Raw genomic sequence first — 91156 nt, 5'->3', positions numbered from 1 at the left:
ATATCTCCCTGAATAAAGCCGTCAGGGATATCATGTTCACATGGGTCAATTCTCAGTGAAAAATTTGCGGTCTACCGGGTCACGTCTCAGCGGAAATCAACAGGTAAAGCGGTTATAATTGCCTTCAACCCAGCGTATCAAACAATTCCAGATAACGTTGCGCCCCGGCCTTTAGAGAAAGGTTCTCGCATACATAGTCGCGCGGAGTGTAATGACTGTGAACCTCCCAAAACTGGTCAAATGCGGCGATCATGTCCCGTTTCTTGAACCGAACGCCACAACGATCATCGAAATAAGGTACTGAAGACACTTCAATACCCGCAGGGGCAATCTTTATCTCATGCGGACATACAAGCTGGCGCTCATCCCAAGCAAATATCGGCACACCGGAGCACATGGCTTCCTGATAGGCCAACCCTTGCGTTTCATGTTCACACAAGAAAGCCATGGAACGCGCACGTGCCAGTGCTGCGCGAAACTGGCGCAAATGATGGGACCCGTACCGTAGCACAAGGTAGCTCATCCCCCGGCTTTCAAGATGCGCCAATAGAGGATCAAGCAAATCCGCCTTGCGTTCATCATAATGCCATCGGATCTTGTCATAAATGAGCACATCAATATCTTTTGCTTGCCACGAAAGATCCGGCCACTTTTCGGTATCGATCCCCACGAACATCGGCTTAACCATATCCCCAAGAACTGGTCTCCATAATTTACAATACCACTCGGAAGGTTGCGTCACGATCTGTAGGTTGCAGTCGCGCACAACGCGTGGCGTATCACTTGGAACCGGCACTTCTCCTGGGCCAAACATAGCAGGATTGGGCAAGCGAACCTTGTCGTAAACAGATCGAAAACCCGTGATGCCTATCGGCATATTCGGGTTAGCCCGCGCGTATGAAAAGTCATTCACCCGGACCTTGATGCCGCTGCTCTCCAGACTACGTCTGAGATTTAGAAAAGCTGTGTAAAACCCCGTGTAGGGCTGCAGGTTTCGGGCCCGGCGATAAGTCTGGCGCATGGATTTTCGGAGAAAAGACTTTGTGCGTCCTAGTGGACCGTCGTTGGCTTGAGTTTCGTACCCGTCATAAAACAAAGCGATTGTGCGCTGCCGTGTCATGCCTCATCTCCACCGTAATAATACGTTTTCGGGCGGACCAAGGCACCGCTAGCCACTCCGGCATGAAAAATGCCGCGCATAATCCAAAACCGACATTTGCTTTTCTTGAATACCGACAGACCAGACCGCAGCCAGCAATAGAGAGATTTCAACACAGATTTCACTGCCAGTCTCACTCTATCTGCACTGGAGGAAACCCGTCCGGCAGAGGTCACACAATGGCCATAGCTCTGTCCTGTGCTGAAACGACGCCGCATTAACCATGATGTAGACATACGCTTTGCCGCAACGGGTTCGCGCACAATGGCTTCCATCGTAATTGCCATTTCAACACCATGTCGATGCAGGCGAAAAAAGAAATCCGTATCCTCGCCCCCTGTCCGTCCGAAAGCTTCTTCGAAACGGGTTTTCCGCACCTGAGGATTGCGTAAATCCAACAGAACATTGCAGCTATAGCCGGTCTCCACGACACCATTCCGGTCCTGAGGAATGTTGGAATGGACGTCGTTTTCAACCATCCAATCCGGTGCTTGTTCAGGGTAGATGGCATATGATGGGCCAAACACCACACTTGCACCAGAATGCCTCCAACTGCGGATCATATTTTCCAACCAATCCGGATCGGCGGTTTCATCATCATCTATAAAGATCAATGCCTCGCCGCGTGCAGCCTCAAGGCATGCGTTTCGGGCAATCGCGATATTCCGTGCAGGAGCGTGGCAATACCGAATATCGAGACCGGTCTCTGTCGCAGTCTCTTCGACCCTTGAGGTAAGATTGGGCACATCGTCATTGTCAGCAACAATCACTTCAATACGATAGCCATCCGGTAGAGTTTGCTTTCCGATCGAAGCCAGAGTTTCAAAGACCTCCAATCGCCGAAAAGTACAAATACCAATCGTAATGAGATGGCTGTCCAAGGTTGCATGTTCTTGCCCAGATGTCTTTTCAATCATTACCCACACCGTATTTAGAAAATTTATACAGCACCGTAGACCCCCTACCCTTTAACCATATAACCCGCACACAAAAGGCCAGCATCAGACATCAGAGGCACAATATCAGCCTCAAACTTACACCAAACATCTGACTGTTTTCGACGTCAAGGATACAACAGTTTGACATCACGCCCTAGCAGAGACCTGACAAGCTGGCGTCCCCCCTCACAAAAGCACAAAAAAAAAGCACTTACGGACAGCTGACGCTCTGGAACGCTCTCCTCCCACAAGATACTTTTTCAGGAAAAAGTTCGTTTCAGACCTTCCGTCCAAACAATCTAAGTGTACGCAACACAAACTGTTCAACCAAACAACGGATCAAATACACAAAAACACTTGTAGGGACTTTGAAACAAACTGCAATCTCCGACAGGTCATGCGCTTTAACTGCATCAATCAATCGCGCCCAACTGTATCGTTTCATGGTATCAATCCAAAGAGCCTGCAACGCGGTGCGAGCTGCCCCCTTTGTTCCATCACGCAGCTCTTTAATCCGATAGCTCAGCGCACGTAGATCAGCGACACTATGTGAACCACTCAAGGACTCCGGACGTACAACGGCAAAATACCCAGCTGGTCCGACAATACTAAACCGCGCTCCAGCTAACAGCGCCTCTGCATAAAGCGCAAAATCTTCGCCCAATCGCATATCTTCGTGATATCGCAGATTATGTTTTTCTAAAAAGTCACGTTCGATCAATGGCTTCAAAAAACCCATCTCTCCACGTGCACCGTTGTAAGTGGTCATGTTTCCACGGACAAATTCGGTCAAATCAACAGAAAAACTCTCCGTTCCCACTTCAGGAAGTTGAAGCAAGCGTACGGGAGGGCCGTTTTCATTCCCTTCTTCTACCTTGTAGAGATCATCGGCAAGAAAGGTTGCGTGTAAAGATCTGGCCTGCCTGAGCAGGCTCGCAAGGCGCCCTCGCGCCATAAAGTCATCGCTGTCCAGAATTGTGACATACTCTCCTTGCGCATGATAAAGCGCAAGATTTCGCGCCGCTGCCGGACCTCTATTCCTGCCCGTTGTCATCGCAATGACATTTTCGTGCCGTTTCTCCAGTTCCTTGGCCAAACGCAAGGTTCCATCAGGAGACGCATCATCCACGATGATTACCTCAACATTCACACCAGGCTGGTCAAGTGCAGAAGTAACAGCACGTTCAAGGGTATCGGTACACTTATAGGCAGCTATAATCACTGAAATGTCGAATGGTGGTACAGGCTTCGTACTTTCTTGTGAATCCAACAGCACAATCAGCCCTCCTCATTCACCACAGAGCCGTCCCCCCATGGACTATAATCGTGACATTCCTGACCGTTACTCCCCACTGGGACAAAAGACATACAAGCATAACGCGCCTTGACGTTTGTGGCGGGATCGACAGCTCCGGCCCAAGGTGCCTGTGGCTCGGTCACGGCCCATATGCTGGCAAAAAGCTTTCCCCTAAATGAAGGGATAGGTGTCTCACTTGCCGCAGCATAAAATATCTCGCTCCCGTCGGCGAACCAACGCACACCCTCGGGGCGCCACTCAAAGCGGTAAAGATGCAGCCCCTCTGCGGCATCAAAGCCAAGCGGAATATTTCGCCCCGGCATTTGCTCTCCTTCGTAAAAGAGATTTGCGTAGAGCTTGGTGGTATCCTTTCCAAGAAATTCTATGTCGATCTCATGATGGGGATCATCGAACTGCCCCCCCGTGTAAGTGAAGAAGGACGATACAACACCACTTGCTTTAGCAGGCTGCATAACCACCTCGTAGTCACCGTAGCCATGCCCTCCGTCGCGCTGCACTTCCGCGCCCCAGAAATCTTTTTCTTCACCATCTGGTGCCGGAGCAAGGCTCAGAACAAGCTCCTTTCTACCGGCGTCATACGTAATGCGGTCCCGACGATACCCTGTCACCATCCGTTCTCCGCCGAAATCGAAATGTGACTGATAAAAAGTATCTAATGCCTGCGCCGTTTCAAAAAGTTGAAAAAAACCACCGGTTGGAGGCAGGTTACCCTGTAATTCAGTGACATCTTGCGCTGCCGCGCTTTGTGCAATCGACGTTGCGCACCAAAAAAGTGGCGAAATCATGCCTGAATACGTGAATTTCCGGCCACATTGAAAGAACAGTTTGTCTGGCATACCCACACCCCCTAACAATTACATTACAAGTTTTAAAGGTAACACAGCTGTTCAAGCAGGGAAGCGTTCATGAGCCTGCATACCACGATTATGATTGCGGCATATAACGCCGAGCGTTTTTTGCCTAAGAGTATAGCATCTGCACGAGCCCAAAGAGGCATCACGCCGGATATAATTGTCGTCGATGACGCGTCACAGGATAATACCTGTCAAATCGTGCGAGAAATCCCGGATGTCCGCTATTTCAAAATGCCACAGAATGGCGGCCCCTCTGCGGCACGAAACATCGCAATCGAAGAAGCTCGCGGCAATTGGATCGCGGTTCTGGATGCCGATGACGAAATGCAGCCGGAACGACTAAGCAGGATGATTGCCTGCGGCAAGGCAGCACAGGCAGATATTGTGCTCGGGAATTTCATGCCGGTAGGTTCAGATGGCAGCCCGCTAAACGGCGAAGCTTTCCTCGATCCAGAAAGCATCGACCCGCAGAAAAGTCTTAGCCTTGAAGACTACATAGCTGGCAATCAAATGACGGCAGACGAGAAATCTCTCGGTTATCTCAAACCCTTGTTTCGGCGTAAATATCTCCTTGAAAATAACCTCCGATACGATCTGACACTGAGGAACAGTGAAGATTACCACATCATTGCTGCAGCTATAGCGGAAGGCGCAAAGGTCATTATTTCACCGGATCCCGATTACCTCTATCGACAGGTGGAAGGATCGCTGTCTGCAACTCTACCACCCGACTATATCAAAGCACTCCTCGCGGCTGATGCGGCGCTCGCTTCCAAGGTTCTACCTACAGCGTCAGAGGAACTCGCCCGACAGATCGAGAGCCGCCGCTATTATCTCGAAATGCTGTTAGCCGCGGAAACAACGATGTGTCATCTTAAAAAACGCCAGTTCCTCACTGCATTAAAAAATATGATCAAGACACCAAAAGCTTGCAGGCTGGTCGCGGAAAAGCTGGCGGAAGCCACCAGAAAACGCACCCTTAGCCGATAAGCCCCGTTATTCCGCCCATGTAGATTTATGCGCAACCGACAACTCGGGATTGGCGGCAACAGACCTCGACTACTTTAACGCATCGACACGAGACAAAGAGTCTGTTTGTTTCATTGGCTCCGGAAAAACGCGTTCTACACGCAACACATCTCCCCGACCGATCACGGTATCCGGCAGAACCTGAAGCTCTCTCGTCATATCTTCTTTTCGGGTCAAGAAATAATATGTCACGGCCTGATCCACCAATATCGAGGCCTCACCCCCGGAAGCCTCGACCAAAATCGCATAAGTGGCACGGCGCAGCCGTAGTTCTTCCATTTTGCCCTGAAGAACCTGAAGCTCACGCGCCGCCTCGACCTTGTCGTGCGACCGCAAGGCTAAAATATCCCGATCCGTTTCCTGTTTACGTTGGCGCGCCCTATAGATCCCGGTTTCAATGTCGATCTGTTGGCTTTTCACCTCAAACAAGGCCTCCTGTGCATCACGAATTTGCACCGAGCGCGCAAGACCGCTCTCTTTCAGGGCCAGCATGTTATCAAGGTTTTCCTGCGCCAAAGAAATCTGCACCGAAAGTCCGTCTAGCTTTTCTTCAAGGCTCGCGATTTCAGTGTCCAGAAGCGTTTTCAAACCTTCAAGGTTCTTCACCTCAAGCGCCATAGCATCACGGCGCGCGTTCAATTGCAGTTGCTCACCTTCGATCAGGCGATCCAATGCAGCCGCCCCATCAGGATGCTGCACAGGCTCAGGAAGATCGGTCACCTCCACCCCATTCAGCATAGCCAGATAACGTGCCTCAGAGGCCTGCGCACGTACGATTTCACGATGCAACTGCGCCAAGACCCCGCTATCGACCATCAGGCTCCGTACATTCACATCCAATCCTCCCGTGATACGAGGAGTGCCGCCAGCGAGAGCAAACGCTTGATAGACGGTTCGCTCCGGTCGGGCTTCAAAGGCACCAGGACGGGCGACATCACCCAAAACAAAAAAGGGAGCATAAGTCACAACATTCATAGTGACCACTGGCGGTTCAACCAATTGGGCACGAGTGTGGAGAATAGCCGCAATCTTGCGGCTCAGTTCCGCTCGAGAAAGTCGAATTGCAGGAATGGACCCGACCAACGGCAGGGTCAGACTTCCATTGGCCGAAACCGTATAGATGCCGGAAACAGGTTCCCAAATTCTGTATTCGAGTTCTGTATCACCCCAAATCACGACACTCAGTTCAACTTGATCCCCAGCGCCCAAAAAAGCTTGGCTTGAAAAATCTGATCCTTGAGAGAAATCTCCGAGGGAGTTTGGCTCCGGATCCGCTCCGTTTTTCGCTCTACCTCCCTCAGAGACGTTGGCCTGTGTCGCCGGCAACGGCGGGTCTATGGATTGAGCGGAAAGAGGTGCAAATGTGAGCAAACTAATAGAAAGAGCATAGAAAACGCGCAGTAGCACGATTGCTCCACGCCCCCCACGCCTCTGTTGGTCTGTCGTGAGAGCAAGGAGATGCATCTTTGTCACCTTTTAGGTATAATACAACAGGTCTGAGGTCATCTAGTTAACGAGTAAGGGAGACCGATTGTCATGGTTGCGCAAATTACGGCGCTTGTACCCACTTTTAACCGCGGGGAACTTCTCGCCGAAGCTCTAAACGGGATTTTGCAGCAAAAAAGGGCCGTCTCACAAATCATCGTATGGGATGATGGATCAACGGACAATACCTTGGACATCATGGCCCCTTTTCTAAAAAAAGAAGGGGCCAGAATCCAATACCGCCGTGCTGAAAACGCCGGAAAGTCCGCAGCATTAAATCAGGCCATGGAACTTGCCGAGGGTGATTACATCTGGATTTGTGACGATGATGATATAGCACTGCCTGATGCAACAAAAAAACTTGCCGATATTCTGGATAGGAAACCTAAAATCGGATTGGCGGCAGGAAGCCATAAACGGTTTTCAGTTTCTCCTGACAGTGGCCAGCTTGAAATGACTAATGCAGGCTATTGGCCCGACCTGAGCACGGGCAGCCCTCTACGGCATGTTCTGGAGGATATCTTCTTTTTCCAAAACGCAACACTGGTCCGCCGGGAATGTTATGACACTGTCGGCCCGTTCTCTGTCGATCTTGCACGCTCCATAGATTACGATATGACCGTCCGCCTCATGACGCGCTATCCGGCAGAAATCATACCGGACACTATATTTCTCCAACGCAAACATGACGGTGAGCGTGGCCCAGCATGGCAAAGACATGCCGCAAAGTCCTCCGAAGATGTCTGGCGCGATGCAGACAAACTCGTCTTTGAACGCCTCCGCACCGACATTCCGCTATCGCTCTACGAAGCAATGTATGAAGGCGCAAACCCTGAAATTTCAACGCGTGCGGCCCTTCTACAGCGCGGTGCAGTCTATGCCAGACGCCGGGATTGGGAAACCGCTTTAGAGGATTTCAATGAGGCCGCATCACTCCAGCCGGATCTCGCGCTGGGCCATGAAGAGTGTCAAATTGCCATTCGTGCAGTTGCCGGCAAACATGGTGCGCAGGAATTATTCAAAAAGGACATACGGCAAAGGCTACTGCACATCTCAAAACGCTCGGTCGCAGGGAAATCTCTGGCATGCGCCATCTCGCGCGGCGCGGTCTGGCGCCTACGAGAGGCAATTCTTAGTGGTCGGGTATCCGAAGCCCTCGCCATCACCTCCTTGCTCGCTACATTGCCCCCCCGGACCGCTTCCGCATCAAACGTATCCGTCACCGAACGCAGCACACTGCCACTGGAGGCCTACGCATGGTGAAAACACTTCCCAAAAGAGTAATCGTTCTCATTCCGACCCTGAATGAGGCCCGACATATCGACGCCGTGCTCACACAGTTGCTGTCGCAAGATACCTTCGGCCAACAAACCCGTGTGATCGTAGCCGATGGAGGTTCAGATGACGGGACGCAAACTATTGTGGAAAAAGCTTCAACACGGTTCCCGAATGTCGAGTTAAGGCACAATCCCGGACGCACACAGGCATGTGCTATGAACATGCTCCTTGCATCGGAATTCGCCTCATATGACATCGCTGTCCGCTGCGATGCACACGCCGCCTATCCGCCCGATTTCATATCCCGACTGATAACCGAACTGGATCGACAACCCGACGTTTCATCTATCGTGATTCCTATGGATGCCGTGCCTGACGGAAACTACTTCCGTCGCGGTCTGGCTCTTGTGGCCGACAGCAAGCTTGGCGCTGGTGGTTCTCCCCATCGCGGTGGTGTCAAATCAGGTTTTGTCGACCACGGCCACCACGCAGCCTTTCGTCTTGATGCTTTTCGCACATTGGGAGGCTATGACACGCGTTTCATCGCCAATGAAGATGCAGAGTTTGATCGCCGGTTAATCGGCTCACGGCACAAAATCTGGCTCGATGCAAACATCCGCATCGGGTATTTCCCACGCGACACTTTGGGAGGTCTTTGGCGGCAATACTATAGATACGGCATCGGACGGGCCCAGAACTGCCTGAAACACGGAGACATTCCCGCACTAAGGCAGATGATTCCCGTGGTGCATGTTTTGTTGCTTGTCTTTTCGATGCTCCTGCTGCCCTTCAGTATTGCAGGTCTGATCTGGCCCGTGTTCTATGTTCTACTTCTCGGCGTCGTCGCCATCCAAACCGCGGCAAAGCACAAGACCTTATGCGGCCTCATAGCCTTGCCCGCGCTTGCGGCAATGCACACGGCTTGGGGATCTGGTTTTTTGATCGGACTATTCCGTAACCTCACGCGCCGGGAAACACAGTCAGCATCCGCAATGAGCCATACGGAAAGCTGAGATGTCACATAACGTTCAACATATCGCCTTTTTCGGACATAACGCTAAAGATTCCGCCGTTCGAAGACGCGCTATAGCTATGCAGCGCGCGGGATTCAAAGTCACAGGCCTCATGCCCAGACGAGGGGCCGCGACCCCTGTGCCTTTCGATTGGGTCGATCTTGGCGAAACCCGCGACAATGACTATATCCATCGAATAAAGTCGATCTTCACCGGAGCGAACACGGCTCTGGCGCAACGTGACATTCTCGAAGAAACCGATCTGTTTTATGCCCGCAATCTGGACATGCTGGCCTTGGCGCTGAAGGTGCGAAAACGGCTCGGAAAGACTGTCCCTGTAGTTTATGAATGTCTGGACATTCATCACAAGCTTGCTGGCACCTCCCTCTCAGCGCGCATGTTCCGACAGTTCGAAAAACGCCTCGTGGAAGAAAGCGACCTGATCGTGGTGTCCTCACCACGTTTCGAAGAGGAACATTTCCGACGGTATTACAAAGGTCAATACCGACATATGATAATCGAAAACCGTCTGATAGAGGGCGATGCCTTTGGGCCTCGCCCAGTTCATGAGTTACCTTTGTGCGCAGGGCGGCTCAGGATCGGCTGGTTCGGAAACTTGCGTTGTCGACGATCGATTGAATTGCTTAAGGATCTCGCCCGGCATTTCCCAACCGGGGTGGACATCGTGTTGCGAGGCTATCCAGCTCTCTCCGTATTTCCAAATTTGGAAGACGAAATATCCGACTACCCCAATATCGTCTATCATGGGCGCTACAGGGCTCCAGAGGATTTGAACCAGATATATAGCGATGTAGATCTGGTCTGGGCCGGCGATTGGTATGAAGCCGGTTTCAACTCACTGTGGCTCTTACCCAATCGCATCTACGAAGGGGGCTATTTCGGCGTTCCAGCCTTTGCCCCGGAGGGCACACAAACGGCCAAGTGGCTGCATGAAAACGGCATAGGTCTCATCGTATCAGAACCAATCGAAGCGAATTTTACGCCCTTGATCCAACGGCTTTTGAACGATCCATCTCCTTTGATCGAGTTGCGTCGATCCCTCGCCGCACTACCGCGTGACACCTTCGTCGAGCCACCAGAAGTCATGCGCGAAATGGTGGATCGCGCCACATCGTCCTATCACAACGCATCCAACACAAGTCCCACCAAACCCAGCACCTGAGTCCAAACACGTTTCAGGAGGTCCTCCCCATGGCCACAAATCGCTTACTCCCCCACGCCATCGTCTTCGGCACACCAAAATCTGGCACCACAACACTCTGTGGTGCTCTGATGCGCCACCCTGACATTTACATGTACCCCAAGAAAGAAACACATTTCTTCAACGACCTTTTCACCAAAAGGGATATGAGTTGGTACAAGGGGCTTTTTACCGATGCCCCCGACGGCGCGCTGCTAATGGAAGGCACCCCGGACTACAGCATGTCGCATTGTGTGGACCGCACGTTAGAACGGATTGCAACACATATACCTGACGTCAAACTCATCCTTATGGTGCGCAATCCGGTCGACCGGATTGAAAGTCACTATATCCAGATGCTTTCAAATACGCGTACCGAAATTTCCATCGACCAAGCGTTAGAAAAATGGCCGGAAATTGTCGAGACAAGCGATTACGGGGCCATCGTGGAAACCCTGCGTCAGTATTTTTCCGAAGATCAGCTGCTTGTGCTGTTTCTTGAAGATTATAAATCCGACAAAAGTACCGTTCACGCTCAGACACTTGAATTTCTAGAGGTTGATGCTTCCAGAATACCTTTGGAGACAGTCAACACACAAAAAGCATTGCACAAACGGGAAGACCAAGGCGTCGACTGCGCACTGCTCGCACGATTGCGGCGTTGGAAACACTACGACCGGATCAACATGCTCATGCCAAGCTGGATCATAGCACTCGGGAAGAGGACTTTGCGGAGCCCCCTCAAAGTACCCACAAAACTACCCCCGGCGACGCGAGCGCGGCTTGAAGCGGAATTCAATCCTAAATGGGCGCAATTTCAAGAAGAGTTTCGTTAACTTTCACTTTTCACAATCTGCAATCATTTCAAACGAGATCAATAGGCGATGGGCTACTCTGTGGCACATAAGGTGTACCATAGGTTTCAGGAAACTGAATAGCGAGCGTGACCTCTGTGATATGAAGTGAAAACTCACCACCAAGACGGGTAGAACGCGCGTCTCGCAGAGCAAGAGCCATATTATTGACGCCCCTCATGAAGTCCATCGGATGTCCACCGCTTGCAAATACGGTGGTCTTTTTCTTCGTCACGGACAGCCTGCGCTTCCAGCGCCTACCTAAATATTTTTCGACCCGTTTCTGAAATTTCCTCAGAGCCAGAGGATAGGCTTCCACAGCAGTATGAAAATCCCAAACCTCTTGAGCACACAGTTCTCCCTCATCGCAAAAAATCCGCAATCTATGATCATGCGGCGCAATAATGGAATTGGTTAACCGCGCAACAACACCCGCCTCGAAACGTAACAGGGCGCAAGAAAAATCTGCGGTTTTGTATGTTTCAGGCGTATCTTCCCCCTTATCCGGAAGACAGAGGTGCGACATGCTGACGACTTCCGTCACAGCACCGAACATCGCCACCAACCATGTTAACATATAGCCTGCATGTTCAACTGTGCATCCTGTAGAAAACTCGTCACGCGCCGGCCATAATGCTCCTGATTTACTTAGCCAGCTTTCATAGCCCAAACGGTGGATCATTCCCTCGTCTATTTCCGCATAAACCAAGCGCGGCGTGCCAAGCTCTTTATCTCGAACGGCTTGCCGCAACCTTAGGGCCGCAGGGCCTAACACCGAAGACGGCGCAGACACTATTTGAAGCCCTTGTTCATTGGCCAATCGGACAAGTTCTCGCGCCTGACCTATCTCCATCGCGAGCGGCTTCTCCGAATAGACGTGCTTTCCGGCGTGAAGTATACGCTTGCTCGTTTCAAAATGTGCATGTGGGTTGGTGAGATTGACAACAATTTCAACCTGCGGATCGTCTAGGATCTCCTCAAAACCATGGTATCGCTCGAGATTGTAAAATCCCGCAAACTTTTCAAGGCGCTCTGGATCTTGATCCCACACCCCACACAAGAAGAGAGTGTCGGCATGATTGTCAAATGTCTGTTGATATAAATCCGCAACATAGCCACACCCAAGAAACGCTATTCCGATCTTGGCCTGTGTCGATTTAGGATTGCACCGCTCGGAACCAGACATCAGCGCTTACATAGCGCATCCGTCATGTGCCGGTTAAATACACATAACTTCTCGCCCTCCATATCTTTCAGAATGGCAAGTGCTCGGTTCCCCCAAAAGAATTTGATGACCATAGCCCGATCCCCCTAAGTATCATCATGATCCTGCTCCGTTCGTCAAAATGATCGTAGTCACCTCCGTGGACCTCCGTCCAGTTCCCATAAGAGGCAAATGATCTACAGGCCCCAATAAAAGGTCTTAGTCCTTTATGGATCGGGTTCTTATTAATCACATATGTGCAGGACGCCTAAAAACATAACGGATCCGAGGCTCCCTAAGAGGGTAAATCAATTCAATCATCCATTGTGTTTTCGTGTGAGTTCACGACGCAACCAATTCATTGTATATTCGAGCTGGAGTGTGATCGAAGTAAATTTACAAGTTTTCTGGTGGGGGAAAATATGTCACGACTGCGTATGTTGACGCTGGCCATGGTGGGAACCACATGTTTGGCCGCATTGTTCGGTGGAGGAATCTGGGCAGGTTACGTCCTCAATACCGAAATGCAAAACCGGTTCAGCTTTCCGGCGCGTATGTTTTACAAGCTCAATGGCATGTACAACTCCTATTTCAACTCGGGAGCCGCACCGAAACCGGAACGTCTAGTGACCAACCGGGTCATTCTTGAACAGGAAACAATTTTTCTGCCCGCCGCCGCAAAAGATTTTGCTGGAGGTATCAGCACATTTGGTGAGAACACAGTGCTGGTCACCGATCGCGTCGGAAAAATGTTCTCCGTCACAGATCATGTTGTACACGAACTGAATATCGCCCCCCCACATGACAACAGAGAGATACTTCAGGCCCAGCTCGAAGCGGGAGATCTGGGGAATATCGAGATCAGCTTCAACTGGATGCGCTTCAACGACATATTTTATTACGATAAAGGATCAACAGGATATCTCTTGCTGTCCTACACGGAATGGCTACCCGAACAGTCCTGTTTCGGCAACGCTCTTGCGCGCTTGCCTGTTGAGGGGGATGATCCGACCAAATGGACTGCGGATGCGGATGACTGGACCATTATTGCGCGAACAGAACCTTGCCTTGAACTATTCACGTCAGGCAAAGGCATGTACGGGCTTGAAGCCGGCGGACGAATTGACCGTATGCCCGACGGACGCTTAGTCTGGTCCTCTGGTGCATATGAACGGGCCGATAGGTTTGAAGGGCTCGACTTCCAAAACGCCCTTGGCCAGTCGGATGACGCGGAATACGGCAAGATGATCTTGGTGAATGTCGAAAACGGTGAAAAAACAATACTGGCCAAAGGTCTGCGCAATCCTCAAGGGGTCAGTGTAGATGCTTCCGGGCGGATCTGGGTCTCCGATCACGGGATGCGCGGCGGGGATGAACTTAATCTGGTATTCGAGGGCGCAAATTTCGGTTTTCCCGCGGTCAGCTACGGCACAAAGTATAACCGGCAACCCGCTGGCAACCGGGACCGTCATGCCAACCACGATGGATATGACAAACCCGTTATCGCCTTTGTACCTTCTATCGCCCCGTCTTCCGCGCTTGCTGTCGATAATTTCCATTACGCTTGGGACGGAGATATTTTGGTCGGCGCGCTCAGCGGCGCAATTCACCGTGTGCATGTCGAAGATGGACGTGGAGTTTATGTCGAACCCATTGAGGTCGACATGCGTATTCGCGACATGGCCGCACTCCATGGGGGGAGAACCATTGTGCTCTACACCGACGACCGCCGATTGTCTTTCCTGACACCGGACACAGGACCTGACCCTATGGCCCGTTTTGACGAATTGTTAAGTGCCTATGCCACAGATACAAACACGCTAGCCGCAGCAAGCAGCACAATGACAGCCTGTTTGCAGTGCCACAGCCTGCTTGAGGGAGTGGACAACGGTGCGGGGCCTTCTCTGCATAATATTTGCAACCGCGAACCGGGCAGCAGCGACTTTCAGGGGTATTCCGGCGCATTGGACAAACTTGGCGGCACTTGGACCAAGCAAACTCTCAGCGCCTATATCGCAGACCCATTCGCCACAGTGCCGGACACCAACATGGGTTGGGGCGGCATCGAAGACGCAAATGTCTCACAGGCAATCGCGAATTCATTATGCGAAATGTGAATTAGTTTGGCCCGCAGCCAGCCAATACCATTAAGCCAAACACTCTTTCCCGATCATGAGGACATCAAAATGAACCCGAAATTACGCGCATTCGCAGATTGCGCGATGGAGAGAGGATGCTCCAGTTCGGCAGCGATTGATGTCCCTGCCCGAACAACGAAAAGATTTGAATCAATTTCGCCGGTCGCAGTATAGGCTTCGGTAAAGCTACTTGCGGGCGGAGGCATAATGATGACTGTATCTACCGCGCCCAGTAAAGCCTCCACCACATTCTGGTATCTTGCTGTATCAAACACGACGGAAGGGTTAATCCCAGCCATGGTCTCGGTTGGCATGAAAATCGCTCCGACATCGGGCACACGAGTCAAAGCATCCTCAACATCCCCGTTGTTATAGATCACATCTACCAGATTGGACTTCGGCTTGAGATACTCCAATTTTGACGACATCTGTGCGCCCCGGATATCTGCATCAATGAACACGCAATTCCGGCCCATGCGCCCATATGCCCATGCCAGCATAATAACGACATTCAGACGATCTGTACGATCTGCATCCGAGTTCACAAGGATTGTTCTGGCGAAACCTCCGGATCGCATATCAACATTGTTGGCCAATAGCATGGCCTGTTTCGCAAGGTCACTTTGCGGCTCACGGTTCAAATCCGTGCAGAGATCAGTTATGCGGAAATTATCACTGATAGCTCTTACTGAACCATACACACTGACACCGGTTTCCTGCGCCAATTGCTGCTCAGTTGCCAGTTTCTTCGGCAACATGTTTCTAAAAAGAAGATAGGCAACACCGAGGAACACGCCCCCAAAAGTAGCAAGCAACAAGGAGAGCTTGCGGCGCGGATAAACCGGAGCGCTCGGCGGGTTGGCATAGGAGATAATCTCCGCATCAGGGTTCTGCAGGCTTTGCAATTCGCTCAACTCTTTAAATCGCCCCAAAAACTGTTGGTATACTTGGCGATTGGCGTCTGCGACACGTCGCAATTGGCTAAGCTGGATTTCCTCACCAGACTGATTGAGCATCAACCGAGACAATTCGGCCAGAGAATTGTCCATCGAGCCCACCACAACGGTCAGTACTTCGCGCTGGTTTTCCAACCGATCCAGTTCGCGCCGAACCTCGGTCTCCATCGCGTCTTCAAGTTGCCCGATAGTGCGTCGAATAGAAATCACTTGGGCAGAATCTTCACCAAAGCGTCCGACTGCATTGGCTTCGCGCTGCTTGAGGCTCGACATCTGGCTCCGGTATTCAACCATTTCCTCGGAGGATGAGAAAAGTTGGGCAGCCAAAGGCCCCTGCTCTTCAAGCGTCGATTCCATCTTGTCTCTCAGAGCCGTGATTTGGGCAAGTTCGGATCGCTGTTGCACCAAACGAGACGTCAATTCCGTCATCTGTTGATCCAAACGGGACCGGTTGTCCGCATCGGCTTCCATTCTTGCCCGATAGTCCACAACCGCTCGTTCTGACTCTTCAAGTGTCACCGCTAGATCCGTCACCCGCGTCTCCAACCAGTGCGTGAATTCACGCGCAGAGTCGAACCGCTTGTCTGTCAGGAATTTCACATATTCGTCCATGAGGGTATTGGAGAGCGCAGCTGCCAGTTCCGGATCTTCTGATTCTGCCGTCACCTGAACCACATAGGACGTGCCTTGCTGGCGCACTGAAAAAGAACGCCGCAATTTGCTGACAATGTCCTTATATTCTCCTAACTGCGATTCACTTGCCGAAGCGGCCACAGATATCTGGCTCGGCAAGTCTTCAACCTCAGCATCAATATCCAAATCGGAATCTGTTAGAAGCGACTTCACCCAGACTTTAACGCCGTCAACAAATGAAGGTGATTTCTCTTGATCCAGAATATCCGGATTGAATTCCGGAATATTTTCCAACTCAAGCCGTTCAGCAACCCGATGCAAAAGCACATTGGAGCGTAAAACTGCAAGCTCCCCTTCGATTACAGAATTTGTTAAATTCTGTTGCTCCTCCACCAGATCAAAACTGTTGCGCGCAATCAAGCCCTGCTCCCCGAGAAGCATCTGAGAGATCGCCACATAGCGCGGCGTCGCATTCAACAACAACAGCCCTGTGAGGAAGATAGCCGTCGCCGTAAAACCCAAAACAGTTCTGCGCCCGTTTTTCAGCAGCAAGATCAAATCTTGCAAGCGCATCTTGGCTGGAACGTTGTCCCGGAACGGTACATGTTCGTTCGCTGGGACCGTCCGGACACTACTTTGCTGATTCATACTCAAAACCCCCAAGCCCAAAACCAAGTTCGGGCACAACTATAAAAAACACAGTGCACTCTCTATCACGAAGTCTGCAGTGAGCGTTGCCAACAATGTTCTCATTCATGTGCGCCCGATCAAGAGATTTCCCCTTTCTTTCCCACCAATCCCTGCTCAGATTATTTTTTAAGCACGAAACCTTTGGAAACAGACTGCAAACCGGATGAAACGTTAATTATGCCGCCAAACCAAAACAGCATTACGAGATGCCAAACACCCGCTCTCGAACACTAATGAGGGCTCCCATATAGAGGACCATCGTCATAAGCGAGAAAGGTGTCATCAGACCGGGCTCTGTCATATTGCGTGCGAGGATCATGGCTGCGATTGAGACGAAAAACGCTTGAGGCATCTCGCACCTACGAACCATAGCGGCAAAGACCTGCCAGATGGCGTAAAAGAAGGCCAACAGCGCAATTCCCAAACCAATCAGGCCTTGATGCACAGCGGTCTGTAGATAAGCGTTATGAAAAGTGAATGTCGCGTTGAAATCCTTATGAAAATCTACAAAAATTCTTCGCGACACATGTGTCCAGTCCTTTGGGTTCCAAAAACCGCCATGGCCAACCCCCAATAGCGGATTTTCTTTTATCTGCTCCAAGGCATATCCCCAGAGCACAGTTCGCCCAGTCAGGGTCGCGTCTTTTCCAAACTTATCAAGAACCAGGCCGATCACATCTATATTCGCCGCTGAAAACAAAAGAGACGACCCTATCAGCAGAAGACTCAAGCCAAGTGTTAGCCAGAACAGGATCACTGGATGAAACAGCCCCCGACCATCCAGCATCTTTGACAACAGAATTAGGATCAAAAGAGCAAAGGCCAAAAGGACAGCCGTGGCAGAATTGGAAATAAATACCAGCGCAAGTGCACAGGCCGCCAACACACCGGCAACAAGTCGAAAGAAACGGCGTTGCCCGTAATCCAGCGCGACACAAAGCGCAGCGGACCACAGGATAACCATATTCAAGCCCATAGAGTTTTTCGAAGCGAAAACCCCACGAGAAGCTTTCCCCCCCGTTGCGGGCAATACCAGAGAGGCAATAGCAAAAATTCCGGCGGCGATCACAAGTGAAACAAGGACATCCCTGCGGTCCAACCTGAGCGCGACGCAATAACAGATCATAACCGTGAGGAAACCTTGCGCAGCCGATTTCAAAATAGCTCCTGAATTCACCCCCCAAAGCGCTGACATGACGCACCATGTTGGAAACAGAAAAAGAACCCATGATTTCGCTACAATCGGAAAAAGATCATCGATGTCTCGAACAAAGGCATAACCGAAATAAAGAGAAAGAGGATAAAGGATCAGCTCATCCATAGGGAATTGCTTGAACGTCACAATCAGCCAAAGTGTCAGCAACAGGTGATCACGCATTTTGGCATCCAGCCTATACCACGCCTTTCGCGGCACTTCAGAGCGGGTGCAATGTCCGGGATAGGTTATGCCGGAATAAACCGTATCTCCTGACGCAACCATTTCATCAACACTCATTTGCTTCGTAAACGTTCACACTATGACCACAGCAATGTCCGTAGACACTATTTCAAATAGATTACATGTCAGTTTGTCACATGACTCAATACATTCTTTAAAATCCCGTGATGAAATCCACATCCCCCCTCTTTCACGAGCATTCAGCCCGATTTTTTAGCCAAAATATAGTGGAAACTTCTCACACCGAGGTCCACGGACCTCCCGATAGCTCCCCCACAAGGAAATATACCAACATCCCCGGAACTTTATCCGTGGCGACAAGACATGACAGAAAGAAAACATAACACGCCCCATCCAAAACGTTCCTACTCAAGAATCTGATAGACAACTCATCATTGTGAAATTTAAGGGTGAAGCCTACATGCTTTGATTTCAACCTCGGGCGCTGGAGCCACCACAGGCACGGCAGGGCCTTCATCACTTGTCAGAGGAGACAGCGGGAGAAACATCGTGCTGTCGGAACCTGCCTCAAATCCCTGCGTCGCGAGGCCCGCCGCCACTGCTAGATGTGCTGGCGTGTGATGTCGTGACGACGTGCAACATCAGTGACGGTTACTCCGTTCACGCCAACCTCTTCAAGGATTGCCTGCTTCTGATCATTCCGCCAGAGCTTAAGATCTTATCTAATCACCAAGAAGGCGGTACCAATGAGGCGGTTACGAATGACTGCCTGATGGGCGTGTTTTCCGACAAGGCCAGGAAGATGCTACATGACATTTGGCAGGCGGAAACCCGTGTGGATGCGCATGCATCATTAGACTTGTTCATTGAAACCTTCGACATGAAATACCCAAAGGCCACCGAATGCCTGATGAAAGACCGTGATGAGTTGTTGAGCTTCTATGACTTCCCCGCCCAACACTGGCAGAGAATCCGCACATCGAACTCGATCAAAAGCGCCTTCGCCACAATCCGGCACCGAACCAAACGGACCAAAGGCTGCCTCAATAGATATGATGTTCAAGCTCGGCCCAAGTGCAAAGAAAAGCTGATTCAAGCTGCACGGCTTTGCCCATCTCGACGATGTCATACAAGGCGTCGATTTCGTAAACGGCATCAAGTCATCAAACCATGATCAGGTCGCCGCATGTCCGTCGTCATATAAAGTTGGACTTCAGAGGGGGTTGAGCATTGGAGGCTCTGGTTCGTTTGTGTGATAGATCATGCGGCCTGTTTTTGATAGTGCAAGTGGCGTTGACGGATTGTCTGCTTTTTGTTCTTCTCCCTTTCTCTCAAAATGGCTTTGTCGCGCCTAAGGTCCTTGGCTACGGCATTGCGGTCCTTCCACCCACAAAAGTTCAGGGAATGGAGCGCACGATGCAGATTTGCACGGTCGTGTTGGGAACGGTCGCATTGATGTCGTCGGGGAAGCCCGTGAGGCCGTCTACGTCCGCGGTCAGGATGTCTTCCACGCCGCGGTTGCGTAGGTTGTTCATAATCGAAAGCCAGAACTCGGCCCCTTCTTTGTTCACGAACCAAAGACCCAGAACTTCGCGTCGACCTTCAGGGGAACGCCCAGGGTCACGTAAGCTGCCTTGTTCTTGAACTGACGGCTATCCATTGCCCGGCAGTGTATCACGCAGAGATGTCATGAGAGGGAGCGTCGCGCATTTTTGCGGGTAAGGGCATCGAGGAAAACAATCGGATAAATCGGTTCCAGAGCGCGGTTCTGCCAATTCGATACCTCCTCCAGAAAGGTATCGTTGACGCGGTTGACAAAATCGGCTGATACCTTCAGGTCGAAAACCTCTTCAAGGTGGTCCCGGATCCCCTACAATCTCGGCGTTCAGTTCCTTTAACTGCTCCTCGTCAAGCTCAGGTTTCTTGCGACCGCCCCGTTCGAACACACTAGGCGCGCCCTCCAACAGGACACGCTTTCATTGGTAGATCATCGTCGCCTCTCGGTGTTTGCATGCAATCACCTGCCGGTATGAGATGAACCCCGAAATGGTTCGCTAGCTTGGCGGAAGTCTCCTCGCCCTTCAGTGCCTCCACGCGACCTTCGCCTCAAACTCAGGCGCATGTTGTTTGCGTGTCGACATCTCTGATCTCCTTCTCGTCGAAGTTCTGCAGACTGCAAATCGCAGCCAATGTCAGTGTCCGAATTCCGGGATGGGAGATCAGTGTTTAACGGTTTTTGCATGCAATATTTCGAGATTGGCTGTCGTGATTTTGCTATACATTTTGCTACACAATTTATGCGGTGACAATGTGTTATTATTTTGTTTTTATTTAATAATAACTCATCTCTTGCGTTGATTTGGCTGACTTCGTCTCCGCCATCACCCTTTGATTTCAACTTGAAAAAAGGGTTTTGGCCTAACGCCTTACCCACGACCAGCATATCATTTGCGGTTCCGGAGATACTTGGCGTCCGACGCATCTTCCGGCGACTGGAGCCATTTCAGGCCCCCTCGGTTAAAAGCCCTTCACGCCCCTAAACCTCAAAAACCAAGAACCCACAGCATCAGCGGAATTGTGGCGATGGCAGCGACGGTTTGGGAGGTGACGATCCCTGCCATCAAGGTGCCATCTCCGTTCATTTGTCTGGTCAACACATAGGACGTGGGGGCCGTGGGGATGGCCGAGAAAACGACCAGCACCAGCGCCTCAACCCCGTTCAGCCCGACAAGGCGTGCGATGAGCGCTGCGAGCAAGGGCATGAGAAGCAGGCGCAAAGCGCCGGTTGCCGCCAAACTCACCCCGTCGCGACGCAGCGTGGCAGGTTGCAAGGCGGCCCCCACACAGAGCAGGCCAAGCGGCAGGCTGGCTTGGGCAAGAAGATCAAGAAAACGCCCCGTGCCAAACGGAAGCCCCCATCCGGTCAGTGCCAGCGCGATGCCCCCAAGACAGGCCAAAATAAGCGGATTGAGCGCCATAGTGCGCAGCATCGAAAGCGGTGTGCGCCCCTGCCCCGCCTCGGTCAGAGCCATGATCGACAAGACGTTGACCAAAGGCACGGCAATCGCAAGGTAAATCGCCGCACGCTTGATCCCCGCGGGGCCGGTCAGGGTAGAGAGGATGGCCAGCCCGAGATAGGTGTTGAACCGCACCGCGCCTTGTAGCACCGCACCGAAACGTGCCGCGGGGATGGGGTGAGCGCGCCGGAACAGGCCTAGGGCGCATGCCGCGATCAGAATGACGACCACCGTCGCACCGCCCAGACGCAACACCTGCGGATCGCGGACAGGGGCATCGGCCAGACTGCTGACCAGAAGGGCCGGAAAAAACAGGAAATAGTTGATCCGTTCGGCGGCGGGCCAGAAACCCGGATCAGGAAAACCGCGAAGGACAAGGACATAGCCAAGGCAGATCAGCGCGAAAAGCGGCCAGATGGTGAAGAAAAGCAATATGTTATCCCCTTGGCTCTGACCTACGCAGTCAGGGCGCCGCGCGGGTATCGTTGCACTCCCCGTTTAAGGCCGATGCACTGATCGGGCAAGCGGCTTGCCGCCGAATTTCTCAATAGAAGCCAAAGTTTCCCGTTCTGTCGCACATCCAGATGGCTTTACGCGCCCTCAGATTTCGATCGTCGCCATACCAAAACATCCGAACGCAGGACCAAAATTGCGGCTGAAATCGCATGTCTGCAAAGCGTCGGAAAAGTGTCGGACACTCGTCGGCCTCAGCCTGCCGTGCCAGAACAAAGTCTGTTTCTTAACGCGGTCAGGCTGATTTGCTCTGAGCAGCCGTAGTCGCGCGTGAAAATCCTTCGGGACGGAACCGCACCTTTGCATTGGCACCGCGTGGGTCCAAATCGTAAAGTTCAGGTCGTGCATTGAAATAGCTCCGCCAGTTTTTCTCAGGTAAGCTGCTGATCTTCACGCCATGTAGGGTTCTCATCTGCTGACCCACTTCGCAAATTCGTGCTCCCGTCTCGTCGTTACTGCAATCTACGATTATAGCACACACATTTAAATCAAACGCTCTTACAGGCAGTTTCTCTTTCGGCACAAGACGCGGCGGCGCAACTGGTTTCCGCGCCCCAAGCTCCACAAAACTACTACAACAGGCGCGAAACGCATCCGGAGCCTTTGCCTCACCAAGCCCGATCACTTTCGCGCCGTTCTCTCGCAGTCTGGTGGCAATATGGGTAAAATCACCATCCGAACTTGCGATCACAAAGCAACGCATCTCCCTGACCAGAAGCAACTCCATCGCATCCAGTGCAAGCAATATATCTGCTGCGTTTTTGCCGGTTCCGGCATGTATCATCCGGTATCCATAGGCGTTATGCCAATCCGAGAGAGGCTGCGCATCTCTATAAACACGAACCACGCTTGGCTCGCCATGTTTTCCCGCTGCGGTCAAAATATCTTTTGCATATTTTCCGCTAATATTATCACCATCAACAAGCACCGCGACAGATTGCGCCATCGTAAACCTCAAGTCTTAAAATACGACTTCGTTCTGTCGGAGAAATGTGCCGAAAACTTGACCCTGTCGAGGAAATCCGGTGGACCTAAGAGGCTGCATTCACTTCTTTGAAAAACGTCGACCTCATGCCTGCCGCGCCAGAACGATGTCGGCTTTCAACCCGCCAAGGTCTTCGCTCTCGCCCAGCCGCAACGTGCCGCCGTGTCGCCGTGCCACGTCATGGGCGATGGCCAGACCAAGCCCGACACCGGAGGAGCCGCGATTCTGGTTGCGGGCGGCGTCGAGACGGACGAAGGGCTGCAAGGCCCGCTCGCGCACATCAGGGGCAATGCCCGGACCATTGTCCTCGACCGAGATCACCACGGCACGGTCAAACTCGGTCAGGCTGAGTTGCGCAGTCGTGCCATAGCGGCGCGCATTGGACATGAGGTTGTCGAGCGCACGCGACAGCGCCGCAGGGCGCAGGTTGAGCATCACCGGCGCCTCGGGCATGGCTCCGAGTTTGACCTCGCCCCCTGCCCGTTCCGCACGTTCTTTGGCCGACAGCACCAGTTCCACCAGATCGACCTGCTCTGGCGTCTCCATCGCCTCGGATCGCGCGAAATCAAGAAAGGTGTTGATGAGTTGCTCCATCTCGTCGAGATCGGCCTGCATCGCGTCAATCTCCGCCGCGTCTTCCTCCGGCACATCGAGCATCGACAGGCCCAGCCGGATGCGCGTCAATGGCGTGCGCAGGTCATGGGAGACGCCGGAAAGCATCAAGGTGCGCTGTTCGATCTGGCGCTCGATGCGTGAGCGCATGTTGAGAAAGGCCGCCCCCGCCGCACGCACTTCCGCCGCACCGGCCGGACGGTAGGGCTTGCTCTCGCCGCGCCCGAAACTTTCGGCCACCCGCGCAAGCTGACGGATCGGGCGGAGTTGGTTGCGCAGAAAGATAAAGGCGATCAGCGTCATCACCAGACCTGTAAACGCCGTCCAGACCATGAGCTGATGCGGGTTGGAGGCCGAGGCACGACTGCGCGGCAACTCGATGGTCAGCCGCCCGCCATCGGTCAGGATCGAGGTGCGCACAAGACGCGGATCACTAGCCACATCGACGCCTTCGACCCCGTCGATCCGGCTACGCAATTCGGAGGCAATCACCCGCGAGGAAAAGTCATACCAGCGCCTGCGATCTTCCACGGCAGTATCACTGCCGACCGAAGTTTTGAAATCCAGCCGCGTGTCCAGATGTTGCAAGGCCACAGGCACCTGATCGGCGGGAATGCCTTCGACCGTTTCCACATAGAGCCCGATTTCCGCCACCACGCCGCGACTTAACTGGCGGGTGATGTCCTCGAAATAGCGCTGCGAAAAGGCCACGATCACCACAAGCTGGATCACCACCACGGGCACCAGAAGGATCAAGGCCCCCCGCGCGTAAATCCCGCGCGGCATATATTTTTTCAGCCAGTTGAACACCATGCCCCAGTCCCTTCGGATGATATGCGGGTCCGAAGCAGACAGACCCGAGGCGCAAGCGCGCCCGATCACGAGACCCGAAAATCCGTGATTCAGATTTTTCGCGAAACGCTGTATTGGTAGACTGTCAAAGAGCGCAAAGAAAAGGAAAATCGCGTGCAGAACCGACCCGAGAGCGTAAGCCGTCTGGCGCCGGACCTGATCCGTATCCTCGCGCCCAACCCTTCGCCCATGACCTATTGGGGCACCAACAGCTATCTTCTGGGCGATGGCGCTGCGCGTGTGGTGATTGATCCGGGACCGGATCTCGCGGCGCATCGCGAGGCCATTCTGGGCGCCCTGCCGCAAGGCGGCCGGATTTCCCATATTCTTGTGACACATGCCCATCGCGACCATTCCGAGGGGGCGCAGGCCCTGTCACAGGCCACGGGCGCACCCGTCCATGCCTTCGGAGATTTCCGCAGCGGTCGCAGCCCGATCATGGCCTCGCTCGCCGAGCAGATCGGCGGCGGCGAAGGGGTGGACGCGCGCTTTCGTCCTGATGTTGCCTTGGCTCATCAAGAGGTGCTTGCAACCCCCGCAGGGTCGCTCACCGCGCTGCACACCCCCGGCCATATGGGCAACCACCTATGTTTTCACTGGCAGGACATGGTCTTTTCCGGCGATCTGATCATGGGCTGGTCCTCCTCGCTGATCTCCCCGCCCGATGGCGATGCCGCCGCCTTCCGCAACAGCTGCACCCTGCTGCGCGATCTTGCCCCCGCGCGTCTCCACCCCGGACATGGCGCAGCGGTGGAGATGCCCGAGCAGAGAATCGACTTTCTCCTCACCCATCGCGCAAATCGGGAGGCGCAAATCCTCGAAGCCCTGTCGGTGCGGCCCCAATCGCTCATCGCGCTGATAAAAACGGTCTACACAGAGCTTCCAGCGACTCATATTCCGGCCGCCGCACGCAACACGCTGGCACATCTGATCGACCTCCACCAAAGAAACCGCATCCTCGCCACGCCGGAACTCTCTGAAAATGCAGTATTTTCCGCGCGGTGAGCAAAAAATTCGCAAAAAATATCTTTTTGTCACAAAACCCACTTGCACGGCCCAAATCACATAGCTATACACCGCCACATGTTCCGGCGTAGCTCAGCGGTAGAGCAGTTGACTGTTAATCAATTGGTCGTAGGTTCGATCCCTACCGCCGGAGCCAATCACACCCTAAGTGGTTGGAATTAAACGATAAATCGCTCCACTCGGGGCGCTTTTCGCGTTTTAGGCACATTCTCTGACACATCCGTCTCCGGGATGCCCTGAAACCCGTTTTCGGAGTGCATGTCATGGCTAGTGTCGCACACACCCCCTATCTCGAAAAACGCCCTTGCGGGTATTTCTTCCGACGGCGTCTGCCGACGGCCTGGGTCGAGATAATGAACCCTGATCAAGTTTCTGCCGTCTGTCTCTCCCTTCGAACCGATGTCCTCTCCGATGCGAAGATTCTCGTCGCGCGCCTGACAGCGATCACCGACGCAGCCTTCGCGCTGACGACGGAGAGACCTGTGAACCATCTGAAACCAGAACACGTTACACTGCTGACCGAGATGTCGCGTTTCCAGATCGCTGCCCGCGAAGCAATGCACGCCTGCGCGAAATCGCGCGTTGCATGGGTGTGACGCTTAACGAAAGCAGTGCCGACTGGCGCAAACTTGCCTTCGAGGCTCTGCGGGTCATGCTGGACGTGTCACGCGAACGCGAAAAGCGCGAGCTCGGAACCTACGAGGAGGCAATTCGATGCCAAAGGTCAGCCGGTCTTTGTAAATCAGATTCAGGGCAGACATGATACGAACCTCCGGTCAATTGGTTCGCCCCGCCGCGCCGATGCGCAGCGGGGCGATTTGTTATTCCGCTGCCACAGGGCGTGAAACGGTTGCGTTCAGGCGACCTGAAAGGCGCACGAGGACGATGCCGACAACCACAACTCCGGCAGCAATGTAGGGTGCTGCAGCGAGGCCAATGCCTTCGACCACCAGCCCACCGGCCCATGCACCGCCAGCAATGCCGAGATTGAATGCACCGATGTTCAGCCCCGAGGCCACATCGACTGCCCCGGGCGAGACTTCACGCGCGATTTGCACAACATAGGATTGGAGCGGCGGCACGTTGGCGAAGGCAAAGCCGCCCCAGAAGGCCGCAACCGCGATGGCCGCAATCGGGCTGGTGAGGAACGCGCCGAGTGCAACAAGCGATACAGCCAGACCTGCAAAGATGAAGGTTAGTGCGGGCACGGCACCGATACGATCGGAAAGTTTACCACCCGCAATGTTGCCCACGGCAACAGACGCCCCATAGAGCAGCATCACAAGGCTGATGGCACCTGCGGAAAGACCTGTAACCTCGTTCAGCATTGGCGCAAGGAAGGTGAAGGCGATAAAATTGCCGCCATATCCGATAGCCGTAATCATATAGACCAACATAAGGCGCGGCGATGTCAGCACCTGCAACTGCGCTTTGAGGCCTGCCGAGGTCGTCTTGGTCAGATTGGCCGGCACCAGCACAGCAGAGGCAATGAAACCGATCACGCCAAGCGCGACAACGCCAAGGAAAGTCGACTGCCAGCCGAAATTCTGGCCAATGAACGTCCCCAAAGGCACACCCGTCACCAGCGCGACAGTTAGGCCAAGGAACACCAGCGCAATGGCTGAGCTTTCTTTTTCTGGCTTCACAAGGTCTGTGGCAATGGTCGAGGCGATGGCAAAGAACACACCGTGAGCCAGACCGGTAATAAACCGCGCAACAACGAGGCTGTTGTAGTCCGGCGCAAAGGCGGCAAAAGCATTGCCGAGCGTGAACAACGCCAGCAAGAGCAGCAACAGTGTTTTGCGCGGCAGGCGGTCGACCAGTGCGGTCAGAACCGGCGCACCAATGGTTACGCCAAGCGCATAAAGGCTGACCAGCAGGCCTGCGGAGGGGGTTGAGACGCCGAGGTCGGCGACAATGGTAGGAAGCAATCCGACGATCACGAACTCGGTCGTTCCGACAGCGAAAGCGCTGATGGTCAGCGCCCAAAGGGCAAGTGGCATCGTTTCTCTCCAATAAATTTGATGTCGACGCCGTAGATGCCAGCCGCTATCTATTGCGAGAACAGACATGTTGGGAACGGATCATTGCAGAAACTGCACGAATTGTTGCGCATGGGGGATTTGGCTGCCTTTGTCGGGATCATCGATGATGGAGGCTTTGCTGAATCTGCGCGGCGCAGAGGGGTGTCAGCCTCGACGCTCAGCCGGTCAGTCACGCGGCTGGAGGAACAGTTGAAGGTTACGCTGCTGCGCCGCACCACGCGCTCTATCGAGATCACCCCTGAAGGGGTCGCGGTCCTTGCCGAGGCGCGTGAAATTCTGGATCGCAGCGAAGCCCTGCAGGAAATCGCGACCAGCGGGCAGGCCCCCGCAGGACCGCTTCGCGTAAACGCACCGGTGCCTTACGTTCTGCATGTTCTCGCGCCGCGTCTTGCCGAATTCCACGCGCAATATCCGGACATCCAACTCTCAATCGACATTACAGACACGCTGGTAGATTTAATCGGCAGTCACGCGGACGTTGCCATCAGGCTTGGAAAATTACCCGACAGCGACATGTTGCACCGGCCTTTGGGGCGCACGGATTGGAAATTGGTGGCTGCGCCGGACTATCTTGATCGCAACGGCTGGCCGGAAAGACCCGCCGACCTCGCGCAACTGGAACAGGTCCGCTTCTCCATGCCCGAGCACATTAACACCCTGCGTTTCACCACCCTACCCTCTCCCGTCCGCGTCCCGACATCCTTGACCGCAGGCAACGGTGAGGCCGTGCGCCAGTTGGTGTTGAACGGTTTGGGGATCGCGCGGTTTTCCGATTTCATGATCGCAGACGATATCCAAGCCGGGCGTTTGATTGAGCTGTTTCCCGGCCAACTCGATGCCGAGCCACTCGACATCACGGCGCTCTACCTCACCCGCGTATCGGGTCTGCGCCGGCTGGGTGTGTTTCTGGATTGGCTGGGTGACATTAGTGGAAGCTGATTTATGCGAGCTCTTTCAGCATGCGCAACAATCCCGAGCAAGCGTGGCCTCAAAAAAGTAGTCTCATATAGGCATAATTTTACCGATGTTCGTTTCACGGAAGTTGCACTGCCACGCCGAGAGCTTGCGTGAACGGCTGGGAAGAGCCGTTCACTTTATTCGACATATGTGGGCGGATTGCAGGTTTTCTCTGCGGACGGGTAGACATCTCTTGTCCATATCGACAGCGGATATTCTTCCGTGGAAATGCCCGTAAAAAGTCGCCGCAATAGCATTAGTGCGATGCCGCTCTATTCTCCGCGTTCGAGGTAGGCTCCATCGACCCAACCTGTCGCGCAAGGACCGTCATAGGGGGCGTAGAGTTGGTCGGCGCTGATCTCGCAGGTGTCGATGCCATTGGTCGGGATGGCGACGGCGAGGAAGTCCCCTTCAAACGCGATGACATCCACTCTCTCCCCCTCGAAAAGCTGCCACCACACCGGTGTCGCGGCGTTGGGAGTGGCGGAGGCGTAGACCGGTAGTCCTGCGGCGGAAGGCTGGGAAGTCACGCGGGCCACGTCGATAGCCCCCGGCTCCGGCACGATGACATCTTGGGAGAAGAACAGCCCGACAGGACCGCGCTCGTCAAGGGCCGACCAGAGCGCTTCTGTGTCGGCATAGACGGTTTTGGACAGGCAGAATGTCTGGTTCACCTCTTGTTGCCAATGCGGGGATTGCAGCCACATGTCCGCCTCCCCGTCCACAGCAACAGCCTCTTCCATATCGTCCCACGGGAGGCGGGCGTGGAGTGTCACTGGCTCGCCCAGATCAACGCTCCAGAACCCCAGCTCGATGCTCAGATCATCGCCCTCTTGCCAGTCGAACCAAGTGGTCGAGGCTTGCGCAACCAGCGGCGTGTCATAATAGAGTGTGCCGGTTTCGAGCGCGTGGCGGACCAGATGATAGCTTTCATCCTTTGCGCAAACCGTAATCTGCTCGCGGAAATCGGCATCATCGGTCGCGCATTGAAAGACCACCTCGCCCTCGCACACGGCTTGGGCAAGGGCACTCTGTGTCATGCCCGCCGCCGCACAGGTGAGGGCCAGTTTCAGGCAGAACTGCTGCATCCTTTGGCCCCTTTACGGAGAGACTTGGGCCAGATCGATCATATCGATCAGCGTGCCAAGATCGCTGGTGACAGAGCCGGTGTCGCAGGTCAGGGTCGCGATCACCTCATTGTTTTTGATGACATTGATGCCACCCTCAAGCACCGCGCCTTCCGCGCGCTCTCCGCCGGACCAGACCTCATAGGAATAGCTTTGATCCGCGTCGAATCTCACGGATTCGCTCACATAATTCCCCATGCCATTCCAAGGGGTTGCGAGCATCGTGACCTTTTCCTGCAGGATTTCCTTTTCAACCTCGCCATTGGATTTGAAAAACCCGTAGGAGGCCATGTCGCCATCTTCCCAGATCGCGTCGCACAGTTCGACCGCCTTCGCGCCACCGTTAAATGTGCAAGAGAACATCTCTGTCCCGTCGAGCAGGCAGTATTCGCCAGCTTGCGCCATGCCAGCGCCAAGGATCAGCGCGGCGGAAAGGTAAGTTTGCTTCATCATTTTTCCTTCTGAGTGATGGGGTGAAAGGAGACCGTCCAGCTTTGGAATGAGGGCATCGTGTTTCAGATGGTCAGGCTTTGCGTTTTTCGATCAAAATCATTTCAAACTTGTTAAGCACCAACCGAAAAAGTCCGCCCCGAGAACAAAAGCGACAAACGGTGCAATCCATCCTGTCGGATGTCCCGATATTCCAGAAAAGACATCTGTCACAGCGATTGCAGTGGCGATGAGGACAAGGATGCCCGATCGGAATGCAGATGCCCTCGTGAGGGACATAAGATCGGTTTGGTTCTGATCAATTTTCAAAAGACATGCCTGTTCTGAAGGTTGATAACTGAGAAATATCAGGTTTTCGGTCAATTTTTGACGGGGAAGATTCTTCGGGTATTCTCATTTACCAGAGAATTTAATGTCCACACTGCGGTGTTCAGCAACCGGAAGAGCGACTGAAAGGAGACCCCTATACCGGATGCTAAACCTTGCATGACGGTCTGCTCTATCAAGATCAGCGGCTTGCCATACCGGATATCATCGCACCCAATGCAACAATATGAACCAGCATTAAGGCTTTGTCGTTCCACATCGCACCGACTGCAAACCAACCCAACACGCCGACCAGGAACAGGTAGAGGTTCCAAGGTGTCCAGCTGAAACCCGTGGCGGTGTAGCCTAAGATCTGGATGATCGAAGCGCCCCATTTGACCGCAAAAACCATGCGGTCAAAACGTGGGCGCGCAATGCTCGTATCAGACGGCACGGGTCAACCCTCCGTCGATCCGCAGGTTTTGCCCTGTCATGTAGCCACCACCTTCGGATGCCAGAAGCGAAATTACGGCAGATACTTCTTGCACGCGCCCATAGCGCCCCATCGGAATACGGGCCTTACGATCTTCGGTTTCAGGAAGGCTGTCGATAAATCCCGGCAAAACATTGTTCATACGGATATTGTCGGCAGCATATTTATCGGCATAGAGCTTTGTGAACGCTGCAAGTCCGGCCCGAAACACACCCGAAGTGGGAAACAACGGATCGGATTCAAAGGCCGCAAATGTCGAAATATTGATGATCGCACCGCCGCCCTGTGCTTGCATAACGGGCGTCACCAAGCGCGTCGGGCGGATGACGTTCATCAGATACACCTCCATACCCATGTGCCAATCATCATCCGAAATGTCCAGCACCGGACCTTTGGGTCCGTGACCCGCGGAATTAACCAACACATCCACACGCCCCCAACGATCAATGGCCCCTTGAACCAAGGCAGACAGATCATCAGGATTGGTGTTGGAACCCGTGACGCCAAATCCGCCCAACTCGACCCCAAGCGCCTCGCCTTTCCCTGAGGACGACAGGATACCCAGCTTGAAGCCATCTGCAGCCAATCTACGGGCCGCCTCTGCGCCCATGCCGCTTCCTCCGGCGGTGACAAGTGCTACTTTTTCTACTGACATTATTCTCTCCATCACTATTCTGGCTTATCAATAGATCAATAAAATTGGCGTATCGCGCGAGAATTGATGTTTCATGACTGTAGGATTACTATTGCCAAATGCCGCAACTTCCTCCCCTCAACGGTCTACGTGCATTTGACGTGGCTGGCAGATGTCTGAATTTCCGTGCTGCTGCGGATGAACTTGGCGTCACCCAAGGGGCCGTCGCCCAACAGGTGCGTCAACTTGAGGCGCATTTAGGCGTGCCCTTGTTTGAACGGCTTCCAAAGGGCTTGGCCTTCACGCCAGCGGGACGGGGTTATCACGTCTTTGTCGCCGCCGCTTTCGAGGCGCTGCGCAATGCAACGGAGCAACTCAAGCCGGAGCCCGGCAAAGTTCTGGTCAGCGTCACACCGACATTCGCCGCAAAATGGCTGATCCCCAACCTACCGGACTTTTCGGCCAGGCATCCGGATATCGACCTGCGCATTCTGGCCACCGAAAAGGTTTCAAGCTTTCACAGCGACGGAATTGATCTTGCCGTGCGGCAGGGAAAACCACCTTTCGGAGCGTCCCTTGATGCGCGCCTCCTGTTTCGTCAGGAGATTATCGCCGTGGCCGCGCCAAGTCTGGTGGACGGGTATGACCTGCCTCTTGATGCCAAGGCGTTGTCCGCCATCCCCAAACTTCACGACAGTCACAATCTCTGGCCCGAGTTTCTCAAACTGCACAACATCGAAGATGAGGGCGGACATGGGCTACGCCTCAGCCAAACATCCCTGTCCGTGGATGCAGCCCTGTTTGGTCAGGGAGCGGCTCTGGCAAGCCGCTTTCTTGTGGAGGCCGACATTGCCGCCCAACGATTGATACAGATCACGCCCAAGGCGCTCTCAGGAAAGCAGGATTTCTACCTGCTTTCCACACGCAAGACCAAACAAAACCCGGCTATTGAGGTCGTTATCTCGTGGTTTCTGGAACGAGCAGCAACACCATCCTCGCCTGAATAAAGCACACCAAGGAGGTTCTGTCAGGCTCGCCACCCTGCCCTAAAAACCTATACTGAACTGTTGCCAGTTGAGTATAACGGCGAGAAAAATGAAAACTCCAATTCCCGCGAAAGCAATACCGGAATAGCAGTTTCGCATCGCCGTTAGTGTTGCGCCTGTCAGCATCTCCGCACTACTGCGATTTTCGCATCATTATTGCCTCACTGAGGGCTTTGGCCAATGCGCGGACGCGGCGGGGTTGCGCCCTGCCGGGCGGGAACATCATCTGCAGCGGGTTCGGCGGCGCAGCATAGTCCTCCAGCAACGCGACCAAGCGGCCCGCCGCAATATCGGGCGCGACATCCAGTTCGGATTTGAGGATGATCCCGTGCCCCTCAATCGCCCATTGCCGCACCAAGGCCCCATCGTTGACGGTCTTGTTCCCCCGCACCGTCACCGTTTGCGGTTTTGTGTCGGGGCCGAAGCGCCAGACATTATCTAAAGTCATCCCGAGCCGCATGATCAGGCAGTTGTGCTGGGTCAGGTCTTCGGGCGTTTGAGGTGCGCCGTGTTTCGCAAGATAAGCAGGTGCGGCACAGACGATGCGGCGGAAACGGCCAAGGCTGCGCGTGCGCAGGGTGCTATCCGTTATGACGCCATAACGTAGCGCCAGATCGACACCTTGCCCGACGATATCAACATAGCCATCGGAGAGGAGAAGCTCGACGGAGATTGCTGGATTTTCGGCGGTAAAATCCGCGACCACATCAGAAACAATCGAGCGACCAAGATCGATCGGCGCGCTGACGCGGATCGGGCCGGAGAGCGTTTCGGCCCCGTGCCGGATACGCGCTTCCAGTTCCTCGATCTCGCCCAGAACCACCTTTGCCCCGCTGAGCAGCGTGCGTCCCTCATCGGTCAGGCTAAGCGAACGCGTGGTGCGGTTGAACAACACAACACCGTAATGCGCTTCCAAGGCAGCCAGCCGCTCCGAGACCGTGGTGCGCGACAGGCCCGCCTCGCGCGCGGCCGCGACAAGCGACCCTTTCTCTGCAATGGTTAAGAACAAGCGGATATTGTCGATCAACATTATACGGTTTTTCCGAATTATTATTCCGATTGCGCCCTGTTTATTCGGTTTTAACGGCGACGTATATCCCCGTCATAACCGCAAACAAGGAACACCCCATGTCCACGCTCACAATCGTCGCCAACATTCACGCCAAAGCCGATAAAATCGATCTGGTCAAAGCCGAGCTGCTCAAACTGGTGCCGATCACCCGCGCCGAGGCGGGCTGCATCACCTATGACCTGCATCAGGACAACGAAGACCCTGCGCATTTCACTTTCTATGAAAACTGGGAAAGCCGCGAGATCTGGCAGGAGCACATGAACGCCCCCCACCTTGCCGCCTATTTGGCCGCAACCGAGGGTGCCGTTGACCAGTTCATTCTTGCCGAAATGACCAAAATCGACTGAGCCGCAGCGCTTGCCACCCCCTATTTACCACGGAGAACACAGATGAAAGCCATCGGATACACCACCAACGGCGCAATCGACCGCGCCGATGCCCTCATTGACCTCGAGATCGACAAGCCCTCCGCAACCGGTCATGACATTCTGGTCAAGGTTGCCGCTGTCTCGGTCAACCCCGTTGACGTTAAAGTCCGCCAGAGCCGCCCCGCCGAGGGGGATGCGCCTGTGATCCTTGGTTGGGACGCCGTTGGAGAGGTCGTGGAGACGGGCGAGAAGGTCACGCAATTCAAACCGGGTGACAAGGTCTGGTATGCGGGCGCGATCAACCGCTCCGGCACCAATGCCGAATATCACCTCGTGGATGCCCGCATTGTCGGACATGCGCCCAAATCTATTGAAACCTCTGCCGCAGCGGCACTACCGCTCACCACGCTAACAGCGCAAGAGATGATCTTTGACCGCCTGAAAGTCACTGATCCGGTTCCGGGTGCGGCCAAGGCCATCGTCATCATCGGCGGCGCGGGCGGGGTCGGCTCCATCGCAATCCAACTTCTGCGCGAACAGACCGACCTGACGATCATCGCCACAGCCTCACGTCCTGAAACCCAAGAGTGGGTCAAGGAGCTTGGTGCGCATCATGTGGTGGACCACTCCAAGCCACTGCCCGAACAAATCGCCGCTCTCGGCATTGGTGCCCCTGCCTTTGTCTTTTCGACCAACCACTCGGATAGCTACGTGACACAAATCGCGGAATTCATCGCACCTCAGGGCCGATTTGGCCTGATCGACGATCCGGAGAATTTTGACATCATGCCGTTCAAGGGCAAGGCTGTGTCGATCCACTGGGAGCTGATGTTCACCCGTTCCCTGTTCACCACCGAAGACATCGCGCGTCAGGGGGGCATCCTCGACACCGTGGCGGGTCTGATTGATGCAGGTAAAATCCGTTCAACCGCGACAGAGAGCTTCGGAACGATCAATGCCGAAAACCTCAAGCGCGCCCATGCGCTCATTGAGAGCGGTCGCGCCAAGGGTAAGATCGTTCTGGAAGGCTTCTGAAATGCAGCTGCGCAGGCTTGATCACGTCAATATCCAAACCGCCCAAGTCGAGGCGAAGGTGGCATGATATCGAGACCGTTCAAACCTGGCCCTGTCACGCTTTTCTTCTGCCACAAGTGGGGCTGCTCAAAATGACTTTTCGCATTTGCTTAAGTGTTTAGGCTTGGACAAATGCTCTGAAAAAATCTCAAGACGGGGAAGCAAGTGGCCGGACGCCCCAAAGGGCGTCCGGAACATCTTATTCAGCCGAGATGACATCAACCGCCACATCAGTTGTGGATTGGATGCCTGCTTTAGAGCGCTTCGTGTCGCTCCACGCCGCTTTTACAAGGGATACGCATTGTAGCACCATCACTATTGAGAACGGAAAGGCTCCGATAACCATCGCGGTCTGAATGGCTTTCAGGCCGCCACCCGGGCCACCTGCGATCAGCAAGGCTGCAACCACGGCCCCCAGAGCGATCCCCCAGAAATAGATATGTGGGCGGGCCTTTGGTCCTTCATCACCTGCCGCATTAATTGTGTTTACAATCAGCACGGCAGAGTCCGCTGTTGTCACCAGATAGGTCAGCAGAAGAACAACAACGAGCACGGACATAAACCATCCCCAATGATCTCCCAGCATATAAATGACCATGGCGAAAATCTTGTCACCGTCAGGCACCGAAAAGATCGCATCACCGGCATCCCCGTTCAAAGTCAGGTCAATCGCCGTGCCGCCTGCAAAACTGAACCAGATAAAGCACATAATCGACGGCATGATCATCGCACCAATCACGAATTCGCGGATCGAGCGGCCTTTGGAGATACGGGCCAGAAACAGCCCGACGAATGGCGCGAAGGCGACCCACCATGCCCAGTAGAATACAGACCATGCGCTCTGCCAATTCGCCAATTCGCTGGCAACCGAGCCCTCTACGCCGTCCGAACGGAACACTTGGAACAGCATTGTGGGCAAGTTGATAAGATATTCGAACGTTCCCATAAACAGCGCTTCGAGACCGAAAAACGTAGATCCGAAGAGCAGGAAGAAGCCCAAAAGAAAGAAGGACAGGATCAGGTTCAGATTGGACAAAAGTTTGATCCCTTTGCCAACTCCGGACAAAGCAGATGCGGTCGAGGCTGCCATAATAATGAAAATGGACACAAGAACACCGAACGTATTGGCCGCTCCGGTATCTGCATCTGTCAAACCACCGATGCCAATGCGAGTCATGCCCGCGACAAATTGTTCAACCCCGAACCCGAGAGCCTGAGCAACCCCGAGAATGGTCGCGACAACAGCAACAATATCAATCAGGTTGCCCAGCGTTCCGGAGAGCGCCTTGCCGAATATCGGAGTCAGTGAGCTACGAACGGTCAGCGGCAGTCCGCGGCGGTAACTGAAAAAGGCCATCGCCATACCGGTGAGGCAATAACACCCCCAAGCCTGAACGCCCCAGTGAAGATAGGACCACTTATACGCATTGATAACGTTGTCTTGCGTCGAGCCGGTGGCTGTTCCGGCGATGACATCAGGGTTGTTCTGAAAGTGATAGACCGGTTCCGCGACCGCCCAAGTCAACATGCCGACACCGATGGCAGCGCCGAACATCATGGCAAACCAAGAAAAGCGTGCAAATTCGGGTTCGTCGCCTTCCAAACCCAGCTTCAATTTTCCCGTTGCGGGGATGACCGCCAATATTGAGCAGGTCAAAACAAACAGAGCAACGATCCCGATATACCAATATGCCGTGTGGGACAGGATGAAGCTATTGATTGCATTCAGGATTCTGCCCGCTTGTTCCGGAAATACAATAGCCCAAATAACCAAGGCTGCGATGATAATCTTGGAAACGACTGCAACACTGATGCTGAATCCGGAATAAAAACCGTGGTCAGCCGTTGCGATAGGGAGTTCCATTAGGGGAGGTTTGGAAGACATATTTTCCTCGATGTTGGTTGTCAGTGTGCTTTTTATTTTTTGATAAACGGCAGGCATTCGCGTCATACGTGACACATTTGTGAGCCGTTTTTCGGAGCACTTCCTTTACGTTAACCGAATATTTTGGTTTGGTGGTTCACAACCTTTCGGCTCAAAGTTCCACAAAAAGGAAACCTCTTTTGGCAAAACAGGCGATCCTGAAATCCTTGGGAGACGTTGATATTCGGTTGCTGCGTGTATTTTCTGTCGTGGCTGCCTGCAACGGGATTGCGGCTTCCGAGATGGAACTGAACATCGGAAAGTCGACGATCTCGCGTCATATTTCGGATTTGGAAACTCGGCTGGGATTACGTTTATGCCTTCGGGGGCCATCCGGCTTTCAACTGACATCGGAAGGAGAACAGGTTCTCAAGCTGGCAACCCATTTGCTCACACAAATCGACGAGTTTCGCTCCGATGTCGACGCGATACAAAGCACTTTATCCGGCACGATCCGTTTTGGTGTCTACGATCAATCCTCAACAAATCCCCAAGCGCAAATCGATAAGGCAATAGAGAAATTCGATCAGATTGCACCGAATGTTTCGCTGGAAATTTCAATGGACACGCTGACTTCGCTTGAAGCCAATATCCTAAATGGCTCCATCGATCTGGCGATCATGCCGGCCTATCAAACATCACCAATGCTATCCTATACGGAATTGTATTGCGCAAATATGAATCTGTATTGCGGGAAAGGGCATCCGCTTTTCGGCCGTGACACCCACGGGCTTGACCCGAAAGCCACGCTGCCCGCATATAAATATGCAGGATATTCGTTTAACTCACCAAACATGCGCGTAAGCAACATGCTTGGGCTGGAACGTACGGCAAGCGTAAAGGACGAAGAATCTCTGGCGCTTCTGGTACAATCCGGACGGTATCTTGGTTTTTTGGGAGATCACCTGATTCCCTGTATCGGAGGCCACTCCCGATTCTGGCGCCTCTTTTCCAAAGAACTGTCCTACTCTGTGCAATTTGCTGCCGTGACACGAAGGAACCAGCGGCCAAATCGCAAAATCGAAGCATTCCTGAAGTGCCTCATTGAAACGCATCCTTCCCCTTCGACATTATTGACTTCGGCTTAAAGGATAGCAAAGCGCGACCAGAGACCCGCGCGGGTGTTCGCCAAGGCGGCTCATCAGGAGAGCATATTCGGGCCAATTCCCTTTTTCGCTGAAAAGTGCGATCGTTTTTCCGAGAAAACCATTGATGACCCTGATCGCAATCTGGGAACCGACATCATCCCGGAGGCAAGTGAGGCAAACGCGGAACTGACCACGAAGTAACCGTTGATCCCGCAAAAGATGGTCAATTCCTATCAACCTCATAACTTGAAAGAAAAAAGGGGAGCCAATATGGCCCCCCGAGGTTCGCTGATCAGGCTCACTATTTATACCGCCCGGTAGATTATTTGCCTGCGGCCCGATCCGCGTCGGGAGCGAACGCATCCGCTCCTGAAACTCTTTTCTGCACCTCTCTAGTGCAGCACACGACCCGCAGAACTGTTGACGGAGAACACCGCCTTACAGCCCGCCTCCCCTGCATCGCGGTAATCCTGAACCGAATAGGTCACCGAAAGCGACGGAACGCCGAGGACAGAGACCGCATGGGCGCGGTCATAGGCATCTGCCAACGCGCCCATCACATTGCGGTCGAATTCCGCCTCGAGCGTGTTGCCCTTCATGGTCACACGATCGGCGGCGCAAAGCTGGCCTGCGATGTCGAAAACAAGGTTCATGGTCGTGTCCTTCCCCTTACGAACAGCCCGAAGTGCTGCCGCAGGTGTTGCATTTCATACAGGTGCCGTTGCGCACCAGCGTGTAGTTGCCGCATTCGCCACAGGCCTCGCCCTCATAGCCCTGCATCTTGGCCTTATCGCGCGCGGTCATGGCGACAGTCCCTGAAGACAGCGCCGTTTGGTCCGACGACGCAGGCGCAGTCTTGGTTTCCGGCACCAAGGCATGCAGCGCCGCTTCCGGATCTACGGAGCCATTGAGCGCCACCCCGCCCGACTGCATCCCGCCTTGCAGCACCACAAGGTCTTGCGGCAGGCGTTTGCGCAGGTAGCCGGTCGAAGATATCTGCTTGAGCACTTCGATGGATTTGGCCGAGGCGCTTTCAGACGGGGCTTTGATGTTGGACACACCTTCGGCGGCCTCTTTGTCCAGATCGTCAAACGACGCGCCTTGCGGTTTGACATGGGCCAAGTCGGTGCGATCCAGATAGCTCACCGCCAACTCGCGGAAGATATAGTCGAGGATCGAGGTGGCGTTCTTGATCGAGTCATTGCCCTGCACCATGCCGGCCGGTTCGAACTTGGTGAAGGTGAAGGCATCGACAAATTCTTCGAGCGGCACACCGTATTGCAGCCCAACAGAGACGGCGATGGCGAAATTATTCATCATCGCGCGGAAACCGGCGCCCTCTTTGTGCATGTCGATGAAGATTTCACCGAGCTTGCCGTCCTCATATTCACCGGTGCGCAGATAGACCTTGTGCCCGCCGACGATGGATTTCTGGGTGTAGCCCTTCCGACGACTGGGCAGTTTTTCCCGCCCGCGCGCTACTTCCTTGATCACGACTTTCTCGACGATTTTCTCCGCCAGAACCTGTGCTTTTTCCTGCGCTGTGCCGGTGGCGAGAATTTCCTCGGCTTCGTCATCGTCTTCAATGAGCGCGGAGGCGAGCGGCTGGCTCAGTTTCGAGCCGTCGCGGTAGAGCGCATTGGCCTTGGTGCCCAGAGACCATGACAGCTCATAGGCTTTCAGACAGTCCTCGATGGTGGCGTCATTGGGCATGTTGATCGTCTTGGAGATCGCCCCCGAGATGAACGACTGTGCGGCGGCCATCATGGTGATATGGCTTTCAACCGACAGGTAACGCGTACCCTTGCGGCCACAGGCATTGGCGCAATCGAAGATGTGATAATGCTCTTCTTTCAGATGCGGCGCACCTTCCAGTGTCATGGTGCCACAGACATGGTCGTTGGCCGCTTCGATGTCCTGTTTCGTGAAACCGAGGCTGCGCAGCAGATCGAAAGTCGGATCGTTGAGCTTCTCCGTCGGAATCCCCAGCGTTCCGGTGCAGAATTCCTCGCCCAGCGTCCACTGGTTGAAGACAAAGCGGATGTCAAAGGCCGAGGGCAGCGCCGCTTCGATCTTTTCGATCTGCGCAGGGCCGAAACCGTGACCGATCAGTGCCGTGTGGTTGATCCCCGGCGCATTGCCAAGCGTGCCATGCCCCACGGCATAGGACACGATCTCTTCGATCTCTGCCGAGCCGTAGCCGAGTTTTTCGAGGGCGGCGGGCACGGACTGGTTGATGATTTTGAAATAGCCGCCACCGGCGAGCTTCTTGAATTTCACCAGAGCGAAATCCGGTTCGATCCCTGTGGTGTCGCAATCCATCACCAGACCGATGGTCCCCGTCGGCGCGATCACAGAGACCTGCGCATTGCGGTAGCCGTGTTTCTCACCCAGCGCCAGCGCTTCGTCCCATGCGGATTTGGCGAGTTCAACCAGATGCGCGTCGGGGCAGTTTTCGTGATCCAGAGCGACCGGCTTGACCTCAAGCCCCTCGTAACCTGTGGTCTTGCCATAGGCGGCGGTGCGGTGGTTGCGAATGACGCGCAACATGTGCTCGCGGTTCGCCTCAAAGCGTGAAAACGCCCCGAGCTCACCGGCAATCTCCGCCGAGGTCGTATAGGACACACCGGTCATGATCGCGGTCAAAGCGCCGGTCATCGCGCGGCCTTCGTCGCTGTCGTAACCCAGCCCCATGTTCATCAACAGCCCGCCGATATTGGCATAGCCAAGCCCCAGCGTGCGGAAGTCATAGCTGCGATGTGCGATCTCTTTCGACGGAAACTGCGCCATCATCACGGAAATTTCCAGCGTCAGCGTCCAGATGCGGGTCGCATGCATGTAGCTTTCCGCATCGAACACACCGTCATGCAGGAAGGTCAGCAGGTTCATCGAGGCAAGGTTACAAGCCGTGTCATCAAGGAACATATATTCCGAGCACGGGTTCGATCCACGGATCGCGCCATCTTCGGGACAGGTGTGCCATGCGTTGATGGTGTCGTGGAACTGGATGCCCGGATCGGCACAGGCCCATGCGGCGTGCCCCACCTGCTCCCAGAGATCACGCGCCCGTACCGTCTTGGCCACGCCGCCATCCGTGCGGCGCAAAAGTTCCCACTCGGCATCGTCTTTCACGGCCTTGAAGAAGGCATCTGTGACGCGCACGGAATTGTTGGAGTTCTGACCGGAGACCGAGGCATAGGCCTCAGAGTCCCAATCCGTGTCATAGGTCGGGAATTCGATGGAGGAATAGCCCTGCTTGGCGTAGTCCAGCACCCGTTTGACGTAGGTCTCGGGAATGGCGCAATGTTTCGCGCCCTTGATGGCCGCTTTCAGCGCAGGGTTTTTCTTCGGGTCAAAAGCATCGTCCTCGGCCCCGTCCCATGTGCCGATGGCGTCGAAAATCTCGTTCAACTGGCGTTCGTGCATCTTGGAGCCCGCGACGATGGAGGCCACCTTCTGCTCTTCGATCACCTTCCAGTTGATGAATTCTTCAATGTCGGGGTGATCCATATCGCAGATCACCATCTTTGCGGCGCGCCGCGTGGTGCCGCCGGATTTGATTGCTCCTGCCGCGCGGTCACCGATTTTCAGAAAGCCCATAAGGCCGGAAGATTTACCACCCCCGGAGAGGCTTTCATTGGCCGCCCGCAGGCTGGAGAAGTTGGTACCCGTGCCGGAGCCGTATTTGAACAGACGCGCTTCCCGCACCCAAAGATCCATGATCCCGCCATCGGAGACCAGATCATCGGCCACGGATTGGATGAAACAGGCGTGGGGCTGCGGGTGTTCATAGGCCGAGGACGACCGCGTCAACTCGCCGGTCTTGTAATCCACATAGTAATGCCCCTGCCCCGGTCCGTCGATGCCATAGGCCCAATGCAGGCCGGTGTTGAACCATTGCGGCGAGTTGGGCGCACCCATCTGCGCGGCAAGCATAAAACGCATTTCGTCGTAATAGGCTTTGGCATCCTCTTCAGAGGTAAAATAGCCACCTTTCCAGCCCCAATAGGTCCATGCACCGGCCAGACGGTCGAACACCTGTTTCGCGGAGATCTCGCCAACAAACCGTTCGTTTTCAGGAAGTTGCGCCAGTTTTTCTTCGTCGGGAACAGAGCGCCAAAGGAAGGACGGGACACCTTTTTCGCGGACTTTTTTCAGGGCGGCGGGGATGCCGGCCTTGCGGAAATATTTCTGGGCGATCACATCGGAGGCGACCTGTGACCACTTTGCGGGGATTTCGCAATCATCGAGCTTGAAAACCACCGTTCCGTCCGGATTTCGAATTTCCGAGGAGGTTCTGGTGAACTCCAGATCCGCATAAGCGTCCTGATCTGCTGCCGTGAATTTCCGCTCGATCTTCATTTTGCCCCAACCATCTCACTATCGCGCTTTTGACGCTCATTTATACCCGAGCCGGCCATCTACATCTTGTATGGCAGCAGCGAGGAAGGTCCCAGATTCCCACGGACAAAACCTTCCCGCTCCGAAGAACCAATGGCCTTCGGTCGCGTAACAGATTCGTCTGTGATCATCGGTAGATCTGCGGTGGCAAAACCCTGTTTTTATACGCTGCTTCCGGTGTTTTCCCGCTATTTCTGCGAAAACCGGAGCGAGCCCTGCGCGGTTAAGTCCCCCGAGACCCTTGTCCCTCGCCGCTCAAGAACCACTAAATGTAGTGTGCAACCCAACCGGCTCCCACAATGTGCAGCGGTCCTGCCTGTCGGTCAACGCAAAATTTACCCTTTTGTTTTGCAAAAATCATTTGACGAAAATTACCCACAGGCCACCCCGATTCGTCCCCTATGGCATTAACTCTTTTTCTTTTGTTTTCCATAGGTTTCAGAACGTGCGTTAAGATTATGAACAAGCCCATGTGGATAAGTGGGAGATTGTCGCAATCTGCGATTTTCTGCTCACGGTGCTGTGATTGCCCGGAAGATAAGCACACAACATATAGTGGCTCAACCCAGAGTGGACAAAGGCGGAAAATCCCGTATTACTGCGTAAAAACACCGCTACAAGGCTGTTTTTACGCAGCAAACCGCCCGGAAGAGCCACAAGAAGATGTGCTTCCCTGCCCGTGCAGAAAAGCGAATCATTTTTATGACACAGAGACCTAAAGCGGCGTGAACCCTCGTTGAGATTCGGAGAATCTCTGCCCCTCGCCCCTTCGCAACATGCGAGAGATCTCCCCATGTGAGCACTGTCGGATTGCTGTCGGATAAGCGTCGGACATCTGTCGGGCACACAGAGCACATCACAGACACCACAAACGCACCGCAACAATCACGCATGACATGACACGGTGACGATCTTGGCCGCGATCATTTGCACAGAGATGTGAGGAAAGTGGTCGGGGCGGCGAGATTCGAACTCACGACCCCCTGTACCCAAAACAGGTGCGCTACCAGACTGCGCCACGCCCCGACCGTGCGCCTCTCCTAACCTGAGAAAACGCGTTTGAAAAGAGCTTATTCACTTAAAACAGGGATCAGCCGCATCATTCCCGAACGCAGGATGGCGCAGCACATCGCCCGGACGGATATCGAGCGCCTCGGCCAGACCGCCGTTGATCTCCAAAACGGCGAAAACCGCATCCCCGCCGGGAATCGCAGTGCGATCCAGAGGCACGGCCTCTTCATGGACACGGGTTACAACCCCGCGCTGGTCCACGAAGATCATATCAAGCGGAATCAGCGTGTTCGCCATCCAGAAGGCCACCGGCTGCGGCTTTTCATAGACGAACAACATGCCATGCGAACGCGCCATCTCGGGGCGGTTCATCAGCCCCAAGGCGCGCTCCTCGGCATCATCGGCAATCTCGACAGAGAAGCGGACCACGTCTGCCTCTGCCGCATCCGGACTGGTCACAATGACCTCGTCGGCGCGGCAAAGGTTTTCGGCCAGAAGCGGTGCTGGCGAGAGGGCGATCCCTCCGGCAATCAGGCCCGCGCAGGCCCACGACAGCAGGCCCCGCAGATTAGTCATCAAACGCCTCGTCCTGCTCCGCTTCACGCAGAGCCACGTCCCAAGCGGTGACATGTGCCGCCATACGACCGCGACGCCCCTCGATCACCCGCAGGCCAACGGCCTCACCGGGCATCAAATCGGCCAGACCGGAGCGGCGCAGCACTTCGATATGGACAAAAACATCCTCGGGACGCCCGAAAACATTGGCAAAACCGAAGCCCTTGCCCTTGTCGAACCATTTTACCCGCGCAGGCTCCAGCGGCAGGCTCAGACTCTCCTCGTCCACCTCTTCGAGGTCTTCAAGCACCGGACCTGTTCCGGCCGCAGGAGGTGCGACTTCCAGCACCTCGATCGCCTGCACGCCGCGATCCGTGCTTTGCACCACAAGACGCACCTCGGCGGCATCCGCCACAGAACTTTGTCCGAAGTTACGCAGCACATTCGCATGCAACAAAATGTCCGGACCACCATCATCGGCGACCACGAACCCAAAACCGCGTGTCGGATCGAACCATTTTACATGACCCGATACGATGTTCCCCAAATCTGTGTCGTTCATTGTCTCTTTTACTCAATAAGGGCCAATCAAAACGACCGGCCCATCACAGGGGGCACCTGCCCCTCATCCCAGCGCGACCCTGTGACAATACGCCCGAAGGTTCAACCCTCTTCACCCTGTCTTTTTGTGCAAGAGACAGGTTTACCCTACGTCAAGCAAAGCTCAGGGGTTCAACCGGACAATTTCCCACGCATCCTGCGGCGTGGCGCGACTCCAGCGGAAACGATCATGCAGGCGGAACTCGCCATCGGCCCAGAATTCGATCTCCAGCGGCGTGATCCGGTAGCCGCCCCAGAACGGCGGGCGCTTCGGATTGGGGCCGTGTTTCATGCCCTCTTTGGCCACCGCTTCCATCAGCGCGGCCTTGCTTTCGAGCGGGCGTGATTGCTTGCTGGCCCATGCGCCGATCCGCGATCCCAGCGCGCGCGATTTGTAATAAGCGTCCGATGCCTCCGCAGTTTCGCGTGTCACCAAGCCGCGCACACGCACCTGCCGACGCAGGCTTTTCCAGTGCATCACGAAGGCAGCTTTTCCTGATTTTTCAATCTCTTGCCCCTTGGCGCTCTCGTAATTTGTGAAAAAGACGAAGGCGTCATCGGCGATCTCCTTGAGCAGCACCATGCGCACATTGGGCAGCCCGTCGCCATCCACCGTCGCAATCGCAATGGCGTTGGGGTCGTTGATTTCCTTGGCTTCGGCTTCTTTCAACCAACGCCGCGAAATCTCGAACGGGTCGTCTCCTTTGAAAATACCTTTGCGTGGCACCATGGCGGCTCTCCTTTTGATCTCTCTCTCGATAATCCGAACCTTGCGGCCCGACAAGGGCGCAGCACGGTGCCTTGATGCCGCACAGGCGGTTTGCGCCCTTCCGAGTGACCCCACGTCACGAATTTACCGGAGCCACACTTGATCGCTTTGCGCAAAACCCCTAAAGCACGTTTCAACACCAATAATAAGCGGATAATAGGACGCCATGAGCAAACTGATGGAAGGAAAGCGCGGGCTGATTATGGGCCTCGCGAATGACAAATCAATCGCATGGGGCATCGCCAAGGCGCTTTCCGAACACGGGGCAGAGCTGTGCTTCTCTTACCAGGGCGAGCAACTGAAGAAACGCGTGATCCCTCTGGCCGAGCGGCTGGGCTCCGATTTCGTCGTGGAATGCGATGTGTCCGAAGAGGCCTCCATCGATGCGCTCTTTGATGCGATCAAGGAAAAATGGGGCAAGATCGACTTTATCGTTCACGCCATCGGCTTTTCCGACAAGAACGAATTGCGCGGCCGCTATGTCGACACGACGCGCGCCAATTTCAATCTGACCATGGATATCTCGGTCTACTCCTTTACCGCCGTTGCACAGCGCGCGGCGAAGCTGATGACCGAGGGTGGCTCCATGCTCACCATGACCTATTATGGCGCCGAACGTGTCATGCCGCATTACAACGTGATGGGCGTGGCCAAGGCGTCTCTGGAAGCCTCCGTGCGCTATCTGGCCGAGGATCTGGGCAAGGACGGCATTCGCGTGAACGCCATTTCCGCCGGCCCGATCAAGACGCTGGCCGCCTCCGGCATCGGGGATTTCCGCTACATCATGAAGTGGAACGAATACAACTCGCCGTTGCGCCGCAATGTGACCATCGACGATGTGGGCGGCTCCGCGCTCTATCTGCTGTCCGATCTGGGCTCTGGCGTGTCGGGCGAGACGCACCATGTGGATGCGGGCTATCATGTCGTGGGGATGAAAGCCGTGGATGCCCCCGATATGTCAAAGGGCTGATCCGCCACAGATATACTGTTTCAAACGGGGGCTTCGGCTCCCGTTTTTGTCTGCACCTTCTGGGAGGAAAGACCGCATGACACCGACCGTTTTCCTGTCGATCCTGAGCATCCACCTCATCGCAGCCATGAGCCCCGGCCCCTCTTTCGTGGTCAGCGTGCGCACCGCCGCTTCCGAAGGGTTCCGCCCCGCTTTCGGTCTTGCTGTTGCCTTTGGGGCCGGTGCGGTCATCTGGGCCATCGCTGCCATGTCCGGCCTGTCGGTCCTGTTTGAAATTTTCCCGCGCACCTACATGATCTTCAAAATCGCAGGCGGGCTGTTCCTGATCTGGATCGGCCTCAAAACCCTGCGCCACGCGCGTGACCCGCTGCCGGACGCCACAACGCTGGCCAGCCCGCGCTCTCTGGCCAATGCGGTGCGACTCGGTCTCATGACCCAGCTGTCGAATCCGAAACCCGCCATCTTCTTCGGAGCCGTTTTTGCAGGGCTGATCCCTCCCGAAACCTCCCTTGGCGTTAAGGCATTGTTATTGTTTTTCGTCTTTTTTGACGAAACCCTGTGGTATGTGATTGTCGCCCGCGTGTTTTCACGGCAAAAAGCACGACAAGCCTATGGCCGAGCCAAGCTCTGGACCGACCGTGCCCTCGGCGGGATGATCGCCATATTCGGGCTTCGGATCGCCAGCACCTGACCGGCCCCGCCATTTTGATGAAAGGATGAAAGAGATGTCCGAGCGCCTGCCCCACGAAAAAGGCTTTCACATCAGTTGGGACCAGATTCACCGTGACAGCCGCGCGCTGGCATGGCGTCTGGACGGCAAAGGTCCCGATGACGGCGCATGGCGTGCCATCGTGGCCATCACGCGCGGCGGCATGGCGCCTGCAATGATCATCGCACGCGAGCTGGACATCCGCACGGTCGATACGATCTCCGTGAAATCCTATGACCACCAAAGCCAGTCCGAGGCCGTGGTGCTCAATTCCCCGAATGAGGACATGATGGGTGATGGCACCGGCGTGCTGATCATCGACGATCTGGTGGATAGCGGCAAAACGCTGGAACTCGTGCGCTCGCTCTACCCGAACGCCCATTTCGCCACGGTTTACGCCAAGCCCAAGGGCCGCCCGCAAGTGGACAGCTACATCACGGAAGTGTCTCAGGACACATGGATTTTCTTCCCGTGGGACATGGCGATGCAATATGTCAAACCCTACCGCGGGCGCGACTGACCCAAAGGCAGGGCATGGGGGCGGCCTATGCCCTTGACCGTCTGGACAAAATCCGGCGACGCACATAGCGTCAGCGGATGATCTGGTTTTCCCGCCTGCCCGCGCAATCGCGCGGCATCCTCTACATGCTGATCTCCGTCATCGTGTTCTCGTCGATGGACATGACCGCCAAGCTTTTGGGGGAACGCGTTGACCTGTCCCAAGTGCTCTGGGCGCGCTATGGCGGCCAGCTTATGCTGCTGGTTCTGGTCTTTGCACCGCGCCTGAGACGCGCCCTTGTGACCCGACACCCGTGGCTGCAACTGGCCCGCGGCTTGATGCAGCTTGGCGCGGCGGCCTGTTTCTTTGGCGCATTGCGCACGCAAGGTCTGGCGGAGACCACAGCCGTGGCCGATCTCGCCCCCGTGCTGATCACCTTGGGGGCTGCTCTCTTTCTGGGCGAAAAGGTCGGTCCACGCCGCATGGCGGGAATCGGCGCGGCGCTGATCGGGGCTTTGATCATCATCCGTCCCGGTGCCGCCGTCTTTTCTCCCACCGCGCTCTGGCCACTGGGCACCGCCCTCTGTCTGGCAGGCTATGCGCTGGCCACGCGCTATATCGGGCTGAAGGAAAGCCCGCTGACCGGATTGCTTTATTCCGGCCTGATCTGCACCGCGATCCTGAGCCTGATTGTGCCCTTCCGCTGGGTCGCGCCTGACGGGCTGGCAATCGGGCTTATGGCGGTGATCGGCTGTATCGGTTCGCTCGGACAGTTGATGATGATCCGCGCCTATGCTGTCGCAGAAGCCTCCGTCATCGCGCCGTTTTCCTATGTCGGACTTCTCGCCGCCTCCGGTTGGGGGCTTGTGGTCTTTGGCACCCTGCCCGACCGCTGGACCGTCCTCGGTGCTCTTGTGATCGTCGCGGCCGGGCTCTATGTCTGGCAAAGGGAACGCAAGAGTGGCACGGCGCAGCCCGTGCCCGAAGAAATGGGTCAGCCATGAACATCAAACGCGGTGAGATCGAAGGCACGCTGGGGCAATATCTTGGCAATCTTGCAACCCGGGGGCTTTTGTCTCTGGCGCTCGCCCTGCCCTATAAAATCCGTGTGCGGTTCATGGGCTGGTTCATGTCGCGCGTTTTTGCGCCTTTGGCGGGATATAGCAAAAGGGTGCGCGAGAACCTCCACCATGTGATGCCGGAGCTTCCCGAGGCGGAGGTCAAACGGCTGATGCGCGATGTGCCGAACAATGCGGGGCGCACGCTGATCGAGATTTATTCCGGCCCCGAATTCATCGCCAAGATGAAAGACATCCGGCTGGAAGGCCCCGGTGCCGAGATTTTGCGCGAGGCGCGTGACAACCGGCGTCCCGTGATCCTGCACACAGGGCATTTCGGCAATTATGACGCGCCGCGTGCGGCGCTCATCGCCCATGGCTATGATGTTGGCTCGCTTTACAACCCGATGAAGAACAAGTTCTTCAACGCGCATTATGTCAAAGCCATCGGCACCATTGGGCAACCGCTCTTTCCACGCGGGCGCAGAGGTTATGCAAAGCTGCTGAAACATCTGAAATCCGGCGGCATGATCGGCTTTCTCTCCGATGTCTATGTGCGCCACGGTGCGATCCTGAGTTTCTTTGGCAAACCGGTGCGCACCGCGCTTTCCGCCGCCGAGCTTGCGCTCAAATACGATGCGCTCTTGGTGCCGATTTATGGCGTGCGTCTTGAAGACGGGTTGAATTTCCGCGTTCAGGTTGAATCTCCCATTCCCCACAGCACACCGGAAGAGATGGCGCAGGCGCTCAATGACAGTCTGGAGGCCATCACCCGTCAGCATATGGAACAATGGTTCTGGATCCATCGCCGCTGGAAACCGGAGCGGCTGCCGAAAGATGCGGAAGATGTTCTCAACAAGGCGATGAGTGAGGACGCGTCAGAGTAACAGGTCCACAACAAGCCCCACAGTCACCGCGCCAATCGGCTCGCCCGAAGTCGGGTCTGTGATCGTAGCGGAGACCTGAGCCTGTGACACGCCGGTGGAGGGATCAAATTCGATCTCGCCAATTTCTATCCCGTCAGGCCCCTGCCCGAAAGATTTCAGGAACTTCGCCTCGTCCCCCTGCCAGTAATCCGAGGTTGCGGTTGCAGAGGCCACATTCAACCCGCGTGCATCCATAAGAAACAGTTCCGAAATCTCACCGCCCGCCATGGCGACCTTGCCCAAAAGCAGTTCCGCAGGGCGTCCTTTGAGAACCGTATCGAGCAGCGGTTGCTCCTCCTGTTGCAACTGTTCGCGCCATTGTTGATCAAGCTCGAGAATCTCCGCTTCGCTCAACTCGGCGGTGCGGGCATTTTGCTCCCGCAGGGCAACAAGCAAGACCGGTTCCTTGATGAAATCCGCCATCTCCGTTTCAAAATAGCTGCGCAGAGCCTCTTCGACCCGCGCTTTATCACCGCTTTCGGCGGCCATTGCGGGCAAGAGGCCGCCAATCCACAGAAGCAGCGCGGCGCATAGGGTCAACAGGCCCTTGAAAGACAGGCGCATGAACGCATGGTGCGTGCGGGACATCAGAGGAAAACACAGGGAATCTGGGCGCATATCGGTCTCCGTCATGGTCGCTTTGTGCGAATGCGGGACCGTTCTAGCAGCCAACCCTTTACGCAGGATTAAGAGCCTTCGGGCTTATTGCAAAGGATTTTAGTGATCTGTTTCCGCGCGCACAGCGGCCAGAATGGGACCGGGGCCTTGCGGACCGGCGGCCTGTAGAATGACCGCCGCGCGATCCGGCCCCTCAAGGTCCAGCGAAACCGCCAAGGGCGCCGCGCCGTTCCAGTCCGCCAGAGGGCGCCATTCGGTCACAATATTGGAATATTCCACATCACGGCCCGCATTTTCGCCACGGGTGATGACGACGCGCTCATGCGGATCAAAGCGCACGACCTGCAATCGCATCAGCGGCGGCAGCGCGCCGGTGGGCGTGGCAACGATGTGAAGCTGGTCGTTTTTGACCGAGACCGACAAGGACACAGGCGCGGCCGGTTTGCTCCGGTGGCGCATGATGAGATCGACCAGACGCATGGGCTTGGCCCCCACGAGGTGATCCGCGCCCTGCACAATCAGTTGCGGCGTGTAGATGGTGCGTTTGCCGACGGCATGGGCGTAGGCCTTTTGGCGCAAGGTGAATTCCGGCTTGGCGAAATTGTCGCGCCAGCCGATGTAATCCCAGTAATCCACATGGAGCGAGAGCGGCAAAACATCGTCGCGACCGGCCAGTTCCGTCATCATCTCATCCGCCGGAGGACAGGAGGAACAACCTTGAGAGGTGAAAAGCTCCACCACCACAAGCGGCGGATGGGGGTTGGCCATGCTGTCCTGTGCGGCAAGGGGCGCGGCCACAGGCAGGGACAGAGACGCAGCCAGAATCCCGCCTCTCAAAAGATGAGAAGGGAGGATATGAGAAAAGGCTGCCAGAATCTGTCGCATGAAGGCTCCGTTGGTTGCGCAACAGGTTTAAGACGAATGCGCCCGTGAGGCCAATCAAGGAATTGCGATAAGTCGTTACAGAGCTATGAGCGTCGCAGCTTGGCCACGGTGCGCCTTTGCGAGGGGCGCAAAATGGAAAGGGCGACACTATGTGCCGCCCCTTCGGGATCTCAATGCGCCCTGCGTCTTAGAAATGCGCGGATTTCGTGGTGCTCGGCACTTCGACGGGCGGTGCGAATTTGGTCAGGTCGATGCCTTTGACCGCAGATTTATACTCGTCGAGCGTCGGCGTGCGGCCCAAAATGGCGGAGAGCACCACCACAGGGGTCGAGGCCAGAAGGCTTTCGCCTTTCTTCTCGTCGCTGTCTTCCACAACGCGGCCCTGGAACAGGCGGGTCGAGGTGGCCAGAACGGTGTCGCCCTTTTCGGCCTTCTCCTGGTTGCCCATGCAGAGGTTACAGCCCGGACGTTCGAGATAGAGCGTGTTCTCGTATTCGGTGCGCGCCTGTGCTTTCGGGAAGAGATCGTCGAATTCGAAACCGGAGTATTTCTGGAGCACTTCCCAGTCGCCCTCTTCCTTCAACTCGTCGATGATGTTGTAGGTCGGAGCGGCCACCACGAGCGGGGCTTTGAATTCGACCTTGCCGTTCTCTTCTTCGAGGTTTTTCAACATCTGCGCGACGATTTTCATGTCGCCCTTGTGCACCATGCAGGAGCCGACAAAGCCCAGATCGACCTTTTTCTCGGCACCATAGTAGGAGACCGGACGAATGGTGTCATGGGTGTAGCGCTTGGACACATCGGCGTTGTTCACGTCGGGGTCAGCGATCATCGGTTCGACAATCTGGTCGAGGTCCACGACGACTTCCGCGAAATATTTCGCATTGTCATCGGGTTTGAGCGCCGGTTTCTCGCCGGATTTGATCTCGGCGATCCGCTTGTCCGCCTTGTCGATCAGCCCCTGAAGCGTCTTCGCCTCATTGTCCATGCCCTTGTCGATCATCACCTGAATACGGGATTTCGCCAGTTCCAGCGAGCCGATCAGCGTGTCGTCATTGGAGATACAGATCGAGGCTTTCGCCTTCATCTCTGCGGTCCAGTCGGTGAAGGTAAAGGCCTGATCGGCAAGCAGTGTGCCGATATGCACTTCGATCACGCGGCCCTGAAAGACGTTGTCGCCGCATTGCTTGAGCATCTGCGCCTGTGTGGCGTGAACCACGTCGCGGAAGTCCATGTAATCCTTCATCTCGCCTTTGAAGGTCACTTTGACAGACTCGGGGATTGGCATGGTCGCCTCGCCCGTGGCCAGTGCCAGCGCCACAGTACCGGAGTCGGCCCCGAAGGCCACGCCTTTGGACATGCGCGTGTGGCTGTCGCCGCCCACGATGATGTCCCAGTCGCTCACGGTGATGTCGTTGAGCACCTTGTGGATCACGTCCGTCATGGCAGGATAGACGTCTTTCGGATCACGCGCGGTGATCAGGCCGAATTTGTTCATGAAGGCCATGAGTTTGGGGATATTGGCTTGCGCCTTTTTGTCCCAGACCGAAGCGGTGTGACAGCCGGACTGATAGGCCCCGTCAACGGAGGGCGAAATCACGGTTGCGGCCATGGCTTCGAGCTCTTGCGAGGTCATGAGGCCGGTGGTGTCCTGAGAGCCGACGATGTTCACCTTGACGCGGACATCGGAACCGGCGAGCAGCGGCTCTTTCGCTAGCACGCCCACGGCGTTCTTGTTGAAGATTTTCTCAACGGCGGTCAGGCCCTGACCGGGGTTGGTGATCTCTTTCGACGGGGCAAAGACCAGCGGAATTTCGACGCCAAGAATATCGGCGGCCAGAGTCTGGAGCTTTTTGCCGAAGACCACGGCGTAAGAGCCGCCCGCCTTCATGAATTCCATTTTCTGCGGGGTGAAGGCAGAGGAGACATCCACAAGCTCGGTGCCGTCGGCATCATAGAGCTTTTTCTCTTTGGTGTTGATGGTCAGAACCTTGCCGGTTTCCACCGAATATTTCTGCTCCAGCACCGGATCGCCGTTCTCGTCGAGAACAGGGTTGCCATCGGCGTCGAGTTTTTTGACCCAGTTCTTGAGGTCAAGCCCGATCCCGCCGGTCACGCCCACGGTGGTCAGGAAGATCGGCGAAATGCCGTTGGTGCCGGCGACAACCGGTGCGAAGTTCACGAAGGGCACATAGGGGCTGGCCTGTTTGCCGGTCCACAGCGCCACGTTGTTGACGCCGGACATCCGCGAGGAACCCACGCCCATCGTGCCTTTTTCCGCGATCAGCATGACGCGCGCATCGGGGTGCTGTTTTTGCAGCGCCTGAATTTCCGCCTGAGCTTCCGGCGAGATCATGCATTTGCCGTGCAACTCGCGGTCGGAGCGCGAGTGCGCCTGATTGCCCGGGCTGAGAAGGTCGGTGGAGATGTCACCTTCAGCGGCAATATAGGTGACGACCTTGATTTCTTCTTCCACCTCGGGGAGCTTGGTGAAGAATTCGGCCTTGGCGTAGCTTTCCAGAAGCTCTTTGGCCACCGCGTTGCCGGCTTTGTAGGCGGCTTCGAGGCGTTCCATGTCGGCCTCATAGAGGAAGACCTGCGTTTTCAGAACCTCGGCGGCCTGTTTCGCCTTGGCCGCATCCTCACCGAGTGCGACATCGAGAAGCACACCGATGGACGGGCCGCCCTTCATGTGGGACAGCAGTTCAAAGGCAAAATCCGGTGTGATTTCCGGCACATCGACTTCGCCAAGAATGATCTTCTTGAGGAAGGCTGCCTTGACACCTGCGGCCGATGTGGTGCCCGGCAGGGTGTTGTAGATGAAGAAATTGAGGCAGTCCTTGCGATAGGGGCTGGCGCTGTCGGTGATGTTTTCGATCAGCTCTGCGACCAGTGCGCCATCGTCGATGGGCTTGGGGTGCAACCCTTCGGACTTGCGGGTTTCAATCTCGGTTAGGTAGTCGGTGTACAAGCTCATGACGTTCCCTGACGGTTGGTGACAGAAAGAGCGGGAGCCGGAGTGCAACCTCTTGCCTTTTCCGACTCCCGAATTATTTGTATGCAAAAGTATACCATGCCTCATCCGGTTGCAAGCGGCTGTGAGGGGTACGGGTTAAAATCTGGTTTAAAACCTTTCGCCTGAAAGCTCCACGCCAGTTTTACACAAAGGGGATGGTCCCTACCCGCGCCCTGCACCACAGGCTGTCTTCACAGTCCGGATGACGCAGTAAAGAAAAGGAGAGCCACACAGACACGAAACAAGTAAACCGGACGGGCAAGCCGAAAGGATCGCCCGCAAACCCCGCCCTCAGGACAAGCCATTCATTTGCGCAAGACATGCGGTGCATTCCCGCTCAACATGATTGAAAAATCCCGCAAAACGGCTACACCTGAAAGAGCGCCACGTAAACGGACTCACTCGGTCCGCAACGAAGTTTCACAGACCCGGAGGTCACCCATGACTGTTGTTGTTGGTCAAGACACCGCCAAAACCCGCCGAAAACTCGACGTGAATGGCAAGACATTTGCTTATTATTCCATCCCCGCTGCCCAAGAGGCCGGGTTCGGAGATTTCACGAAACTCCCCGCCGCGCTCAAGGTAGTGCTGGAAAACATCCTGCGCTTTGAAGATGGCGGATTTTCCGTGTCCACCGATGACATCAAGGCCTTTGGCGAATGGGCAAAGAACGGCGGCAAGAACCCGCGCGAGATTGCCTACCGCCCTGCCCGCGTGCTCATGCAGGATTTCACCGGCGTGCCCGCCGTGGTTGATCTGGCCGCCATGCGTGACGGGATCAAGGCGCTCGGCGGGAATGCGGAAAAGATCAACCCCTTGGTGCCTGTCGATCTGGTGATCGACCACTCGGTGATGATCGACGAATTCGGCAACCCGCGTGCGTTCCAGATGAACGTGGACCGCGAATACGAACGCAATATGGAACGCTACCAGTTCCTCAAATGGGGCCAGACCGCCTTTGAAAACTTCCGCGTTGTGCCGCCGGGAACGGGGATCTGTCACCAGGTGAACCTCGAATACCTGTCCCAGACGGTCTGGACAGACAAAGACCCTGACGGGGTCGAAGTGGCCTATCCCGATACGCTCGTAGGCACCGACAGCCACACCACCATGGTGAACGGCGCGGCTGTGCTCGGATGGGGTGTTGGCGGGATCGAGGCCGAGGCCGCCATGCTCGGCCAGCCGATCTCCATGCTGATCCCCGAAGTGGTCGGTTTCAAACTCACCGGCGAAATGGTCGAAGGCACCACCGGCACCGATCTCGTGCTCAAAGTGGTGGAAATGCTGCGCGAACACGGGGTTGTCGGCAAATTCGTGGAATTCTACGGCGACGGTCTCGACAACCTGCCGCTCTCGCAACGGGCCACCATTGCCAACATGGCACCGGAATACGGCGCGACCTGTGGCTTCTTCCCGATTGATCAGGAAACCCTGCGCTATCTCGAACAGACCGGCCGCGAAAAGGACCGCATCGCTCTGGTCGAGGCTTACGCGAAAGAGAACGGGTTGTGGCGCGGGGCGGATTACGCACCGATCTACTCCTCGACCCTGCATCTCGACATGGGCTCCATCGTGCCGGCAATCTCCGGTCCGAAACGCCCGCAGGATTACGTGGCCCTGACACAAGCCTCCTCGGCTTTTGAAAAAGTCGTCGCCGAATACCGTGGCATCGACGTCTCCGCCGCCGCCAAAGACATGGTCGAAGAAGGCCCCGCCGCGACCAAATCCGTCGACATCAACAAATCCCAGCCGGTCAAAGGACAGGATTACGAGCTGCATGACGGCTCGGTCGTGATCGCCTCGATCACCTCGTGCACCAACACCTCGAACCCCTATGTGATGATCGGCGCAGGTCTCGTGGCCCGCAAGGCCCGCGCGCTTGGCCTGAACCGCAAGCCTTGGGTAAAAACCTCGCTGGCCCCCGGTTCGCAGGTGGTGACGGAATATCTGGAGGCCGCCGGTCTGCAAGAAGACCTCGACGCCATCGGCTTCAACCTCGTGGGCTATGGCTGCACCACCTGTATCGGCAACTCCGGCCCCATCGCGCCGGAACTGTCGGAGGCCATCGCAGAGGGCGACCTGATCGCCACCGCCGTGCTTTCGGGCAACCGCAACTTCGAGGGCCGGATTTCGCCGGATGTGCGCGCCAACTACCTCGCCTCCCCGCCGCTGGTGGTGGCCTATGCCATCGCGGGCGACATGAATATCGACCTCACCACCGAGCCTCTTGGTCAGGACAAAGACGGCAAGGATGTCTATCTGAAAGACATCTGGCCGACCAATGCGGAGATTGCGGAACTGGTCGAAAAGACTGTGACGCGCGAAGCCTTCCTGAAAAAATACGCCGATGTGTTCAAAGGCGACGAGAAATGGCAGGCGGTCGAAGTCTCCGACAGCGACACTTACGACTGGCCGCCGGAATCGACCTACATCCAGAACCCGCCCTATTTCCAAGGCATGGGGGCAGAGAAAGGCACAATCCAGAACGTCATCGACGCAAAGCCGTTGCTTATCCTCGGGGACATGGTCACCACCGACCACATCTCTCCGGCCGGTTCGTTCAAGGAATCGACCCCTGCGGGCAAATACCTCACCGAGCGCGGCGTGCCGGTGCGCGAGTTCAACTCCTACGGCTCGCGTCGCGGCAACCACGAGATCATGATGCGCGGCACGTTCGCCAATATCCGCATCAAGAACGAGATGCTCGACGGGGTTGAAGGCGGCTACACCAAAGGCCCCGACGGGGCGCAAACCTCGGTGTTTGATGCGTCAATGGCCTATCAGGAACAGGGCACACCGCTCGTCGTCTTTGGTGGCGAACAGTATGGCGCGGGCTCCTCGCGTGACTGGGCGGCCAAAGGCACGGCGCTTCTGGGCGTCAAGGCCGTGATTGCGGAGAGCTTCGAGCGGATCCACCGTTCGAACCTTGTCGGCATGGGCGTGGTCCCGTTCGAATTCACAGGCGGCGACACGCGCAAAACGCTCGGCCTGACCGGCGACGAAACCGTGACGATCAAAGGGCTGGACAGTGTGAAACCGCTGGAAACGCTCGATTGCGACATCACCTATGCCGATGGCATGACAAAGACCATCAAGGTGAAATGCCGGATCGATACCGCCCCCGAGATCGAATATGTCGAAAACGGCGGCGTGCTGCACTATGTGCTGCGCAATCTGGCCAAAGCGTAAACCCTACGCCTCAGTCTTTCGGAAAGCCCCGCTTATGCGGGGCTTTTTGAGTATTTGAACCATCAGAAAGACCGGTTGGGCGCGCGGGCAAAACCTCTCGGTCAGGAAGCGCGGCCCTTTATTCAGGCCGTTTGACGGCTATAGCGGGTGACGCTCACATAATCCTTGCGCGGCCCTGTCACGCGCCATGTCGCAGACCAGTCGGGCCAGTTTGAAAACGTGTAGCGCACGCTATAGGCATCCGGAGCGCAGGCGTGATCGGCATGCGGCGCGGGGGCGTTCGGATCGAAGGCATGAAAGAACCGCCCGTCCTCGAAGAACACCGCGATCCCTTCGGCATCGGCCCGCCAGAGATAGCGCCGCTCCGCCTCGAAACTTTGCGCCGCCTCCGGCATATGCAGCACCCCGCGCTCGTCCTGTCGCAGCGCACCGGTTTCGTCCATGATGAAACGGCAGGTTCCGGTCAGCGTGGCGCGCTGGCCCGTGCGCCGGTCGTCGATCTCGCGTGCCATCGACCACAGGCCGGTGAAATTCTCCAGTCGGATCATCATTGCCCTGCGTCCCATATGTGTCATGTCTCGCCGTTTCATATGCCGCGTCCCGCGTGGATAGCAATGCGCGAAGCCGCACATCCGCACTGTTTTTGGCCCGAATACGCCCGTAGACTTGCGCGTTCGGCCCCTTCCCCGTAAGACAGCCGCGACCTGTTAATCGAAAGGCCTGCCGATGATCCCCCGTTATGCCCGCAAAGAGATGACCGACATCTGGGAACCCGCCACGAAATTCAAAATCTGGTACGAGATCGAGGCTCATGCCTGCGACGCTCAAGCCAAACTCGGCGTGATCCCGCAGGAAAATGCCGATGCCGTGTGGAAAGCCAAGGATGTCGAATTCGACGTGGATCGCATCGACGAAATCGAAGCCGTGACCAAACATGACGTCATTGCCTTTCTCACGCATCTGGCGGAGCATGTCGGCTCAGAAGAAGCCCGTTTCGTGCATCAGGGCATGACCTCGTCGGATGTGCTCGACACCTGCCTCAATGTGCAGCTGGTTCGTGCCGCAGACATCCTTCTGGCCGATCTCGACAAGGTGCTCGCCGCGCTCAAGACTCGCGCGATGGAGCATAAAATGACCGTGCGCGTGGGCCGTTCCCACGGCATTCACGCCGAGCCCACCACTATGGGCCTTACCTTCGCGCGGTTCTACGCCGAGATGGACCGCAACAAGGCGCGCCTGAAAGCCGCCCGCGAAGAAGTTGCCACCGGCGCGATTTCCGGCGCGGTCGGGACCTTTGCCAATATCGATCCCGCGGTCGAGGAACATGTCTGCGCCCAGATGGGTCTCAAACCCGAACCGATTTCGACGCAGGTCATCCCGCGAGACCGTCATGCGATGTTCTTTGCGACGCTCGGTGTGATCGCCTCCTCGATCGAGAATGTCGCCATCGAGATCCGCCACATGCAGCGCACCGAAGTGCTTGAAGGCGCGGAGTTTTTCTCCATGGGTCAAAAAGGCTCCTCGGCCATGCCGCACAAGAAAAACCCTGTGCTGACCGAAAACCTGACCGGTCTGGCCCGCCTCGTGCGCATGACCGTGGTGCCCGCGATGGAAAACGTCGCACTTTGGCACGAGCGTGATATTTCGCACTCCTCCGTCGAACGCGGCATCGGGCCTGATGCCACGGTGACACTTGATTTCGCGCTCAACCGTCTGGCGGGCGTCGTCGAGAAAATGTTGATCTTCCCCGACAACATGCTCGACAATATGAACAAGTTCCCCGGCCTCGTCATGAGCCAGCGCGTGCTTCTGGCCCTGACCCAAGCCGGCGTGTCACGCGAAGACGCCTACGCCATGGTGCAGCGCAACGCCTTGAAAGTCTGGGAAGATCGCGTCGATTTCCGCGAACAGCTTCTCGCCGATGAGGACGTGGTCAAGGCCCTCGGCAAGGACGCGATCAACGAAAAATTCGACATGGAATACCACACGAAACATGTCGACACGATCTTCAAACGGGTCTTCGGCGAATAACAAAGCGCCAAAACCTTAAGAAATCATTAGGACCGAAACAGAATCTCCCGAAAGCGCGCGTCGTTTTCGGGAGATTTTTATATAAATGCGCAGAATTTTTTGCAAAATCTCCGCCGCTGGTCACCTTACGTTAAGGCTCCTGCGTCATGCTCCTCCCGAATAGAGTCACTCAAACGGTTAAGAGGCACGCGTGGACGGACTGCCGCAGATTTCGGATGACATGGGGGCGCTCCCCGACCTTGGACAAATGGGAACCGCCGGGGATATGGGGGGCTTTGACATGCCGCCCCCGGTCTCGCGTATGCCTGCGAAACTCCCGAAAAAGACCAAGGCCGCGATCATCGTGAAGCTCATGGCCGCGCAGGATGTGAAACTGCCGCTGGCCACATTTCCGGAGGAGATGCAGGTTGAACTGGCCCATCAGCTCACCGATCTGCGCTATATAGATAAGGACACGCTGACCGCCGTTGTCGAGGAGTTTCTCGAAGAACTGGACTCCATCGGCCTCAGTTTCCCCGGCGGGTTGGAGGGCGCGCTCAGTGTTCTGGAGGGCACGATTTCCGGCACAACGGCCTCCAAACTGCGCACAAATGCAGGGTTTTCCCTTCTGGGCGATCCGTGGCAGCGGATTGCGGAAGTCGATATTTCCCGTCTTTTGCCGGTTTTACAGGAAGAAAGCGTCGAAGTCGGCGCCATTATGCTCTCCAAACTCCAAGTGTCCAAAGCTGCACAACTCATGTCCATGCTGCCCGGCGAACGCGCCCGTCGCGTTGCCTATGCGGTGTCGCTCACCTCTTCGGTGACGCCCGAGGTGGTGCAGCGCATCGGGCTTTCTCTGGCCGCGCAGCTGGACGCGCAACCGAGTCAGGCTTTCTCTGACGAACCGCCGGAGCGCGTTGGTGCGATTCTCAATTTTTCCTCGTCGCGCACCCGCGAGGGCGTGCTCGAGGGGCTGGAAGAAACCGACAAGAGCTTTGCCGAAGAAGTGCGCCGAAATATCTTCACCTATGCCAATATCGCCAGCCGGATTGATCCGCGCGACGTGCCCAAACTGGTGCGCAGCATTCCGCAAGACCAATTGATCGCCGCATTGGCGGGGGCCAAGGGAGAGGCTGCTCAATCGACAGAGTTCATCCTCTCCAACATCTCCAAACGTATGGCCGAAGGATTGCGAGAAGAGATGGAGATGATCGGACAAGTCACGGACAGCGATGCCGAAGAGGCCATGAACGCCGTGGTCTCCACGATCCGCGACCTGGAAGCGACCGGCGAGATTTTTCTTGTCTCCGGTGATGGTTAGGAGATGGTTAAACGGTCCGCGTCCATACACAGTCGACGCGTGTCATGCGACGGAGGGCACGGATTGAGAACGCCACAAAATATCTTTCACATTCTCGATGGCCTGCTCGGCCAACGCCAAACCGCTTTCCCGATCAAAGGCCCGCATCGCCGCGTCAATCGCCCCGCAAGCCGATCGCACAAGATAGCCCGCCTGACGCGGCTCCATCTCATAAGAGGCGTCACGGATTTGTTCCGTCATCTCCTCTTCGCGCAGCATATCGCCCTCCCGCGCCGCGGTGAGTGCCGTTCGCAGCGCCTCGATCAGCGCGTCATATCCTGCTGGACCAGAAAACCCGTAAACCATAAGCCACCTCATAATATCCTGTTGATGCACCGAAGTGCAGATACTGCCGTTTTTCATTGTTTCACGCCCCGCGCCGGTGCGGCCCGAACCAAAGTCCGAAAGCCCCGAAACAGCGACGCCGTTCAAAGGCAAATGGGAGCGTTTCTTTCCAATGTCACCCAAGACTGCGCTTTAAGAGGTAAACAAAGCTTGAAGACCCTATGCAAAAATGCCCAACCCTTGCGAATGTCTTTTTTTTCAGCGCGTTGCATGAGAATTAATCTGAATATTAGCGACACCCCTGCCGAGCAATTCCGCCCCTTTCAGGCAATTGCATCTGCCGCGGCCACCCCCTACTCTCCTGACAAATCTGTTTGATCAAGGTGACTATATGCTGACTCCTCTTGCCCCCCCCATGAACCGCACCTTTGCTTCGCCCATCGTGGCGTCGCGAAAATGGCTTGAGGGCGTGACCTTTCCGCCGGACCGTCCGCTGATCAACGTCAGTCAGGCCGCACCGATGGAGGCTCCGCCTCTGGCGCTGCGCAAAGAAATCGCACGGATCGCACTGGAGGATCCGAGCGCGCATCTCTACGGGCCGGTGCTGGGCATGCCGGAACTGCGCGCACAACTCGCCAAGGATTGGTCCGCCGCCTATCACGCGGATATCTCACCGGAGCAGGTCGCCATCACCTCGGGCTGCAATCAGGCCTTCAGTTCGGTCATGAGCACCATTGCCGCAAGCGGCGACGAGGTCATCCTCGTCACGCCATGGTATTTCAACCATAAAATGTGGTGCGATATGAATGGCGTGCATGCCGTGCCTCTGAAGACGAAGGACGATCTTCTCCCCGATCTGGAAGAGGCCGCCCGCCTGATTTCGCCGCGCACCCGAGCCATCGTGCTGATTACGCCGAACAACCCCGGCGGCGTCGAATACCCGCCAGAGCTTTTGACGAAATTCTATGCGCTGGCGCGTGACCGCGGCCTCATGTTGGTGCTCGACGAAACCTATCGCGATTTTGACAGCCGAACGGAGGTGCCGCACTACCTGTTCCGCCAGCCGGACTGGCAGAACACGCTCATCCATCTCTATTCTTTCTCCAAGGCCTTCCGCCTCACCGGCCACCGCGTCGGCGCCATGATCGCCTCGCCCGAGCGGCTCGAACAGGTGGAGAAATATCTCGACACAGTCGCGATTTGCCCCAACCAGATCGGCCAGCGCGCCGCGCTTTGGGGGCTGCAAAACCTTGGCGAATGGGTCGCAGGAGAGCGCACCGAAATCCTCGCGCGGCGGCAAGCCATCATCGACGGCTTCCCTGTGCTCGCACAAAAGGGCTGGCGGCTCTTGGGCTGCGGTGCGTTTTTCGCCTATGTCAGCCATCCGTTCGACATGCCGTCCTCAGAACTGGCCCCGTGGCTCGTGCGCGAGGCGGGGGTGCTCCTATTGCCCGGCACGGATTTCATGCCCAAAGGTGACAAACGGGCCGAACAGCAACTTCGGATCGCTTTTGCCAATATCGATCAGGCCGGTATCACGGAGCTTTTCACAAGATTGGCCAAAATCGCCCCCTGATCCACCTTGCCCTCCGTTTCGCTTGCTTCTACACACTTTGCCAACCTTGAAGGGAGAACAAGAATATGGCGAGCGGCAAAGGCTCTGGCACAAAGATGGTGGTTTGGGGCATTTTGGGCCTCCTGATCCTCGGTCTTGGCGGGTTTGGCACAGCAAATTTCGGCGGCGGGGTCACCCGCGTCGCCGCAGTGGGCGACGAGGAAATCTCGGTCAACGATTATGCCAATGCGTTGCAAAGCCAGATCAGCGCAATCGAGGCCCAGACAGGTCAGGCCTTCTCCGTCGCACAGGCAGAGAATTTCGGCCTGTCGCAACAGGTTCTGGACCAGCTTCTGTCTCAGGCCGCCCTTGATGCGGAAACCGCCCGCGTTGGCCTGTCTGTCGGTGACGACGCTGTGCGCCGCGAGCTTCTGGCCATTGATGCGTTCAAAGGCGTGGACGGCAAATTCGACACGGCCGCCTATAAAGACCTGTTGGCGCGCAACAACATGACCGACAAGGGTTTCGAATCCGATCTGCGCAAAGATGCCGCGCGGGCGATCCTGACCGGCGCTCTGGCCACCGGAATCACCATGCCACCCTCCTACGGACAGGTGGTTGTGGACTGGCTGGGCGAGCGGCGCACGATCTCCGTTGCCACGCTGGATGCGGATGCGCTGGAAACCGGTGTGCCGATTGCGTCCGAAGCCGACATCCAAAGCTGGTATGACGCCCATCCGGAGGCTTACACCGCCCCCGAAGCCCGTCGGATCACCTATGCGTGGCTGACCCCTGCGATGATCATGGATCAGGTCGATATTGACGAGGAGACCCTGCGCAAACTCTATCAAGAGAATATCGACAGCTATGTGCAGCCCGAACGCCGTCTGGTGGAGCGTCTGGTCTTCAACAGCGAAGAAGAGGCCCAAGCCGCCGCAGATCGCATTGCCTCCGGCGAGACCACGTTTGACGAAGAGGTTGCCGCGCGCGGTCTCGACCTGATTGACGCCGATATGGGCGATGTCTCGCAAGACGACCTCTCGACAGAGGCCGGAGCTGCGGTCTTTGCGCTCAAAGGCACGGGCGAAGTCGGGCCGGTGATGTCCGATCTCGGCCCCGCGCTTTACCGCGTGAACGGCACTTTGGCTGGCTCCGAGGTCAGCTTTGAGGAGGCCCGCAACGAATTGGCCGCCGTCATGAGCACCGATGCCGCAGCCCGTCTGATTTCCGGTCTGCTCGAAGAATTCGACAACGATCTGGCGGAGGGCTACACGCTCGAAGAACTCGCAGACGAGACCGAGATGGAGCTTGGCACGCTGGACTGGACCACCGAGAGCGAAGGTGGGATTGCCGCCTACACCGCCTTCAAAGAGGCCGCGGCTCAGGTCACGCTCGACGACTATCCGGAGATCATTGAACTGTCGGATGGCGGCGTCTTCGCCCTGCGTCTCGACGCTATCGTGCCTACCACGGTCAAGCCGCTCGACGAGGTCCGCGAACAGGTCGCCGCCGATTGGGAGGCCGATGCGCTGCAACAACGTCTCACCGAACGCGCCGAGGCTTTGGAAACCGAAGTGGCATCAGGGGCCTCGATCACCGATCTGGGTCTGCCCTCCGAGACATTCGAGGCGATCACCCGTCAGGATTTCCTCTCCAACATGCCCGACGGCTTCATGGATGCGGTCTTTGCACCGGGTCTGACCGAAGGCGGCACCACATTGATCTCCGGCGAGGGCCGCGTTGTCATCGCCAAGATCGACAGTGTCGAAGATCCCGAGCCTTCGGACGAAAATGCCGCCATCGCCCAAAGCTACATCACCTCCGCCGCGCAAGGGGCGGCCACGGATGTGATCGACGCGTTCTCCGCCGCCTTGCGGGCCCGCGAAGGGGTGACAATCAACCAGACGGCCCTGACCGCTGTTCACAGCCAGATGCAATAAGAGTTCCCCATGGCCACGCTCATCCCCAGCTTTTCCGAGTTTGAAACAGGCTTTTCCGAAGGCAAGAACCAGTTGGTTTACGCCAAAGTGGCCGCCGATCTCGACACGCCCGTGTCGATCATGCTCAAACTCGCCGGCGCACGCACCGACAGTTTCATCCTTGAATCCGTCACCGGCGGCGAGGTGCGCGGGCGCTATTCGATCATCGGGATGAAACCCGACCTGATCTGGAAATGCGACGGGACAACAGCTTCGGTCAACCGCAACGCCCGCTTCGATGCGGACAGCTATGTGGTCGATGACAAGGATCCGCTCACCTCGATCCGTGCGCTGATCGCAGAGAGCCGCGTGGATATTCCCGACACATTGCCCGGCGCGGCTGCGGGACTGTTCGGCTATCTGGGCTATGACATGATCCGGCTGGTGGAGCATCTGCCCAATGTGAACCCCGACCCGATCGGCTTGCCTGATGCGGTGCTGATGCGCCCCTCCGTGATTGCGATCCTTGACGGCGTCAAAGGCGATGTGATCCTTGTGTCGCCCGCGTGGGTCGAAAGCGGCCTGTCGGCCAAAGCCGCCTATGCGCAGGCCGCAGAGCGCGTCATGGATGCCCTGCGCGATCTGGAACGCGCGCCATCCGAGGCCAGTCACGAGATGGGCGAGAGCTTCCAAGCTCCCGCGCCTGTGTCGAATTTCACCCATGAGGGCTACAAAGACGCCGTCATGAAGGCGAAGGAATATATCAAGGCAGGCGACATCTTTCAGGTTGTGCCCGCGCAGCGCTGGACGCAGGACTTCCCTCTGCCGCCCTTCTCCCTCTACCGCAGCCTGCGCCGCACGAACCCCTCGCCCTTCATGTTCTTCTTCAACTTCGGCGGCTTCCAGATCATTGGCGCCTCACCGGAAATCCTTGTGCGGGTCTTCGACAACGAGGTGACCATCCGCCCCATCGCAGGCACCCGCAAACGCGGCGCAACGCCCGCGGAGGACAAGGCGCTCGAAGAAGACCTGCTGTCCGATGAAAAGGAACTGGCCGAACATCTGATGCTGCTCGATCTGGGTCGCAACGACACGGGCAAGGTCTCGAAAATCGGCACGGTCCGCCCGACCGAAGAGTTTATCATCGAGCGCTATTCCCACGTCATGCACATTGTCTCCAACGTAGTGGGCGAATTGCGCGAGGATGAAGATGCGCTCTCCGCCCTGCTCGCCGGTCTGCCCGCTGGCACGGTCTCCGGCGCTCCGAAGGTGCGCGCGATGGAGATCATTGACGAGCTGGAGCCGGAAAAACGCGGCGTCTATGGCGGCGGGGTCGGCTATTTCTCCGCAGGCGGCGACATGGATATGTGCATCGCCCTGCGCACCGCCGTGCTGAAAAACGAGAAACTCTATATTCAGGCTGGCGGCGGCGTGGTCTATGACAGCGACCCCGAGGGCGAGTATCAGGAAACCGTCAACAAATCCAACGCGCTGCGCAAAGCCGCCGAGGATGCGGGCCTGTTCACCCGCTCAGGCAACCGCTAACCCTACTCCGTCTTTTCCGGAGGCACGGTCGGCCTTGGCCGCACAGGCTTTCCTTTGTGCCCCAAATACTCACAGGCGGCGCGCTCAACACCGCGCGCCACGGGGTCTCCGGCGCGCCTTCGCCGCCAACTGGTCAACCGGCCATGATCACAGCGGCAGCATCGTGGTCGATTTGATTTCTTCCATCGAGAGAAGTGCCGTGACGTTGTAGATCGCCACCTCTTTGATCAACGCCTGATAGAAGTCGTCATAGGCCTTCGCATTGCGCACGCGCACCTTGAGGATATAGTCGATCTCCCCCGCCAGACGATGCGCTTCCAGCACTTCGGGGCGACGTTTGAGCACTTGCAGGAACTTCTCCTGCCAGTTCGCCTCATGGGCATTGGTGCGCACCAGAACAAAGAAACAGGCCTCCAGCCCGAGGCTTTCCGGATCAAGAATGACCGTCTGCTGACCAATGACCCCCGCCTCGCGCATTTTGCGGATACGATTCCAGACGGGCGTCTTTGAAGAGCCGACTTTGCGGGCGATTTCGTCGAGAGACTGGCTCGCATCCTGTTGCAACTCGCCCAGAATTTTCCGGTCCATTGCGTCGATCTGGTCCGCCATTTCGCTTTTCCTCTCGTTCTTGGAATTCCAACCTAGCGGGGCTCTGAAACAGGAACAAACGTCCTTATTCGTGCGCAGCTATGGCTCTGACTTGGGATAATGTTCTAAATTAAGCACAGAAAATCGCAAGTCGAAAACCCGACCGAACACCGGAGAGCCCTATGCCGCGTCCGTTTACGCCCAAAGCCATCACCGCCAACGCCCTTCTCGAAGGCGATGTCATCTACATGTCTGCTGATGGCACATGGGTGCGCGATCTGTGTCTGGCGCAGGTTTACACCGACAAGGAAACCGCAGAGCGCGCACTGGCCGAGGCGGCCAAGGACGGCTCTGTCGTCGGGGCCTATCTGACGGATGTGAAGCCCACAGAAAACGGACCGGTTCCCACCCATTTCCGCGAAGAGTTCCGCCGCACAGGCCCCTCGAACTATTTCCACGGCAAACAGGAATCCCAGCAGGACGCGACCCATGTATAAATACAATGATTTCGACGAAGCCTTCGTGCGCAACCGTGTCGCACAATTCTCCGCTCAGGTGGCCCGTCGCATTGACGGCTCGCTCACCGAGGAAGAATTCCGCCCGCTGCGCCTGATGAACGGCCTGTATCTGCAATTGCACGCCTATATGCTGCGGGTGGCCATTCCCTATGGCACATTGGACAGTCGCAAAATGAACCAGCTGGCGATGATCGCGGAGAAATATGATCGCGGTTACGGCCATTTCACCACACGGCAGAACATCCAGTATAACTGGCCGAAGCTGCCCGATGTGCCCGCGATCCTTTCGGATCTGGCGGATGTGGAAATGCATGCGATCCAGACCTCCGGCAACACGATCCGCAATGTCACCGCCGATCATTTCGCGGGCGCAAGCGCCGATGAGACGGTCGATCCGCGCCCCGTGGCCGAGTTGATCCGCCAGTGGTCCACCGATCACCCCGAATTCCAGTTCCTGCCCCGCAAATTCAAGGTCGCCGTCTCGGGGGCCAAGGAAGACCGCGCCGTGATAAAAGCCCATGATGTCGGCCTCTATCTGCGCGAGCAAAATGGTATAATCGGGGCCCAGATTCTTGTGGGCGGCGGTCTGGGCCGCACGCCGATGGTGGGCAAGGTGCTCAAAGACTTCGTCGCGCTGGACGACCTTCTGCCCTATCTCGAAGCCACCGTGTCGGTCTGGAACCTCTTGGGGCGGCGCGACAACAAATTCAAAGCCCGGATCAAGATCACCGTGCATGAACACGGGATCGAGGAAATCCGCCGCCTCGTGGAAGAGCGTTTTGCGCAGGTCAAACCGGCCTTTGGCGGTATCGACATGGTGATGCTCGACGAAATCCGTGCCGCTTTTGCGCCGCCTGCGTTCCGCTCCGCCCCGACGGAGGCGTTCGATACGGCCTATGCCAATGATCCGTTGTTTCGCAGTTGGGCCAACACCAACCTCGCACCGCATAAGGCCGAGGGCTATGCCATCGTCACGGTCTCGCTCAAAACGCCCGGCCAGACGCCGGGAGACGCCAGTGCCGAACAGATGCGGGTGCTGGCGGGGTTGGCGCGCGACTATGGTCACGACGAGTTGCGCATTTCCCATGAGCAAAACGTCATCCTGCCGCATGTCCATAAATCCGACCTGCCGGAAATCCACACGGTCCTGAAGGCCGCAGGGCTTGCCACCGCCAATATCGGTCTGGTGAGCGACATCATCGCCTGCCCCGGTATGGATTACTGCACCTTGGCGACCGCGCGCTCGATCCCCGTGGCGCAAGGCATCGCCACACGGTTTGAAGAGCTGAAACTCGAACACGAGATCGGCCCGCTCAAGATCAAGATTTCCGGTTGCATCAATGCCTGCGGGCACCACCATGTCGGCCATATCGGCATTCTGGGCCTCGACCGCGCAGGTGTCGAGAATTACCAGATCACGCTGGGCGGCGACGGCACCGAAGATATGGTGCTGGGCGACCGCACGGGGCCGGGTTTCGCCTATGACGAGATTGTGCCCGCCATCGAGCGCATTCTGAAAACCTATCTGGAACTGCGCGACAGTCCCGAGGAGACCTTCCTCATGGCCTACCGCCGCCTCGGCATGGCCCCGTTCAAAGCGGCCCTCTATCCGGCGAAGGAAAGTGCACATGCGGCATGAGGCGTCTCTTTTGCAAGATGAATTCGGCACGGTGCAAGCCCGTGTCGACCGTCTGAACGCGCGTTACGTTAACCACTCCGCGACGTCCGTTCTGGAACTGGCGCTGCGGGACCGCGAACTGGGCCGGATTGCGCTCGTCTCCTCTTTCGGAGCCGAAAGCGTCGTACTGTTGCATATGATTTCCGTGATCGCGCCGAAAACACCGGTGATTTTCGTGGATACGGAAATGCTTTTCGAGGAAACGATCCAATACCAGCTTGAGGTGATCGACAGGCTCGACCTGCGCGATGTGCGCCGCATCCGGCCTGCGCCTGCGAAACTGGCGGCCAATGATCCCGACGGGCTTTTGCACCTGTCGGACAAGGATGCCTGCTGTGCCCTGCGCAAGACCGCACCGCTGCAAGCCGCGCTCGGCCATTTCGACGCGTGGATCACCGGACGCAAACGGTTTCAGGGGGCGACACGCGCCACGCTTGATTTCTTCGAGAACGAGGACGAGCAACGGATCAAGATCAACCCGCTGGCGCATTGGGCGCCGACGGATGTGCAGGACTACATCATCAACAACCGCCTGCCGCGGCACCCTCTCGTCGCAAAAGGCTACCCCTCGATTGGCTGCGCCCCCTGCACCAGCCCCGTCAAAGAGGGCGAAGACCCGCGCGCCGGACGGTGGCGTGGCGAAGAGAAAACCGAATGCGGGATTCACATTGTGAACGGCAAGATTGTCCGGGGGCCTGCCACAGACCCCCTCAAAGGAGACGCATCATGAGCGTGATTGTACGAGACAGCGGATTCATCTCCGAAGATTACAACGGCGACTGGATCGACCTGCCCTCCGACACCGCGCCCGAGACCTTGGCGCAATACGGCAATGCGGCGGCGATCCGGATTGATTTCCCGAGTTTTGCAGACGGGCGGGGCTTTACGCTGGCGCGACTTTTGCGGCAGGCGGGGTTTCAGGGCCGGCTGCGTGCCAAAGGCCATGTCATCGCCGATCAATACGCGATGGCGCGCCGTTCGGGGTTTGACGAGGTGGAAATCAGCGATGATCTGGCCACCCGTCAGCCGGAAGCTCAATGGCTGGCGCGGGCAGACTGGCGGGCGCATGACTATCAGTCGCGCTTGCGTGCCGGCGTGTAACAGGCCAAAAGGGGGCAAGATGCGCCCCTTTTCCGGCCTCCTTGATCTGATATGGATCAAGGCTTTGCCGGAAACATTCATTTAGACGACCCAAAAGGCGCGAGACAGCGAGATGACCGAGTTGACCCAAGTGACTGAACAAAAATCCAAACCCGTCCCCACACTGCCGGATGCCGCCAAGGTTCTGGAAGTCAAACACTGGAACGACCGGCTGTTCTCCTTCAAGGTCGAGCGCCCGCAAAGCCTGCGCTTCCGGTCCGGCGAATTCGTGATGATCGGGCTGATGGGGGATGTAAACCCGAAGACCGGCAAGGCCAAGCCGCTGCTGCGCGCCTATTCCATCGCCTCGCCGAACTGGGAAGAGCATCTGGAATTCTACTCGATCAAAGTGCCCGATGGCCCGCTCACCTCGCGTTTGCAACACATCCAGCCGGGCGACGAGATCATTCTGCGCCCGAAACCCGTGGGCACGCTGGTGGTGGATGCGCTCCTGCCGGGCAAGCGGCTCTGGTTCTTTGCCACGGGCACGGGGATTGCTCCCTTCGCCTCGCTGATGCGCGAGCCGGAAGTCTACGAAAAATACGAAGAAGTCATTCTCATGCACACCTGTCGGGAGGTCTCCGAACTGGAATATGGCCGCCAACTGGTCGAGCATATCAAGTCCGACGAAATCCTCTCCGAGATCGAACAGGGCAAGCTGCGCTATTACCCGACGACAACCCGTGAGGAATTCCACCACATGGGACGTGTCACGGACAACCTGTCCTCCGGCAAGGTGTTCGCAGACCTCGGCATTGATCCGATCACACCGGAGACGGATCGCGGCATGGTCTGCGGCAATCTAGCGTTCAACAAGGACATCATGGCCATTCTCGACGGGTTCGGCTTGCGCGAAGGGGCCAATTCGGAACCCAAGGAATATGTGGTCGAGAAGGCCTTTGTGGACTGATCCGGCGGGATTGGCCTGCGGACGCAGTCGACCCTTCTGACATAAGAGAGCCTATGCAAACCCCGCTTCGGCGGGGTTTTCTTTTGAGTATTTTCAGCACAAAGGAAACGCGCGATCCCGTCACCGCAAAGAAAAAAGCCGCGCGAGGTCTCCCCAGCGCGGCTTTCGTTTTTAATAGACCGGAGCCTTACATGCCGAGCAGCGTGCGGGCCTTTTCAAGGATCGCGCTGAGGATCTCGGGGTTGTCTTTGGCTTGGGTCATGCCGGTCACGATGGTGGTTTTCGCGGTCTCGGACAGCGGGGAAGCGTTCACCACTTCGGTCGCTTTGTCGAGATCGAACCCGTCAACGGTCAGCACTTCGGCTGCGGTGGAGAGATCGAAAGCCGGAGCGGCGTCCATTGCTTCTTCGGTCACAGCATCGACAGCCGTTTCAGCGGTGTCGGCAGCGGCTTCAACAGCGTCGCCTGCAGCATCGGCAGCCACATCAGCGGCAGCTTCGGCCGTGTCGGCAGCCGTTTCAGCGGCATCCGCAGCCATGTCGGCGGCAGCATCGGTCGCGTCACCAGCCATGTCGGTGGCGGCTTCGGCAGCTTCGCTTGCAGCGTCAGTCGCAGCCTCGGTTGCGTCAGCCGCAGCATCTGCCGCGTCGGTGGCGGCATCTACAGCCGCTTCGGCAGCATCAGAAGCCGCATCAACAGCGCCTTCACCGGCCGCTTCCACAGCGTCCGTGGCGGCCTCGACAGCGTCGGATGCCGCTTCAGTGGCCGCTTCAGCAGCATCGGACGCCATGTCGGCTGCGTCTTCGGCAGCTTCGGTCACGGTTTCGGTTACGGAGTCAGCGGCATCTGTTGCCGCTTCGGTGGCCTGCTCGATAATGGAGCCAGTGGTCGCTTCGCCTTCTGCAGCTTTGTCTTCTTCTTTACAGGCTGCCAGTGAAAGCGCGAGACTGGTCATCAGAGCGCCGGTCAAAATACGTTTGGTCATGTGTGTCTTCCTCACCAAATACTTGGGCCACAACATGCGGCCTTTGCAGGAGGTTCCCCCCTCTGCGAGCCCCGCATATGACATGCGTTCTACAGGAATGTAAGGGGCCGAGGCAGCGAAAATTTCCCCGTCAGTCGCCTTGTGCGGGATGTCGCCGAAACTGGGTTGAAACTGCGCGCAATTCACCCTATTTTCCGGCAACACAAATGCAACCACAGACAGGAGCTTCCCATAGCCCGCAGACCGCATAATGCCCCGCCGACCCGTGACACCGGACCTCGCGTCAATGAACGCATCCGTGCACCGGAAATTCGCCTGATCGGCGCAGAGGGTGAAAATGTCGGGGTCGTGACCCCCGCCAGAGCCATGGATATGGCCGCTGAAGCCGGACTTGATCTCGTCGAGATTTCGCCGAATGCCAATCCGCCCGTCTGTAAGATCATGGATTATGGCAAGTTCAAATACGAACAGCAGAAGCGGGAATCCGAAGCCCGCAAGAAGCAAAAAACCATTGAAATCAAGGAAGTAAAATTCCGTCCCGGCACCGATGTGCATGACTACGAAGTCAAGATGCGCAACGTGGTCAGGTTCCTTGAGAATGGTGACAAGGTGAAAGTGACCCTGCGGTTCCGCGGTCGCGAGATGGCGCACCAGGATTTGGGTCGTCAGCTTTTGGAACGTGTCGCCGAAGACACGAAAGAACTCGGCAAGATTGAAAACATGCCGAAAATGGAAGGCCGTCAGATGATTATGATGATCGGCCCGCTTCCTGCCAAAGGCTGATACGTCAGGCTGTTCAAGGATCAAACCCCGGCGCTTTGCCGGGGTTTTTCTTTGTCTGATGCGCGTTTTTTATCAAAAAGCCCCTGCTCCCATGCTCGCGAGCACCAGCACAAGCACCTGTGGCGCGAGGATACGCAGGAACATCACCAGCGGATAGACAGAGACATAGGCGACCGAGGCCGCGCCAGTCTTGCTCATCGCCACGGCGAAGGCCAGAGCCGGCGGATCGGTCATGGAACCGGCCAGAACGCCGCACAGGCTGAGGTAGTTGAACTTGCCAAAGACCCGCGCAATCGTCCCCACGACGAGAAGCGGGACCAGCGTGATCAGGATGCCATAGCCCATCCACGACAGCCCGTCCCCCTCGAACAATGTCTCGAAAAACCGGTCTCCTGCCACGATCCCGACCACGGCGAGGAACAGGACAATGCCGAATTCACGCAGCGCATGGTTCGCCGCAGGCGGCATATACCATGTGAACGGCCCCCAATGACCCAGCCGCCCCAACAGGATCGCGGCCATCAGCGGACCGCCTGCAAGCCCGAGCTTCAAGGGCGCGGGAAGGCCGGGCACAGCCAGCGGGATGGAGCCCAGCAGCACACCAAGCGCGATGCCGAAAAACAGGGCGGGGAATTGCACCTCTTGCAGCCGCGCATTCTCGTTGCCCAACTGGCCAGCCACCGCATCAATATCGGCCTTTGTCCCCACCACGGTGACGATATCGCCAAAGCCCAGAGTCGATCCCCCCTGTGCCGGAAGTTCGACGCCTGCCCGATTGATCCGCGACACGGTCACGCCGTGGCCTTCGAGAAAGGCAAGCTCCTTGAGCGTTTTGCCCAGCACACGCTCCTTGGTCACAACGAGGCGCGACCATGTGAGCTTCGTGCCCTTCGTGGTCAAAGGCGCGTCAATCTCGCGGCCCAAAATGAGCTTCATCGCCTGCAATTTCTCCGCCGGTCCCACGAGATGCAGGCAATCACCCAGATGCAGGGTCACATCGCGCGTGGGCACCACAAGGTCATCGCCTTTCTTCATACGCGAGGCCACCACCCCGTGATCGAACAGGTCGGGCACATCGCCAAGCCGTAGCCCGTCGAGATTGGCATTGGTCACGACCACATTCATCGCTGGCAGCGCATCTTCGCCGCTCTGGCTCTCGGCGCGATAGGCGGCCTCTTCACGCTCCAGAACAATGCCGAACAGAAAGCGGATCACAAACATGGAGGTGAGAATTCCGAGGATACCAAAGGGATAGGCCATCGCATAACCCATGCCGGATTCCGCGACTTCCGCGGACGGAAACCCCGCATCCCCCAACACCTGCTGCGCGGCACCGAGCCCCGGCGTGTTGGTCACAGCCCCCGACATGACCCCGACCAGAACAGGCAGGGGCAAATCGGCCAGCGCATAGACCAGCAGTGTCATCACAACACCACCCAAGACGATACCAATGGCGGCAAGGTTGAATTTCAGCCCCGACTTGGCGAAGGAGGAAAAGAAACTCGGTCCGACCTGAATCCCGATGGTGTAGACAAAGAGGATCAGCCCCAGTTCGCGCACGAAATGCATCACCTCACCGTCAAATTCGATCCCGGCACGGGAGGCGAAATGGCCGATGAGAATACCCGAAAACAGCACCCCGCCAATACCGAGGCCCACTTTCCGGATTTGCAGTTTTCCCAACAGCAGACCAAAGGCACCGGCAAGGCAGAGCGCCAGAGTTGTCAGGGCAATATCGGAGAGCGCAAAAGCATCTGTCATAGCACGCACTTTCTGAGCGGGGAGGCTCGCAGAGGAGGTGTCGTAGAATGTGGTTTCCGGTCCGGATCTGGCGCGACACTGCGTCCGATACAGCGATCTGTAAGTGATATGTGTCAATTTTCTGCAAATGCGGCGCCGGATTGCAAGAAAAAGCAGACATGCGACAGGCTTTGGCGCGACATGCAGAAAAAAATGGCGTCGTAGGAGAAACGCATAACCCTACGACGCCAGTATAGTATTCTGCCCACGCACAAAAGGCAGGATACAGCGCGGACGATCGGAAGGAGAGTCCGCGGGAGGAATGCAGGGCCCCAAGTCTGACTGCTGACGTCGGGCCCCTGCGCTCAAGAAAATGAATATGTCAGAGGCGTTGCGAAAACCTTGATCTCGATCAACCGCATATGGGCGTAGCATATTGACCGCGCCCCAATTCGGGGAAACGGGTGGATTTCATGGGAAAATCGCGCAAAAATGCCCCGAAATCGGCCTAACAACCCTCAGATAAGGTTCAATTTTTCGAAATTTTCGCCGTATTTGATCAATTCGCGCCAGATTGTCGCAGGCTCCCAAATATCCGGCGCTTGGTCCGAATAGGCGCGCAGGCGTTTCTCCGCCGCCAGAAGCCCCATCAACTCCGCCGATTTCATCGGCCCGCCGCGAAAACGCGGGTAGGCTTTGGCCAGCATCATCACCACATCAATGTCCAGCGGATGCTCCACCGTGCCGGATTGCAAAAGCCGCGCACCGGCGTTGGCTTCGGCCAGCACGATCCGCTCGAAAATATCGCTGTCTTCCAGCGCAATCTCCGGCACGCCGCCTTCGCGCCGCAGCTCGGTCAGGATCACTTCGGTTTCGCTGTCGTCGCGCTGCCCTTCAGCATCGTAATCATAGAACCCGTGCCCAGACGCTTTGCCTTTGCGTCCCGCGCTACTCAGGAACTGCGCCACCGCGCCGGACATATGCTCAAGCCCCAGCGCGTCCATCAATTCGCACGGCCCTGTAGGAAAGCCGTAATCGCGCATCACCGCATCTATCCGCGCCGGTCGCGCCCCCATAAGCAAGAGCACATCCACAGCGGCCCAGCCCGCCTCCTGCACCACATTGGCAATCAAACCGTCACGCGCCCGCACGCTCACCGGCAGTTTGCCAATCTGGCGCACAAAGCCGTGTGCGGTGGCCAGAGCATTGACATCAACCCCTTCTGGGCGCGCCAGTTCCACCACCCGCATCGCCTGAGAGGGAGCGAAGAAATGCAGGCCCAGAAACCGTTCCGGATGGGCCAGATCCTGTGCCAGACGCCCGAAAGCTCGGTCGGAAATCGTGGCCAGCACGGTCTCTTCGGGCAAGAATTCCTCGATCCGCGCCAAAAGCCGTGCCCGCGCCTCCACCGAACCACGGCTGGCATCAAGCACAAGCTCCGCCTTTGCGAGGCGATCAATCTGGGTACCCGCCTCCAGCGCGGCGATCCGTTCATCGCGCTGCTCTGCGGTCAACTGGCCCCTCTGGGCTGCGCGGGTGTAAACGGTGTTGATCCGCTGTTGGTCCAGCACCAGTTGATCGGCGGAATTGCCCAGAAGCTGCACCTTCACCCCGTGATCCAGCGCCGCAATCGCAATGCCCAGAGCATAATCGCCAGAACCGACGATCCCGACCGTCTCGACCTTGCGCGCCTTGGCGCCTTTTGCCCCGATCAGGCGGGCGGCGCGACGTTCGGCAAAAGCCGCGTGGCGCAGGGCTTTGGAGCCTTCGCTTTCAAAACAGTCCTCACGCGCCACGGTTTCACGGTTCACACCGGCCTCATAGGGCAGCATCAGCGCCGCTTCGACACAGTCGATGATCTGCGCGGGGGCGATGCTGCGCTTGGTGGTGGTTTTCTTGCGGTGATCGGCCACCTCTTTTAGATAGGCCACCCCGTCGCGCAACCCGTCCGAGCGGTCCTGCGCGGGGCGCGGGGCTTTGCCTTCGGCCAGAAGGGTTCGGGTAAATTCCAAGGCTTCCACGCCGATGCGTTTGCGGGCCAGTTCGTCAATCAGCCCCAAAGCTTGGGCCTTGGGGGCCGAAACGGGGTGACCGGAGAGCAAAATCTCCAAAGCGGCCCCTGCGCCGATCATGCGCGGCAAGACCTGTGTCACGCCGCCGGTGGGCACCAGCCCGACCGTGACATCCGGCGCGGCCAGACGCGCACCCTGCCCTACGATCCGGTAATGCGCCGCCAAAGCCAGCGCCAGTCCGGCCTCGAACACCGCGCCATGCAAACCCGCCACTACGGGTTTGGAGCAAGAGGAAATACGCGCGCACAGGGCGTTCAGGCCGGGTTCCGGCTCTTGCGCAACCAGATTGTCCGGTTCGAACCCCGACGAGAACCCCGCGCCAGAGCCGATCAGGACAATGGCTTCGATCTTCGGATCGGCCTCGGCCTCTCCTACAGCGTCAAAAAGCGTCTGTCGCATCTCTTGTGTGAGAAAATTCATTGGCGGGCGTGACAGGCGCAAAACGGCGATGTCCCCGTCATGTGTCACTGTCACAGCGGGCGCTGATGCACCCTCGTTCAAAACCTCGCCCGCATCTCGTGCCAACTCTTTCACGTCACTCATCATGCCCCCGCACCAATCAATGTGGGCGCGCGGTGTGTCGCGGCTGAGCAGCCACGACTTATCCACATACTGCCCACAGGTTTTTCCACATAATGGCGGAGAGTGTCCCTGTAAGGCAAGATGGCATTTTCTCGATCCGCAATCGCGATTACGGGCGTTTGGGGTAAATCCCGTCGGCGGCACCCTCTTCCAGTTCCGCCTCCAGCCGCACGAGGTCTTCGGGCAATGGCAGACCAAGGGCGCGAAGCTCCGAGAGTTTCTCCCGCAGGGTCTCTTGCAGGATGTGACGGTCTTCCGGTCGCGCCGCGATTTCATTCAGGGTCATATAGACCTGTGCTTTCAGAGCTTCAAAAGCCATAGCGCATCCTTTCCGGAAAACTCACATCCTGCCGAGCCCGTGCTCAGACCGGAATATTGTCCCATAGATCATCGTCATCGTCCTTGGACGCCTCGGGACGGATATAGATCGTTTCCGTCTCGACAAATGTCTGGCGCAGCTTGCCTTTGAGCGCCACGGCCGTTTCCTCATCCTTGACGAGATCATCGACAATCTTGTCGATTTCCACATCGGGTCTCTTTGTCTTGGTCATGTCAGTCCTCCCAGAAGTCAGTTTCTTGCAAGGTCTTCACAGCGCCTGCGCGGAGGGATTGTCCCCTATCCGCGTGCGGCGTTGCGGGCTGCACAATCCCGGCACACCGGAGTATAGGGTAGCACATCCAGCCGTTCTTTGCTGATTTCCTCGCCGCATTCGGCGCAGATTCCGTAGTCACCGGCGTCGATCCGCCCAAGTGCCGCATCAATCATCGCGATTTCCGCCTTGCCGGTATGGCCCATGTTTTCGAGCACCTCGTCGCTTTCGCGTTCGGTGGCCAGATCGTCCCAGTCCTTCGTCTGGTGCGCATCAAGTTCCGCGTCGATTTCTTGCAGGCGCGTGGCCAGTTCCGCCTTGCGGTCCAGCAATTGCGCGCGTCTCTTTTCAAAATCAATCATGGTGGTCCTCCTTGAAAGAGGATCACCTGAAACCGCAGACAGGGCCTTGATTCACATCAACAGGGATGCGGAAAAACCCTGTGCGCTCCGGTATCTGCCTCATTCGAGCGGAGGCAGGTCATCCGGCGTCGCAAAGCCCTCTCCCAGAGGGGGAATATCCCCAAGCGGCGGCAGATCACCAAGCGGAGGAAGATCGCCATTCCCCGCCGCATCGCCGGTCTGCCCGAGCGGCGGCAGGTCTCCCGTCGCAGGCAGGTCTCCGAGTGGCGGCAGATCCGTCTCCACTGATGCATCTCCACCTCCCGCAAGCGCCGGAAAACCGGAGGGATCGGGCAGGCCCGCATCGGCCTGCTGTGACAGGATTCCCGAAGCGTCAGAGCCAAACGCGCCGATCGCCCCCACTCCGGCCCCGCCGAACATAGCGCCGCCGGACTCGTCAAGGCCCTCGTCTTCCTCTCTACAAAGCACGAGGCGCAAGGCACGTTTGCCGTTGATCTGACCAAGGCGGGCGCGGCTCACCAGCCGGTCATCGGCGCGTAGCTCGACGCGAGAGATCGCCTCCCGCGGGATTGGCAGCATCATGCCCTCGCTCAATGCGGTCACATCGGCCAGCGGCATCCGCAGGCGATGCAGAACCGTATCGAGACAGGCCTCCGACTTCATGACGACATTCTGGAAACTGTCCCCGAATTCTGCCGTCTCCGTGGCGCTCGCTTTGGGCTTTGGCATGTCATAGGGGAACACCAGAAAAACCACGCCATCACGCGCCCCGCGCCCAAGCCTCACACGGATGCGGTAAAGCCGGTAGGGCACATCATCAAAGGCCATCACCAGAGACCGCGTCTCGCGCAGCTGTGCCGCCGCATGGAACCCCGCCACATCCGGCGGATCGGCCATTTCGGCCACAATGCTCTCGAACTGGCGCAACGCCTGATTGCACAGATCGCTACACATGACCGCATCTGTGGCGGTGGGCGCGCGATCCTCTGGCGGTAGGGTCAGCACCTTGCCCGTAGTCTGCTGTTCGACAATGGCGGACACCGTGTTCCTGTCCCAGACCGCCAGACCATAGATTGTCTCCGGCCCCTCCAGCAGTGTCAAAAGCGCGTTTTCCGGCACCTCTTCGGCAAGGCGGGACATGGCAATCCGCTCCTCACCGACCTCTGTGACCTGAAGCACCAGACCGATTGTCTCCTCCGCCGCTTTCGCCAGCGCAAGTGTCAGCGCCTTGGCCGGTGACATGGGCTGCACTTCAGGCGGGGGGCGGCCCACTCCGGCCTTTCGACGCATCGCAGAAATGATCTCGGCATCTGACATGAGGGTGACAGGACTCTCGCTCAACTGGACTTGCGAGAGTTATCGCCCGACAAAGTAAAGAAAGTATTGAAACACACAGAATTTTCCGAAGAAAAATCGTAGCCGTATCAGCACGGCTCAGTCCCGCGCCCGCACCCGTGGCAGATCAAGCCGGAAAGCCGCGCCGCCCTGCCCCGGCAGGTAGGAAATCGAGCCGCCCAGATTGACCATGATCTCGCGACAGATCGCCAGCCCGAGCCCCGCTCCGCCCGCCTTCGCGTGATCGGTCAGCCGCGAGAATTTCTCGAAAATCATCGCCTGTTTGTCCTTCGCAATCCCCGAGCCGTTGTCGATGAAATCGATCTGGAGCCGGTCGTCGGGCGTGCGCCGGACATGGATTTGCAACACCGGCGTCTCGGCGTCGCAATATTTGCGCACATTGGCGATGATGTTGATAAAGACCTGCGCCAGACGGTCGGGATCGGTCTCGATCGCGATATGTTCGGACAACTCGTTGCGACGCACCACAAGCCCGTTGCCACCGCCCGCCTCCGAGCTTGCATTGAGCGCGCGGTCGATCACGTCATGCAGGTTGGCCCGCGCCCAGTTGAGGCTCACCTGTCCGTTTTCCAGCACGGAAAGGTCGAGAAGGTCATCGAGCAGACGTGTCAGGCGCTGGGCCTCGTCATGGATGATGGAGGAGAACCGCTCCAGACTCTCCGCATCCATATCTCCGGTCTGTCCCGCCTCGCGCAAAATCTCCGAAAACGCGCGGATCGAGGTCATCGGCGTGCGCAATTCATGGGAGATTTGCGACAGGAAGGCGTCTTTCTGGATCGAGAGCGCGGTGAGTTTTTCGTTGGCTTCGCGCAACTGCCGCGCGGTGCGGGCCAGTTCGACAGATTTCTGCTCCAACTGGCTGGAATGTTCCATCATTTGCGCCGTCTCGTCGGCCACGGCCATCAGATCCTCGACAGAGACAAACACCCCGCCGGCAATCTGGCCCAGCATCGCATGTGCGGTCGCGGCGCCCACAGAGCCCGCCATCTCGCGCTCCAGCCGTTCGATAAAGGCGGGCGTGGTGTCCGGTAGATAGCCCTCCTTGCCTTGCCGTTCCGCTTCGGACTGGAACAGGTTCTGCGCCTCAACGGGCCCCAGAATACGCTGCGCCATGACCAACAGGTCTTCGGCCTCCGCAAAGCCGTGGGACCAGCTCCGCGCCGAGCCGGAATGTTCGAACACATTGACAAATTCCGCGCCTTGCAGCCGCTCCACCGGACGCGGGAAGGACAGAAGGGAGCCGACCAGAAAGACCACCGTATTGAGCGCCATGGACCAGCTGATCGCATGCACCACCGGATCGACGCCCTCGACGCCGAAAAGCGCCTGTGGCCGCAACAGCGTCAGACCGAACGGACCTTGGGCGAGAAACTCGGCGGTGTAGCCTGCGGCCGGACCGAAAGACGGCAGGAACATCGTATAGGCCCAGACGACAAATCCCGTGATCACCCCGCCGATAGCCCCCACCCGCGTCGCCCCGCGCCAGAAGATGCCACCCACCATCGCGGGCAGAACCTGCGCCACGCCGGTGAAGGAAATCATCCCGATGGAGGCCAGCGCTTCGGAGCCGCCGGAGAAATGGAAATAGAGATAACCGAGCGCCAGAACGCCAAAGATCGACAGGCGGCGCGCCGACAGAACAACGCCGCGCACATCGCCCGACACCATCGCGCCGCCCGAGCGCGACGAAAGCCAGATCGGCATGACGATATGGTTCGACACCATGGTCGAAAGCGCAATCGAGGCCACAATGACCATCGAGGTGGCCGAGGAAAACCCGCCGAGGAACGACAGGGTCGCCAGCACCCTCTGATCATAGTGCAGCGGCAGGGTGAGGACGAACATATCGGGATTGGAGCCTGCGGGCAGCACTTCAAGCCCCACAACCGCAATCGGGATCACAAAGAGCGACATGCCAAAGAGGTAGAGCGGAAAGGCCCAACCGGCTGTAAACAAATGACTTTCGTCGGAGTTCTCCACCACAAGCACCTGAAACATCCGCGGCAGGGTGATCAGCGCCACTGCGGAAAGCATGGTCAGTGCAATCCAGCGGGTGCCGTGAATGGGATGCTGCGCCACGGGGGAGGCATCAATCCGCATCATCAAATCCCCCAGACCGTCCGACAGGCCCCAGACCACAAACAATCCCACCGCGATCAGTGCGATGAATTTCACCACCGCCTCCAGAGCAATCGCGGTGACAACCCCGTGGTGGCGTTCGTTGGCATCAAGGTTGCGCGTGCCGAACAGGCTGGTGAACAGCGCAAGCCCCGCCGCCACCCAAAGTGCAGTCTTGTCCAGATCGGGCAGCACCACGCCCGACGGATCATTGACCCCGAACACGGCAAAAGACAGCGCCACGGATTGCAGTTGCAGCGCGATATAAGGCGTGGTGCCGATCACCGCCAGAAGCGTCACAAGCACCCCCAGCGTGGTCGACTTCCCGTAGCGCGACGAAATCAGATCGGCCACAGAGGTGATCCGGTGCGTCCGCCCGATCCGCACAAGTTTGCGCAAAATCCACCACCAGCCGATCATCATCAGCGAGGGGCCAAGATAGATCGTGACAAATTCCAGCCCCGAACGCACCGCATATCCCACCGCACCGTAAAAGGTCCACGCGGTGCAATAGATCGACAGCGACAGCGTGTAGATCAGCGGCGAACGCAGCCAGCCCAGCCGTCCCGCCTCGGCGCGTTTTTCGGCCCAGAAGGCCACGACGAACAAGAGCGTGGCGTAGGAGATGCAGACCAGAACGAGGATATTGAATCGCAGCATCACCCGGCCTCCCCGTCTGACGGGGCCCGCGCCTGATCCGCTTCACTGGCAGTTTCGCTGCCAGATTCGGTGTCTGTTGCACTGTCAATTTCGCTGTTAGATACACTGCCCTGCGAGGCGGCCTCCTGCACAGTTTCGTCCTGAACTATGGTCTCAGGTGGCACCGCTTCGCGCCGCAAGTAGCGCGCAAGCCATGCGCAGGCAATCAGCCCAAGCGCCCAGACCACAAAGACATGGACAAAGGCCCGCGACCCCGCCCCCAAAGGCCGGTTCGTGCCCTCGCCGCCCCAAAGCAGCGGCAAAAGCCAGAGGCCGAACATCAGAAAAGGCAAAAGCCGCAGCGCGTCAATCAACCGCCTGCGCCGGTAGGACGCGCGGGCAAGATAGAGCGGCATGCGCCTCTCAGCCATGGCCATCGTCCTGCCCCGACGCATCCGCCGCCAAACGGCGCACCACGTCGAGCATTTCGGTGTTGGAAAACGGTTTGGTCATGAAATGCGAGACGCCCACGGCTTCGGCCATGTCACGGTCCTTCTGCTGGCCGCGCGCAGTGAGCATCAAAACCGGACGGCTGGCATGATCGGGCATGGCGCGCAGCTCGCGCAGGATTTCAAAACCGGATTTATTTGGCAGCATCACATCAAGTATGATGACATCAGGGCACTTGCGATCCACCGCCGCAACCGCCGTCGCCCCATCGGCATGGGTTTCCACCGTCCAACCATCACGCGACAGGATAAACCGGATCGCCTCGATGATATTCGGCTCGTCCTCGATCAAGAGCACGCGCTTGCCCATAATGTCCTCTCTCCCCTCAGATACCGCAGTTTATGGCCTCTTGTCGCGTCCCTGTCAAAAAATTGTGTATGCGGCAGGGAATTGACAAGAGCCCCTTACCCCTCCTCCGCGATCTCCAGCACCATCGAAGGCTCGCGCCGTGCGGGGCATTCGATACGCGCGCAGACGCGGCAGGATGTGCCGATTCCCTGCACCTCCTCGTAGCGCACCTCCAGATCAAGCTGGTCCAGCGGCATGAAAAGCATCGTGGCCTCGACCACCTCCGGCGCATCGAACCGGTCCGGCCGCTGCGGCTGGGCGATGGCATAGGCCAGATAGCGCCGTGGCGGCTGGCTGTATTGTTCGACCACGCGACGCACCGGCACCAAGGGCCGCAACAGCGCCTGATAGAGCGGCCACAGCGGACAGGCCGCACCGAACCGTGGCGGGGCGAACCCGTCAAGCGGCTTGCGGTGGGTCAGAGCGCCGGAGCCGTCACAGATCGCAAGCCCCATCGGCGGGCGTGTTTCAGAGGCCGGAAGGCTCGCCAGACGCCGCATGGCCGCCGACAGGTCAACTCCCATCGCCTGCGCCAGAGCCGACGGATCAGGTCCGTGACGGGCGACAATCGCCTCCACCATCGCCTGCGGCATTTTCTCGGCCTCGGCGCGCGCCCGCAGCACCCATTTGCGGGCAAGGCTGCGTGCCGCAGCGGTGCGCAACCCGCCCTCGCCCGAAAGCTCCGGCATCTTGCCCTGTTCAAGTTCCGGCAATACGAAATCCCGCGAGGCCAGCCATGCTTCGACCTCTTCGAGCGGCGAGGCCAGCGTGTCTTCGGATTTGCCGACCGTGTCGAGATAGCTCACCAAGGCCTGCGATCCGTCCGCAAGGCGCTGGCTGTCCTCATAGAGGTTGCGGTGAAACCGTGCCTGCCAGTCGCGGTCGATCTCTCCGGCATTGTTCAAAATCCCCGCTGTGGAGCGGATGGCGGTCACAGTGGACAACACCTCATGCAGGCTGTCCGAGAGGAACGGGTCATGGGCCAGACGGTCGTTGAGCGCCTCCACACGCCTCTCCAGCGCGGTGATCCGTTCGCGCTGCGCCACGACCAGCGCCGCCCAGCCCGGAAACCGTCCGGCAAATTCCTCGGCCCGCTGCAATTCCGGCGGCTGGACCTGTTTGCCCTCGGACGGGCGCAAGGCCCCTGTGCTCGCGGCCTCCTGCAACCCCTCCATCAAAGGCAGTTCCGCCCCTTCCGTCAGCGCGGCGGGCTCCACCCCCAATTCCCGCGCCAGATCAATCAGCAGCTTGCCGCCGATTTTGCGCCGGTTGTGTTCGATGAGGTTGAGATAGGCCGGAGAAATTCCCACAGTGCGGGCAAGATCGGCCTGTTTCATCCCTTTCAGGAGCCGCCTTTCGCGAATGCGTGTGCCTGTCAGTGCCGAACGTGGCATGGTTTTGCTCCTCTCCCTCAAGCACAATCCCTGTGCTTGCCTGATGCTCCCCTGCGATCCGCGCCGCCTGCGTGTCGCCCGTGTGTCGCATGATGCCCCGCTCAGTGCGTGCCCTGTGCGAGTGACACCCGACCGGTTTTCATCTGCGGCACGAAAATCCGGCGCGTTCTCAAGGGTTTTCCGCAACTGCAAACAGGTGTATTGTGCAAGTGCGGGATAATGGATTTACAAATCCGAAATTTCATCTGTGTAATTCTTAACAAAAAAAGCGTTAAATTAAAAGCATTTGTTGCTGGATTTTACACTCCCGCCAATACTCTCCCTATCCGGTTTACAGGTGATCCACATTCAGGATCGCCAGAAACCGGATCTGTGCATCGCCCGAATTTCGGGGAGGAAGTTCGGGCGAGCCTTGCGCAGAAAACCCATAGGGAGGAATTTACATGTCCAAAACCGATCTGACACGCCGTGGCGTTCTCAGGACCGGAGCCGTCGCCGGTGCCGGTCTCGCATTGCCGACGATTTTCACTTCAGGCGCCCATGCCTTTACCAACGAACCGATGGGCGGCACCGTCACCTTGGGATTCAACGTGCCCCAGTCCGGCGCTTACGCAGATGAAGGCGCCGACGAGCTGCGCGCCTATCAACTGGCGGTCGAGCATCTCAACGGCGAAGGCGACGGCGGGATGCTGAACACCTTCAGTTCCAAAACCCTCGAAGGCAACGGCATCCTCGGCAAGAAGGTCGAATTTGTCACAGGTGACACCCAGACCAAATCCGATGCGGCGCGGGCCTCTGCCAAATCCATGATCGAAAAAGACGGCGCGGTGATGATCACCGGCGGCTCGTCCTCCGGCGTGGCCGTAGCGGTGCAAGGTCTGTGTCAGGAAGCTGGCGTGATCTTCATGTCGGGCCTGACCCACTCCAACGACACAACCGGAAAAGACAAGAAAGCCAACGGCTTCCGTCACTTCTTTAACGCATATATGTCCGGTGCTGCACTGGCACCCGTGCTGGCGGCCCGCTATGGCGCGGATCGCAAGGCCTATCACCTGACCGCCGATTACACATGGGGCTGGACGCAAGAGGAATCCATTGCCGCGGCCACCGAGGCGCTGGGTTGGGAAACCGTGAACAAGGTGCGCACACCGCTGGGCGCGGGGGATTTCTCCTCCTATATCACGCCGGTTCTGCAAACCGATGCAGATGTGCTGATCCTGAACCACTACGGCGGGGATATGGTCAACTCCCTGACCAATGCCGTGCAGTTCGGTCTGCGCGAAAAGATGGTGAACGGCAAACAGTTCGAGATCGTTGTCCCGCTCTTCTCGCGTCTGATGGCACGCGGTGCCGGCGAGAACATCAAGGGTATTCTCGGCTCCACCAACTGGCACTGGTCGCTGACCGATGAAGGCTCGAAAGCCTTTGTGAAGTCCTTCGGCACCAAATACGGCTTCCCGCCGTCGCAGGCCGCCCACACCTGCTATGTGCAGACGCTGCTCTATGCGGATGCTGTGGCACGGGCCGGATCGTTCAATCCATGTGCGGTTGTCGAAGCCCTCGAAGGCTTTGAGTTCGACGGGCTGGGCAATGGCAAGACGCTCTACCGCGCCGAAGATCACCAGTGCTTCAAAGACGTCTTGGTGGTGCGCGGGAAAGAGAACCCGACCTCCGAATTCGACCTTCTGGAGATCGTCGAAATCACCCCCGCCGCACAGGTCACCTATCCGGCAGACCACCCGATGTTCGCGGGTGGCGCGCTTGGCGACTGTAACGCAGGCTAACCGTCCCACGCACGGGCCCTGACCGGAGGCAAATGCGTCCGGACAGGCCCGAAAGGGCAAAGGGGCGGCCTGAACCACAAAGGTGGCAGGCCCCCCGATTTCTTCAAAACCGATGCAACCGGAGGCGTCACGGCGCGTCCGGTGTCCGCTCCCCCCGCGTCTGGCGGGCCGGAGACGCTCGGGCAAGCTCAACCTCAAACAGGTGGGGAATATGGAAACCATCCTTCTGCAATTGCTCAATGGGCTGGATAAGGGCTCGGCTTACGCGCTGATCGCGTTGGGCCTGACGCTCATTTTCGGCACTTTGGGCGTGGTCAATTTCGCCCATGGCGCGATTTTCATGATCGGGGCCTTTTGCGCCGTCACGCTCTCGCGTCTGTTGAACCTGTCTTTCGAAACCGTTGATCCGGAGAAACTCGACTTCCTCGGCAATCCGGCCAAGATCAAAACCCCCTATGTGGAGGCGTGGTTCGGCCATGATTTCGGCCATGCGCTGATCGACTGGGCGGTGCCTCTGGCGATCCTGTTTTCCATCCCGATCATGATTGCCGTGGGCTTCATCATGGAACGCGGGCTGATCAAGCATTTCTACAAACGCCCGCATGCGGACCAGATTCTCGTGACCTTCGGGCTGGCCATCGTGCTGCAAGAGGTCATCAAGTATTTCTACGGCGCCAACCCGATCTCCACCCCCGCGCCCGATGCGTTCAAAGGCTCTTTCGACTTTGGCGCGATGCTGGGCTTTGATCCCAATGTGATCATCTACCCCTACTGGCGGCTGGTCTATTTCCTCTTTGCCGCCGTGGTCATCGGCGCGGTCTTCAGCTTTCTGCGCTTCACCACCTTCGGTATGGTGGTGCGTGCAGGCATGGCGGATCGCGAAACCGTGGGCCTTCTGGGCATCAACATCGACCGGCGCTTCACCATCATGTTCGGACTGGCCGCAGCCGTCGCAGGCAGCGCAGGCGTGATGTATGCGCCGATCCTGTCGCCCAACTATCACATGGGCATGGATTTTCTGGTGCTCTGCTTCGTCGTCGTGGTGGTCGGCGGTATGGGATCGCTGCCCGGCGCCGTCGCCGCAGGCTTCCTTCTGGGCATTCTGGAGAGCTTCTCCTCGATGAATGCCGTTAAATCCATCCTTCCCGGTATCGACCAGATCATCATCTATGTCGTCGCCATCATCATCCTGTTGACCCGCCCACGCGGCTTGATGGGCAAAAAAGGCGTGATGGAGGACTAACCCATGCTTGGCAAAAAAATTCTCGGACTGAACAAAAAAGACACCCGCTTCCTGCTCATCGTGATCGCGCTGACGCTGCTGACCCCGATCCTGCTGCAACCCTTTGCAGAAGGCTCCGAACTTGCGCAGTTCAATGGCGGCTATCCCGACCTGATGCAAAAGATCGCCATTTTCGGCATCTTCGCGGTGGGGTTCAACATCCTCTTCGGCCTCACCGGCTACCTGTCCTTCGGCCATGCGGCCTTTCTGGGCGTGGGCTCCTATGCCGCCGTGTGGATGATGAAACTCCTGACCATGAACGTCATCCCCGCGATCCTGCTGGCGATGGTGGTCTCGGGCCTCTTTGCCGCCGCCATCGGCTTTGTCTCGCTGCGCCGCTCGGGGATCTACTTCTCCATCCTGACGCTGGCCTTTGCGCAGATGTCCTACAAGATGGCCTATTCTGTGCTGACCCCGCTGACCAATGGCGAAACAGGGTTGCAGCTTTCGCTGGATGATCCGCGCGTTCTTGACCGTGCCATCGAAGGCAGTTCCCTGCCCGTCACCAACATCTTCGGGCTGGCGATGAATGCCTCCCACAAGGTCGAAGTGCTGGGCCGCGTCTTTACCTTCAACGTGGGCTATTACTTTTGCGCCGTGATTGCGGTGATTGCCTTTTACGTTGCGATCCGCCTGTTCCGCTCGCCCTTCGGTATGATGCTTCGGGCGGTCAAATCGAACCAGCAGCGCATGACCTACACGGGGCTGGACCCGAAACCCTACACGCTGGCGGCCTTTGTGATCTCCGGCATGTATGCGGGGCTGGCCGGCGGGCTTCTGGCGGCGATGGATCCGCTGGCAGGTGCCGACCGGATGCTCTGGACCGCCTCAGGCGAGGTGGTGATCATGACCATCTTGGGCGGCGCAGGCACGCTCATGGGGCCGGTTCTCGGCGCAGGCGTCATCAAATATCTCGAAAACATCTTCTCCAAGATCAACGAAAGCGTCCTGCACAGCTGGTTCCACTGGCTGCCGGACGGGATCGAGGATGTGGTGATCTGGGTCTTTGCCCGTTTCACCGGCGAAGGCTGGCACCTGACCCTTGGCGTGACCTTCATGCTGGTCGTGACCTTCCTTCCGGGCGGTCTGGTCGAAGGGCTCAAGCGCCTGTCCAAACGGATCCGGCAGGGCAAGACCAAGCGGGACAAATATGACGGCTCCGATCCCGAACATCACCCCGCCCCCACCAAACGCGTCGCAGGAGAATGAACATGGGAATTCTTGAAGTCAAAGGCGTCGGTAAACGGTTCGGCGGGCTACAGGCGCTGGGGGATGTGAATCTCTCCATCGAGGAAAACACCGTCCACGCCATCATCGGGCCCAATGGTGCAGGCAAGTCGACGCTGCTCAACTGTCTCGTCGGCAAGCTCATCCCCGACGAAGGCTCCGTGACCTTTGCGGGCACTTCGGTTCTGGGGCGCAAACCCCACGAAATCAACCAGCTGGGCATTTCCCGCGTCTTCCAGACGCCGGAGATTTTCGGAGACCTCACCGTCATGGAAAACATGATGATCCCGTGTTTTGCCAAACGCGACGGGGCCTTCCGGATGCACGCAATCGAGAACATGGAGCAGGAAACCGGCCTGATCGAAAAGGCCAGCACCATGCTCAAGGACCTCGGCATGTATGAAAAGCGCGACATGATCGCGTCTTCGATGTCCCGCGGCGACAAACGACGCCTCGAGATCGCCATGTGTCTGGTGCAGGAGCCGAAGCTTTTGTTGCTCGACGAGCCGACCGCCGGCATGGCGCGCGCCGACACCAACAACACCATCGCCCTGCTCAAGCAGATCAAGGAGGAGCGCGACATCACCATCGCCATCATCGAACATGACATGCATGTGGTCTTCTCTCTGGCCGACCGCATCACGGTTCTGGCCCAAGGCACCCCCTTGGTCGAAGACACGCCCGACAACATCAAGGGCCATCCCAAAGTCAAAGAAGCCTATCTTGGCGAAACGCAACAGGTGTAAATCATGAGCCAAACCGCGACAAACCCCGCCTCCGCCGCTGACGGCTTCAACCCGAATGCCAATCACGCCGAAACCGCGCCCGCGTTTTTCTCGGCGTGGGACATCCATGCCTATTACGGCGAAAGCTATATTGTGCAGGGCGTCTCCTTCAACATCCACGAGGGCGAGATTCTCGCCCTTCTGGGCCGCAACGGCGCAGGCAAGACCTCGACCCTGCGTGCTCTGGCCCGTCTGGACAGCCCGTCCGTGACCCATGGTGAAATCTGGCTGGATCACAAACACCTGCACACGATGACCTCCTATGAGGCCGCCGTCGAAGGCATCGCACTGGTGCCCGAAGACCGCCGCATCATCCCCGGCCTGACGGTCGAGGAAAACCTGCAACTGGCGCAGATCGTCGAACCGGTCGGCTGGTCGCTGGATCGCCTCTATGATCTCTTCCCGCGCCTGCGCGAACGCCGCAAACAGGAGGGCATCACGCTTTCGGGTGGTGAACAGCAAATGCTGGCGATTGCCCGCGCGCTGGCCCGCGACATCAAGGTTCTGCTGCTCGACGAACCCTATGAGGGGCTTGCGCCGGTGATTGTGGACGAGATCGAGAAGACCCTGCGCATCATCAAGGAGCAAGGCATCACCACCGTTCTGGTCGAACAGAACGCCGTACGCGCCCTCAATCTGGCCGATCGCGCCGTGATCCTCGACACCGGACAGGTGGTTTACGATGGTAGCGCAAAAGAAGTGCTTGAGAATGACGCGCTAAGAGCCGAATATCTGGCCATCTGACGTAACGTCCCTCCCGAAGCACAGGGCGGGACTTCGCGCCCGCTTTACGGGCCAGCTTTGGGAGGAGCCAGCATGACCGACACAACGTATTCCCCATCCGAGGCCTTCGCGGCGAATGCTTTGATCTCTGCGGATAAATACGAAGAGCTTTACAAACAGTCCGTCGAAGACCCCGTGTCCTTCTGGGCGGAGCAGGGCAAGATTCTCGACTGGATCGAACCCTATACACAGGTCAAGAAGACCTGTTTCGATTTCGGCCGCGTGGATATCAAGTGGTATGAGGACGGCGTGTTGAACGTGTCCGCCAACTGTATCGACCGTCACCTCGCCAAGAGATCGCTGCAAACCGCGATCATTTTCGAGCTGGATGACCCCAACGAGCCCGCCCGCCACATCACCTACAAGGAGCTTTCCGACAAGGTGAACCGCATGGCCAATGTGCTCCTGAGCCAGGGCGTCATGCGCGGGGATCGTGTGGTCATCTACATGCCGATGATTCCCGAAGCCGCCTATGCCATGCTGGCCTGTGCGCGGATCGGTGCGATCCATTCCATTGTCTTTGCAGGGTTTTCCCCCGACGCGCTTGCCAACCGCATCAATGACTGCGGCGCGAAGCTTGTCATCACCGCCGACACCGCCCCGCGCGGTGGCCGCCGCACGCCGCTCAAGGCCAATACCGACGCGGCCCTGCTGCACTGTTCCGACAAGGTCCGCTGCCTCGTGGTCAAACACACGGGCGATCAGATCACATGGATCGACGGGCGCGATGTCGATGTCAAATACCTGATGGAACACGCCTCCCCCGACTGCCCGCCGCGGCCGATGAACGCCGAGGATCCGCTTTTCATCCTCTACACCTCCGGCTCGACGGGCAAACCCAAAGGCGTGGTGCACAGTTCCGGCGGCTATCTCGCCTATGCGGCGCTGACCCATAAATATGTCTTCGACTATCACGATGGCGATGTGTTCTGGTGCACCGCCGATGTCGGCTGGGTCACCGGTCACAGCTATATCGTCTACGGTCCGCTGGCCAATGGCGCCACCACGGTGATGTTCGAAGGCGTGCCCTCCTACCCCGACGCGGGCCGGTTCTGGGCCGTCTGCGAAAAGCACAAGGTCAACCAGTTCTACACCGCCCCCACGGCTCTCAGATCGCTCATGGGGCAAGGCAATGAATGGGTCGAGAAATACGACCTGTCCTCGCTCAAACTGCTGGGCACGGTCGGCGAGCCGATCAACCCCGAGGCCTGGAACTGGTACAACGAGGTCGTCGGCAAGGGCAAATGTCCCATCGTCGACACATGGTGGCAGACGGAAACCGGCGGTCACCTTCTGACCCCGCTGCCTGGCGCGATCCCGACCAAACCGGGATCTGCGACCAAACCCTTCTTCGGCGTGCAACC

Annotated in this window: 75 protein-coding genes, 2 tRNA genes and 3 pseudogenes; 38 read left to right on the top strand and 42 right to left on the bottom strand. The window is 57.2% G+C overall.

Features of this window, described 5'->3' with window-relative positions:
• Nucleotides 1–124 precede the first annotated feature (124 nt).
• The 4 genes from KO492_RS03600 to KO492_RS03585 form a co-directional block, all read right to left on the bottom strand.
• Nucleotides 125–1120: a glycosyltransferase gene (locus KO492_RS03600; RefSeq protein ID WP_216043698.1), complete on the bottom strand. Its 996-nt coding sequence runs from the start codon at nt 1118–1120 to the stop codon at nt 125–127.
• Nucleotides 1117–2076, bottom strand: a complete 960-nt coding sequence (locus KO492_RS03595) for a glycosyltransferase (protein WP_216043697.1) — start codon at nt 2074–2076, stop codon at nt 1117–1119. The genes KO492_RS03600 and KO492_RS03595 overlap by 4 nt, the downstream gene beginning before the upstream one ends.
• A gap of 298 nt (nt 2077–2374) precedes the next feature.
• Nucleotides 2375–3373, bottom strand: coding sequence for a glycosyltransferase family 2 protein (locus tag KO492_RS03590; protein WP_216043696.1), 999 nt, complete (start codon nt 3371–3373; stop codon nt 2375–2377).
• 2 nt (nt 3374–3375) lie between these two features.
• Nucleotides 3376–4251, bottom strand: coding sequence for a family 16 glycosylhydrolase (locus KO492_RS03585; protein WP_216043695.1), 876 nt, complete (start codon nt 4249–4251; stop codon nt 3376–3378).
• 69 nt (nt 4252–4320) lie between these two features.
• On the opposite strand from KO492_RS03585, the gene KO492_RS03580 reads away from it, so the two are divergent.
• Nucleotides 4321–5259, top strand: coding sequence for a glycosyltransferase family 2 protein (locus KO492_RS03580; RefSeq protein ID WP_216043694.1), 939 nt, complete (start codon nt 4321–4323; stop codon nt 5257–5259).
• A gap of 69 nt (nt 5260–5328) precedes the next feature.
• Here the strand turns inward: KO492_RS03580 and KO492_RS03575 are convergent, their stop codons facing one another.
• The gene (locus KO492_RS03575; protein ID WP_216043693.1) at nt 5329–6705 is read right to left on the bottom strand and encodes a polysaccharide biosynthesis/export family protein; all 1377 of its coding nucleotides are present in this window, start codon (nt 6703–6705) and stop codon (nt 5329–5331) included.
• A gap of 129 nt (nt 6706–6834) precedes the next feature.
• Between KO492_RS03575 and KO492_RS03570 the strand changes: the two genes are divergently transcribed.
• The 4 genes from KO492_RS03570 to KO492_RS03555 are packed head-to-tail and all read left to right on the top strand — an operon-like array spanning nt 6835 to nt 11111.
• On the top strand, nt 6835–8046 hold the full coding sequence (locus KO492_RS03570; RefSeq protein WP_216043692.1) for a glycosyltransferase: 1212 nt from the start codon (nt 6835–6837) through the stop codon (nt 8044–8046).
• Nucleotides 8040–9074 (top strand): glycosyltransferase family 2 protein, encoded by a 1035-nt coding sequence (locus KO492_RS03565; RefSeq protein WP_216043691.1) that lies wholly within the window; start codon nt 8040–8042, stop codon nt 9072–9074. Before KO492_RS03570 ends, KO492_RS03565 begins: the two co-directional genes overlap by 7 nt.
• A 1-nt stretch (nt 9075) precedes the next feature.
• A complete protein-coding gene (locus tag KO492_RS03560) occupies nt 9076–10257 on the top strand; it encodes a hypothetical protein (protein ID WP_216043690.1) in 1182 nt (393 codons plus the stop codon).
• Nucleotides 10258–10286: 29 nt separating this feature from the next.
• Nucleotides 10287–11111 carry a sulfotransferase family protein gene (locus tag KO492_RS03555; RefSeq protein WP_216043689.1) on the top strand — a complete coding sequence of 275 codons (825 nt, stop codon included), beginning with the start codon at nt 10287–10289 and terminating at the stop codon, nt 11109–11111.
• A 28-nt stretch (nt 11112–11139) separates the two neighbouring features.
• Here KO492_RS03555 and KO492_RS03550 read toward each other — a convergent pair whose 3' ends face one another.
• Entirely contained in the window at nt 11140–12315 is a 1176-nt protein-coding gene (locus KO492_RS03550) for a Gfo/Idh/MocA family protein (protein ID WP_216043688.1), read from the bottom strand.
• Nucleotides 12316–12755: 440 nt separating this feature from the next.
• On the opposite strand from KO492_RS03550, the gene KO492_RS03545 reads away from it, so the two are divergent.
• Complete coding sequence (locus tag KO492_RS03545) at nt 12756–14450, top strand: PQQ-dependent sugar dehydrogenase (protein WP_216043687.1); 1695 nt, start codon at nt 12756–12758, stop codon at nt 14448–14450.
• A gap of 53 nt (nt 14451–14503) precedes the next feature.
• Here KO492_RS03545 and KO492_RS03540 read toward each other — a convergent pair whose 3' ends face one another.
• Complete coding sequence (locus KO492_RS03540) at nt 14504–16708, bottom strand: GumC family protein (protein ID WP_216043686.1); 2205 nt, start codon at nt 16706–16708, stop codon at nt 14504–14506.
• Nucleotides 16709–16949: 241 nt separating this feature from the next.
• Complete coding sequence (locus KO492_RS03535; protein ID WP_216043685.1) at nt 16950–18245, bottom strand: O-antigen ligase family protein; 1296 nt, start codon at nt 18243–18245, stop codon at nt 16950–16952.
• 667 nt (nt 18246–18912) lie between these two features.
• Here KO492_RS03535 and KO492_RS03525 point away from each other — a divergent pair.
• A pseudogene (locus tag KO492_RS03525) lies at nt 18913–19336 on the top strand (transposase); the annotation flags it as partial.
• Between the two features lie 160 nt (nt 19337–19496).
• Here KO492_RS03525 and KO492_RS18915 read toward each other — a convergent pair.
• From KO492_RS18915 to KO492_RS03505, 4 genes and pseudogenes are all read right to left on the bottom strand, one after another.
• Nucleotides 19497–20016 (bottom strand): annotated as a pseudogene (locus KO492_RS18915) (transposase); the annotation flags it as partial.
• A 676-nt stretch (nt 20017–20692) separates the two neighbouring features.
• Nucleotides 20693–21598 (bottom strand): AEC family transporter, encoded by a 906-nt coding sequence (locus tag KO492_RS03515; RefSeq protein WP_216043684.1) that lies wholly within the window; start codon nt 21596–21598, stop codon nt 20693–20695.
• A gap of 316 nt (nt 21599–21914) precedes the next feature.
• Nucleotides 21915–22625, bottom strand: coding sequence for an NYN domain-containing protein (locus KO492_RS03510; RefSeq protein WP_216043683.1), 711 nt, complete (start codon nt 22623–22625; stop codon nt 21915–21917).
• Between the two features lie 123 nt (nt 22626–22748).
• Entirely contained in the window at nt 22749–24089 is a 1341-nt protein-coding gene (locus KO492_RS03505; RefSeq protein ID WP_216043682.1) for an ATP-binding protein, read from the bottom strand.
• Between the two features lie 153 nt (nt 24090–24242).
• Between KO492_RS03505 and KO492_RS03500 the strand changes: the two genes are divergently transcribed.
• The 3 genes from KO492_RS03500 (at nt 24243) to KO492_RS03490 (ending at nt 25750) form a co-directional block, all read left to right on the top strand.
• Nucleotides 24243–25133 (top strand): MBL fold metallo-hydrolase, encoded by an 891-nt coding sequence (locus KO492_RS03500; RefSeq protein ID WP_303578264.1) that lies wholly within the window; start codon nt 24243–24245, stop codon nt 25131–25133.
• 82 nt (nt 25134–25215) lie between these two features.
• A tRNA-Asn gene (locus KO492_RS03495) sits at nt 25216–25290 on the top strand.
• 127 nt (nt 25291–25417) lie between these two features.
• Nucleotides 25418–25750 carry a DUF6538 domain-containing protein gene (locus tag KO492_RS03490; RefSeq protein ID WP_216043681.1) on the top strand — a complete coding sequence of 111 codons (333 nt, stop codon included), beginning with the start codon at nt 25418–25420 and terminating at the stop codon, nt 25748–25750.
• A 225-nt stretch (nt 25751–25975) separates the two neighbouring features.
• On the opposite strand, the gene KO492_RS03485 is transcribed toward KO492_RS03490, so the two are convergent.
• Complete coding sequence (locus tag KO492_RS03485) at nt 25976–27157, bottom strand: MFS transporter (RefSeq protein ID WP_216043680.1); 1182 nt, start codon at nt 27155–27157, stop codon at nt 25976–25978.
• An 84-nt stretch (nt 27158–27241) separates the two neighbouring features.
• Here KO492_RS03485 and KO492_RS03480 point away from each other — a divergent pair, with 84 nt between their 5' ends.
• A complete protein-coding gene (locus KO492_RS03480; protein WP_216043679.1) occupies nt 27242–28138 on the top strand; it encodes a LysR family transcriptional regulator in 897 nt (298 codons plus the stop codon).
• A 290-nt stretch (nt 28139–28428) separates the two neighbouring features.
• On the opposite strand, the gene KO492_RS03475 is transcribed toward KO492_RS03480, so the two are convergent.
• From KO492_RS03475 to KO492_RS03460, 4 genes are all read right to left on the bottom strand, one after another.
• Nucleotides 28429–29244: a hypothetical protein gene (locus KO492_RS03475; RefSeq protein WP_216043678.1), complete on the bottom strand. Its 816-nt coding sequence runs from the start codon at nt 29242–29244 to the stop codon at nt 28429–28431.
• A 12-nt stretch (nt 29245–29256) separates the two neighbouring features.
• Nucleotides 29257–29733, bottom strand: a complete 477-nt coding sequence (locus KO492_RS03470; protein ID WP_216043677.1) for a hypothetical protein — start codon at nt 29731–29733, stop codon at nt 29257–29259.
• A gap of 508 nt (nt 29734–30241) precedes the next feature.
• Nucleotides 30242–30493 carry a DUF6552 family protein gene (locus tag KO492_RS03465; RefSeq protein ID WP_354668221.1) on the bottom strand — a complete coding sequence of 84 codons (252 nt, stop codon included), beginning with the start codon at nt 30491–30493 and terminating at the stop codon, nt 30242–30244.
• Nucleotides 30483–31187 carry an SDR family oxidoreductase gene (locus KO492_RS03460; protein ID WP_216043676.1) on the bottom strand — a complete coding sequence of 235 codons (705 nt, stop codon included), beginning with the start codon at nt 31185–31187 and terminating at the stop codon, nt 30483–30485. The genes KO492_RS03465 and KO492_RS03460 overlap by 11 nt, the downstream gene beginning before the upstream one ends.
• 98 nt (nt 31188–31285) lie before the next feature.
• Between KO492_RS03460 and KO492_RS03455 the strand changes: the two genes are divergently transcribed.
• Nucleotides 31286–32173, top strand: coding sequence for a LysR substrate-binding domain-containing protein (locus tag KO492_RS03455; protein WP_216043675.1), 888 nt, complete (start codon nt 31286–31288; stop codon nt 32171–32173).
• Between the two features lie 172 nt (nt 32174–32345).
• Here KO492_RS03455 and KO492_RS03450 read toward each other — a convergent pair whose 3' ends face one another.
• Nucleotides 32346–33242 carry a LysR family transcriptional regulator gene (locus tag KO492_RS03450; protein WP_216043674.1) on the bottom strand — a complete coding sequence of 299 codons (897 nt, stop codon included), beginning with the start codon at nt 33240–33242 and terminating at the stop codon, nt 32346–32348.
• Between the two features lie 98 nt (nt 33243–33340).
• On the opposite strand from KO492_RS03450, the gene KO492_RS03445 reads away from it, so the two are divergent.
• The gene (locus tag KO492_RS03445) at nt 33341–33631 is read left to right on the top strand and encodes a putative quinol monooxygenase (protein WP_216043673.1); all 291 of its coding nucleotides are present in this window, start codon (nt 33341–33343) and stop codon (nt 33629–33631) included.
• Nucleotides 33632–33673: 42 nt separating this feature from the next.
• Nucleotides 33674–34687: a zinc-binding alcohol dehydrogenase family protein gene (locus tag KO492_RS03440; protein ID WP_216043672.1), complete on the top strand. Its 1014-nt coding sequence runs from the start codon at nt 33674–33676 to the stop codon at nt 34685–34687.
• Nucleotides 34688–34925: 238 nt separating this feature from the next.
• Here the strand turns inward: KO492_RS03440 and KO492_RS03435 are convergent, their stop codons facing one another.
• A complete protein-coding gene (locus KO492_RS03435) occupies nt 34926–36611 on the bottom strand; it encodes a BCCT family transporter (protein ID WP_216043721.1) in 1686 nt (561 codons plus the stop codon).
• A gap of 179 nt (nt 36612–36790) precedes the next feature.
• Here KO492_RS03435 and KO492_RS03430 point away from each other — a divergent pair, with 179 nt between their 5' ends.
• The gene (locus KO492_RS03430; RefSeq protein ID WP_216043671.1) at nt 36791–37738 is read left to right on the top strand and encodes a LysR family transcriptional regulator; all 948 of its coding nucleotides are present in this window, start codon (nt 36791–36793) and stop codon (nt 37736–37738) included.
• Nucleotides 37739–38130: 392 nt separating this feature from the next.
• Here KO492_RS03430 and KO492_RS03425 read toward each other — a convergent pair whose 3' ends face one another.
• The 6 genes from KO492_RS03425 to pdxH all read right to left on the bottom strand — a co-directional run bounded on the left by KO492_RS03425 (nt 38131) and on the right by pdxH (nt 45035).
• Nucleotides 38131–38391: a hypothetical protein gene (locus tag KO492_RS03425; RefSeq protein WP_066601535.1), complete on the bottom strand. Its 261-nt coding sequence runs from the start codon at nt 38389–38391 to the stop codon at nt 38131–38133.
• A gap of 16 nt (nt 38392–38407) precedes the next feature.
• A complete protein-coding gene (locus tag KO492_RS03420) occupies nt 38408–42100 on the bottom strand; it encodes a vitamin B12-dependent ribonucleotide reductase (protein WP_216043670.1) in 3693 nt (1230 codons plus the stop codon).
• A 988-nt stretch (nt 42101–43088) separates the two neighbouring features.
• Nucleotides 43089–43165, bottom strand: a tRNA-Pro gene (locus tag KO492_RS03415).
• A 48-nt stretch (nt 43166–43213) separates the two neighbouring features.
• Complete coding sequence (locus KO492_RS03410) at nt 43214–43726, bottom strand: DUF192 domain-containing protein (protein ID WP_216043669.1); 513 nt, start codon at nt 43724–43726, stop codon at nt 43214–43216.
• Nucleotides 43719–44267 (bottom strand): cold-shock protein, encoded by a 549-nt coding sequence (locus tag KO492_RS03405; RefSeq protein ID WP_216043668.1) that lies wholly within the window; start codon nt 44265–44267, stop codon nt 43719–43721. Before KO492_RS03405 ends, KO492_RS03410 begins: the two co-directional genes overlap by 8 nt.
• Before the next feature lie 162 nt (nt 44268–44429).
• Nucleotides 44430–45035, bottom strand: coding sequence for a pyridoxamine 5'-phosphate oxidase (pdxH, locus tag KO492_RS03400; protein ID WP_216043667.1), 606 nt, complete (start codon nt 45033–45035; stop codon nt 44430–44432).
• Nucleotides 45036–45240: 205 nt separating this feature from the next.
• On the opposite strand from pdxH, the gene fabI reads away from it, so the two are divergent.
• The 5 genes from fabI to KO492_RS03375 all read left to right on the top strand — a co-directional run bounded on the left by fabI (nt 45241) and on the right by KO492_RS03375 (nt 49197).
• Nucleotides 45241–46044, top strand: coding sequence for an enoyl-ACP reductase FabI (fabI, locus tag KO492_RS03395; RefSeq protein WP_216043666.1), 804 nt, complete (start codon nt 45241–45243; stop codon nt 46042–46044).
• A gap of 76 nt (nt 46045–46120) precedes the next feature.
• Nucleotides 46121–46735 carry a LysE family translocator gene (locus KO492_RS03390; protein WP_216043665.1) on the top strand — a complete coding sequence of 205 codons (615 nt, stop codon included), beginning with the start codon at nt 46121–46123 and terminating at the stop codon, nt 46733–46735.
• Nucleotides 46736–46769: 34 nt separating this feature from the next.
• Nucleotides 46770–47273 (top strand): xanthine phosphoribosyltransferase, encoded by a 504-nt coding sequence (gene gpt, locus KO492_RS03385; RefSeq protein ID WP_216043664.1) that lies wholly within the window; start codon nt 46770–46772, stop codon nt 47271–47273.
• 77 nt (nt 47274–47350) lie between these two features.
• Nucleotides 47351–48256, top strand: coding sequence for a DMT family transporter (locus KO492_RS03380; RefSeq protein ID WP_216043663.1), 906 nt, complete (start codon nt 47351–47353; stop codon nt 48254–48256).
• Nucleotides 48253–49197, top strand: a complete 945-nt coding sequence (locus tag KO492_RS03375) for a lysophospholipid acyltransferase family protein (RefSeq protein WP_216043662.1) — start codon at nt 48253–48255, stop codon at nt 49195–49197. The genes KO492_RS03380 and KO492_RS03375 overlap by 4 nt, the downstream gene beginning before the upstream one ends.
• Here the strand turns inward: KO492_RS03375 and KO492_RS03370 are convergent.
• The 3 genes from KO492_RS03370 to KO492_RS03360 all read right to left on the bottom strand — a co-directional run bounded on the left by KO492_RS03370 (nt 49189) and on the right by KO492_RS03360 (nt 53716).
• A complete protein-coding gene (locus KO492_RS03370; RefSeq protein WP_216043661.1) occupies nt 49189–49854 on the bottom strand; it encodes a hypothetical protein in 666 nt (221 codons plus the stop codon). The two genes, KO492_RS03375 and KO492_RS03370, sit on opposite strands and share 9 nt — an antisense overlap.
• A 99-nt stretch (nt 49855–49953) precedes the next feature.
• Nucleotides 49954–50739: a DUF1223 domain-containing protein gene (locus KO492_RS03365; RefSeq protein ID WP_216043660.1), complete on the bottom strand. Its 786-nt coding sequence runs from the start codon at nt 50737–50739 to the stop codon at nt 49954–49956.
• Nucleotides 50740–50926: 187 nt separating this feature from the next.
• Nucleotides 50927–53716 (bottom strand): bifunctional aconitate hydratase 2/2-methylisocitrate dehydratase, encoded by a 2790-nt coding sequence (locus KO492_RS03360; protein WP_216043659.1) that lies wholly within the window; start codon nt 53714–53716, stop codon nt 50927–50929.
• Between the two features lie 480 nt (nt 53717–54196).
• On the opposite strand from KO492_RS03360, the gene acnA reads away from it, so the two are divergent.
• Nucleotides 54197–56944, top strand: coding sequence for an aconitate hydratase AcnA (acnA, locus tag KO492_RS03355; RefSeq protein WP_216043658.1), 2748 nt, complete (start codon nt 54197–54199; stop codon nt 56942–56944).
• Nucleotides 56945–57066: 122 nt separating this feature from the next.
• On the opposite strand, the gene KO492_RS03350 is transcribed toward acnA, so the two are convergent.
• Nucleotides 57067–57534, bottom strand: coding sequence for a DUF6314 family protein (locus KO492_RS03350; RefSeq protein ID WP_216043657.1), 468 nt, complete (start codon nt 57532–57534; stop codon nt 57067–57069).
• 136 nt (nt 57535–57670) lie between these two features.
• On the opposite strand from KO492_RS03350, the gene purB reads away from it, so the two are divergent.
• Nucleotides 57671–58975: an adenylosuccinate lyase gene (gene purB / locus KO492_RS03345; RefSeq protein WP_066601584.1), complete on the top strand. Its 1305-nt coding sequence runs from the start codon at nt 57671–57673 to the stop codon at nt 58973–58975.
• A gap of 190 nt (nt 58976–59165) precedes the next feature.
• Nucleotides 59166–60275 carry a flagellar motor switch protein FliG gene (locus tag KO492_RS03340; RefSeq protein ID WP_303578265.1) on the top strand — a complete coding sequence of 370 codons (1110 nt, stop codon included), beginning with the start codon at nt 59166–59168 and terminating at the stop codon, nt 60273–60275.
• A gap of 42 nt (nt 60276–60317) precedes the next feature.
• Here the strand turns inward: KO492_RS03340 and KO492_RS03335 are convergent, their stop codons facing one another.
• Nucleotides 60318–60782 carry a hypothetical protein gene (locus KO492_RS03335; RefSeq protein WP_216043656.1) on the bottom strand — a complete coding sequence of 155 codons (465 nt, stop codon included), beginning with the start codon at nt 60780–60782 and terminating at the stop codon, nt 60318–60320.
• Between the two features lie 208 nt (nt 60783–60990).
• Between KO492_RS03335 and KO492_RS03330 the strand changes: the two genes are divergently transcribed.
• The 3 genes from KO492_RS03330 to trpE all read left to right on the top strand — a co-directional run bounded on the left by KO492_RS03330 (nt 60991) and on the right by trpE (nt 65618).
• Nucleotides 60991–62175 (top strand): aminotransferase, encoded by a 1185-nt coding sequence (locus KO492_RS03330; protein ID WP_216043655.1) that lies wholly within the window; start codon nt 60991–60993, stop codon nt 62173–62175.
• Between the two features lie 65 nt (nt 62176–62240).
• Nucleotides 62241–64094: a SurA N-terminal domain-containing protein gene (locus tag KO492_RS03325; protein ID WP_216043654.1), complete on the top strand. Its 1854-nt coding sequence runs from the start codon at nt 62241–62243 to the stop codon at nt 64092–64094.
• A gap of 9 nt (nt 64095–64103) precedes the next feature.
• Nucleotides 64104–65618, top strand: coding sequence for an anthranilate synthase component I (gene trpE, locus KO492_RS03320; RefSeq protein ID WP_216043653.1), 1515 nt, complete (start codon nt 64104–64106; stop codon nt 65616–65618).
• 147 nt (nt 65619–65765) lie between these two features.
• On the opposite strand, the gene KO492_RS03315 is transcribed toward trpE, so the two are convergent.
• Nucleotides 65766–66227 (bottom strand): Lrp/AsnC family transcriptional regulator, encoded by a 462-nt coding sequence (locus tag KO492_RS03315; RefSeq protein WP_066601601.1) that lies wholly within the window; start codon nt 66225–66227, stop codon nt 65766–65768.
• 161 nt (nt 66228–66388) lie between these two features.
• Between KO492_RS03315 and KO492_RS03310 the strand changes: the two genes are divergently transcribed.
• From KO492_RS03310 to KO492_RS03290, 5 genes are all read left to right on the top strand, one after another.
• A complete protein-coding gene (locus KO492_RS03310) occupies nt 66389–66703 on the top strand; it encodes a DUF2849 domain-containing protein (RefSeq protein WP_216043652.1) in 315 nt (104 codons plus the stop codon).
• A complete protein-coding gene (locus tag KO492_RS03305) occupies nt 66696–68363 on the top strand; it encodes a nitrite/sulfite reductase (RefSeq protein WP_216043651.1) in 1668 nt (555 codons plus the stop codon). Before KO492_RS03310 ends, KO492_RS03305 begins: the two co-directional genes overlap by 8 nt.
• Nucleotides 68353–69132: a phosphoadenylyl-sulfate reductase gene (locus tag KO492_RS03300; RefSeq protein ID WP_216043650.1), complete on the top strand. Its 780-nt coding sequence runs from the start codon at nt 68353–68355 to the stop codon at nt 69130–69132. Before KO492_RS03305 ends, KO492_RS03300 begins: the two co-directional genes overlap by 11 nt.
• Nucleotides 69129–69503, top strand: a complete 375-nt coding sequence (locus KO492_RS03295) for a DUF934 domain-containing protein (protein WP_216043649.1) — start codon at nt 69129–69131, stop codon at nt 69501–69503. The genes KO492_RS03300 and KO492_RS03295 overlap by 4 nt, the downstream gene beginning before the upstream one ends.
• 112 nt (nt 69504–69615) lie before the next feature.
• Nucleotides 69616–70452 carry a ferredoxin--NADP reductase gene (locus tag KO492_RS03290; protein ID WP_252735191.1) on the top strand — a complete coding sequence of 279 codons (837 nt, stop codon included), beginning with the start codon at nt 69616–69618 and terminating at the stop codon, nt 70450–70452.
• A 187-nt stretch (nt 70453–70639) separates the two neighbouring features.
• Here the strand turns inward: KO492_RS03290 and KO492_RS03285 are convergent, their stop codons facing one another.
• Nucleotides 70640–71437, bottom strand: coding sequence for a translation initiation factor 3 (locus KO492_RS03285; protein ID WP_216043648.1), 798 nt, complete (start codon nt 71435–71437; stop codon nt 70640–70642).
• A 165-nt stretch (nt 71438–71602) separates the two neighbouring features.
• Here KO492_RS03285 and infC point away from each other — a divergent pair, with 165 nt between their 5' ends.
• The gene (gene infC / locus KO492_RS03280) at nt 71603–72220 is read left to right on the top strand and encodes a translation initiation factor IF-3 (RefSeq protein WP_332938910.1); all 618 of its coding nucleotides are present in this window, start codon (nt 71603–71605) and stop codon (nt 72218–72220) included.
• Between the two features lie 72 nt (nt 72221–72292).
• Here infC and KO492_RS03275 read toward each other — a convergent pair whose 3' ends face one another.
• From KO492_RS03275 to KO492_RS03230, 10 genes are all read right to left on the bottom strand, one after another.
• Nucleotides 72293–73981: a putative transporter gene (locus KO492_RS03275; protein WP_216043647.1), complete on the bottom strand. Its 1689-nt coding sequence runs from the start codon at nt 73979–73981 to the stop codon at nt 72293–72295.
• Nucleotides 73982–74478: 497 nt separating this feature from the next.
• Entirely contained in the window at nt 74479–76575 is a 2097-nt protein-coding gene (locus KO492_RS03270) for a 3-hydroxyacyl-CoA dehydrogenase NAD-binding domain-containing protein (RefSeq protein ID WP_216043646.1), read from the bottom strand.
• 148 nt (nt 76576–76723) lie between these two features.
• Nucleotides 76724–76933 carry a hypothetical protein gene (locus KO492_RS03265; RefSeq protein ID WP_066601628.1) on the bottom strand — a complete coding sequence of 70 codons (210 nt, stop codon included), beginning with the start codon at nt 76931–76933 and terminating at the stop codon, nt 76724–76726.
• Nucleotides 76934–76976: 43 nt separating this feature from the next.
• Nucleotides 76977–77165: a hypothetical protein gene (locus KO492_RS03260; RefSeq protein ID WP_066601630.1), complete on the bottom strand. Its 189-nt coding sequence runs from the start codon at nt 77163–77165 to the stop codon at nt 76977–76979.
• A gap of 65 nt (nt 77166–77230) precedes the next feature.
• Nucleotides 77231–77566 (bottom strand): TraR/DksA family transcriptional regulator, encoded by a 336-nt coding sequence (locus tag KO492_RS03255; RefSeq protein ID WP_216043645.1) that lies wholly within the window; start codon nt 77564–77566, stop codon nt 77231–77233.
• Nucleotides 77567–77665: 99 nt separating this feature from the next.
• A complete protein-coding gene (locus KO492_RS03250) occupies nt 77666–78883 on the bottom strand; it encodes a FliM/FliN family flagellar motor switch protein (protein WP_216043644.1) in 1218 nt (405 codons plus the stop codon).
• A gap of 117 nt (nt 78884–79000) precedes the next feature.
• Nucleotides 79001–81700, bottom strand: a complete 2700-nt coding sequence (locus tag KO492_RS03245) for an ATP-binding protein (protein ID WP_216043643.1) — start codon at nt 81698–81700, stop codon at nt 79001–79003.
• On the bottom strand, nt 81700–82110 hold the full coding sequence (locus tag KO492_RS03240; RefSeq protein WP_216043642.1) for a hypothetical protein: 411 nt from the start codon (nt 82108–82110) through the stop codon (nt 81700–81702). Before KO492_RS03240 ends, KO492_RS03245 begins: the two co-directional genes overlap by 1 nt.
• Nucleotides 82103–82498: a response regulator transcription factor gene (locus KO492_RS03235; protein WP_066601647.1), complete on the bottom strand. Its 396-nt coding sequence runs from the start codon at nt 82496–82498 to the stop codon at nt 82103–82105. Before KO492_RS03235 ends, KO492_RS03240 begins: the two co-directional genes overlap by 8 nt.
• 95 nt (nt 82499–82593) lie before the next feature.
• Nucleotides 82594–83931, bottom strand: coding sequence for a helix-turn-helix domain-containing protein (locus tag KO492_RS03230; RefSeq protein WP_216043641.1), 1338 nt, complete (start codon nt 83929–83931; stop codon nt 82594–82596).
• A 443-nt stretch (nt 83932–84374) separates the two neighbouring features.
• On the opposite strand from KO492_RS03230, the gene KO492_RS03225 reads away from it, so the two are divergent.
• From KO492_RS03225 to KO492_RS03200, 6 genes and pseudogenes are all read left to right on the top strand, one after another.
• Entirely contained in the window at nt 84375–85715 is a 1341-nt protein-coding gene (locus tag KO492_RS03225; RefSeq protein ID WP_066601654.1) for a substrate-binding protein, read from the top strand.
• 211 nt (nt 85716–85926) lie between these two features.
• Nucleotides 85927–86958, top strand: a complete 1032-nt coding sequence (locus tag KO492_RS03220; RefSeq protein ID WP_066601658.1) for a branched-chain amino acid ABC transporter permease — start codon at nt 85927–85929, stop codon at nt 86956–86958.
• Between the two features lie 18 nt (nt 86959–86976).
• Nucleotides 86977–88206: a branched-chain amino acid ABC transporter permease gene (locus KO492_RS03215; RefSeq protein ID WP_216043717.1), complete on the top strand. Its 1230-nt coding sequence runs from the start codon at nt 86977–86979 to the stop codon at nt 88204–88206.
• A gap of 2 nt (nt 88207–88208) precedes the next feature.
• Nucleotides 88209–88970 carry an ABC transporter ATP-binding protein gene (locus KO492_RS03210; RefSeq protein WP_216043640.1) on the top strand — a complete coding sequence of 254 codons (762 nt, stop codon included), beginning with the start codon at nt 88209–88211 and terminating at the stop codon, nt 88968–88970.
• 3 nt (nt 88971–88973) lie between these two features.
• On the top strand, nt 88974–89753 hold the full coding sequence (locus tag KO492_RS03205) for an ABC transporter ATP-binding protein (protein ID WP_066601664.1): 780 nt from the start codon (nt 88974–88976) through the stop codon (nt 89751–89753).
• Between the two features lie 72 nt (nt 89754–89825).
• Nucleotides 89826–91156: pseudogene (locus KO492_RS03200) on the top strand (acetate--CoA ligase); the annotation flags it as partial.

The organism is Celeribacter halophilus, from assembly GCF_018860305.1.
GTDB classification, from domain to species: domain Bacteria; phylum Pseudomonadota; class Alphaproteobacteria; order Rhodobacterales; family Rhodobacteraceae; genus Celeribacter; species Celeribacter halophilus_A.
This window is presented reverse-complemented; position numbering and strand designations above follow the sequence as displayed.

Coding starts and splice junctions, on each gene's coding strand:
- KO492_RS03600 (WP_216043698.1), bottom strand. CDS start 1,120: ATGACACGGCAGCGCACAATCGCTTTGTTTTATGACGGGTACGAAACT.
- KO492_RS03595 (WP_216043697.1), bottom strand. CDS start 2,076: ATGATTGAAAAGACATCTGGGCAAGAACATGCAACCTTGGACAGCCAT.
- KO492_RS03585 (WP_216043695.1), bottom strand. CDS start 4,251: ATGCCAGACAAACTGTTCTTTCAATGTGGCCGGAAATTCACGTATTCA.
- KO492_RS03580 (WP_216043694.1), top strand. CDS start 4,321: ATGAGCCTGCATACCACGATTATGATTGCGGCATATAACGCCGAGCGT.
- KO492_RS03570 (WP_216043692.1), top strand. CDS start 6,835: ATGGTTGCGCAAATTACGGCGCTTGTACCCACTTTTAACCGCGGGGAA.
- KO492_RS03565 (WP_216043691.1), top strand. CDS start 8,040: ATGGTGAAAACACTTCCCAAAAGAGTAATCGTTCTCATTCCGACCCTG.
- KO492_RS03560 (WP_216043690.1), top strand. CDS start 9,076: ATGTCACATAACGTTCAACATATCGCCTTTTTCGGACATAACGCTAAA.
- KO492_RS03555 (WP_216043689.1), top strand. CDS start 10,287: ATGGCCACAAATCGCTTACTCCCCCACGCCATCGTCTTCGGCACACCA.
- KO492_RS03550 (WP_216043688.1), bottom strand. CDS start 12,315: ATGTCTGGTTCCGAGCGGTGCAATCCTAAATCGACACAGGCCAAGATC.
- KO492_RS03545 (WP_216043687.1), top strand. CDS start 12,756: ATGTCACGACTGCGTATGTTGACGCTGGCCATGGTGGGAACCACATGT.
- KO492_RS03540 (WP_216043686.1), bottom strand. CDS start 16,708: ATGAATCAGCAAAGTAGTGTCCGGACGGTCCCAGCGAACGAACATGTA.
- KO492_RS03535 (WP_216043685.1), bottom strand. CDS start 18,245: ATGAGTGTTGATGAAATGGTTGCGTCAGGAGATACGGTTTATTCCGGC.
- KO492_RS03510 (WP_216043683.1), bottom strand. CDS start 22,625: ATGGCGCAATCTGTCGCGGTGCTTGTTGATGGTGATAATATTAGCGGA.
- KO492_RS03505 (WP_216043682.1), bottom strand. CDS start 24,089: ATGGTGTTCAACTGGCTGAAAAAATATATGCCGCGCGGGATTTACGCG.
- KO492_RS03490 (WP_216043681.1), top strand. CDS start 25,418: ATGGCTAGTGTCGCACACACCCCCTATCTCGAAAAACGCCCTTGCGGG.
- KO492_RS03485 (WP_216043680.1), bottom strand. CDS start 27,157: ATGCCACTTGCCCTTTGGGCGCTGACCATCAGCGCTTTCGCTGTCGGA.
- KO492_RS03475 (WP_216043678.1), bottom strand. CDS start 29,244: ATGCAGCAGTTCTGCCTGAAACTGGCCCTCACCTGTGCGGCGGCGGGC.
- KO492_RS03470 (WP_216043677.1), bottom strand. CDS start 29,733: ATGAAGCAAACTTACCTTTCCGCCGCGCTGATCCTTGGCGCTGGCATG.
- KO492_RS03460 (WP_216043676.1), bottom strand. CDS start 31,187: ATGTCAGTAGAAAAAGTAGCACTTGTCACCGCCGGAGGAAGCGGCATG.
- KO492_RS03455 (WP_216043675.1), top strand. CDS start 31,286: ATGCCGCAACTTCCTCCCCTCAACGGTCTACGTGCATTTGACGTGGCT.
- KO492_RS03450 (WP_216043674.1), bottom strand. CDS start 33,242: ATGTTGATCGACAATATCCGCTTGTTCTTAACCATTGCAGAGAAAGGG.
- KO492_RS03445 (WP_216043673.1), top strand. CDS start 33,341: ATGTCCACGCTCACAATCGTCGCCAACATTCACGCCAAAGCCGATAAA.
- KO492_RS03440 (WP_216043672.1), top strand. CDS start 33,674: ATGAAAGCCATCGGATACACCACCAACGGCGCAATCGACCGCGCCGAT.
- KO492_RS03435 (WP_216043721.1), bottom strand. CDS start 36,611: ATGTCTTCCAAACCTCCCCTAATGGAACTCCCTATCGCAACGGCTGAC.
- KO492_RS03425 (WP_066601535.1), bottom strand. CDS start 38,391: ATGAACCTTGTTTTCGACATCGCAGGCCAGCTTTGCGCCGCCGATCGT.
- KO492_RS03420 (WP_216043670.1), bottom strand. CDS start 42,100: ATGAAGATCGAGCGGAAATTCACGGCAGCAGATCAGGACGCTTATGCG.
- KO492_RS03410 (WP_216043669.1), bottom strand. CDS start 43,726: ATGACTAATCTGCGGGGCCTGCTGTCGTGGGCCTGCGCGGGCCTGATT.
- KO492_RS03405 (WP_216043668.1), bottom strand. CDS start 44,267: ATGAACGACACAGATTTGGGGAACATCGTATCGGGTCATGTAAAATGG.
- pdxH (WP_216043667.1), bottom strand. CDS start 45,035: ATGGTGCCACGCAAAGGTATTTTCAAAGGAGACGACCCGTTCGAGATT.
- fabI (WP_216043666.1), top strand. CDS start 45,241: ATGAGCAAACTGATGGAAGGAAAGCGCGGGCTGATTATGGGCCTCGCG.
- KO492_RS03390 (WP_216043665.1), top strand. CDS start 46,121: ATGACACCGACCGTTTTCCTGTCGATCCTGAGCATCCACCTCATCGCA.
- gpt (WP_216043664.1), top strand. CDS start 46,770: ATGTCCGAGCGCCTGCCCCACGAAAAAGGCTTTCACATCAGTTGGGAC.
- KO492_RS03380 (WP_216043663.1), top strand. CDS start 47,351: ATGATCTGGTTTTCCCGCCTGCCCGCGCAATCGCGCGGCATCCTCTAC.
- KO492_RS03375 (WP_216043662.1), top strand. CDS start 48,253: ATGAACATCAAACGCGGTGAGATCGAAGGCACGCTGGGGCAATATCTT.
- KO492_RS03370 (WP_216043661.1), bottom strand. CDS start 49,854: ATGCGCCCAGATTCCCTGTGTTTTCCTCTGATGTCCCGCACGCACCAT.
- KO492_RS03365 (WP_216043660.1), bottom strand. CDS start 50,739: ATGCGACAGATTCTGGCAGCCTTTTCTCATATCCTCCCTTCTCATCTT.
- KO492_RS03360 (WP_216043659.1), bottom strand. CDS start 53,716: ATGAGCTTGTACACCGACTACCTAACCGAGATTGAAACCCGCAAGTCC.
- acnA (WP_216043658.1), top strand. CDS start 54,197: ATGACTGTTGTTGTTGGTCAAGACACCGCCAAAACCCGCCGAAAACTC.
- KO492_RS03350 (WP_216043657.1), bottom strand. CDS start 57,534: ATGAAACGGCGAGACATGACACATATGGGACGCAGGGCAATGATGATC.
- purB (WP_066601584.1), top strand. CDS start 57,671: ATGATCCCCCGTTATGCCCGCAAAGAGATGACCGACATCTGGGAACCC.
- KO492_RS03330 (WP_216043655.1), top strand. CDS start 60,991: ATGCTGACTCCTCTTGCCCCCCCCATGAACCGCACCTTTGCTTCGCCC.
- KO492_RS03325 (WP_216043654.1), top strand. CDS start 62,241: ATGGCGAGCGGCAAAGGCTCTGGCACAAAGATGGTGGTTTGGGGCATT.
- trpE (WP_216043653.1), top strand. CDS start 64,104: ATGGCCACGCTCATCCCCAGCTTTTCCGAGTTTGAAACAGGCTTTTCC.
- KO492_RS03315 (WP_066601601.1), bottom strand. CDS start 66,227: ATGGCGGACCAGATCGACGCAATGGACCGGAAAATTCTGGGCGAGTTG.
- KO492_RS03310 (WP_216043652.1), top strand. CDS start 66,389: ATGCCGCGTCCGTTTACGCCCAAAGCCATCACCGCCAACGCCCTTCTC.
- KO492_RS03305 (WP_216043651.1), top strand. CDS start 66,696: ATGTATAAATACAATGATTTCGACGAAGCCTTCGTGCGCAACCGTGTC.
- KO492_RS03300 (WP_216043650.1), top strand. CDS start 68,353: ATGCGGCATGAGGCGTCTCTTTTGCAAGATGAATTCGGCACGGTGCAA.
- KO492_RS03295 (WP_216043649.1), top strand. CDS start 69,129: ATGAGCGTGATTGTACGAGACAGCGGATTCATCTCCGAAGATTACAAC.
- KO492_RS03290 (WP_252735191.1), top strand. CDS start 69,616: ATGACCGAGTTGACCCAAGTGACTGAACAAAAATCCAAACCCGTCCCC.
- KO492_RS03285 (WP_216043648.1), bottom strand. CDS start 71,437: ATGACCAAACGTATTTTGACCGGCGCTCTGATGACCAGTCTCGCGCTT.
- KO492_RS03275 (WP_216043647.1), bottom strand. CDS start 73,981: ATGACAGATGCTTTTGCGCTCTCCGATATTGCCCTGACAACTCTGGCG.
- KO492_RS03270 (WP_216043646.1), bottom strand. CDS start 76,575: ATGAGTGACGTGAAAGAGTTGGCACGAGATGCGGGCGAGGTTTTGAAC.
- KO492_RS03265 (WP_066601628.1), bottom strand. CDS start 76,933: ATGGCTTTTGAAGCTCTGAAAGCACAGGTCTATATGACCCTGAATGAA.
- KO492_RS03260 (WP_066601630.1), bottom strand. CDS start 77,165: ATGACCAAGACAAAGAGACCCGATGTGGAAATCGACAAGATTGTCGAT.
- KO492_RS03255 (WP_216043645.1), bottom strand. CDS start 77,566: ATGATTGATTTTGAAAAGAGACGCGCGCAATTGCTGGACCGCAAGGCG.
- KO492_RS03250 (WP_216043644.1), bottom strand. CDS start 78,883: ATGTCAGATGCCGAGATCATTTCTGCGATGCGTCGAAAGGCCGGAGTG.
- KO492_RS03245 (WP_216043643.1), bottom strand. CDS start 81,700: ATGCTGCGATTCAATATCCTCGTTCTGGTCTGCATCTCCTACGCCACG.
- KO492_RS03240 (WP_216043642.1), bottom strand. CDS start 82,110: ATGGCTGAGAGGCGCATGCCGCTCTATCTTGCCCGCGCGTCCTACCGG.
- KO492_RS03235 (WP_066601647.1), bottom strand. CDS start 82,498: ATGGGCAAGCGCGTGCTCTTGATCGAGGACGAGCCGAATATCATCGAG.
- KO492_RS03230 (WP_216043641.1), bottom strand. CDS start 83,931: ATGCCACGTTCGGCACTGACAGGCACACGCATTCGCGAAAGGCGGCTC.
- KO492_RS03225 (WP_066601654.1), top strand. CDS start 84,375: ATGTCCAAAACCGATCTGACACGCCGTGGCGTTCTCAGGACCGGAGCC.
- KO492_RS03220 (WP_066601658.1), top strand. CDS start 85,927: ATGGAAACCATCCTTCTGCAATTGCTCAATGGGCTGGATAAGGGCTCG.
- KO492_RS03210 (WP_216043640.1), top strand. CDS start 88,209: ATGGGAATTCTTGAAGTCAAAGGCGTCGGTAAACGGTTCGGCGGGCTA.
- KO492_RS03205 (WP_066601664.1), top strand. CDS start 88,974: ATGAGCCAAACCGCGACAAACCCCGCCTCCGCCGCTGACGGCTTCAAC.